General features: G+C 47.6%; 87 protein-coding genes and 1 tRNA gene. 63 read left to right on the forward strand and 25 right to left on the reverse strand.

The genetic code is table 11. The features are described 5' to 3' along the window. The first annotated feature begins 100 nt into the window (after window positions 1-100). Entirely contained in the window at window positions 101-547 is a 447-nt protein-coding gene (locus SK066_RS00820) for an RNA polymerase sigma factor (RefSeq protein WP_320543259.1), read from the forward strand. 447 nt (window positions 548-994) lie between these two features. On the opposite strand, the gene SK066_RS00825 is transcribed toward SK066_RS00820, so the two are convergent. After that, window positions 995-2,464, reverse strand: a complete 1,470-nt coding sequence (locus tag SK066_RS00825; RefSeq protein ID WP_320543260.1) for a restriction endonuclease — start codon at window positions 2,462-2,464, stop codon at window positions 995-997. Window positions 2,465-3,606: 1,142 nt separating this feature from the next. Here SK066_RS00825 and SK066_RS00830 point away from each other — a divergent pair. From SK066_RS00830 to SK066_RS00910, 17 genes are all read left to right on the forward strand, one after another. After that, entirely contained in the window at window positions 3,607-4,203 is a 597-nt protein-coding gene (locus SK066_RS00830) for a hypothetical protein (RefSeq protein WP_320543261.1), read from the forward strand. A 376-nt stretch (window positions 4,204-4,579) separates the two neighbouring features. After that, complete coding sequence (locus SK066_RS00835; RefSeq protein WP_320543262.1) at window positions 4,580-5,740, forward strand: cobalamin-independent methionine synthase II family protein; 1,161 nt, start codon at window positions 4,580-4,582, stop codon at window positions 5,738-5,740. A gap of 404 nt (window positions 5,741-6,144) precedes the next feature. After that, window positions 6,145-7,734, forward strand: coding sequence for a restriction endonuclease (locus SK066_RS00840; RefSeq protein ID WP_320543263.1), 1,590 nt, complete (start codon window positions 6,145-6,147; stop codon window positions 7,732-7,734). A gap of 304 nt (window positions 7,735-8,038) precedes the next feature. Then, on the forward strand, window positions 8,039-9,283 hold the full coding sequence (locus tag SK066_RS00845; protein ID WP_320543264.1) for a mechanosensitive ion channel family protein: 1,245 nt from the start codon (window positions 8,039-8,041) through the stop codon (window positions 9,281-9,283). A 362-nt stretch (window positions 9,284-9,645) separates the two neighbouring features. Continuing rightward, the gene (locus SK066_RS00850) at window positions 9,646-10,305 is read left to right on the forward strand and encodes a hypothetical protein (protein WP_320543265.1); all 660 of its coding nucleotides are present in this window, start codon (window positions 9,646-9,648) and stop codon (window positions 10,303-10,305) included. A gap of 48 nt (window positions 10,306-10,353) precedes the next feature. After that, the gene (locus SK066_RS23180; RefSeq protein ID WP_320543266.1) at window positions 10,354-10,572 is read left to right on the forward strand and encodes a hypothetical protein; all 219 of its coding nucleotides are present in this window, start codon (window positions 10,354-10,356) and stop codon (window positions 10,570-10,572) included. 442 nt (window positions 10,573-11,014) lie between these two features. Continuing rightward, on the forward strand, window positions 11,015-11,215 hold the full coding sequence (locus tag SK066_RS00860; RefSeq protein WP_188774542.1) for a cold-shock protein: 201 nt from the start codon (window positions 11,015-11,017) through the stop codon (window positions 11,213-11,215). A 133-nt stretch (window positions 11,216-11,348) separates the two neighbouring features. Next, entirely contained in the window at window positions 11,349-11,516 is a 168-nt protein-coding gene (locus SK066_RS00865; RefSeq protein WP_407673801.1) for a cold-inducible protein YdjO-related protein, read from the forward strand. A gap of 234 nt (window positions 11,517-11,750) precedes the next feature. After that, window positions 11,751-12,431, forward strand: coding sequence for a PspA/IM30 family protein (locus SK066_RS00870; protein ID WP_320543267.1), 681 nt, complete (start codon window positions 11,751-11,753; stop codon window positions 12,429-12,431). Between the two features lie 203 nt (window positions 12,432-12,634). Continuing rightward, on the forward strand, window positions 12,635-13,666 hold the full coding sequence (locus tag SK066_RS00875) for a TFIIB-type zinc ribbon-containing protein (protein ID WP_320543268.1): 1,032 nt from the start codon (window positions 12,635-12,637) through the stop codon (window positions 13,664-13,666). Window positions 13,667-13,695: 29 nt separating this feature from the next. Then, window positions 13,696-14,481 carry a TPM domain-containing protein gene (locus SK066_RS00880; RefSeq protein WP_407673802.1) on the forward strand — a complete coding sequence of 262 codons (786 nt, stop codon included), beginning with the start codon at window positions 13,696-13,698 and terminating at the stop codon, window positions 14,479-14,481. Between the two features lie 363 nt (window positions 14,482-14,844). Continuing rightward, entirely contained in the window at window positions 14,845-15,918 is a 1,074-nt protein-coding gene (locus SK066_RS00885) for an SPFH domain-containing protein (RefSeq protein ID WP_320543270.1), read from the forward strand. Between the two features lie 415 nt (window positions 15,919-16,333). Then, the gene (locus SK066_RS00890) at window positions 16,334-18,742 is read left to right on the forward strand and encodes a polyprenyl synthetase family protein (RefSeq protein WP_407673728.1); all 2,409 of its coding nucleotides are present in this window, start codon (window positions 16,334-16,336) and stop codon (window positions 18,740-18,742) included. A 328-nt stretch (window positions 18,743-19,070) separates the two neighbouring features. Next, window positions 19,071-19,337 carry a hypothetical protein gene (locus tag SK066_RS00895; RefSeq protein WP_320543271.1) on the forward strand — a complete coding sequence of 89 codons (267 nt, stop codon included), beginning with the start codon at window positions 19,071-19,073 and terminating at the stop codon, window positions 19,335-19,337. Window positions 19,338-19,500: 163 nt separating this feature from the next. Next, window positions 19,501-22,347, forward strand: a complete 2,847-nt coding sequence (locus tag SK066_RS00900) for a glycoside hydrolase family 3 protein (RefSeq protein ID WP_320544771.1) — start codon at window positions 19,501-19,503, stop codon at window positions 22,345-22,347. Window positions 22,348-23,156: 809 nt separating this feature from the next. Beyond that, window positions 23,157-23,240 (forward strand) — tRNA-Leu (locus SK066_RS00905). Window positions 23,241-23,611: 371 nt separating this feature from the next. Then, the gene (locus SK066_RS00910) at window positions 23,612-25,000 is read left to right on the forward strand and encodes an MATE family efflux transporter (protein WP_188774535.1); all 1,389 of its coding nucleotides are present in this window, start codon (window positions 23,612-23,614) and stop codon (window positions 24,998-25,000) included. A 319-nt stretch (window positions 25,001-25,319) separates the two neighbouring features. Here SK066_RS00910 and SK066_RS00915 read toward each other — a convergent pair whose 3' ends face one another. From SK066_RS00915 to SK066_RS00925, 3 genes are all read right to left on the reverse strand, one after another. After that, window positions 25,320-26,567, reverse strand: coding sequence for a SpoVR family protein (locus SK066_RS00915; RefSeq protein WP_250344386.1), 1,248 nt, complete (start codon window positions 26,565-26,567; stop codon window positions 25,320-25,322). A 294-nt stretch (window positions 26,568-26,861) separates the two neighbouring features. Further along, complete coding sequence (gene yhbH / locus SK066_RS00920; protein WP_320543272.1) at window positions 26,862-28,121, reverse strand: sporulation protein YhbH; 1,260 nt, start codon at window positions 28,119-28,121, stop codon at window positions 26,862-26,864. 21 nt (window positions 28,122-28,142) lie between these two features. Next, window positions 28,143-30,044: a PrkA family serine protein kinase gene (locus SK066_RS00925; RefSeq protein WP_320543273.1), complete on the reverse strand. Its 1,902-nt coding sequence runs from the start codon at window positions 30,042-30,044 to the stop codon at window positions 28,143-28,145. Between the two features lie 510 nt (window positions 30,045-30,554). Between SK066_RS00925 and SK066_RS00930 the strand changes: the two genes are divergently transcribed. Further along, window positions 30,555-32,117, forward strand: a complete 1,563-nt coding sequence (locus SK066_RS00930; protein ID WP_320543274.1) for a right-handed parallel beta-helix repeat-containing protein — start codon at window positions 30,555-30,557, stop codon at window positions 32,115-32,117. Window positions 32,118-32,168: 51 nt separating this feature from the next. Here the strand turns inward: SK066_RS00930 and SK066_RS00935 are convergent, their stop codons facing one another. Beyond that, complete coding sequence (locus SK066_RS00935) at window positions 32,169-32,537, reverse strand: DUF1304 domain-containing protein (RefSeq protein WP_250344382.1); 369 nt, start codon at window positions 32,535-32,537, stop codon at window positions 32,169-32,171. Window positions 32,538-32,998: 461 nt separating this feature from the next. Here SK066_RS00935 and SK066_RS00940 point away from each other — a divergent pair, with 461 nt between their 5' ends. After that, the gene (locus SK066_RS00940) at window positions 32,999-33,892 is read left to right on the forward strand and encodes an NAD(P)-dependent oxidoreductase (RefSeq protein ID WP_320543275.1); all 894 of its coding nucleotides are present in this window, start codon (window positions 32,999-33,001) and stop codon (window positions 33,890-33,892) included. Between the two features lie 119 nt (window positions 33,893-34,011). Beyond that, a complete protein-coding gene (locus SK066_RS00945) occupies window positions 34,012-34,518 on the forward strand; it encodes a hypothetical protein (protein ID WP_320543276.1) in 507 nt (168 codons plus the stop codon). A 13-nt stretch (window positions 34,519-34,531) separates the two neighbouring features. Here SK066_RS00945 and SK066_RS00950 read toward each other — a convergent pair whose 3' ends face one another. Further along, window positions 34,532-35,083, reverse strand: a complete 552-nt coding sequence (locus SK066_RS00950; RefSeq protein WP_320543277.1) for a 5' nucleotidase, NT5C type — start codon at window positions 35,081-35,083, stop codon at window positions 34,532-34,534. Window positions 35,084-35,366: 283 nt separating this feature from the next. Further along, window positions 35,367-36,014, reverse strand: a complete 648-nt coding sequence (udk, locus tag SK066_RS00955) for a uridine kinase (RefSeq protein WP_188774526.1) — start codon at window positions 36,012-36,014, stop codon at window positions 35,367-35,369. A 520-nt stretch (window positions 36,015-36,534) separates the two neighbouring features. On the opposite strand from udk, the gene SK066_RS00960 reads away from it, so the two are divergent. Further along, window positions 36,535-37,767 carry a Zn-dependent hydrolase gene (locus SK066_RS00960; RefSeq protein ID WP_320543278.1) on the forward strand — a complete coding sequence of 411 codons (1,233 nt, stop codon included), beginning with the start codon at window positions 36,535-36,537 and terminating at the stop codon, window positions 37,765-37,767. Window positions 37,768-37,785: 18 nt separating this feature from the next. Here SK066_RS00960 and SK066_RS00965 read toward each other — a convergent pair whose 3' ends face one another. Further along, window positions 37,786-38,322, reverse strand: coding sequence for a chromate transporter (locus SK066_RS00965; protein ID WP_320543279.1), 537 nt, complete (start codon window positions 38,320-38,322; stop codon window positions 37,786-37,788). A 67-nt stretch (window positions 38,323-38,389) separates the two neighbouring features. After that, a complete protein-coding gene (locus SK066_RS00970) occupies window positions 38,390-39,055 on the reverse strand; it encodes a chromate transporter (protein ID WP_320543280.1) in 666 nt (221 codons plus the stop codon). A 466-nt stretch (window positions 39,056-39,521) separates the two neighbouring features. On the opposite strand from SK066_RS00970, the gene SK066_RS00975 reads away from it, so the two are divergent. From SK066_RS00975 to SK066_RS00990, 4 genes are all read left to right on the forward strand, one after another. Continuing rightward, window positions 39,522-40,010 carry a PTS sugar transporter subunit IIA gene (locus SK066_RS00975; protein ID WP_320543281.1) on the forward strand — a complete coding sequence of 163 codons (489 nt, stop codon included), beginning with the start codon at window positions 39,522-39,524 and terminating at the stop codon, window positions 40,008-40,010. A 327-nt stretch (window positions 40,011-40,337) separates the two neighbouring features. Next, window positions 40,338-41,168, forward strand: a complete 831-nt coding sequence (locus SK066_RS00980; RefSeq protein WP_320543282.1) for an endonuclease/exonuclease/phosphatase family protein — start codon at window positions 40,338-40,340, stop codon at window positions 41,166-41,168. A gap of 45 nt (window positions 41,169-41,213) precedes the next feature. After that, the gene (locus tag SK066_RS00985) at window positions 41,214-41,873 is read left to right on the forward strand and encodes a peptide-methionine (S)-S-oxide reductase (protein ID WP_320543283.1); all 660 of its coding nucleotides are present in this window, start codon (window positions 41,214-41,216) and stop codon (window positions 41,871-41,873) included. After that, on the forward strand, window positions 41,863-42,852 hold the full coding sequence (locus SK066_RS00990; protein WP_320543284.1) for a LacI family DNA-binding transcriptional regulator: 990 nt from the start codon (window positions 41,863-41,865) through the stop codon (window positions 42,850-42,852). Before SK066_RS00985 ends, SK066_RS00990 begins: the two co-directional genes overlap by 11 nt. Window positions 42,853-42,931: 79 nt before the next feature. Here the strand turns inward: SK066_RS00990 and SK066_RS00995 are convergent, their stop codons facing one another. The 4 genes from SK066_RS00995 to SK066_RS01010 all read right to left on the reverse strand — a co-directional run bounded on the left by SK066_RS00995 (window position 42,932) and on the right by SK066_RS01010 (window position 48,770). Beyond that, complete coding sequence (locus tag SK066_RS00995; protein WP_320543285.1) at window positions 42,932-43,384, reverse strand: DoxX family protein; 453 nt, start codon at window positions 43,382-43,384, stop codon at window positions 42,932-42,934. Window positions 43,385-43,423: 39 nt separating this feature from the next. After that, window positions 43,424-44,041: a TetR/AcrR family transcriptional regulator gene (locus tag SK066_RS01000; RefSeq protein WP_320543286.1), complete on the reverse strand. Its 618-nt coding sequence runs from the start codon at window positions 44,039-44,041 to the stop codon at window positions 43,424-43,426. A gap of 377 nt (window positions 44,042-44,418) precedes the next feature. Continuing rightward, entirely contained in the window at window positions 44,419-47,514 is a 3,096-nt protein-coding gene (locus SK066_RS01005) for a DEAD/DEAH box helicase (protein ID WP_320543287.1), read from the reverse strand. Then, window positions 47,511-48,770 carry a hypothetical protein gene (locus SK066_RS01010; RefSeq protein ID WP_320543288.1) on the reverse strand — a complete coding sequence of 420 codons (1,260 nt, stop codon included), beginning with the start codon at window positions 48,768-48,770 and terminating at the stop codon, window positions 47,511-47,513. Before SK066_RS01010 ends, SK066_RS01005 begins: the two co-directional genes overlap by 4 nt. Before the next feature lie 256 nt (window positions 48,771-49,026). Between SK066_RS01010 and SK066_RS01015 the strand changes: the two genes are divergently transcribed. The 4 genes from SK066_RS01015 (at window position 49,027) to SK066_RS01030 (ending at window position 55,212) form a co-directional block, all read left to right on the forward strand. Continuing rightward, window positions 49,027-50,349 (forward strand): diguanylate cyclase domain-containing protein, encoded by a 1,323-nt coding sequence (locus tag SK066_RS01015; RefSeq protein WP_320543289.1) that lies wholly within the window; start codon window positions 49,027-49,029, stop codon window positions 50,347-50,349. Between the two features lie 339 nt (window positions 50,350-50,688). Continuing rightward, window positions 50,689-51,321 carry a LysE family translocator gene (locus SK066_RS01020; protein WP_320543290.1) on the forward strand — a complete coding sequence of 211 codons (633 nt, stop codon included), beginning with the start codon at window positions 50,689-50,691 and terminating at the stop codon, window positions 51,319-51,321. 462 nt (window positions 51,322-51,783) lie between these two features. Further along, a complete protein-coding gene (locus tag SK066_RS01025) occupies window positions 51,784-53,370 on the forward strand; it encodes a response regulator transcription factor (RefSeq protein WP_320543291.1) in 1,587 nt (528 codons plus the stop codon). 42 nt (window positions 53,371-53,412) lie between these two features. Further along, window positions 53,413-55,212, forward strand: coding sequence for a sensor histidine kinase (locus tag SK066_RS01030; RefSeq protein WP_320544772.1), 1,800 nt, complete (start codon window positions 53,413-53,415; stop codon window positions 55,210-55,212). Between the two features lie 1,132 nt (window positions 55,213-56,344). Here the strand turns inward: SK066_RS01030 and SK066_RS01035 are convergent. After that, window positions 56,345-56,962, reverse strand: coding sequence for a DedA family protein (locus tag SK066_RS01035; RefSeq protein ID WP_320543292.1), 618 nt, complete (start codon window positions 56,960-56,962; stop codon window positions 56,345-56,347). A gap of 611 nt (window positions 56,963-57,573) precedes the next feature. On the opposite strand from SK066_RS01035, the gene SK066_RS01040 reads away from it, so the two are divergent. The 8 genes from SK066_RS01040 (at window position 57,574) to SK066_RS01075 (ending at window position 68,718) form a co-directional block, all read left to right on the forward strand. Further along, the gene (locus SK066_RS01040; protein ID WP_188774512.1) at window positions 57,574-58,497 is read left to right on the forward strand and encodes a copper amine oxidase N-terminal domain-containing protein; all 924 of its coding nucleotides are present in this window, start codon (window positions 57,574-57,576) and stop codon (window positions 58,495-58,497) included. Window positions 58,498-58,971: 474 nt separating this feature from the next. Further along, window positions 58,972-60,261 (forward strand): extracellular solute-binding protein, encoded by a 1,290-nt coding sequence (locus tag SK066_RS01045; protein ID WP_320543293.1) that lies wholly within the window; start codon window positions 58,972-58,974, stop codon window positions 60,259-60,261. A gap of 165 nt (window positions 60,262-60,426) precedes the next feature. Beyond that, the gene (locus SK066_RS01050; protein WP_407673729.1) at window positions 60,427-61,356 is read left to right on the forward strand and encodes a carbohydrate ABC transporter permease; all 930 of its coding nucleotides are present in this window, start codon (window positions 60,427-60,429) and stop codon (window positions 61,354-61,356) included. Continuing rightward, on the forward strand, window positions 61,349-62,173 hold the full coding sequence (locus SK066_RS01055) for a carbohydrate ABC transporter permease (RefSeq protein ID WP_320543294.1): 825 nt from the start codon (window positions 61,349-61,351) through the stop codon (window positions 62,171-62,173). Before SK066_RS01050 ends, SK066_RS01055 begins: the two co-directional genes overlap by 8 nt. 512 nt (window positions 62,174-62,685) lie before the next feature. Continuing rightward, window positions 62,686-65,778 carry a beta-galactosidase, LacZ type gene (locus SK066_RS01060; protein WP_320543295.1) on the forward strand — a complete coding sequence of 1,031 codons (3,093 nt, stop codon included), beginning with the start codon at window positions 62,686-62,688 and terminating at the stop codon, window positions 65,776-65,778. A gap of 277 nt (window positions 65,779-66,055) precedes the next feature. After that, window positions 66,056-66,664: an esterase/lipase family protein gene (locus SK066_RS01065; RefSeq protein WP_320543296.1), complete on the forward strand. Its 609-nt coding sequence runs from the start codon at window positions 66,056-66,058 to the stop codon at window positions 66,662-66,664. Between the two features lie 161 nt (window positions 66,665-66,825). After that, window positions 66,826-67,635 (forward strand): helix-turn-helix transcriptional regulator, encoded by an 810-nt coding sequence (locus tag SK066_RS01070; RefSeq protein ID WP_320543297.1) that lies wholly within the window; start codon window positions 66,826-66,828, stop codon window positions 67,633-67,635. Between the two features lie 84 nt (window positions 67,636-67,719). After that, window positions 67,720-68,718 (forward strand): proline dehydrogenase family protein, encoded by a 999-nt coding sequence (locus SK066_RS01075; protein WP_320543298.1) that lies wholly within the window; start codon window positions 67,720-67,722, stop codon window positions 68,716-68,718. 151 nt (window positions 68,719-68,869) lie between these two features. Here the strand turns inward: SK066_RS01075 and SK066_RS01080 are convergent, their stop codons facing one another. Then, window positions 68,870-70,201, reverse strand: a complete 1,332-nt coding sequence (locus tag SK066_RS01080; RefSeq protein WP_320543299.1) for an alkaline phosphatase — start codon at window positions 70,199-70,201, stop codon at window positions 68,870-68,872. Window positions 70,202-70,432: 231 nt separating this feature from the next. On the opposite strand from SK066_RS01080, the gene SK066_RS01085 reads away from it, so the two are divergent. Continuing rightward, a complete protein-coding gene (locus SK066_RS01085; RefSeq protein ID WP_320543300.1) occupies window positions 70,433-71,062 on the forward strand; it encodes a VC0807 family protein in 630 nt (209 codons plus the stop codon). A 472-nt stretch (window positions 71,063-71,534) separates the two neighbouring features. Beyond that, on the forward strand, window positions 71,535-75,089 hold the full coding sequence (locus tag SK066_RS01090) for a DEAD/DEAH box helicase (RefSeq protein ID WP_320543301.1): 3,555 nt from the start codon (window positions 71,535-71,537) through the stop codon (window positions 75,087-75,089). A gap of 10 nt (window positions 75,090-75,099) precedes the next feature. Here the strand turns inward: SK066_RS01090 and SK066_RS01095 are convergent, their stop codons facing one another. Beyond that, window positions 75,100-76,218, reverse strand: a complete 1,119-nt coding sequence (locus SK066_RS01095) for an HD-GYP domain-containing protein (RefSeq protein WP_320543302.1) — start codon at window positions 76,216-76,218, stop codon at window positions 75,100-75,102. Between the two features lie 921 nt (window positions 76,219-77,139). Between SK066_RS01095 and SK066_RS01100 the strand changes: the two genes are divergently transcribed. Continuing rightward, the gene (locus tag SK066_RS01100) at window positions 77,140-77,454 is read left to right on the forward strand and encodes a cupin domain-containing protein (protein WP_320543303.1); all 315 of its coding nucleotides are present in this window, start codon (window positions 77,140-77,142) and stop codon (window positions 77,452-77,454) included. 305 nt (window positions 77,455-77,759) lie between these two features. Here SK066_RS01100 and SK066_RS01105 read toward each other — a convergent pair whose 3' ends face one another. After that, window positions 77,760-78,098: an MGMT family protein gene (locus SK066_RS01105; RefSeq protein ID WP_320543304.1), complete on the reverse strand. Its 339-nt coding sequence runs from the start codon at window positions 78,096-78,098 to the stop codon at window positions 77,760-77,762. A 379-nt stretch (window positions 78,099-78,477) separates the two neighbouring features. On the opposite strand from SK066_RS01105, the gene SK066_RS01110 reads away from it, so the two are divergent. From SK066_RS01110 to SK066_RS01120, 3 genes are all read left to right on the forward strand, one after another. Further along, entirely contained in the window at window positions 78,478-79,983 is a 1,506-nt protein-coding gene (locus SK066_RS01110) for a methyl-accepting chemotaxis protein (protein WP_407673803.1), read from the forward strand. A gap of 366 nt (window positions 79,984-80,349) precedes the next feature. Continuing rightward, on the forward strand, window positions 80,350-81,846 hold the full coding sequence (locus tag SK066_RS01115) for a methyl-accepting chemotaxis protein (RefSeq protein WP_407673804.1): 1,497 nt from the start codon (window positions 80,350-80,352) through the stop codon (window positions 81,844-81,846). 33 nt (window positions 81,847-81,879) lie between these two features. Beyond that, the gene (locus SK066_RS01120; protein WP_320543307.1) at window positions 81,880-83,412 is read left to right on the forward strand and encodes a methyl-accepting chemotaxis protein; all 1,533 of its coding nucleotides are present in this window, start codon (window positions 81,880-81,882) and stop codon (window positions 83,410-83,412) included. A gap of 196 nt (window positions 83,413-83,608) precedes the next feature. Here SK066_RS01120 and pyk read toward each other — a convergent pair whose 3' ends face one another. Beyond that, a complete protein-coding gene (gene pyk / locus SK066_RS01125) occupies window positions 83,609-85,024 on the reverse strand; it encodes a pyruvate kinase (protein WP_320543308.1) in 1,416 nt (471 codons plus the stop codon). Between the two features lie 278 nt (window positions 85,025-85,302). On the opposite strand from pyk, the gene SK066_RS01130 reads away from it, so the two are divergent. Further along, the gene (locus tag SK066_RS01130) at window positions 85,303-86,127 is read left to right on the forward strand and encodes an AraC family transcriptional regulator (RefSeq protein ID WP_188774611.1); all 825 of its coding nucleotides are present in this window, start codon (window positions 85,303-85,305) and stop codon (window positions 86,125-86,127) included. Window positions 86,128-86,266: 139 nt separating this feature from the next. Here the strand turns inward: SK066_RS01130 and SK066_RS01135 are convergent, their stop codons facing one another. After that, the gene (locus tag SK066_RS01135) at window positions 86,267-87,109 is read right to left on the reverse strand and encodes an AraC family transcriptional regulator (RefSeq protein ID WP_320543309.1); all 843 of its coding nucleotides are present in this window, start codon (window positions 87,107-87,109) and stop codon (window positions 86,267-86,269) included. 367 nt (window positions 87,110-87,476) lie between these two features. Here SK066_RS01135 and SK066_RS01140 point away from each other — a divergent pair, with 367 nt between their 5' ends. The 3 genes from SK066_RS01140 (at window position 87,477) to SK066_RS01150 (ending at window position 92,335) form a co-directional block, all read left to right on the forward strand. Continuing rightward, entirely contained in the window at window positions 87,477-88,010 is a 534-nt protein-coding gene (locus tag SK066_RS01140) for a hypothetical protein (RefSeq protein ID WP_320543310.1), read from the forward strand. 31 nt (window positions 88,011-88,041) lie between these two features. After that, window positions 88,042-89,121, forward strand: coding sequence for a C40 family peptidase (locus tag SK066_RS01145; protein ID WP_320543311.1), 1,080 nt, complete (start codon window positions 88,042-88,044; stop codon window positions 89,119-89,121). An 865-nt stretch (window positions 89,122-89,986) separates the two neighbouring features. Further along, window positions 89,987-92,335: an arabinan endo-1,5-alpha-L-arabinosidase AbnB gene (locus SK066_RS01150; protein ID WP_407673805.1), complete on the forward strand. Its 2,349-nt coding sequence runs from the start codon at window positions 89,987-89,989 to the stop codon at window positions 92,333-92,335. A gap of 338 nt (window positions 92,336-92,673) precedes the next feature. Here the strand turns inward: SK066_RS01150 and SK066_RS01155 are convergent, their stop codons facing one another. Then, entirely contained in the window at window positions 92,674-94,050 is a 1,377-nt protein-coding gene (locus tag SK066_RS01155) for a tetratricopeptide repeat protein (RefSeq protein WP_320543313.1), read from the reverse strand. 256 nt (window positions 94,051-94,306) lie between these two features. Here SK066_RS01155 and SK066_RS01160 point away from each other — a divergent pair, with 256 nt between their 5' ends. Beyond that, on the forward strand, window positions 94,307-94,654 hold the full coding sequence (locus SK066_RS01160) for a DUF4870 domain-containing protein (RefSeq protein ID WP_188774492.1): 348 nt from the start codon (window positions 94,307-94,309) through the stop codon (window positions 94,652-94,654). A gap of 147 nt (window positions 94,655-94,801) precedes the next feature. Here SK066_RS01160 and SK066_RS01165 read toward each other — a convergent pair whose 3' ends face one another. Then, on the reverse strand, window positions 94,802-95,245 hold the full coding sequence (locus SK066_RS01165; protein WP_320543314.1) for a DUF6376 family protein: 444 nt from the start codon (window positions 95,243-95,245) through the stop codon (window positions 94,802-94,804). Window positions 95,246-95,500: 255 nt separating this feature from the next. Here SK066_RS01165 and SK066_RS01170 point away from each other — a divergent pair, with 255 nt between their 5' ends. Then, entirely contained in the window at window positions 95,501-96,337 is an 837-nt protein-coding gene (locus tag SK066_RS01170) for a methyl-accepting chemotaxis protein (protein WP_188774490.1), read from the forward strand. Here SK066_RS01170 and SK066_RS01175 read toward each other — a convergent pair. Beyond that, window positions 96,318-96,506, reverse strand: coding sequence for a hypothetical protein (locus SK066_RS01175; protein WP_188774489.1), 189 nt, complete (start codon window positions 96,504-96,506; stop codon window positions 96,318-96,320). The genes SK066_RS01170 and SK066_RS01175 overlap by 20 nt on opposite strands. 359 nt (window positions 96,507-96,865) lie before the next feature. Between SK066_RS01175 and SK066_RS01180 the strand changes: the two genes are divergently transcribed. The 3 genes from SK066_RS01180 to SK066_RS01190 all read left to right on the forward strand — a co-directional run bounded on the left by SK066_RS01180 (window position 96,866) and on the right by SK066_RS01190 (window position 101,565). Continuing rightward, the gene (locus SK066_RS01180) at window positions 96,866-97,573 is read left to right on the forward strand and encodes an FHA domain-containing protein (protein WP_229685631.1); all 708 of its coding nucleotides are present in this window, start codon (window positions 96,866-96,868) and stop codon (window positions 97,571-97,573) included. Between the two features lie 139 nt (window positions 97,574-97,712). Further along, window positions 97,713-99,731 carry an ABC transporter ATP-binding protein gene (locus tag SK066_RS01185; protein ID WP_320543315.1) on the forward strand — a complete coding sequence of 673 codons (2,019 nt, stop codon included), beginning with the start codon at window positions 97,713-97,715 and terminating at the stop codon, window positions 99,729-99,731. After that, window positions 99,712-101,565 (forward strand): ABC transporter ATP-binding protein, encoded by a 1,854-nt coding sequence (locus SK066_RS01190; RefSeq protein WP_320543316.1) that lies wholly within the window; start codon window positions 99,712-99,714, stop codon window positions 101,563-101,565. The genes SK066_RS01185 and SK066_RS01190 overlap by 20 nt, the downstream gene beginning before the upstream one ends. A 174-nt stretch (window positions 101,566-101,739) precedes the next feature. On the opposite strand, the gene SK066_RS01195 is transcribed toward SK066_RS01190, so the two are convergent. From SK066_RS01195 to SK066_RS01205, 3 genes are all read right to left on the reverse strand, one after another. Continuing rightward, window positions 101,740-102,195 (reverse strand): TM2 domain-containing protein, encoded by a 456-nt coding sequence (locus SK066_RS01195; RefSeq protein ID WP_320543317.1) that lies wholly within the window; start codon window positions 102,193-102,195, stop codon window positions 101,740-101,742. Between the two features lie 41 nt (window positions 102,196-102,236). Then, window positions 102,237-102,587, reverse strand: coding sequence for a TM2 domain-containing protein (locus SK066_RS01200; RefSeq protein ID WP_373289091.1), 351 nt, complete (start codon window positions 102,585-102,587; stop codon window positions 102,237-102,239). Window positions 102,588-102,809: 222 nt separating this feature from the next. Further along, entirely contained in the window at window positions 102,810-103,319 is a 510-nt protein-coding gene (locus SK066_RS01205; RefSeq protein WP_320543318.1) for an antibiotic biosynthesis monooxygenase family protein, read from the reverse strand. Between the two features lie 278 nt (window positions 103,320-103,597). Between SK066_RS01205 and SK066_RS01210 the strand changes: the two genes are divergently transcribed. From SK066_RS01210 to SK066_RS01255, 10 genes are all read left to right on the forward strand, one after another. Beyond that, window positions 103,598-106,711, forward strand: coding sequence for a lantibiotic dehydratase (locus SK066_RS01210; protein WP_320543319.1), 3,114 nt, complete (start codon window positions 103,598-103,600; stop codon window positions 106,709-106,711). Continuing rightward, window positions 106,702-108,540, forward strand: a complete 1,839-nt coding sequence (locus tag SK066_RS01215; protein WP_320543320.1) for an ABC transporter ATP-binding protein — start codon at window positions 106,702-106,704, stop codon at window positions 108,538-108,540. Before SK066_RS01210 ends, SK066_RS01215 begins: the two co-directional genes overlap by 10 nt. Then, entirely contained in the window at window positions 108,522-109,862 is a 1,341-nt protein-coding gene (locus SK066_RS01220) for a lanthionine synthetase C family protein (RefSeq protein ID WP_320543321.1), read from the forward strand. The genes SK066_RS01215 and SK066_RS01220 overlap by 19 nt, the downstream gene beginning before the upstream one ends. A 123-nt stretch (window positions 109,863-109,985) precedes the next feature. Then, a complete protein-coding gene (locus tag SK066_RS01225) occupies window positions 109,986-110,159 on the forward strand; it encodes a gallidermin/nisin family lantibiotic (RefSeq protein ID WP_188774481.1) in 174 nt (57 codons plus the stop codon). Window positions 110,160-110,317: 158 nt separating this feature from the next. Then, complete coding sequence (locus tag SK066_RS01230) at window positions 110,318-110,806, forward strand: NisI/SpaI family lantibiotic immunity lipoprotein (protein WP_250344345.1); 489 nt, start codon at window positions 110,318-110,320, stop codon at window positions 110,804-110,806. Between the two features lie 12 nt (window positions 110,807-110,818). After that, window positions 110,819-111,535 carry a lantibiotic protection ABC transporter ATP-binding protein gene (locus tag SK066_RS01235; RefSeq protein ID WP_320543322.1) on the forward strand — a complete coding sequence of 239 codons (717 nt, stop codon included), beginning with the start codon at window positions 110,819-110,821 and terminating at the stop codon, window positions 111,533-111,535. Continuing rightward, complete coding sequence (locus tag SK066_RS01240; RefSeq protein ID WP_320543323.1) at window positions 111,532-112,284, forward strand: lantibiotic immunity ABC transporter MutE/EpiE family permease subunit; 753 nt, start codon at window positions 111,532-111,534, stop codon at window positions 112,282-112,284. Before SK066_RS01235 ends, SK066_RS01240 begins: the two co-directional genes overlap by 4 nt. A 1-nt stretch (window position 112,285) precedes the next feature. Beyond that, complete coding sequence (locus SK066_RS01245) at window positions 112,286-113,056, forward strand: lantibiotic immunity ABC transporter MutG family permease subunit (RefSeq protein WP_320543324.1); 771 nt, start codon at window positions 112,286-112,288, stop codon at window positions 113,054-113,056. Between the two features lie 39 nt (window positions 113,057-113,095). Further along, window positions 113,096-113,758, forward strand: coding sequence for a response regulator transcription factor (locus SK066_RS01250; protein WP_188774476.1), 663 nt, complete (start codon window positions 113,096-113,098; stop codon window positions 113,756-113,758). Further along, window positions 113,749-115,173 carry a sensor histidine kinase gene (locus SK066_RS01255; protein WP_320543325.1) on the forward strand — a complete coding sequence of 475 codons (1,425 nt, stop codon included), beginning with the start codon at window positions 113,749-113,751 and terminating at the stop codon, window positions 115,171-115,173. The genes SK066_RS01250 and SK066_RS01255 overlap by 10 nt, the downstream gene beginning before the upstream one ends. Window positions 115,174-115,343 lie beyond the last annotated feature (170 nt).

Genomic DNA, 115,343 nt, shown 5'->3' on the forward strand with positions numbered 1-115,343 from the left:
ACGGTATTATATTGGTAGATGTTAACAGAATATCTCCGTGAAACCCAAACCCTACTGTGACCGACCAATTGGCGATCACAACGATAAGGAGCGCGTTATCATGACAAACGAAATCTTCAAGGCCATTTCCTATCTTCAGGGGATGGTAAAGAAAACCAACTCCCAGTACTCCCTCGATCGTTATGAACGGGCCCTCGATGAGTTAGTTAGGCATCATGAGAAGTCCGGTGATCCACAGAAACTGGCCTATTCCGCTTGGCGTAACGCCGGTATTGCCCTCAAAAAACGTTCCAAGTATCTAGTTAGTGATAGTGAAGCTGTTTGGGACTACTTACCCGCTTCTACTTCTTCGATTCATGAACATATGTTCGTGGACATCCTCAACCGTTCTATTCTGAACGAAAGGTACCGAAAAATATTGCAGTTCCTTTACGAAGGACTTTCGGTAGAGGAGATTGCTCTTCGAGAAGGGGCTACTAAAGAACAGGTACGCGTTTGGATCTCGCGGGCGCGGGCTGCTTTTCGTCTTCTCTGGGAGGTGGCGTAATGGCTTCTCCACGGGCAAGGATGTATCGCTTTGTGCCTTGGATGGTTCGATGTTTAATCCCGAAAGGGTATATCGGAAGTTACCAATTATTTCGCCGAGAAGGCGAGCGAGTGGATCTGGTCTACGTTGGTCGCTCGGATACAGATCTACAGCACCGATTGTTAACGCATCCATACGCACGGAAGGCGCATTATTTTACGTATGATGTACATTGGACGAAGGAACAAGCGTTCCTAGTAGAATGCGCCAATTATCATGCTGCTACAGTACAGTTATTAAATAAGATCCACCCTGCGGCGCCGTCAAATTCACCTCTAAAATGCCCGTTCTGCCATTTTGATATAATTAGATCTATGCGTAATGGAGGAAGACCAGCATAACCTTAACGCAAAGAGCAGCCAATTTTGGCTGCTCTTTTTCTTTCTTAAAAATACTTAATATAGTCTGCTATGTGGGTTTAACAATATCCAAGAAACGATCAACAACATCTGGGTGCTTTCGCAATCTATCTTCTAAATCGTCTCTTGTCCACCAGTCAATCTGAATACCTCTTTTTCTTAGTATACTTAGATAATCAAATAATTGTGTTGTGAGCTGACTTGAGACAATTAAATGGTAACCATCTGCATTATTCATATCAATAGTGTCTCTAATATCTTGAACTCTATCTTTACCCACACTATTTTTATATGCCTTACACTGAACCAGTATGTTCTTTAGAATATATGGAGAACTGTCTGCGCTGTTGGGAGATGGGTTTAGAAAGAGCCATTCGGCTATTAAATCCTTTCCACCATCCCCCTCATTAATGCTACTGACCCGTTTAATTCTTGTTACATGGGATTCTTGCTGTAAAAGTTCTTTGCATAATTTTTCAAAACGATCCGGGTTGGTTGGTACGCTCCAAACAAAATTTGGGCTAGGAAAAAGGAATCTTCTTTCCTCATCGTTTCTCAATTTTATCTGTTGTAACTCTTTCCTATAGCTTTCTTCCCCACATTCATCATCGATAGCGAGGATATGGTTTTTACCGATTAAAAAAAACTTGTTTTCAATAGGGATAATTTTCGGTTTTTGATAATTACTATCTTTTAGGAATTCCAATGTCGCGTATCCTCGATCTAATTTTTTTGGGCATATTGCATGTCCCATTTCGTTGAATTTTATTATGTCTCTGGTAACCCCTTGAAATTGCATTGTAGACAACTCTTGTTCAAATGCTGCCTTAAAATTATTCAGGGTAGATTCATCAAAAGAAAAAATACTAATTCCTGATTTAAAGCTTCTGAACCAAAACCAATCTGGATTTTTCCTGCACATGAAATTTTGTTTACCCGAAATAACTCTTTTATCAAGAAATCTAGCTATTTTATTGGCACGGTCTTCAAACTGTTCCCAAATTGGATAATGACTTGAAGTATAAGAAAAAACATTATCCATTAAGAAGGCAGCAAAATACGTTCCGAGGAAGACTTGCTGAATTGCATCGGAAGGGATGTCACTTTCTTCAAAGTGAGAAAGTCTATGCCTCTCAAAAGATAGCAATCTAGCATATATTTCTGCTGGCATTTTTGTTAAACCTAAGTCTTCATGGGTAACTGTTAATAAAGATGTAGAAATATTGTAATGTCTTAGTGTAATTCCTACGATACAAGAAATTAAGTCATGTAGATCGGAGCGGTCATTATCAAAATCCCATGATGTAGTTCTGACATACCCAAATAAATTTTGTGGAAATGGTGAGAATTTCACAAGGTCTGATCGTAAGCCGATGGGTGAACTGGGAGAGGTCTGTAGAAAGTGTCTTTTGACTGTTATCTTTTTGTTAGCCTCAGGGGTAATTTCCATGAGATCCCTGGAAGATATAGAATATCCTAAGTACTCTGCTCCTAATAAATGTTTCTGAAATTCATTCAATGAACAAAAACCCCCTCTTACCGTCTATGTTAAATTTACCAAGGATGTAATTATCTCGTCTAGTCGATAACTATGGATTTATTAAGAAAATTGCATTAGCAAACAAAGTGATTCTTTAAGAAAGGTGATTGAAATTTGCTGTAATGGTGTTTTCTTTAACTGTAGTTTTATAATCAAGTAGAGTTTTTACAATAGAATCAAACTCTCTATCTACAAGTTATAGAATTGCTGATGCTATTACAAAGCTGTGTTGAATATCATACTCCAAAGGGAATTCACCTTGAAATTTGTAACTTCTATAATGAGAGATATCAGCCCAACCATGTCTAGCAAAGTTCTAATTTGGATTTCAGAATTTAATCCTGTGTAACCGTTGAATTCAGGTGAATTTACTCTTTCATCGGATAGAGTAGCAATATAGTGTACAGATCGATAACCAACCCTATTGTCTCTAATTTCTTGCCCTTATCACTACTATTCTGTTCATCGATCTCAAAAAGAGGTCTTATAATCTCTGAACATCGAAGGACTTCAGATATTACAAATGTTATTATGCGAATTCCGGCAATATCTTAGATTTGCTTTATCGGATTTTTATATTTATCTTTAGACGCTTTTTTAATACAGATTTCTACATCTTTTGCTCTACTTGTTATCGAATAATATGCTATTCTTTGTGATTCAACTAACTCTTTGATAATATACTTACTCTACTTTACGTGCGAGATTGAGATATTTTCCTTGATTTTGGTATACCACAATCTTAAATCATCTACATTTTAATGGATATTAGGGTACGTGCCTTTCTATTTTACAAACATATTATTAGAGCAGACTTAGTGAAATTATCCAATTTCTTGAATAAGACTACAGTACTCTAACATACAACAATAAGCACGTTCAAAATCAAACTTATTTGAAATATAATATCTAGCGAGGAGATTTACTCAACGCAGTTACTTGGATGATAAAGGTGGATTCAAGTATATCAGTTGCGGTGAGACGGATTTGTCTAAGAGCACCTTTCGTGAAATTAAAATAAAAGAAAGCTTTCTAATGAAATTCAGCTACAATTAATAGTGTGAAAAGATAACTGAAATATTATTTTGATGTTGTTTTTCATTTTGAGGAGGAGTAAATGAGTGGAAAAATTCAATAATCAAACTAATGTAGTTAAGTATTTAGTAAAAGAATTTCAGCTTAAACGCAAGAAGTATCTTCCATTTAATCTTAATTTACAAAATATTCAAAAATTTAAAGACGAGTTGAAGCAAAAACACTCGTTAAAGGAAATTAAAGTATTAAAGGCTGATTTAGAGGGGGTGAATGGACAATTAAAATTATTTGCGACGTTTATGTCATCTATTGCTTTAACAACGACCATTATAGGACTTATAATTAGTAATTCTTCCGCTAGAACTACGCAAATAAATAATCGCCTAACTAGTATAGAGGAAAAGTCATTGGTTCTGAAGTATATTCCTTTTACAAATGAAGAATTAAGACAAGCAAAATTAAATATTCTTTTAAAAAGTATTGAAGATTTGCAACGCGAGTTATTTACAACTTTGCTAAACATAACAGGTCTAACAATTATAGGTGTGCTTACATTGGTTTTGGGGTATGTATATTATTCGAGGACTAGAAAAGTTACAGTTCTATATGATAGTGTTTCACAAGCTTACGATGAGAAAAAAGAAGATGAAGAGAATAAGTATAGAGTTAAAATCTCTAAGTGAACCTGGAATAACTGCTTTGTAACAATCTACTTTACTTTTCACATGGTTAATTTATACTTCGAAAAATTTAATAGCAATATTGGTAAGGTATGAATACCTTGACCCTAAGGTCAGTATCTAGCGCTGATCTTTTTCAATTTATTAAAAACACTCTACTAATCTACCTCATACTTGGATACACGACGGTATTAGATATATTCTACATACCAGATATAATCTTTCCCAAATCCTGCCATAGCTCCTCCCTATAACCAGTCATACCTTTTCAGCTTTACATACACTCCTTCCACTCATGCTAAAATTAACCCATAAAATAATCGACGGTAAGCACCACCCAATCTAACCACAAAAACCACCCAACCAGGAGGATTCCCACATGAGTGATAAATTCCAAATCGTAGGTAGCCTGCTTCGTCCGGCTGAACTGCTAGAATACAAAACCCAAATCGAACATCGTGATGACATCCAATACCCATTCTACCAGGAATTCGACGGCTACCAGCAGTGCGAAGACCGTGCCATCCAATCCGTTATCGAAAAAGAAATCCAAAACGATCTGTCCATCATCACCGACGGTGAATATTCCAAATCGATGTGGCATCTGGACTTTGTCTGGGGCTTTGATGGTGTCGAGCGGTATATTGCGGATCATGGGTACTTTTTCCGTGATACGGATGGCAGCTCGAAGTATGAGACGCGCAAAGACATCGGTCTGCGTATCACAGGCGAGCTAAGCGGCAAAAATCACCACTTTATCGAGGTATACAAAAAGCTACAGGAGCGTGCAGGTGATCGTGAGACAAAGCTGTGCGTACCTTCGCCATCTCATATTTTTGGCGAGCTGTCCTGGTCGGATAATATCGGCGGTACGGATTCCGTGTACAAGGATACGAAGGAGCTAAAGGCTGGTCTGGTGAAAGCGTATAAGGAGTTTGTAGACGATTTTGCGGCTGCGGGCGGTAAAATTCTGCAATTCGACGATTGCTTGTGGGAGCTGTTTGCGGATGACAATCCGAACTCTCCGTATACAGGTGAGCATATCAATCAGGAGGAAGTACAGGCGCTGGCGACGGAGTTTATTGATATTAGCAATATTATTATCGACTACGGTCACAGTCTCGGTCTGAAAATGTGGACGCACAACTGCCGTGGTAACTACGATTCGCGAAATATGGGCGGCGGCTCGTATGTGAAGATCGCGAATCTATTCCTGAAGCAGCTCAAATATGATCGTTTCTTCCTGGAGTGGGATGATGATCGTGCGGGTTCGCTGGAAGCACTGGCTGTGTTTAAAGACAAGCCGAATACGGAAGTCGTACTGGGATTGCTGTCTTCTAAAACAAGTACATTGGATGATGAAGAGCGTGTACTGCGTTTGCTGGATGAGGCATCTAATATCATCGAAAAAGATCGTTTGCTATTGTCTCATCAGTGTGGCTTTGCTTCCTGCGATGGAGGGAATGAGCTGACTGAGGAACAACAGTGGGCGAAAATTAATCAAGGGCAACGGATTGCGGAGCAGTACTGGGCGAAGTGATTGTGATTAAAGATCACCTGTATAGGTGGTCTTTTTCGTATGAATAGATTAATAAAAGTAACTAAGCATATACAGAATAGATAGTATATGCTTCAAATTCGAACTTTGTTATTTAGCGTCTGTTACGTACATTAACAAAAAGGGACACTACACCGAGTGTCCCTTTTTATCTTAAAGCAGATAATAGTTGCACATTCGAGATACAGAATGAATTCAATTACATAGGAGTAGAACAGATATGTTTATATAGTCGTTTATCCCTAATCCTATACATCCATTTAGTTCATTGGGAGTACAAAAATTATTTATTTTCCTGTAAATGGATGTATAATTAATAAACGAACTATGAGCTAACAATAGTTAATCAATAAACACATACAATTAGCTTGGAAGGGGTTATTGTTTTGGCGAGGAAACGTAGTGTAATAGCAGCAATGGCAAGAGATATTGAAAGACAAGCCAGACTTAATGAAGCAGCTAGAAAGCGTCAAGAACGAGAGCGTATTAGGTTGGCGAAAGAGCGAGAAAGACAACAGATTCAATTTGCGAAGGAAGAAAAACAACGTTATATCGAGAGTAGAATCGAAGAAACGGATGACTTGAACAATGAAGTGAACGACCAAATTCAGCAATTGAACGCCTTATTGGAACAGGGATTAACTGGCGCTAGTCGAATTGTATTTTCTTCTTTGAAAAATAAAGAGCAATTTAAGAGCTTTGTTCCTCCAACTGAGCTTACAATCCCCTTACTTAAACCGAATTTTGAAGATTATCGTAGCCAGATTAAATCATCAGCATTGCTACGCAAATTGATGCCAATGTTGGAGAATAAGTATCAGCAGGCATTAGATAGGGCACAACAGAAGTTTGATTATGATCTTATTCAGTATGAGAGCTTAGAAGAAGATCGTCTATCTAAGCTAGAGGCGATTAAAACGGATTATGAGCAGCAGAAATCCAATTTTGATGCCAAAGTAGCAAGTGAGAATCTGGAAGTTGACCAATTTGAAGAGCGTTATCGCAATGGTGATAGTGAAGCAGTGATTGCTTATAATAATCTGGTGTTAGAACGCTCCCATTACCCAATTGACTTTCCTCAGCAATTTCGACTCGCTTATCTTCCTGACTCTAGGGAGTTAGTTGTTGATTATGAAATTCCGACTAAAGATCTTATTCCAATCGTATCAGAATATAAGTATGTCAAGACTAGAGACGAGATCACTGAAAAGCTTAGAAAAGATGTAGAGATCAAAAATATATATTCCGATGTCGTAGCAAGTGTAGCTTTGCGAACGCTTTATGAAATATTTGAAGCTGATCAAGGCAATATTATTGATGTGATTGTATTTAGTGCTTATGTACAGGCTGTAGACCCGGCTACAGGGAAAGATATTACGCCTTATCTTATTTCAGTTCGAGTCATCAAATCGAAGTTCAATGAGCTGGATTTGAGACGTGTTGAAAAGTCAGTGTGCTTACGGAACTTGGGAGCACAAGTATCACCTAGACCTTCTGAACTGCAAGCGGTAAAACCGGTCGTGGAGTTCAATATGGTAGATAAGCGGTTTGTCGATCATGAGAGTATGCTCGATTCTTTGCAAAATCTGCCTAACTTGATGGACTTGAATCCGTTTGAGTTTGAGAGACTGGTCACAGATTTATTTGGAATGATGGGGTTAGACGCCAAACAGACGCGCTCTTCTAAAGACGGTGGCGTCGATTGCGTTGCCTTTGATACTAGACCCATTGTAGGTGGTAAAGTAGTCATTCAAGCAAAGCGTTATAAAAATACGGTTGGCGTTTCGTCTGTTCGAGATTTGTATGGAACGATGATGAATGAGGGAGCTAACAAAGGAATTTTGGTAACAACCAAAAGCTATGGGCCTGATGCTTACGAATTTGCGAAAGATAAGCCGATTGAGTTAATCGATGGCGGAGGCTTGCTGTACCTGTTAGAGCAACAGGGTATCCAAGCAAGGATTGTTTTTGAATAAGCTACCCGTATAGACGTTGGTTGAAGGATAGGTTGGTACAATGTTAGTTCTACTCGTTTAGATTAGAGATTATAGCTGTATCTATATATCGCTTGTTTGTATAAAAGGAGACCGCTTTGTAGAGCGGTCTTTTTACTGTTTATTTTAGATGTAGAGTATCGTACTTATGAGAGAATTAAGAGTGTCCTATTGTAGTTACAGCTGTCTGTCATCCACTGGTTTGCGTTCCTCCGATTTTGTATCCATACGGCTACTCCTTTATAATAAACCCGTACGTCTACAGCAAGGAGGAACCTACACAACAATGAATTTTATCAAGAACCTACTCCAGCAGCTAGGGATGAACGAAGCCATTATCGGCTATGCCGCGAACATCCTCATGATCCTTTTCATCGCGGTCGTTTGTATTCTAGCCAACTGGATTACGCAGAAAATTGTGCTTCGCACTATTATACACATCGTCAACAACAACCGGTACACCTGGGATAATATCATCGTGGAGAAACGTGTATTCCACAAGCTCTCTCAGCTCGTACCTGCGATCATCATCTACTATTCCGCGTCTGTCTTCCCAGCGTATCAAGGGCTGATCGAGAAAGCGGCGATGACGTATACGATTATTGTAGCGATTCTTGTGCTGGATGCGCTGCTGAATGCGTTTGATGCGATCTATCGGTCATTTGAAGTTGCCAAGATTCGTCCGATTCGTGGCTATATTCAGGTGGCGAAGATCGTGCTGTTTATTATCGGCGGCATTATCATTATCTCCAATCTGATCGGGCAGAATCCGCTTATTATTTTGAGTGGACTGGGCGCATTGTCGGCGGTGCTGATGTTGATCTTTAAAGACTCGATTCTCGGTCTGGTAGCCGGCATTCAGCTATCCTCCAATGACATGGTACGCGTCGGTGACTGGATTGAGATGCCCAAGTATGATGCGAATGGCGATGTGATCGATATTACGCTGAATACGGTCAAGGTGATGAATTTTGATAAGACGATTACGATGATTCCAAGCTATGCGCTGATCTCGGATTCGTTTAAAAACTGGCGTGGGATGCAGGCAGCCGGCGGTAGACGGATTAAGCGCAGTATACGTATCGATACGAGCAGTATTCGCTTTTGCACACCGGAGATGATTGAGGAATTCCGCAAAATTCACTATATTTCCGATTATATCGCTTCTCGTTCGGATGAGATCGAGGCGTACAATGCGCAGCATGCGGTTAACCGGGAGAGCAATGTGAATGGCAGAAAGCTCACGAATATTGGTGTGTTTCGCGAGTATATTCATCGGTATTTGCAAAATCATCCGCAGATTCATAAGGATATGACCTTGATTGTACGGCAGCTGGAGCCGGGAGATAACGGATTGCCGCTGGAGATTTATGCGTTTAGTAATGATATCGCGTGGGCGGTGTATGAGGGGATTCAGGCGGATATTTTTGATCATATTTTCGCGGTGGCACCGACATTTGGGCTGCGTGCGTTCCAGAATCCGACCGGGCATGATATTGTGCAGTTGAAGGAAGAGTCGGTGATTTCGTAGAATTGAGTTGTAGTTGTAGTTGTAGTTGTAGTTGTAGTTGTAGTTGTAGTTGTAGTTACGGTTACGAATGACTATTATTTGTGAAAATGAACCATTGCCACTACTAGGATTGGCTAGTACAGTACGGAGTTCCATTAAGGGAATGAGCATCTGAGATCGAATCGGGCGATCTGATGAACATACAATGGATCTGTACTGGCTGGTGGCAGTGGCCTTTTGAGTTGAAAGGCGATACATAACATCTTATGATAGTAAAGTAAGGCGAGATTGTAGCGTAGGACGAGACTATAGCTTTCTGTTTTGATAATCAATTCTTTTATATTAACTTTTATATTAAGCATCCATCTATAGGAGTGGATCATATGAGCTTACGTAAGATACATATAACGAAGCAGGATCAAGGGATCGGGCAGATTGGTGGCGGCGCATGGGTAGAGGATATGGAGCATTGGCCGATGGATCAGCTCGGTGGCAGACCAATGGTGCCACTATGGAGTATCACGCCTGCCTTTTTCCCTGTACCCCAGATTGCGGAAAATGTACGAATAACGGTGTTCGTGCCCGCTACGGATGAGCCTCGAAGCTGGCATGAGGCTTCCGAACAGCTGCTTGTTCGCTCTGGCAAACTGAATCCACAATCGACACGATTACATGCGAAGGTGCTACTGCATCCACAAGCAGCTCAGCCTTATATCCCGAACGGCATAGATGTTCTACCGGAAGGCTATCTGGGCTTGGAGCCGATGACGGATGAAGAGCTAAGTCTGGAGACGCGTCATCTATTTAAAGGCGCCGCGATGTCCAAGCAGCTGGGACGGGAACACTGGCTACAGGAGCAGGTTGTAGTGTCGCCACGGTATTTCTTTGCAGGACAGCTACTGGAGGCTGATCTGGTAAAATGGAATGCGGCATATACAGGCATTTTTGGCGGCGGTATAGGTTATCTCTTTTTGGATTATCGGGTCAAGCAGGTAACGGATTATGCTGATGCAGGGATGTTTTTTATCCAGTATGCAGAGTGAAAGTAGAGAAGAACGGTATCACCCAACCGAACAGGAGGCTTCATCGATATGAACGTTAGCCGTAGCTATGTCACACAGGACTATGTTATTCAAAAGGTAACCGAAACCTTTGCATGCCGTGTATTATGGAGCGAGGGGCGTCCCTGTCTCGAATATGCGAACGAAGAGCAGCTTGCCGAGATTGAGCAGTATGTGCGGCATGAGTTTGACTGGGAGCTGGAGGATGTCTTTTTTACAACGCTTGAGAAGCTGCCTGTAGAGCCTTAGATGATTAGGAAAAAGGCTCAGCAGGGAGAATAAAGTCAGAAAGTGAAGCGTCAATCTATATTTTTAGATAGGAAAATAAGGAAATCATACGGTGTGTAAACTATATATTTTGACGGATGTTCAGATCATTTGGAAGCAACTAACTAAATCGCTACAAAGCAGATGGGATAAGGATAAACAGTATAATGGGGCGAATAATTTTGCTGTTTTCATCTCTATTGAAGCTGGCAAGGCAACGTTCATCTTTACTCATAAAACGTTGAATCATTTCACAATAAACTTGTTGATCTGCCTCAGATGTGCTATAATAAATATATTGGAATTTGAACCTGAGTCACATATTGTAGAGGGTTGCAATTTTGATCGTGTAGCCTTGTCCAATATGTGATTTTTTTTAAAGTTTGAAGATCATGTAAACTTATTTTTTTAGGAGGCAACAAACATGCAACAAGGAACAGTGAAATGGTTTAACGCAGAAAAAGGTTTTGGTTTTATCGAGGTTGAAGGCGGAGAAGACGTATTCGTACACTTCAGCGCGATCCAAGGCGAAGGCTTCAAATCCCTGGACGAAGGTCAACGTGTAGAATTCAACGTTGTTCAAGGCCAACGCGGTCAACAAGCTGAGAACGTTGTAAAACTGTAATACTTTTTTATGCTGTAGGAAAGTCCCAACCATCATATTGGGACTTTTTTTTCACTTATAAACTCCAATGAAGAAAGAAGGATGCTGCTTGTACTATTCACGGAAAAGCCCGATGGATGATGTTCCAGAGGAAATGACGCCGATCTGGTCATGTACGAATGAAAAGTGCAATGGGTGGATGAGGGATAACTTTGTGTTGTCGGTTCAGCCAAGATGCGGCCAATGTGACTCTTTAATGGAAAAAAGTGAAAGACTATTGCCTGTATTAACAAATACAAGCCCGAATCAGAAAAAGAACTAAGCAGGCGTTCTATCTATATTATCGTAGATTGAATTATATAAGTCTTATGTTTTAGCCGTTTTCCCCTATCGGGGTAGGAACGGCTATTTGTTTTGTTCATTTTACCTATATCGCAGATTGATATCGTGCATAGTTGGCATCCATATTCTCCGTCCATATCCAGAAAATTGAAACCTGAGCCTTAGAAAACGTGTACAATACTACATATACCCTTTAACGAAGGAGTGGACGGATATGAGCATGTGGACTCGATTACGAGATGTGATGAAAGCGAATGTATATAGCTTGCTCCAGCAGTCGGATAATCCTGAGCGTATAGCAAGGCAGGCGATGGAGCAGTTTACGAGTGAGCTGGGTCAGGTGAAGGCAGAGACAGCAGCGGTATTAGCAGACGAAGCACGTACCAAGCGTGCGCTGGATGAGAGCAGTGCAGAGCTGAATAAATTGCAGCGGTATGCAGAAAAGTCGGTGCAGCAGGGAGACGAGACGGCAGCCCTTCGTTTTCTGGATAAAAAAGCAAGCCTTGCTGCGAAGCATGTAGAGCTGCAAACCGCTTATGAGCGCGCCTCTGCCAGAGCGACCGCAATGAAGACGATGCAAAGCAAGCTCGTGGCTGATCTGGATCGCCTGCAAACGCGCTATACAGAGCTACAAAGTCGAATGGATGCGGCAAATGCACAGACTGCTAATGGATCAGCGACGAATGCGTTGCAGGCGATGGAGGAGCGTGCCAATCAGGCGCTTCATGAAGCCGAAGCATGGGCGGAGGTACGCGGAGGCGGGCAGCAGGAGGAGGATCTGGATGTGCTGATTGCACGTCTGGAAGCAGGAATGAATGCACAGCCTGATCCGACGGCTATACCGACACCGCAGCAGGAGTTGGATCAGCTCAAGCAACAGAATGGCAAGCTGTGATCGCGGATTCGATTCCGATACGATACGGATGTATGAGCAAAGACCGTGCACGAATGCTCAGCATATGGTTTTAACGAAGGGGCATGGCAGGGTAATGAGTACGAAACGGGTTTCTACTCTGAGATGATATCGTGCATAGCGTGCATCCAGGATGAGCTATAGAGAGACTATACATGTAACTGAAAATTGAGGTGAATGCAGCGATGCCTGTCATCGATTATAAATGTCCAAACTGCGGTAGCAGTATGATGTTCGATAGTGCTACCGGTATGCTCGCCTGTCCAAGCTGTGGCAGGAAGGACGATATTGAGCAGATGCCTGATCCGATTAGTCTGGTTCCATTTGTGCCCGGACAGGTTCAGTCGTATCATTGCTCAAGCTGTGGCGCAGAGCTGGTCACGGAGCCGGAAACGAGTGCGACCGTATGCAGTTTTTGCGGCTCACCTGTTGTATTGAGTGAGCGCCTGAGCGGTGCGTATGCCCCGCGGAGTGTGCTACCTTTTACCATTAACAAGCAGCAGGCTCAGGAAGCCTTTCGCAAATGGTGCCGAGGTGGTCTGCTCACACCAGCAGGCTTTATGACTGCGGATCGTATTAAAGGTATAACAGGTATGTATGTACCATTCTGGTTATATGAGTTACATAACATGGTGGAGGCGCGTGGACAGGCAACACGTGTGCGCACGTACAGGCAGGGAGATTATGAATATACGGAGACAAGCTACTACGACATTTATCGTAAAATGCGTCTGCACTATGTGAATCTGCCGATCGACGCTTCCGAAAAGCTAAACGATGAGCTGATGGACAAGCTAGAGCCTTTTCCATATCCAGAGCTAAAATCGTTCAAAACACCTTATCTAGCAGGCTATACAGCGGAAAAATACAGCTACGATGATGAGCAGCTGCTCCCCCGTGCCAAAGAAAAAACGATGAGCTATATCGATGCGGCCATCTCGTCTACCGTGACTGGCTATACGAGCGTCACCTATACCGATCGCGATGTGGATACCCGCGTGCAGCGTGCAGATTATGCGCTGTTGCCTGTATGGATGGTCGATTATGATTTTGAAAGCAAGCAATATATATTTGCCATGAATGGACAGACGGGTAAAGTCGTCGGTAAGCCGCCGCTGAGCAAAGGGAAGCTATTCGCCTGGTTCGCTGGTATTGCAGTAGTAACGTTCGTCACTCTACGCCTGATCACATGGGCGCTAGGGGGTGATCTGCTGTGAAGCAGCGCACGAGTAACACGAGTAAGAGAATGCTGTTACTGCTTCTACCGATCCTGCTCCTTGCTCTTACGATATGGCCTGCGGTTCAGACGATACATGCGTCAGACACAGCTACAGTCGGGAATAAAAAGCTCGTCTACGACGATGCCGGATTATTAAGCGATCAGGAACGACAAGAGGTCAATCGCATGGCAAACGAATACGGCCCGGTGCAGCAGACGGATTTTGTCATTTATACGACCAACAACCCGGAGTATAAGGATGTGCAGATTCTCACCGAAGACCTGTATGACAGCAAAGGCTTTGGATACGATAAAGGCTTTGGTAATGCGGTCATATTGACGATGGATATGCGGAATCGCGAGGTCTATCTAGCTGGCTTCGGTAAAGCCGAAACATTGCTGAACGACCAACGTCTTGATCAGATTCGCGAAAAGATCACACCCTACCTGAGCAATGGCAATTATAAAATGGCATTCGAGCAATACATTCAGACATCATCCCGATACATGAACTACAAGCTCGGCGTGAATCCCGATAGCTTCCTGCTCAACATCTGGTTTCAACTCGCCGCTGCCATCCTACTCGGCATCATCATCGTCTGGATCATGGCTGCACGCACTGGCGGACGCATCACCGTAAACCGCGCCACCTACGAAGACCCCAACGCCTCCGGTTTACTAGATCAACATGACCGCTTCATCCGCACCTCCGTCTCCAAACGCAAAATCGAAAAAAGCAGCAGCAGCGGAGGTGGAGGCGGCGGAACAAGCAGCGGCGGTCATTCGCATAGTGGCAGTAGAGGTTCTTTTTAAAGTTAATGAGAGAAACAAAGTAAGAATTAAAAATAAAAATTGATACACGCCTTCAATGGATTGAACGAATTTGACCTTCACTAAACGGCTCATACCCACCAATGCGGAAAAGTATGACTCAACGCACTATACAGGCATTTTATGTTGCTACACGCACAGAACGGAGGGAAGGAAATAAGGGGAAAAGGCGACTTTTGAGCACGGGAATCTACACTACACTACTACTCCGTAGATTCCTGTGCGAGACGGGAGCCTGTCCCCTTATTCCTTCCCAGAGTGGTTGCTGCTACACCACAAAAACCCACTCTACCCGCAGAGTCATAATTTTCCACACCCCATCAAAACAATTGAGGAGGAACCACCATGGGATTTTTCAAAAACCAGTTTGCTAACGTAGTTGAATGGGAAGAGTTTCGCGACGATATGATCTTTTGGAAATGGAGCAATCGAGAGATTAAGAAGGGCAGCAAGCTCATTATTCGCTCAGGGCAGGATGCGATTTTCCTGAATAACGGCAAAATCGAAGGGATTTTCGAAGACGAAGGCTCGTTTAATGTAGAATCGGATATCATTCCATTTCTGTCTACGCTCAAAGGCTTCAAATTCGGCTTCAACAGCGGTATGCGCGTGGAAGTGCTGTTTGTAAATACAAAGGAATTCACCGTCCGCTGGGGAACGCAGAGCCCGATTCTCATCCCAGCGCCGCAGCTTCCGGGTGGTATGCCGATTCGTGCAAATGGTACATTTAATTTTAAAGTCAGCGATTATGTAGCCCTGATCGATAAGGTTGCAGGCATTAAGCAAAGCTATCTGGTGGAGGATGTGAAGATTCGCATTACCTCTGTACTGGATCAGCTGCTGATGAAATGGATTACGCGCGAAGGGAAGGACATGTTCAATCTGCAAGCGAACGCCTTCGATATCGCGAACGGAATTCGTGAAGACCTGGATATGCAGATGATGCAGATCGGGATCGGCATTACGGGCTTTCAGGTCATGAGCTTTAGCTATCCGCAAGAAATTCAGGATATGATCACCAAGACCGCTTCTCACGGCATGATCGGCGATATGCAGCGCTACCAGCAGGTGAGCATGACCGACGGCATCGCGTCGGGTAAAGTGCAGGGCGGTGGTATGGCATCTGATATGGCGGGTATGATGATGGGAATGAATATGGCCAATGAAATGATGAAAAACATGAACCAGAATAACCAGCAGGCAGGGCAGAATAAAGATAATGGATCAAATGCCAACGGCAATCAGGGTGGCAATCCAGCAAATGGTCAGAATGCTAATGCGACTAGCGGACAGGGTAGCTCAAATAACAGCTCTGCACCAGCAGGAGCTAGCGGCACGAAGCCGAACTTCTGCCCGAACTGCGGGGCGAAAAATGAAGGAGCGAACTTCTGTCCGAATTGTGGGCATAAGCTGGCTTGATTAGAGTGACGTTGAATTTTGATTCATATTGAATGACGAAGCACTCCTTAAAATGAACATTAGAATCCTTAACAGGTTAGCTAATGCACATGGAAGGGGTGCTTTTTTGTATGGTGTTGCTTGTTCGTTTACAAGATATACTTTTAGTAGACAGACAGACAGACAGACAGACAGACAGACAGACAGACAGACAGACAGACAGACAGACAGACAGATAGATAGACAGATAGAGGTAAATAAACGAGTTGCTCGTTCCGTTGCTGCGATACATACAAGCCCGTACATTCTACAGAAGTTCATTTATAAAATACACCATAAAGCAGCTTCAATCACATTATTCCGTAACCGTCTAAGCTATATGACGTATTACTTCATACTAACGACAAAAAACGAACAGAATTTGAGGGAAGACCTTATGAATAGATCATTTATGAATCGGACGGAGCATGAATATAGTCGGGCAGAGCAGAGCTATGCGGAAGCGGAGCAAAAGGCAGTGCATTATTTTAATCAGCTGCATCAGCATGTTACGCAGCGCACGTATGAATCCGGGCTGATTGAGGATTTTCGGCAGTGGAAGGGAAGGCATGTATCGTTCACCTCGCGTTTATCACGCTGGCTACCAGTTAAACAGAGACCGAGTGCTAAGGATTATCAGCGTTATATCCACTGGCTGCATACAACGAACAAGCTAGATCCTTACTTGCATCGTAGTGTGGCGTACATCTATATGCGCGATCTGGGACGTGCGCTGGATGCACCGCAGACACAGCAGCGTGTACAGGAGGTGGTGGACAGTCTGAGAGGTAAGTTGCTAAGCTCAGCCACAACCACTGACACGCAGCTACCGGAGTTTATGAGTATGGATGGGGTGTATCGCTGGGCGCAGCGCGAAGGAGTAGAGGATGCGGTGATCTGGGTGCTGGATAAGCTCCAGCAGGTGACGACCAATATTCCAGCAGAGCTGAATGCCGAGCAGGCGCAGCGTAAGCTAATCAAAATCATTGTTGGTGTAGTGCTGCATGCGACCGAGGAGATGGACGATTCGGTATCGCAGCAGGAGCGCTCGCATCGATTGGATGAAGCGATCCGGTTAGGGTACTCGTATGGACTGACCTATCCATTTATCGACGATATTTTGGATTCGACGCTGTTGTCTGCGCAGGAGAAGGAGCAGTATTCGCGCCTGATTCGAACTGCTCTGTTAACGGGCTCGGTGCCGAAGCTGGGTGACTGGTCAGGGAGCCAGCCGGAGCTTATTCGGTACATCCATAGTGAGCTACGGGAAGCTTTTGAATACATTAAGGCGCGACAGCAGCCGGGTGGTGGGCAGCAGCAGTTTTTCGAGCAGGCGTATGTGTTTTTTCAGGCACAGGATGTGGATCGGACGCGCACGCTGGATAATGATACGTACACGAATGAGGAGCTGTACGTGCCCGTTATTTTAAAATCGGCTTGCTCGCGTCTGGTCGCACGCTCGATCCTGAATGTAGAAGAAGACGAAGGGTTTGATCTGCGGACATTTTGCTATGGTATCTATAACCAGCTTGCCGATGACTTCGCGGATATGTTCGATGATCTAGCGAATGGTGCAGTAACACCGTATACGTACTATTTAAAATATCATGGGCAGCGCTCGGATCTGCTCAATCCGTTTCAGATGTACTGGGCAGTGATCCACTATTTACTACATGAGGTGTATCGCTCGGATGAGCAGACACGTGAGGTCATTTTGGATCGGGCGATTAATGGCTTGAAGCGAGCGTATGAGCGGCTGGGCGCATCCCGTTATGGGGAGACGATGGAGCTACTTACAGCTGGGATGCCGAGCCTGAATCGGGTAGTGCAGCAGATGGTGCGGCATGCGGAGGATGTGGATTTTCTGGATAAGCTGTTGCGTGACAGTATGCTGGTGCATCTACGTCAGGATCGGGAGCAGCAGACAGAGTTTCGCGAGACGGTCGATACGGTACGAGAACAGATTAATGGTACGCTTCCGGTAGAGAAGCGCGAAGGCATGCTGCCGACGAATGAGCTGCTCATCGATGCGGTCAATTACAGTCTCGAAGGATCAGGTAAACGACTACGTCCGATTCTCGCCTGGGTGATGGCGGTGCGGCATTATGGCTTGCAGCAGGAGGCGGTCATGCCGATGCTACGCTCGCTGGAATATATGCATACCTCTTCGCTGATCTTCGACGATCTGCCGTCACAGGATAACGCACCAGCACGACGCGGACGTACAACACTGCATGAACTGCATGATAGTGCGACAGCGGAGCTGAGTGGACTGTTCCTTATTCAAAAAAGTATTCGCGAGCAGGCATCGCTCAGCGGATTTGCCCCTCAACTTGTATTGAAGCTCATGGACTATTCAGCGCAAAAGGCAGAGGAGTTATGTACTGGACAGGCGATGGATTTGCGTGCACGCGGACAGCGGCTGACGCTGGAGCAATTGAACGATATTTGCTTTTACAAAACGGGTGCAGCATTTGAAGCCTCGCTCGTGATGCCTGCAATGCTGGCAGAAGCGAAGGAATCGGAGCTTGCGGTACTACGAGCATTTGCATACCATGCGGGCATTGCATTTCAGATTAAGGATGATCTGCTAGACTTCAAAGGTGACGTGGTGCAGCTCGGTAAGCCAGTCGGTCAGGATGAGAGCAATAATAGCTCGACCTTCGTCTCGGTGCTGGGTGAAGTTGGGGCGCGGCGGGAGATGTGGAATCATTATTGCTGTGCGCTGGAGGCGCTGCGTAAGCTGCCAGTGGGGATTCCGTTTTTGAAGCATTTGCTGGATTATATTGTGCATCGGGAGCGGTGAGCGGGCAGTTGGATATGTGATAGTTGTTTGATGATGGATGAAATGAGAGGCGAGCAAGTGGGATAGAAATGGTATGGATATATAGCAGGATATGAAAGGTAGTGTTCAGAGCCAGAATGATCTTAGCAGGTGTAGAATATGCGCATTATGCTAAGATCATTCTGGCTTTATTTTATAGTGTACATAACAATATTTTGTCAGCTAGACATTCGATGCTGGGCAGAAGAAAGAAGTATAGTGATATCTTCCTTTTTTGTAAATGATTCTATTCTTCGTTATGATAAGAGGGAGCTTGTCATACGCTGCTTAGCTGGAAGGAGGGTGCGGTATGAAGCTACGGATTCCACTTTTTATTATTACGCTTGCAATCGCATTGTATATGTCGCATATGATCGGCTTATTAGCAGGTGGAAAGGCTCAAGGTGTTTCGTATCTAGTTATATTGCTTGGGCTTCTATATGGATTTGAGAAAACGAAAATAAGTGAAAAGAGAATCCGTATTATAACGGGAATCAGTCTTGTTGCTATGGCCATTGCATTGGAATTTTGGGTGGAGCCGCAGGATTTGGCAAGCCTGTTTGCAATGATGTTCTGAAGGTGTTTTCTTATTACTGCTGGGCTAGGCTGGGCTAGAAGGACCTGCTTGTCTGTCGCCAAGCAGAGTTTTGGAAATGTTCTTATTCTTTTGCTTTTCTGTGCTGCTCGTTGGCATAATATAATAATGACTACCCTTGCTGGGGAAAATGAGGAGGATTATGATGACGCAATCGTTAATTGGAGTGCCGCTTGAAGGATTTGCCGAATTTAGCCGAAAAGTCGCTGCTGAAGGTGCGGTTTTGCTGAAAAATGATGAACAGATTCTTCCGATTCGAAAAAATGAAAGCGTTTCGATTTTTGGGCGTGTGCAGGTCGATTATTATCGAAGTGGAACAGGTTCAGGCGGAAGTGTGAATGTAGCGTATACGACGAATCTGCTGGAAGGACTGCGTGCGAAGCCAGATGTACGTGTGAATGAGGAGCTGGCAGGGGTGTACGAAAGCTGGATTGCTGAGCATCCATTCGACAATGGCGGTGGCGGCTGGGCAGCGGAGCCTTGGCACCAGAAGGAGATGCCGCTCACAGATGAGCTGGTCGCAGCGGCAAGACAGCAATCGGAGAAAGCAATTGTCGTCATCGGACGTACCGCAGGCGAGGACAAGGATAATGCAGACGAACCAGGTAGCTACCGTTTAACTGAAGATGAGCTGGATATGCTAAAACGAGTCACTGCACAGTTCCAGCAGACGGTCGTGGTGCTGAACACGTCGAATATTATCGATATGAGCTGGGTGGACGCCTCCGAGCACAAGCATCCGATCGGTGCGGTGTTGTACTCCTGGCATGGCGGCATGGAGGGTGGTCGTGCGCTCGCCGATGTGCTTGCCGGAGATGTGACACCAAGCGGCAAGCTGACCGATACGATTGCGTATTCGATCCACGATTATCCGTCGACACGCAACTATGGCAACGAGCTGACAAGTGTGTACGAGGAAGACATTTATGTGGGCTACCGTTATTTCGAAACGTTTTGCCCGGATAAGGTGCAGTATCCGTTTGGATATGGCCTATCGTATACGACATTTGCACTGGACATGCAGCCTGCACAATTGCTGCATGATGGCGAGCAATTAAGCGTACAGGTTGAGGTAAAAGTAACTAATAACGGCACAGAATATGCGGGCAAGGAAGTCGTACAGCTCTATGTCGAGGCACCTCAGGGCAAGCTGGGACAGCCATCGCGATCATTGGTCGCTTTTGCGAAAACAGGCTTGCTGGAGCCCGGTCAATCTGAAACAGTGACATTATCTGTGCCGCTGGATCGTCTGGCATCGTATGACGATGCTGGGGTTACGGGTCATCGTTATGCTTATGTGCTGGAGGCTGGATTGTATCACTTCCATGCAGGTAATAGTGTGCGTGCGACAGAGACGGTATCGTTTGCGGCATCCGTGAATACGGCAGATGCAGGTGCGCCTGCGATTGTACGGGTAGCAGCAGACGGAACAGCGCTGGAGCTACCAGAGCTACATAAGGTCGAGCAATGGGAGGAAGCGCTGGCTCCAATTGAGGAATTCCATCGTATGAAGCCAGGAGCACGCAAGGCAGATGGTACGTATGAGCTGACTGCCGAGCCTGTACCAACGCGGCAGATTTCACTGGCGCAGCGGATTCAGGATCGTTTGCCAGCACCATTGCCGGAGCCAGGCGATGATGGGTATACACTACAGGATGTGGGTGCAGGACGCGTGACGCTGGAGCAGTTTGTCGCTCAGCTACATGATGAGGATCTGGCTGCACTGGTGCGTGCAGAGGGGATGAGTAGTCCGCTTGTTACGCCGGGAACGGCATCGGCATTTGGCGGAGTAACGGATCGATTGCTCGGGTTTGGCATTCCTGTAGCGTGTACAACAGATGGGCCTTCCGGTATTCGGATGGATAGTGGCGATAAGGCGACTCAGGTACCGATTGGCACCTTACTAGCAGCAACATGGGATGTGGCGCTGGTCGAGGAGCTGTATGTGCTGGAAGGGCAGGAGATGCGTCGCAATGAGATCGACACGCTGCTCGGCCCGGGTCTGAACATCCGCCGTAGTCCACTCAACGGACGGAACTTTGAATACTTTTCCGAGGATCCATACGTTTCCGGTGTGTTCGCCGTTGCCTGCACACGCGGTATTGCGCAAAGTGGCGTGTATGCGACGCTGAAGCACTTCGCCTGCAACAATCAGGAGCAGTATCGGACGAAGGTAAATGCGGTCGTATCTGAGCGTGCACTGCGACAAATCTATCTGAAAGGCTTCGAGATCGCTGTACGTGAAGGCGATGCTCGCTCGGTCATGACCTCCTATAACCCGATCAACGGTCATTGGGCAGCATCCAACTATGATCTGAACACGACCGTCCTGCGCGGCGAATGGGGCTTCCGCGGCATCGTCATGACCGACTGGTGGGCAGTGATGAATGACTGCGCAGAGGGTGGCCCTGCCGACCGCAAGCATACGGATGCTATGGTTCGCGCGCAAAACGATCTATACATGGTCGTTGCCAACTATGGAGCCGAAACGAACGTATGGGGCGACCATACAATCGAAGCACTGGAAGCCGGCAGACTCACTCGCGCCGAGCTGCAACGCTGCGCCATCAACATTTGCGACTTCATCATGCAGTCCCCTGTATTCGAACGAGAAGAACTCATGAAAGACCCGATTCCATCTGTAAAAGGACTACAGGCAGGCACAGATTACGCAGGAGAACTTCTACAAGCAGGCGAAGACGTGCAAATTCCAATCGCTAATGACGGCGTAACTCGCTTCGAGATTACAGAAACCGGACAATACCGCTTGTTCCTGCACATCTCCTCCGAAGGCGACCAATGGGCACAAAGCGCAACCAATCTGATGCTCAATGGAGAACTCGTCACCACAGCCCAGAGCAACGGCACCGAGGGCAAATGGATGCGCCAAAAAGCAAATAAAATGCACCTCGAACAAGGCCAATACGAACTCACACTCGATTTCATCAAACCAGGCATGTCAATCGAGTGGATCGAGTTGAAAAAGTTATAAGGTGTAAGGAAGAATTAGATCATTTAAAGACTACATGGTTTGAAATTAAAAAAGGTACCTGTTTGAAGCCTTATAAAGCTTTATAATACACCATATTAGAAAGCTAATTATGATCGATAAAGAAAGCAGCCTGCATCCAAGAATGCAGGCTGTTTTTTGTAGAGTAAAAGTAGAACAAAGTATTGCCGAATAATATACAGACTATCTTGCCGATCAGCCATAAACAGTATCTATTAAGCTTTAAAAAACTACTAAAACTCTAATCGCTGTAAGTTATACATTCCAATAAAACATTCAAATCAAATAGCAAATCCCACTAGAAATCAAAAACAAATATGCCCCTACCAAGGTTATTGTATCTTCATTCCAATACGCAACAACACCGCCTAACACCATAACAATCAGACCCCAACAGTCAAACAAAAAAGTAAGAGTAACAGTAACAGTAACTCGTTCAATAACACCTGCTACCCCCTCACCAAGTTCGGCACAGCACCTATCCCAAGTCTGCGATTAGCACGGAACGGAGAAAAGGAAATAAGGGGAAAGGACTCCTTATAGTGTTAGTGATTTTCTAACACGGGGTTCAATGAAGAGTGATTTTTGCGAAGCAAAATATCTTACAGCTTTGGAGGGGCGGGAATCTTCATTCCTTCCCAATCCAAAAGATTCCCGCGGCTCCACCCGAGTCCGTCCCCTTATTCCTTTCCGCAGTGGTTGCCCCACAACTAAAATAAAGTGCTTGCCAAACAACACCCATCATGATATGATCTTTCTTGTGGTTGCGAAATCAATCACCAACAGTATTTGCGGTCGTGGCGGAATTGGCAGACGCGCACGGTTCAGGTCCGTGTGGGCTTACCCCCGTGGAGGTTCGAGTCCTCTCGACCGCATTTTCCTTTAAACGTAATGATTCACCGATATCAAGAAACGGTTCCTTTTCACCAGGGAGCCGTTTCTTTTTTGTGTAAATCAATTAGCGGATACCCTTACCACACAATCCATAACTACACACCACTCACCATCACAGCTAGCAGGGAATTTGAGAAAATACAAATTACCCCTTCATAAATGGAAGCAATCCGCTTAATATAGAAAACAACAACAGCACCGTACGGCTAAACGTATTTCCAGCAACCGCAGAGCAGCAATCATAAGCGCAGTCGTTTCAGGTACATACGGTGACGGAAGCAGAAACAGATTCTCGTCGGACAGTCAGCAGGACAGCACGACCCAATCTCATACAAAAAGAAGTGAATGCATAATGGATTACGCGATACGTTGGAAATGGGGGCACCGGATTCTTGACCGCTACTTTACCGGAGCCACAATGAATTACAGGCAGATGATCTCGCTGTTTATTCCGATTTTGGTCGATCAGGCGTTTATTATGGGTCTTAACCTGATCAATACAGCGATGATTAGTGCTGCTGGAGTGGCAGCTGTCAGTGCGGTGAATATGATCGACTCGCTGAATATTTTTCTATTCAGTATTTTTATCGCTGTAGCGACAGGCGGTACGGTCGTCGTTGCCCAGTATAAGGGCAATGGCAATGTGAAAAAGGTGTCCGAAGCCAGCGCGAGCGCTGTGTCGGTCGTGACGTTACTGGGATTGCTCGTAGGTTTACTCGGTATCGCACTGCATGTGCCGCTACTGAATATATTATTCGGCTCCGCACAGGCAGACGTAATGAGCTATGCGCGCGTGTATCTGATCGGAAGCTGTATTTCGTTTGCCGGGATTGCGATTGTGGAAGCGATCTGTGGGGCGCTACGTGGTGTAGGTAGCACGCGAGCCTCGCTTGTGCTATCGCTCATTATGAACATATTGTATGTATTACTGAACTTTCTATTCATCCACGGCTTCCATATGGGCGTGCTGGGGATGACGATTGCGCTGAATATCGCCCGTTATGGCGGTGCGGTCTGTGCGCTGTATTATTTGTTCAAGGTCGATGTGAATCTAAAAGTACGGATGAAGGAGCTTTTCCGAGTCAAATGGGAAATGTTCCGCAAAATTCTGTTTATCGGCTTCCCGTTTGCGACCGAGCAAATGTTTTTTAACGGTGGGAAAATCATTACGCAGATCTTCATCGTTTGGATGGGGACGTACGCGATTGCGGTGAATGCAATCTGTGCGGCGCTTGCCGGAGCGATGCAGATTCCAGCCAATGCGCTATCGCTGACGATTATTACAGTGGTCGGGATTTGTATCGGGAGTGGGAATATTGATGAAGCACGGAAATTTACGAAGTCGTTTCTCGTGCTGTCCTCGATGTCCTTTGTTGTGATGGGGTTGATTATTTTACCGTTATTTAATCCGTTGATTGCGCTCTTTGATCCGCCAGCGGAAATTGTGGATGATATCTTCCTGATTTTGCTGGTGAATACGCTAGTGCAGATTCCGCTGTGGGCGATCTCCTTTATTACGCCTTCAGCGCTACGGGCTGCCGGTGATGCGAAGTATACATCAGTCGTCTCGATGCTAACGATGTGGCTGTTCCGCGTGGTGATGGGGTATGTGCTGGGTGTCGTATTAGGCTGGGGCGTGCTCGGGGTGTGGATCGCAATGGATCTGGAGTGGGGCGTGAGGGGACTTATTTTCCTGAAACGGTTCTACGGGACGAAGTGGTTGCAGCATCGGTTGATTTAGTAGGCTGTGTAAGTACCAATTACAAGTAGCCATTTCAGCATGGAAGTGTGACGACATGTAAGAAGTGTAATAAATAAAAGCCATCGGTAGCATTATAGCTACTGATGGCTTTTTGCGTATTGTGAGGAAGGAGGGAGGGAGGGCACTATCTTGACAGGGTAGGGGTCAGTCTGGCTGGTGCCTTACATGTGCTAGAATACGTGGGTATTGCAAGGTCATGTATCAGAAAAATATAAGTGGGTCTATATAAATAGTAGAACTTGTCACAGCTCTATTAGACAGCCTAAGAAACAACAATCGATATCAACATAACTGCTCATCAACTCACCAGCTGCTTCCCATCATACACATACGTAACCGCCTTCCCCCCAGCCATCGTCTCCAGATGCACACTGCGTCCCCACAGCTTAAACACAAGCGGCAAGGTACGCTCCACATATTTACGATCCAGCTCCATGCCGTCAAACCGATTATGCAGCAGTAGCTCGCCGCGTCCATGCAGATCATCATCACGCACCGTAATATACGGAAAGCCGCCATTTGTGCGTGAGCGAATCAACTGCTCCTTGACTTCATTCACATCATTCGCTGTCACACGATACACCTGCTGTTGCTTCTGATATACGAACAGATCCATATCCTCTGCCAGCTCACGGGTGAGATAATTACGGATAAAGGACACATCCGATTCCACCTCGCGAATCTCGAACAGTGCTTCGATGCCTTCCTTACGCTCAATATGCCGTAGCATCATCAAGCCGAGATAATACGGATTAATTCGTCCCGGCGTAGGCTGGATCACGCCTGCATTCATTTTGGCAAACTCTACAATCTCAGAGTCGCTTAGCTCCAGCTCACGTACCAGCTTCAAGTGCCAGTAGCTCGCCCAGCCTTCGTTCATAATCTTCGTTTCCATCTGTGGCCAGAAGTACAGCATTTCTGCGCGCAGCATATGCAAAATCTCGCGCTGCCATTCCTCCAGATAACGGCTATGGGTCGCGATATAGCCGATCACATCCTTGATCGAGCCGTCAGTTTCGCGGAAGCCGTCTACATGACCGAAGCGCACATATGGATCGACATGCTCCTGAATCGCAATACCTGCATCGAGAAAAGCTTCCACTTCATCCATGCCATATTCCTGACTGAACGCCTCAATTCGATCCGCAAACACCGCCATTCGATCAACCATATTGCGATCTGTACCGCCGAACATCGCATTATTTTTGAAAAAGTCGCTATGTCCAAGCACATGCGCGACGATTAATTTATTTTGCAGCAGGGTGTTGCTGTCGAGTAGAAAGGCATAGCACGGGTCAGAGTTAATCACCAGCTCATAGATTTTACTCAAACCGTGATCGTATTCCGACTTCATCCGGTGATACGCCTTGCCAAAGCTCCAGTGTGCAAACCGGGTCGGCATTCCGTAAGCACCAATCGAATACAGCACCTCGGATGGGCAGAACTGATAGCGCATCGGGAAAAAGTCTAACCCATGCTGGATTGCCGCATCGGTCAGCTGCTCGACCGATTGTTCCAGCTGTTGCGTATCGCTTTCCAGTAGCATAAGCAGCGCTCCTTTCAATCGATGGAATAGAGCTGTCTAATCGAGCAGGGGTGTAGATGGGTCTGGCTGGATTCAAGATCACCGAATACACCGGACGAGGAAAGAATCCTATCCATATTCCATCCATTGCCCAGCTCGATCCATAACGACAAATACAATAGGTATAGCAAAAGGGATAACAGGCTGATCATCACATCGTCAAAATCAAAAGTAAACGAGCTGCTAACAACTCATCACCAAAAGTAAAAGCAGACGCTCCGCAGATATCCTTATCTTCCAGAGCGAAGCGATAGATCAACTAGCCATCTCATCGCCAAAAAACGCCTTCAGCGTCTTGAACACATCTTCCTTCTGCTCCAATAAAGCCTGTACAAATGTCGGCGACTCCAAGCGCTTGAGCGCATCCCATAGCTGCTTACTGCTGTAGCCATACGCGCGCTGACGAATCTCGCCATAGCCAAGCATATTCACCTGCTCCAGCAATGTGCGAGCGAGCCGCATCGTCTCTGGATTATCACTGCTCAGATTATCACCATCCGAGAAGTGAAATGCGTACGTGTTAAAGGAGCTGGGTGGATATTCCTTCTCAATGATCTGTAGCGCCAGCTCATACACGGAGGAGCACCGTGTACCACCGCTCTCGCCTTTATGAAAAAAGGCTTCTTCATCTACTTCCTTCGCATCGGTTGTATGCGCCAGAAAACGAATATTCACATTTTCATATCGTGTACGCAGGAAGCGCACCATCCAGAAGAAGAAGCTGCGCGCGATATATTTTTCAAATGTACCCATCGAGCCGGAGGTGTCCATCATGGCGAGTACGACCGCAGACGATTGCGGCTTATGAATGTCCTCCCACGTTTTATAGCGCACATCGTCACCGATAATCGGGCCAAGTACGGGGGCTGGAGCAGTGTCCGGGCCAGGTGTACCCACTGGAATACCGCCACCCTGCTGCATCGCTGCGGGATAAGCACCGCCATGTAAGCTGCCACCTAATGCCTGCCGCTTGATCGCCTCGAACAGGGTACGCCGCTTGTCGATATTAGACACCATTCCTTGCTTACGCACATCGTTAAAACGAATATCGTCCACCAGCATCTCCTGTGCCGTCTTGGGCTTGAGATGCGGTAGCTTCAAGTCCTCGAATACGAGCTCGGCCAGCTCATCTACCGTCAGCTCGGCTTCATAATAATCGATGCCGGGCTGCTCGCCTGCTTCACTACCGCCTTTACCAGAGCCGCTACCTGCTGCGCTCTGCCCATTCCCATCTGCCTGTCCAACAACATCGCCCACCTGCGTACCACCCTGTCCCTGTCCAACCTGTGGCTCATCGCTCGTATTATAGCGAAAGCGCGGTTCATCCAGACTGCGGATCGGTACTTTGATGATCTTATCGCCCTGTGGCATAATGATCGATTCCTCACTGACCAGATCAGCCAGATTCTCGCGAATCGCTTCTTTTACTTTGCGCTTATGCCGTTCCTGATCGATCTCGCCCTTACGGTGCAGCGACCAGTCATCCCTTGCAATAATAAATGATCGATTGTCCATGTCGCTTCACTCCTTCCTGCCTCAACGGTTCAGCAGGCTGCCGACATATTTCATCAGATCGTTGGCGCAGGCAGCGCAGTAACCGTGATGCTCAATCAGACGGCGGGACACTTCATTCATACGTTTGACCTGTGTTTCATCCGGGTTCATGGAGGAAGTCGTGATTTTGATAACATCCTTCAGATCGGCGAATAGCTTCTTCTCAATCGCATCCTTGAGCGGCTCATGCGACGTATATTCAAACTTGCGTCCACGGCGAGCAAAGGACGAGATTTTGATCAAAATTTCCTCACGGAACGCACGCTTCTGATTTTCGGTAATGCCAATCTGCTCCTCGATGGAGCGCATCAGCTTTTCATCTGGATCGCGTTCCTCGCTGGTGATCGGGTCAGGCATCTTATGACCGCTGCAATACGCTTCGACATTGTCCAGATAATTGTTCAGCATCGTATGCGCGGATTCTTCGAATGAATAGACAAAGGCGCGCTGTACTTCCGTTTTGGCGCGGTGATCGTACTCCTTGCGTGCCATCGTGATCAGATTAAGCAGACGCTCCCGTTCCTCACGCGAGATGGAGGGGTGCTGATCCAGACCTTCCTTGAGCGAGCGCAGTACATCTAGTGCGTTAATACATGGCTTGTTGCCTTTAATGAGCGCACTGGAGATCCGGTTGATCACATAACGCGGATCGACACCTGACATGCCTTCATCGCTATATTCACGGCGTAGCTCGTCGACCTCGCCAGACTTCACACCATCGACCTGAGCGCCATCGTACAGCACCATCTTTTTGATCGGATCGATACCCGGCTTGTTAGATTCTTTAAGACGGGACAATACAGTGAAAATAGACGCTGTACCGAGTGCGCCGGGTGCCAGATGCACCTGATTATTCAGACCGGAGGCATCAACTAGCTTCTGATAAATACGTTCTTCCTGCGTAACCTTGAGATTGTAGGGAACACGCATGACGATCATGCGAGAGTGGAGGGCTTCGTTCTTTTTGTTGGAGATGAAGGTGCGATATTCGGTTTCGTTCGTGTGGGCGATAATTAATTCGTCGGCGGATATGAGGGCGAAGCGTCCTGCCTTAAAATTACCTTCCTGCGTCAGCGACAACAGATTCCAGAGGAACTTCTCATCGCATTTTAAAATTTCCTGAAATTCCATCAGACCGCGATTCGCCTTGTTCAGCTCGCCATCGAAGCGATAGGCGCGCGGATCAGATTCGGAACCATATTGCGTAATGGTCGAGAAGTCGATACTACCGGTAAGATCGGCAATATCCTGTGACTTCGGATCAGAGGGAGCAAAGGTGCCGATACCCCGGCGTCCACTTTCGGAAAAGAGCACGCGCTCGATCGGCATTTCCTCGATGCGTCCGCCATATTCCTGTTCTAGCCGCATCCGGCACACTGGGCATAGATCGCCTTCGATATGAACGCCATACTCCTTACCGAATTCCTCGCGTAGCTCGCGTGGGATCAGATGGAGCGGTTCTTCCTGCATCGGGCAGCCCCGGATCGCATATACAGCGCCTTCGGGTGTACGGGTGAAGCTTTCTAAGCCGTTCTTGAGCAGCGTGACGAGGGTAGATTTACCACCACTGACTGGCCCCATGAGAAGCAGTAGTCGTTTGCGAACGTCCAGACGTTGCGCTGCCGGGCGGAAATATTCCTCCACCAGTAGCTGAATCGCATCCTCCAGCCCGAATAATGTACGACTAAAAAATTGATATTCTCGCCGTCCGTCACCAAGCTCTATAATGCCTGCACTTTCAATCATACGATACACACGCTCATGCGCTGTACCTGCAATATGTGGATGCTCTCGAACCAGCCGGAGATAATCAAGGAATATTCCTTCCCAATGAAGATCATTTTCCTGATCCCGGTAGGCCATAAGTTTCTCCAGGAATGTCATGCTGACCGCCTCCCTATACATGTCTTTTACGAAAAGTTTGAGGTCACGGAATCATACCGTCCGGCAACAACTTCAACGTCCGACAGAGCTGCAACGACATTCGAGTTCATTGATTGAATAGAGTGGGTATTTTGTTGTTTTTAAATTCTAGCACAACTTATGTCATCTATCGACAGTTAAATTAACATAATTATAGGTTGTAATCAGTTATTGGGGATGGATTTTATTGATTAGAAGGTATGATTGGATAAAAGTTTTCTATATGTGTAAGGTTATCTATGAAAAATTCATAATAGCAAGCATATTGATTATAGCAGGCGATAGAAATATTGGATTCACGCAGAGTAGGAATAGGAGGTAGAATGAAAGAAAACAACACCATGAAGTAGAAAGAATGAAATATAAATTCTAATACAAACACGATATTTTGAATACGATCCGATAAATAGAATAAGAATACGAAACTTCATCGGATGACTTCATCATGATCGGTAGAGAGGATGCGCACAAGTGTTAAAACAAATTGCAATCTGTACACTGGTGATTGGATTGATCACAGGAGGGGTGCAGGCAGGGAGCTATGAGCCATTAACAATACAGCCTGTCGAGGCAGCAGCGGCAGCCTATTATGTCGCACCTGACGGTAATGATAATGCAAGTGGAACGCTTCATGCGCCGTGGAAGACGCTACAGCATGCGGCAGATCAGGCTCAACCTGGCAGTACTATCTATGTACGCGGTGGCGTATATCGGCAGCAGCTTCATATTACCCGTTCAGGTAATGCACAGCTTGGCTCGATTACGTTTGCACGATATAAGCAGGAGCAGCCGATTTTGGACGGAACGGGTCTTGCTGTAGATGGCTTGCAGGGGATGGTGAGAATCGACAATGCTAGCTATATCACGATAGATGGCTTGGAGATTCGTAATTATACGACAGCCCGTTCGGGCAATGTGCCAGCAGGTATCAGTGTCATGGGAGCAGGCGGCTATATTCGTCTGTTGAACAACCATATTCATCATATTGCGAACACGGCTACCCCTCAAGGTGAGGAGCTGTCTGGACGGGATGCGCATGGCATTGCGATCTATGGCACGAAGGCACCGTCAGCGCTACATCATCTGACGATCAGCGGGAATGAATTGGATCATCTGGTGCTTGGCAGTAGTGAAAGTATCGCACTAAATGGAAATGTAACAGACTTTGAAGTAGCCAATAATCGGGTGCATGACAATGATAACATCGGCATTGATGCGATAGGCTTTGAAGATACGGCACCTGATCCTGCCTACGATGCCGTGCGCAATGGTCGCATTACAGGCAATGTAGTATTCAATATTACGTCCAACCGCAATCCGTCCTATGGACGCAACCTGCCGAACAATAGCAACGGTGCAGCTGGCATCTATGTGGATGGTGGGCGCAATATTGTGATTGAGCGTAATCGTAGTTATAGCAATGATATCGGGATTGAGATTGCATCAGAGCATAAGGGCAAGTCAACGAGTGCCATCACAGCTCGCAGTAATGTAGTGTACAGCAATCGCTATACCGGTATTGGCATCGGTGGCTATGATCCAGAGCGTGGAAAGGCGACGGACTGCGTCATTATGAACAATACGCTAGTCGGCAATGACACGTTATCGAATGAGCCGGGTGATGGAGCAGGGCAGCTGTTAATCCAGTACGGCACCTCGCGTAACGTGATCCAAAATAATATTTTATCGGCAAGCCCAACCGGTGTGCTGATCTATAACGAATATGCTAGCAGTGGCAATAAGCTGGATTATAATCTGTATCATACGCCGGGTGGAGCGGAAGAAGCATGGTGGACATGGAATGGAAAAGTATACGAAAGTCTGGCGGCTTTTCAAAAGGGGAGTAAACAGGAGCAGCATGCTATTTTTAAGAATCCAATGTTTATGAATGCCAGGTTAGCAGACTATCGTCTGAGCGTAGGATCACCCGCGATCGATAGCGGCGTACTTGATACGAAGCGGATAGGCACGCTGGATATGGCAGGCAAGCCGCGCGTATCTGGCAAAGCAGTGAATCGTGGTGCGTATGAATAAATAGCGCCACGATTCACCCTCTGCCTTCAGCTTGCGCTACCTGTCTGAGATTCAATGACTGATCAGCACAAGAAGGAATGCGATGACCGCAGGCAGACCCTGCATGAGCAAAATGGAGCGTTTTACGCTCAGGCCGCCATACAGCGCAGCTACAATCACGCAGGCAAGAAAGAAGAGCGCAAGCTGGTACGCGATAGTAGCATCGGGATGCAGTAGCGACCAGATTAATCCGGCTGCGAGAAAGCCATTGTACAGACCCTGATTGGCTGCCATCGAGCGTGTTAGCTCGGCATGCTCTGGATTGGTGCCAAATGTCTTCATGACACGCGGAGTCGTCCACAAAAACATCTCCATCACAAGGATGTACAGATGCTCCAGCGCAACGATGGCGATCATAATGGAAGCCAGAATAGTAAGCATAGGAATTCCGTCCTTTCGATACGATCCGTACGGATCAATTGGTCATTCTGAGTTCGTGCGTGGAATGAAGCTTGCAAAGGATCTGCAATGTAAAATAAAAGTAATGGATGCCGTCGTCGTTATAAGCTCCTTTACCTTGCAGGAGAATGGAAGCTTAGCTACGGTAAAAGAAGCTTAATATCGTCTGCATTCATCACGGTACGTATGTATCCATAGCTGCGGTTGCAGTCCGCTTGCTTGTTTATTTTACCACAGCTACACAGGGTCAAAACGGCAATATATGAAGTTCGTCATATAAGATTGTAGCCGGGGCTGAACCGTGCTGTTCTTCTGCTGATATGCGATCTAGGGGCAGTGATGGTGCTGTCCAGATGGCTCGTTCGATGCGAGACGGCGAAGCGAGAGCAGTCATGCTATACTTTGATGAGGATGCATCGCTAAGAAATGAGGAGGCAATAATCATGGCAATGGAACCAGCGACAACAGTAGTAGGCTTTATCGGAATCGGCGTAATGGGTAAAAGCATGGCTCGTCATCTCAAGCAGGCAGGCTATCCGCTTCATGTGTACACACGTACAGCAGCATCGGCGCAGGAGCTAGTAGATGAGGGAGCAACATGGCATGAGACACCAGGTAAGCTAGCAGCAGCATGCAAGGTGATCATTACGATGGTCGGTTATCCGAAGGATGTGGAGGATGTATATCTCGGCGCAGACGGCATTATCGCTAACGCACCACAGGGCGCATACCTGATCGATATGACCACTTCCAGCCCACAGCTTGCACAGCAGATCGCCAAAGAAGCCGCAGGCAAAGGTCTGCATGCACTCGATGCACCCGTATCCGGCGGCGATGTCGGCGCACGCGAAGCACGCCTGTCGATTATGGTAGGCGGCGAACAGGCTGACTTTGAAGCCGTGAAGCCGCTGCTTGAGAAAATGGGCACGAACATCATCCTGCAAGGCGGCGCAGGTGCAGGTCAGCATACCAAAATGTGCAACCAGATCGCGATTGCCTCCGGTATGCTCGGTGTCTGCGAAGCACTAGCCTATGCCAAATTCGCTGGATTAGACGCAGAGGTCGTTCTACAAAGCATCGCCACAGGCGCAGCAGGTAGCTGGTCACTCAGCAACCTCGGTCCGCGTATGATCAAGGGCGATTTTGAACCGGGCTTTTACGTGAAGCATTTTATCAAAGACATGGGCATCGCGCTGGAATCCGCCAAAGCGATGGGACTGAACACACCAGGTCTTGCACTGGCAGAATCCGTCTACCAGCAACTCGCCAGCGAGGGCTACGATAATAAAGGTACACAGGTGCTGTATCATTATTTTACAGCGCAATTGAATAACTAAGATTACAGCAAGCTCACTATACAGATCGGGATGCAAGTATGCTTGTTCATACCTGCATTCCGATATCCTATGCCTAAGAAAGCTACATAACATCTACACCCAAGCTATGGAGGACATTCATGAAAAGATGGATCATTGCACTACTCAGTTCAATTCTAGCTATTATCATCATCGTGCCGACTATTATTTATGCCACGTCAACATCCAGTGTGAAGCAAAGTAACGTTAAGATCGCCAGCACAAATAATAAATATAATGACTCCAGAGCTAATGAACTATCAAAGCTGGACAATTCCATCACTCATTTTGCAGGCACCGCTTCCGGTAGCAAGCAAGTAGCTTCAGCCTTCATCGTGCCGATTCATTATGGACACGTTACGCTACATTTTAGCAATCGATCATCAGCAATCACAACAATCGCAATAAACAATAGCCAATCCAGCAAGGTCTACTTCACCCGGCAGATTGCAGCTGGTTCTTCTTACACATGGAGAAGTGCCGAGCACCATACCACTGGAATCCAATCCGGCGATTACACCATTACTTATCGATCCTCTTCATCCAGCGTCCATATGGATTACTCAGGTATTGCTTCCGATACGATGCAAAAAGTAGAAATAAACTGAAGCGTAAGCTATATCAGCTCTCCAAAATTTCATTTACCAGCTCACTCATGCCCTGCCACGAATCCTTCATCACAAACTCCGACTGAATCGCCAGATTCCACGGACGCGGAATGCCGATCGTCTTCTTGCCTGCTGCACGAGCAGCGAGCAGATTATGCGGCCCATCGTCGATCAGCACATCAAACTCCAGCAAATACTTGCGCTTGGCGACGAAAAAGTTCTCATACGAAATAAACGGCAGATGGCGTTGCAGCCAGCGCCACTTTTCCGGTACCGAATCAGGGCGTGAGGCGGTGACGATAATCAGATCATGCTGTGCATGAATCTTCTCCACCTCGGCAATTGTATACTCGTCAAAAATCTCCAGCTCCTCATACAGCCCTGGACGTCCGAAAAACACATCCTCCGAGCACTCATGATGCCAGATTTGACGCAGATCAAAATTAATAATCTGCTCCATCGTAAGCGGCAAATCAGGGTACAGCAGATTATGATAATGAATCGCCCGTGGCAGCAGATGACACAGCGTATCATCCATATCAATGGCGACAATTTTTCTATCCAAATTCAAGTCCTCCTCAAGTGGCATCAAATAATCGACGATACTCGTCTATCCGTTTAATTAAACGAATCCTTCTCATCTTAGTTTTTATTATCGATTGTCGCAACAATAACTGGAAGATTGGTGATGGGGAGGCGACATGATCAACCAACCGCTTCCGCATCATCGACTAGTTTATAATGCAAACAAGCACCTGCTCATAGGGCAGGTGCTTGTCTGGTTATCTCGACTATATCTATAGCTATATCGGATGCTGCGATGATAGATACAAAAGGGGGCTAGCGAATTAGTTCGTCTTTTTCGCGCCTGTCCATTCTTCACCGGACAGGTACTTTTCCGTCAGAATCGACAGCAGCTGAATTCCAACTTCATTATGTCCACCCTCAGGGATGATCAGGTCAGCGTACTTTTTGGAAGGCTCGATAAACGCTTCGTGCATCGGCTTCACTGTTGTCAGGTACTGCTGGTGAATCGATTGGATGCTGCGACCGCGTTCTTCGATATCACGCAGCACACGGCGCAAAATGCGCACATCCGGGTCGGTATCCACGAATACCTTGATATCCAGCTGCTCGCGCAGCTTTTCATCGGACAGGACATGCAGACCTTCAATGATGACGATGTTGTTCGGCATCAGCTCCAGACGCTGGTCTGTAAAACGAGCATGCATCGTAAAATCGTACACAGGTGCATACGCCGTCTGACCTTGCTTCAGCTCGCCCAGGTGCTCGATCAACAGCTCGTTGTCAAACGCGAACGGGTGATCATAGTTGATCAGCGCGCGTTCTTCCAGTGTAAGATGCGTATGATCCTTGTAATAGTTATCCTGCGAAATAAACGTAACTTCCTTGCCTGCACTTAGACGTTCGATAACGGAGCGTGCGACAGTTGTCTTGCCTGAACCGGTGCCACCGGCAATACCAATAATGAGCATGGCGTTAACATAAACCTCCCTGGATATATCGTAATATTATGGTTGGGCATGTGGAAGCATGACAATCGGAAAGTGTCGCTCCTTAATGAAGCCTTTTCCTGCCATACGACCGTGCCTGTAAATGAAGTAATTTTTGCACGACAAAACCAATTTACATTCAGCATCTGACATTGTAAATCCGGTGAAAAATAATCATGATTTTTACGGGACAAAATTTACACACTACTAATATTTTAGAATAGCACAGCTGAGCCTTTTTTTCACCTGATTTCAAAAGGTTTACACAGGAAATATTACATTTTGTCAAATGACATTTATCTGGATTGCTTTAGTATAGAGGCTATACGCTCCAATCGAGCATGGAAATTGAGGCAGAAACAACAAAATGATGAACCGTGCACAGCAGCATAAGACTTTACACGATGGGGATATACCGTGATCGGATGCCCTGTCACAGCGGCGAATAGGCAAAGAGTGTCCAATACACAATATGCATAATCTGGCGAATGGAGTGGTGACGATGAAGCAGCAGCAACAGCTATTCGTAAATGTAGACCGACTGGAGCAGACAATTGAGGCGTTTGCTGATTATGGGCGTACAGAGAACAATGGCGTGACCCGGCTGGCGCTGAGTGAGCCAGATATCGCGGTACGCAGGTATTTTCGCCAATGCTGTGAAGAGCTGGGGATGACGATGGCGGTCGACGATCTGGGCTGTATGTACGCCACCTATGCAGGCACAGAGGATGTACCACCGATTGTGATCGGCTCGCATATGGATACCGTCAAAAAAGGTGGGCGCTTCGATGGTATTCTCGGTGTGCTCGCCGGGCTTGAGCTTGTACGTACACTCAAGGATTACGGTATTCAGCCACGTATTCCGATTGTGGTAATGAATTTTACGAATGAAGAAGGTGCCCGGTTTGAACCATCGATGATGGCATCCGGTGTGCTCGCCGGTCGTTTTGATGGGGATACGATGCTGGCAAAGACCGATCCAGACGGCATCACATTCGGTGATGCGCTGAATGCGAGTGGCTATGCAGGAGAGCAGCAACATCGTATTCGTGAAGCGACCGCTTATCTGGAGTTACATATTGAGCAGGGGCCTGTGCTGGAAAGTGAGCAGCTGGCGATTGGGCTGGTCGATTGCGTCGTTGGCATGGTCTGCTATGAGATTGAGGTACAGGGTGACTCCAATCATGCCGGTACAACACCGATGTCGATGCGGCAGGATGCGCTATTCGCAGCGAATGATCTGATGCTGATGCTACGCGAACAGCTCGCACCGCTGGACGAGGAGCTGGTGTACACGATGGGACGCATGAATGTGTATCCGAATATTCATACGGTCATTCCGAATCGAGTTGTGTTCACACTGGAAGCACGACACAAGGAGGAAGATATCGTGCATCAGGTGGAGCAGATCATTGGTGCGCTACCGAAGCAACAGGGAGGCTGTGAGGTCAAGGCTACACGGCTGTGGAATCGTAATACCGTCTGGTTCGATGCCCATGTATGCGGTGTATTACAGCAGGCGGTGAAGACACTCGGTTATTCGCATCGTACGATGGCGAGCGGCGCTGGACATGATGCTCAGTTCGTAGCCGACTTTTTACCGTCAGCGATGGTATTTGTGCCTAGCGTGCGTGGGAAAAGTCATTGTGAGGAGGAATTTACGCCATATGAGCAATGCGCACAGGGCGTAAATGTGTTGCTGGAAGCGGTCATGCTCATGCAGGAGAAGTCATAAATGTTAAAATGAAAATGATCAAAATAACACAATGCCCATTACTGCCGAACCGAGAATTACGAGCAGAGGATGGGCTTTGTAGCGTACAATGGCTACGAATACCGCTGCACCGATCAATAGCGTCAGCCATGTTTTCAGCTCACTCAGTGCCGACCAGCCGCTACCGAGTCCGAAGTGAATCGCCGCATAAGCGATCAAGCCTGTTACGATGGGGCGCAGACCATAGAATGACGATTTGACCACCTGACTGCTATTGAGCCGATAAAACAATCCAGCTAAGGTGATCACCAGTACAAGCGAGGGGAGCACAATACCGAGTGTGGCAATCGCAGCGCCAGGTATGCCAGCGACCTGATAACCGATCAGGGTAGCGCTATTGGTCGCGATCGAACCGGGTGCCATCCCGGCCAGCGAGACGGTCTGACGAAATGGCTCAGCCGCCATCCAGCCATATTGCTCGGAATCATGCTGAATAAGCGGAATAACCGCATAACCACCGCCAAACGAGACAAAGCCTATTTTTAAAAATGAAATAAATAGCTGCCATAATAGCATTATTGCACCTTCTTCGTGATGTCGATCATGTGTTCATCATGTCGTTTATTTACATCTAAATATCCAATTAAATGTAGTATTCGATATATGTCGTGTTGTCCTTACCGGAGCCGCGTTCTTTTTCCGTACGTATACGTAAGCCGAGCGCTTTTTTCACCCGTACGATCAGTAGACCGATCACCAGTCCAGATAAAATAAGGAAGATCGGATTCAAGCCAGTTAATAACAGAATCATGAGGGCTGCCGCCGCCACGATCATCGTTGTGCGATCAAACAGCGAGCTTTTGCCCATACGATAGGCGGCAACCGCGATCAGTCCGATTACCGCCCCTTTAATACCTTGAAAGGCAGCCTGTACCTTAGGCTGATCATGGAACAGAGAGTAAAATAAGCTTAATACAAACACGATCAAAAAGGTCGGCAACGTAATCCCAAGTGTAGCCGCGATGGCTCCTGTTACACCCGCCATCCGGTACCCAACAAACGCCGAGGCATTCACGCCTACGCCACCCGGAGCCGAGCCTGCTACCGAGAGCAGATCATTCATTTCATCCTGCTCAATCCACCCACGACGCTCTACAACTTCTCGCTCAATCATCGGAATCATCGCATAACCGCCACCAAAGGTTGCTGGCCCAATTTTGAAAAATACCCAGAACAGATCGATCCACATCGCTAATCCACGCGCAGGTGGTTGAGAGGTAGAATCCGTTCGTGCTGTTGAAAATAACATACTAATCCGTCCCTTCTGTATACGTCTAGTATACCATCTTTTTACCAAAATGAAATTAACTACAGATAAAAGAATTGTAAAATCGACAAAATAAAGCGTAAAAACGATTTTTTAAAGTCGATATCTAGTAATTAGATTAGTTTTGAAGAAGAAAGATGCTCTGTAGAATGATGAATGAGTTATCTTTTTTTGATTTTGATAAAAAGTTTGCGCTAATTAGCACTAAAATAATATCCACACGGGCAGAACTGAATTCACACGAGCGGTACTAACTGGCTTACTCCGTACATTTGACAACCGCTTGCACACCCACGTATCATAGAACCCAAAATCCGGTCATGTACCGGAATAGATACATGAATGGACTGGTAGTATGTCGGCGCTTTCGTCCCTGCGTATGGATGACCTGATTGTCAGGATCGTAAGTCAGCGACAGGTCGTTCATGATACAGGAGGAGATGAAAAGATGCTGTCATTTTTCAAAAAGGATAAAACAGGCCCGATCGAGGCATTCGCTCCCATTACAGGTAAAGCGGTCGATCTGTCGAACGTGCCTGATCCCGCATTTGCCGAAAAGCTGATGGGTCAGGGCATTGCGATTGAGCCCCAAGAGGGGAAGGTACACGCACCATTTGATGGTAAAATCGCGCAGCTATTCAAAACAAAACACGCCATGCTGATCGAGCATAGCTCTGGCATTCAGGTGCTGATCCACGTAGGTGTCGATACGGTATCGCTCAAGGGCGAAGGCTTTACGGCTCATGTGGCGACAGGCGATAAAATCAAGCAGGGTCAATTGCTGCTCGAATTCGATATCGCTCAGATTCAAGCGGCAGGCTATCCGGTGATCACGCCATTCATCGTGCCAGATGGTCAGGATGCGGTGAAGGGTGTTACCGAGCAGTTGGGTGACGTTATCGCCGGGCAACAGCAGGTACTGACTATTCAGCGTTAAGCTACTGGAAGTAGCAGCAGGATGGGATCTGGAGCAACTGTCCGTATTCGCAGCCTGTCTGCATCGCATGTAGTCATGTAGTTAGTATAGTGCGGTCATCTGAATCCACGTTGTACACTTTCTTATACGAATGCTCATCCTGCTGGTATCTCCATGATCCGGCAGGATTTTTTGTTGTGCCGTTTTGTCATCTGGAAGCTATGGTATAGTGGAAGTAAGGCGTTTCGGCAGTGAGGTCGAGCGATTACGATGCAGTACAGTCAAGCTTTGCGGTTAATAAAGGTAAGGATCAGGTAGGCTGAACTAGACGAAGGATGGAGTAGAGCGATGAAATTATTGACGTTAAATGTACATGGCTGGCATGAAGAGAATCAGCTGGAGAAGATTGGACAGCTGGCGGATTTTATTAATAAAGAGCAGTTCGATGTGATCGCCATGCAGGAGGTCAATCAGCGCGCGGCAGAGCCGCCATTGGAGCCATCCCATCTGGAGCATTATTTTGCGGCGGATGCGGATGCCGTTATTCGGGCGGATAATTATGCGTATGTTTTACTGTCACGTCTGCAAGAAAATTATCATTGGACATGGGTGCCGGTGCATTCGGCAGCACGTGGCCGTTTTGATGAAGGACTGGCAATTCTGTCGCGCACACCGTTTAATGATGCGGTATTGGGGCATGTATCGACGCAGCGAATCTATGAGCATTATAAGACGCGTAAGGTGCTTGCTGTACGCACAGAGCATGAAGGACAGGAGGTATGGCTAGCCAATGGACATTTTGGCTGGTGGAATGATGAGGTCGAGCCGTTTCGTCCGCAATGGGATCGGGCGGAGGAGCTGCTTGCGCCGTGTCAGCAGGAGCCGATTCTGTTTCTTGGTGACTTTAACAATGTGGCAGAGATCCGTGAGGAAGGCTATGACTATATGATAAAGCACATCTGGAAGGATACGTATACGCTGGCTGTCGATAAGGATAATGGACATACCGTAACCAAGTCGATCGCAGGCTGGGAAGGCAATGAGCATCCGCTACGGATTGATTATATTTACAGCAATCGGGAGCTACAGGTGGAACGATCGCGTGTGGCGCTGAACGGCAGTAATGGTGCGGTGGTGTCGGATCATTTTGGCGTGATGGTCGAGCTGAAGCTGTCCTGATGGCTACGCATATCGCTACAACAAACGGAATAGGAGGTGTCCAGAATGGGCAATGAAACGATCCGACTCGGAATGGGCTGCTTCTGGGGACCGGAAGCATGGATCGGCGCGATGGAAGGTGTGGTGGGCACGATGGCTGGATTAGCCGGTGGACAGAGTGAAGATCCAGGCTATCGTCAGCCAGCGGATCATTCGGAAACGGTACAAGTGGTATATGATGAAGCCGTGCTGCTACTGGAGCAGCTGCTGGAGCAATTCTGGCAGCGTCACCGTCCGGCTGCGATTAATGGCTATCGAGCAGAGCCACGGTATCGCTCGCTCATTTTATGTACTAATGAACCGCAATTGCAGGTGGCACAGCAGCTACAGCAGGCAGACGAGGCGCGTAAGGAAACGATCATTCGTCTGGATACGACCTTTTACCCGGTGGACGAGCGGCATCAGAAGTATTATTTACAGCGTCAGCCTGATGTACTGGAGCAGCTGGTTGAGCTATATGAAGCGACCGTATCGGATTGGGATGTTAAAGCACTGGACACCACACTGGCGGCAAGGCTGAATGGCTGGACTCGTCAGCAGACAACAGTGGAGCGGATACGCGCAGAGCTACCGAGCTGGCCGGAGCCACTTGAGCCACTGATGCAGCAGCGTTACGAGCAACTACTGGACACGATGATAGATAGGAGCGTAGCGAATGAAAACTAGCATTTTCGATGTCGCCAAGCGATCCGGGCTATCGGTCGTGACCGTATCGCGTGTGCTGAACGGTGCAAAGACCGTACGTGAGAAAAATCGGCTCAAAGTGCTGGAAGCGATCCGCGAGCTGGATTACCGTCCCAGTGCAGCAGCACGCTCGCTGGCAAGAGGACGAACGGGAACGATTGGCTTGATCGTGACAACGCTACAGGATTCCTTTTTTGATTCGGTCGCCAAAGAGATCAACGATCTGCTGGCTGCTGAGGGCTACTATCTGGCGATCTCTGTCTCGCGAGGGTTGGATCATAGCGGTCAGCATTATATGATTCAGGAGGATCGTCTGGATGGGTTGATTCTGCTATCACCGGTGGAGGAAGAAGACTTTGTCCGTGAGCTACGAGCACGCCATATTCCGTATGTGCTGATTGATAATCAGCAGCCTGCGCATAATGAGGAAGCGGTGCAGATTGATAACTATCGTGGTGGCTATGTCGCAGGGCGGCATTTGCTAGAGCAGGGGCATCAGCGTATCGCGCATTTATGTGGAGAAGAGTTGTATCGGAGTACCGTTGAGCGCAGACGGGGCTTTGTGCAGGCTTTGCAGGAAGAAGGGCTTGAGCCGATGATAATCGAGCAGGGTGAATATAGTATTGGATTTGGCTATGCAACTGCTCGGCGCTGGTTAGAAGCAGATACGCTTCCTGAGGCTATATTTGCTGGAGATGATTATATTGCGCTGGGCTTTATCAATGCGTTATTGGAAGCAGGCTTGTCTATACCACGCGATATTTCCGTGATCGGCTATGATGATCAGGTGATCGCTGCCAAGCTGCATCCCCTGCTCACCACCATTCGTCAGCCCGCAGATGAGATTGCTCGTGCAGCCGTCCAGCAGATGCTACGTAAAATTAATGAGCCCGATCAGCCCGTACCAGGTGTGTGTATTCGTCCAGAGCTGATCATTCGTCAATCAACCGCTGTTCGCTAACAGCGGCTTTTTGCCGTGATTATCGAGCGGTGAAGGATGCTAAGTCGTGGATAAAATGCAGTGATTAGAATCGAATCCATCAAGCAAACCACGGGGAAGCAAGTATGATCAGCACCAGATAGAGCAACTGAATCGCTGTACGTAATGGTAGTGGCGTTACCGGACGACCACCGAGTGTTAACTGCTGTCTAGCAGCATGCACATTAGCAGGGAATAGCGCCAGCATGAGCAGAAATAGCCCAATTGCCGCGATGCCATTAATCACGGTAAAGGGAATCACCAGACCGATCGCACCCATAATTTCGAGTATGCCTGTCAGACTGACCAGCATCGCAGGACGAGAAAAAAAGGGTGGCACCATACGAATCATTTCTGCCCGACGTTTGCCCCAGTGTGCAGAGGCAGTGATCAGAAGCATGATCGCCAGAGCGATTTGCAGACACGGGTGCCAGTGATTAAGTGTCTCCACACCTGCCCAGCCGATTATCCGTAGCACGACAAAAGCAATCGTTAATACAATAAGAGAAATCATACAGCAGTCTCCTTCCAAATCGTTATGCTAAGATTCACTCTACAAAGGCTCGGACGACATACCCAGCAGCGAACGAATCATATGCTCGCGTAGCTTGGGCATGTGCAGCTGCGCGTCATTCGGCGTATCGGCAAAGGAATGACTCACCCGTAATCCAAACTGAATAAGGGTGAAATACTCGGCAACGAACCTTGCATCGACCGTAGCAGGAATGACACCTCGCTCCTGTCCGCGTACAATCCAGCGCTCTGCATACTGAACCGATTGCCGCTGAAAGTCCTGTAATGCTTGCCGAATGAGCGGATCATCCTCCTTACCAAGTAAATATAAAAAGACTCGATTCGTCATCTCCTGCGGATCGGTCAGCTCCATCATGCGCTTAATAATCGCATCCATCGGTCGATAAAAGTCCGGCTCCTGCTGCTGCTCGACTTCATGCTCAAACTCTGCATCAACGGATTCCAGCCGCTCATTGAGTAGCCAGATGAAAATTTCATCGCGACTGCGAACGTAGTGGAAAATCGCTCCTTTGGACAAGCCAGAGCGCTCCATCAGATCGTTCATGGTGATGGCATGTACATTTTTCTCTCGCAATAGCTCACGCGCTGCCTGGAGCAGCTTTTGCTGGGATAGCTGGCGTCGTTCCTCGTTCTTCATCGTATTACCTCCTAAAATTTTCATCCGTAGACTAGCTGGTTTGCTCTTTTATAATCGAATCATGCTTTGTTCAGCGATAGTAGATAAATATATTATAAAAACAGACCATCGGTTTGTAAATGAAAAATGTATACATTCACGAATGCATACATTCGCGAATCCATCCTACATATCAGCTGCTCCAAGCTTGATTATTCACAATTCTCCATCTATAGATCGAATAAAAAATAAACCCGAGCGATGAACCGGAATACTAGCGTATCCAGCCAATCACTCAGGCAGGTCATAATAGGGTGATCAGTTATTCAGATGGAGCTGATCGGTTCTATCTAAAGCTATCGATTCGGCTAATATCAGCCTGTATAGCTTCTCTAACCTCATACTTCGCTAAATTCACGCCGCAGGCTAAACAAGCTCTGTAGCTCATCATTCGACAGCTCCGTAATCCAGCCCTCGGACGTAGCGATGATGTTATTGCTGAGCTGCTGTTTGCTTTCCAGCATCTCATCGATTCGTTCCTCCAGTGTGCCAAGTGAGATAAACTTATGCACCTGCACATTACGCTGCTGACCCATCCGATAGGCTCGGTCGGTTGCCTGATTCTCGACGGCAGGATTCCACCAGCGATCGACGTGGAATACATGGCTTGCTGCGGTCAGGTTCAAGCCGACACCACCTGCTTTGAGGGACAGGATGAATATATTCGGTTCGCCGGGAGCCTGAAATTGCTCGATCATACGGTCACGGGCAGTTTTAGAGGTGCTGCCGTTTAGGTATAGCACAGGCTCATTCAGTTCCTCGCTTAATATGCGCTGAATCATCTGCCCCATCCCGATATACTGGGTGAAAATAAGACATTTCTCGCCTTCCTCACGTAGCTCGCGTACCATTTCCAGAAGCCGCTCCAGCTTGGCAGAGCGATTGATCAACGCATCATTTTCCATACTTAACTCTTCCGGCTCCTGATCCTGTCCTTCCTCCAGCGTCTGTGGCATATGCACCAGATCGGGATGATCGCAGATCAGCTTGAGCTGGGTGAGTGCGGACAGAATTGCGCCTTTGCGCTTCATTCCCTGTAGCTGATTCACCTGCTGCATGAGCTGGTTGACCGCTTGATCGTACATTGCGCCTTGCTCCGGGGTCAGGTTCAGATACGTTTTCATCTCATTTTTCTCCGGCAGATTGAGCTGGATATTCGGGTCTTTTTTCGTACGGCGCAACATGAATGGCTTGACCATACGCTGTAGCTCCAATGTGCGCTCCTCATCCTGCTCCTTCTCGATCGGTGTTGCAAAGCGATCCTGAAATCCCTTCATTCCGCCCAGATAGCCGGGCGTGATAAAGTCATAGATCGACCACAGCTCTGCCAGTCGGTTTTCAATCGGTGTCCCGGTTAGTGCGACACGGTGCAGTGCATGGAGACTGCGTACCGTCTGGGATTGACGGGTTTGTGCGTTTTTAATATTTTGCGCCTCGTCCAGACAGACGGTTGCCCAGGTGATCGTTTGAAGTAGCTCCTGATCAAGCGATGCTGTGGCATACGAAGTGAGAATCACATCATGCTGCTCCACTAATCGCTGGAAGTCATCACCACTCGTGCGCTTACTGCCATAATGTAGTGCAACGCGCAGCGAAGGGGCAAAGCGTGCGATCTCCTTTTGCCAGTTGCCCAGCACCGAGGTCGGACAGACGACAAGGGAGGTAGGCGTATATTGATCTTCTATATCCTTGCCGTATTGCTGAGCGCTGGATCGATCATCATCTGACATCACAGACGGATCGCTCTGCGCCTCTGCCTGTCGCGCGGCTATCGTCTCCGCATGTGTGATCTCCATCTGTGTCATACGAGCGGCATCCTCACGGATATGCAGTAGATAGGTGATCAGCTGAATGGTTTTACCAAGACCCATATCGTCGGCAAGACATGCACCCAGACCGAAGCGCCGCAGGAAGCTAAGCCAAGAGAAGCCTTCCTGCTGATACGGGCGTAGCTGTGCCTGTAATCCGTCCGGTATAGGGATGAGTGGTAATTCGTTTTGCTGACTAATCTGGCGAATCAGCTCATCCAGCTGTGCATTCAGCTCGACCTCGATCTCGATGCGCTGCATTTCCAGTAGCTCTTCGTCCTCAGCTTCTGCCTCCTCCGCACCAGCCGACTTGCCCTGACGCATCAGATGCAGCTGTAATACATCCTGAAACGATAGACCGCGTCGCCGATCAATACCGCTCATCGCGCGCCGAATCTGTTCGAGTAGCTCAGGATCAAGCACAATCCATTGTCCACGGAATAGCGCCAGCCGCTCCTGCTTTTCCGCAAGCTCAAGGAACTCATCCTCGCTTAGCTCCGTCTCGCCAATCGCCACACGCCAGTCGAAGTCGATCAGCGCGTCCAATCCGAAGAAGGATTTGCCGGTACGCTTGTCTTCGTCCTCGCTTAGCTTTGCTTTGAGCTTTGGTCGCTTGCGGCGTGCTGTTTCCCACCATGCAGGTAAGAGGACAAGCCAGCCAGCCTGTAATAGCCGGTTACTGTATTGGGATAAGAAGCGCCATGCCTGCTCATTGCTCAGGCTACGTCCGATCATGTCGTCATCGGTGCCGAATTGCTGAATCGGTAGCACCGCCCGTAGTTGCTCACGCCAGTTGGCAGAGCGATCCTGTACAGGCGCTTCCCAGCCTGTCGGCCAATCGCCACGCGCTAATCCATCCAGCCGTAGCTGTACCGGCACCAGATGCGTCTCGTCCTGCTTATCCTGAAGCACGAGCCGTAGCCGCCAGCCACTATTCGTATCCTCTGGCTCCAGCAGCTGAAGCGCGGGACGGAATGGAGCGGTATCACTTTTCCAGCCGATCGTGATCAGCCAGGTCGACTCGTCCAGTCCAGCCGTGCTGTTATTACGGTCAAATAAAGCTGGAAACTCGCGCCGCAAATCCGCATTTTCCGCCTCCGAATTATAGTATCGCTCTGATACAGATGCAGAGAACGCTGCCTGCAATCCAGCCAGCATTTCAGGTGTGACATCGTTTTTCAGTGCGCTTTGTAGTGCCTGACGCTGTGCACGCGGCACGGCTCGCAGCAATTGCTCCGCATCCCATTTCCATTGCAATCGTCCGCGGCGATAGGCTGCCAGTGAAGGCAGGTACTTTTTATCATTCAGGCAGGCGAGCAGGGCAGGGGCAAGCAGGCGTAGGGTAGCGGCCTCTTCCTCCCAGCTCCAGCGCACATGATGCAGCAGCTCTGCCTCGGCAAAAAAGGGAATAACCTGCTCGGCAGGCAGCACGATCAGCTCGACCTCCGGTGTCTGCTCGATCTGTAGCTCTGTCCCGTAAAAGGATGGCTCATGCCAGGCAAAAAGCAGCTGCTTTAGATACATTGCCGGTACAAGCCCATACGCTTCCTTGGTGCCATAGATGAGAGCATCCCCATATTCACTCAAGCCAACGCGTACACTGATATGTTGTAAATGATGACTCATGGAATTAGCTTTCCTTTCCGCAATTCTTCCTGCAATGCACGCAATCGACTGTTCCGCGCCGCAAATTGCTCGATATACTGCTGCCAGCGCTCATCCTGCTTGAGCCGCGCATACAGCTTGGCTAGCCGCTTGAGCAGCTTGACGGCTGCCTTGTAGCCATCGCGATTTTTGTGTGACATATGACGCTCTACTGCCTGATGGTAAAAGGGCAACAGCAACTGTGGAGCGCCTGTCTCGACAGGCTTTAGCTCGGTCACCTTATAGTTAGCTGGATCACGTCCAGAGGATAGCTGGTAATCCATCCAGCGTTCATATTTGCCATAAGCGAGTAGCTTCTCTTCATACATGCGTCCGCCCAGCGGCAATAGACTCTCTAAAGCGCTCCACATCTGCGGCTCGGCTTCTGGCAGCTGACGCACCGCAGCATCCCAGTGATCGGCATACGATGCTAACTCCGAATACTGTCTGCGCAAGATAGGAGCAAGTGCTGCCAGCCACCAGACAAGGCGCTTCCATTGCTCATTCGCCGCCAGCTCACTCGTCACATCGGGCAAGCGTTCCGGGTAAAAGTCATGCCGTGCTGCCGCTTCCTGAATATAGTGTAAGGACTGCTCATCCTGTGCCAGTGAAAAGTGAATATAGCTCTGCGCCAGCAGAAGCGAATGATGAGCAAAGCGTGCATGCGATGATCCCGGGAGCGGCTGTTGATCCCGCTCGGCGGCTTCGGCAGCAATCTCATCCAGTATGCGTTGCTCACGCTCCAGTCGCTGTCTGCCATCCGGTAACGTACAGCCCCAGTATCGCCAGAACAAATAATAGCTGTTCAATAATGTATACGTATCCCGCACCTCGGCAAGCATATCTCCGCGTAGTACAGCCAGTAGCTCCGTCCATTGCTGACGCTCGATATCCGTCGTCAGTGTCGGTAGAGGCTTGCTTAATAGCTGATCGATTCGGCTTTGCACCTCGCCTGCTGCCAGACGGGTATGATAACCGAGCGATAACGGTGAGGTGCCTGTCGTTTTGTGCATCGGCAGCATCACCTTGCTGTAGATCGTCAGCTCCGCCAGTAGCTGATAAAACTGGCGTGAAGCCGCAGATAGCGCCACTGGTTGAAGCTTCAAAGCAATCTCCAGCGCCTGCTCGGTATAAGCAACATTGCGAATACTCGTTTCAATCGCAATCAGCGCTTCACGAATCTGCTGCTGCCAGACGGCTACACTAAGCTCTGCCGGTTGGGAGGCATTTGAATTCATAGATATCCATCTCCTGCATCAGTTCAACTTTTGATATCTCCTTATTATATCATTTGCAGACCGAATGAATCTTGTTATTACATGTATCTCACTAGGAATATAGGCTTATTTACTGGAAAATGCTCTAAAGCACGCGTTCATTTACCGATAATAAAATACACGAGTTATTGTCGTATCGGTATTCTTTTTAGCGTGTAGGATACGTCGGTTATGTATGCAACGGGGTTGCACTTATTTTGTGGAAAGGAGAATTGGAATGGAATTCTCCAGTGATTTTTTGACGAAGTATGATAGTGAAGCAGAGCTTCGCTTTTTGATTGATATGATCCCTGAGTTGATCGTGCTCAAGGATGGAGAAGGGCGCTGGTTGATGTGTAATCGATCGGTTCGGCAGCTTCTTCAATTGGAAGAAGCACAATACAAATATAAAACCGATCGAGAAATCGCTGAACAGTATCCAGCATTACGCGAGATCATGGAATATAATCATGTGACAGATGAGCAAGCGTGGAACAAAGCATCTACGCTAATTATAGAGAGATCATTCGAGGAATACGGTCGCTCCCAGGATTTGTGGGAGATTATCAAAACACCGATTTTTGATGGAAAGGGAAATCGAGAGCGCTTGATGTCAGTGAGCCGTAATATTATGCAGCGCAGATTAATGGAAAAGAAGCTGTATGAGAGCCAGGAACGGTTCCGATTTATCGCTGAAAATATAACCGATATCGTAACGATTTTTACGATGGATCGGCAGATTGATTATTTGTCTCCCTCACTGGCGAAGGTGCTTGGTTACGATATCGAGGCTGCGATGAAGCAGCCGCGCTTTACGATACTGCATCCAGATGATGTACCGGATTTTGCCAATGCTTTTGAAGCCATGTTTTCTGGTGAGCTCGCACAATCAAAGGTCGAGTGCAGATATCGTCATATACAGGGGCATTATATCTGGTTTGAGATGAGCATGTCGCGAGTGAGTCATGACGATGGAGAAGAATATGTACTCGTGGTCGGAAGAGATATTAGCGAACGTAAAATACATGAGCAGCAATTGAACTCGCTCGCGTATGTGGACCCGCTCACCGGCGTGCCGAATCGTCGTTATCTGATGAAGCAGCTGGAGCAGGATATCAAGACTGCTCGCCAGCATAACACCATGGTCGGCGTGTTGTATCTGGATGTAGACCATTTCAAGCAGGTGAATGATACGTTAGGGCATGAACAGGGTGACCAGCTATTGATTCAGATGGTCGAGCGCATTACCGACGAGCTTGGCCCGGTGGACACGATTGCTCGAATTGGTGGCGATGAATTTGTAGTGGTGCTACCGATTATGACGGATCGCAATCAAATTGCCTGGATGGCAGAGACGGTATGTAATACACTACAACAGCCGTGGCAGCTGGGGAAAGCCTCTGTGGTGACAGGCTCATCGATCGGTATTTCCATTTACCCTAACGATTCGATTAGTACAGCTGATCTAATCCGTCATGCAGATAAGGCATTGTATGAAGCGAAGCGTGCGGGAAAAGCACAGTTCGCCTTTTACGAGGATGTCTTCTTGAATGGACGCTAGCTGGATCGATAAATGAATGCTTTTCTTTTGTAGTCTTCTGTATAAAAAGAAGGTAAAGCTTAGATCTAGCATGATGAATGTACACGATCTCAAGCGAACAAAACACCCGATCAATCGCAGCACTTAAAGTTCATATAACACGTACAATCAATAGTATCAGCTTCTGACGCGATATGTTCCGGCGTATAGAAGCTGATTGTTTATACTTTTTTCATACATATTTATGAATTAATATTCATTTCAATGTATATTGTATAGAACAGATGGTAGCTATTATGAAGTGAATGTACGGAATCTATGTATAATGAATGGAATATTAACGATAGAGGAGGCAAGTCTATGCTCGATCTGACAACGATGATCGGCTTCGCTCTGGTCGCGCTCGGTATGGTGTGTGCACCGGGGCCGAATATGATTTATTTGCTATCCCGCTCGATTACACAGGGAAGGGTGGCAGGCGTGACATCCTTGCTGGGGATTATGCTGGCTTTTACCGTCTATATTATCGCCACCATGCTGGGCTTGTCGGCATTATTTCATGCAGTTCCGTTCGTATATGAGTGCATTCGCTGGCTGGGTGCTGGCTATCTAGTATGGCTGGCATGGAAGTCGATTCGTCCGGGGCAAGCATCGCCGCTGGAGCCAAAGCCACTATCGATCGATTCACCGCGCAAATTACTGGTCATGGGCTTTATGACGAATCTGCTGAATCCGAAGGCAGCGGTGCTGTACATTTCCTTACTACCACAATTCATCGATCCAGCGCGCGGCTCGGTATTGCTGCAAAGTATGGAACTGGGCTTCATCCAGATCAGTATTAGCTTTCTGATCAATCTGCTTATTGTGCTTACAGCAAGTCAGATCGCCGCATGGCTTGGAGCGCGTCCGCTCTGGCTCAAATGGCAGCGCTGGCTAATGGCGAGTGTACTAACAGGTCTGGCAGCACGGATGGCACTGGATCGCAGCAAATAAGCAGGTAATGATGTAGAGCATTAGCGATCTAGTGATCATCATGTTAGAGCGACAAGCATGTACATCATAGTTTCTTCTTCTCAAAGAGCAAAGTAACATACACGGCATAATGAATAAAGCCGGATTATATATCCTTTTTCAGCGGATACCATTCAACGCAGACGCGGATGAACGGTATCCGCTGTTATGCTTATCAGGCTGTGTTGTCGCTTCCGTATTCGTTTATTTATAGGTAATATCTAGTTGAAATGTCTTTAATACAGTAAAACATTTTGTGCCGCTGGTACCATTTTTGTGATACCATAATAAGACAAAATTAGACAAGCCGTCTAGCTTTTTATGAAAACGTTATCAGTTATGACTTCTTAAAACGCCATATTCACGATTCGTCCTATATAATGCAATCCTGCTGTTGTTAAGATGACTTCAAGCGTAACATCCAGTCCTATAGGGAGTGTCCTGATGAAAGAATTATGCAAAATATTAATCGTAGACGATGAAGTACTCGTGCGCCAGGGCATCAAGCATTACCTTGTCTGGGAGCAGTATGGCTTTCAGATTGTCGGCGAGGCTTCCAATGGACGCGAGGCGCTGGAATTAATCGCTGAGCTACGTCCACATATTGTCATTACCGATATCGTGATGCCTGTTATGGATGGAGAGGAATTCACCCGCATCTTGAAGCAGAGCTATCCTGAGATTGAGATTATCGTATTAAGCAGCTATGGAGAATTTAACTATGTGCGCTCGACGTTCCAGAATGGGGTCGCTGACTACATTTTAAAGCCAAAGCTCGAAACGCAGGAGCTACTTCAGGTATTGCAAAATACAGCCCGTCGTATTCCTGCCATTCAATATGATGAAGAAACGGGCAGCGAGCAGATTACCGTCGATCATATACTGGAAAAGTGGATCGCTGGCTTTGAAGCCGATGCGGAGCCTGCGCTGTTAAAGGAGCATTTTCCGTATCCCTCCTTTTATCTGGTGGGCGTGCAGCCGCGTCTATCCAGTCTGGGTGGTGGCGAACAGCTAGTCCAGCAAAAGAGCAGTCATATCGCTACGACGAGCGCCCGATTAGCCGAGGTGCTGGAGCAAGCGGAGCTTCCGCTCGCCTTTCGTCCGGTTGCGGCAGACCCGCAGATCGTTGTTTTCGTGCTTAATCTGAGCACAATTCATTATGATGAAACGGTTGAATTGCTGCGCCAGCTCGCTCAGCATATGCTACGTGAGACGAACACCGCGCAGCTTGCCTGGGCGCTCAGTGAGCGCTTTGACCAGATGGAGCAGATCGGCGAGGTGTATCAGCAGCTGCTCAAGCTGCTCGATTATCGATTTTATTTTCCAGATCATGCGCTCATAATCGGCTCAGAGCTGCCCGCCCCGGCTGAGGTACGCGGTTCATTTAATCTGAAGGAATTTACCGAGGAGCTGCGCCGGGATAACTTTAACACCGCTTTTGCGGCACTGCGTGAGTATGTGCAGACACTGTCGGCGAACTATCTTGCGACTCCATTTGAGCTCAAGTCGTTTTTAGGAAATATTATTTTCAATATTATTACACTGCTTGGTAATCAGGACTATGATGTACGTCAGCTCGACGAGGAAAAGTATGACTATTTCCGCGAAATTAACGATGCACTGGATGTACGCCAGACGACTGCATTATTAAATAGCTTTTTGCAAAAGGTCGATGCACGCATTGCCGAGCGCTCCGGGCAGAGTCAGGGCACGACCAATATGAAGATGCTGCTGGAATATATCGAGGAGCATTATGCGGAGCCGCTCAGCCTGACCGGTCTTGGACAGCATTTCCACTTTAACCCTTCGTATTTGTCGAGTTATTTTACGACGCATAATAAGGAAGGCTTCAGCGAGCATTTGAACAAAATTCGAGTGCAAAAGGCAGCCGAGATGCTCAAGGATGACCGCTATTCGATCTCAGAGATTAGCGATCGTGTCGGCTATTCCGATCACAGCTACTTTACGAAAGTATTTAAAAAATGGACAGGGCTGTCACCAAGTCAGTATCGGCGTCAGCATGCACGCTAAAGCAGCCAAATCACCAAAAAATGAGTGTGAGCAAGCATGAAGATCAAACAATATATGCAACGCTTTGAGCAGCAGGGTCTAGTGTTCAAGCTGTTTATCGTGATGGTCGTCAGTATTATCGCTGTCTGTCTGTTAACGTCACTGGTGACGATTCGGATGTCTGAGCGTCTATTTACCGAGACGTTCAGCATTACGAACTCCAAGGTGCTGAATCAGATCAAGACGAGTATGGAATCGCTCAATGATTCGATCGTGAATGCGGTCAGCCATGCGTCTCAGAATGGTACTGTAAAAAATTATCTCGCAGGCGGAGATGGCGACTCGATCAGCGCAGGAGCGACCTATTTTAGCATGGGGCAGCAGATGAAGCAGATCAAGTCGAATGTGGATGCCTACGATGTCGGGGTGACTATGGTCGGCGTCAATGGGCGTAGCTATACGTCCGACTGGTCGTATTGGCCGGTAGACGCGAGCAATCTGGCAGATAGTATGATTACGAAGCATACCGTTGATCAGCCGCGCCGCCTGATGTATCAATATGATGAAGAGACAGCCAAGGATGGCAAGGAGAACTACATTATCGCTTCCAAAGCCTTAATGGAGCGCACGAGCGACTTTCTATATGGCACGATTTATGTTGCGATTCGCGAGGATCAGTTCAAGCGCTTTTATAGCAATTTTACGAGTACAGGTAATGATGTGCTTATTCTCGACTCCAATGGACGTATCGTCTCATCCAATCAAGACAAGCTGATCGGCACCTTCTCGCCGCAGCTGCTCAAGGACGTTACCGAGATGCAGGAGCAGCAGATGAGCTATAAAAATGCCGATGTGATGGGGAAGAATCATATTATTTTATCCAACTATATTCCAGAATATGACTTCTACCTCGTCAATCTGATTGATCGCCAGTATGCGGTCGGGCAGATCATTAATGTGCGCGATATTGCGCTCATCTGTATCGCTATCGTTGCCGCAGCCCTGCTGACCGTGTTCCTCATTTCCCGTCGCTTAACCCAGTCACTCACCCGTCTCGTACGGCAAATGTCCACCATTACCGAAAAGGACTTTGGCAACTATGTAAATGTGACGGGCAGCTATGAGGTGCAGGAGCTGAGCCGTGCCTTTAACTATATGCTGGACGAACTGAACGATTATATCGCCCGTCTACTCGAAACGCAAAAGGAGCAGCGTAACGCCGAGCTGGCCGCGCTCCAGCGACAGATCAATCCCCATTTCCTGTACAATACGCTCGCATCGATCAAAATGCTCGTACAAAAGGGCAATAAGGAAACCGCCGCCGAGACGATCAATGCACTGATCTCTCTGCTGCAAAATACGATCAGCAACGTCAGCGAGACGATCACAATCGAGCAGGAATTAGAAAATATGAAAAACTACGTGTTTATCAACCATGTCCGGTATGGCGGCAAAGTGCAAGTGAACTACTTTGTCTCGCCCGACTGCATGGACTATCATGTACCCAAGCTGATCATTCAGCCGTTTATCGAAAATGCATTTTTCCACGCCTTTAACGAAAAAGGCGCTGGCGTTATCTACATCATGGTATCCCGTCAGGATGACATGCTCGTCTGCGAGGTCGTCGATAACGGAGACGGCATGGACGGCTTCTCCGATTCCGCCGAGGGCAGCCGCTTACCGAATCCAAAAAGCAAACGCCAGCTCTTCACCGGCATCGGCGTTCAAAACGTCCACAACCGCATCACCTTACTCTACGGCGAGCAATACGGCGTAAGCATCTCCAGCAAAAAAGGACAGGGCACCAAGGTTAAAGTGACCTTACCGCTTATTCTGGAGCCGATGTCTGACGATATGTCATAAGTAGACTGCATATCGAAAATCTAAAATGATCCGCGTATTAGCTGCAACATTTTCCACTTGAAAAGCCACCGAATCCTCATCGATTCAGCGGCTTTTTTATTTGAACTATGAAGTGTATGAACACATGCTGATTTTTATATGCAGCATTATGAGCTGATTGTAGTGTTATTCTTGCTTGAAAATGAGGCTAAATTGCTTTGGCATGCTTTTTTAGTTGATATCATGATGGAATGGACACCACTCCGGGAAGGAATAAGGGGACGGACTCCCGTCTCGCACAGGAATCTACGGAGTAGGAGAAAGTTGTAGATTCCCGCGCTCAAAAGTCGTCCGTTCCCCTTATTTCCTTCCCTGCGTTCTGTGCGTATCTATGTACTTATAATTATGTATACTCCATCGTTCAAGTACATAGAACTCTTACATACGTGCTTGCTTGCCTGAAATTAGCCCGAATGGCATCAGCAATCAAAAATGCTCATTTCCATCAAGTGATTATTTATTTTAAGCTTGAAAGTGATAAGTCAGGATGGTTCGTAGCCTGTCTTTTAATTGCAAAAATAATAAAAGACGTATGAAGTTGTGAGAGCAACATTGTATTGCCGCGATTCTAATACTGCCTCTTAATCTAACGTACAAAGTGTGATGGTTATTGTTGCGTGTTAACTAATGCATAGAACGGAGACTTTATAGTATCTAATGACTTGGTAGAAGAAATAATGAAGAATAAAGCCACTTTGATACAGGCACTTAAAAGATCGCATTAACTATGCAGACTGCATGATACGTTGCGCTATTCACGGAACGGAGGCAAGGAAATAAGGGAAAAGGACGACTTACAGTGTTAGCGACTTCCTAACACGATGTTCAATGAAGAGTGATTTTTGCGAAAGCAAAATATCTTACTGCTTTGGAGCCCGGGAATCTACATTTACTCCTAATCAGTAGATTCCTGGGTTCCACCTGAGTCCGTTCCCTTATTCCTTGCCGTAAGTGGTGTATGCTTCAACTCATAGTGATCCTCAGAACGCCCATCCTTGCAATACTTATCTCCTGCATTATCATCATAGAATTTCATGTAATCGATGATACTGTGTATTGCGACACCTCAGAAGTTCTCGCTTTTAGCAGGGTATCACTTCGCCCCAGCCCGACGATGCCGTCTTACATACCACACAATCCCTGCAACGCCCACAACCGCAATAATGACATAAGCCACACTCGAATAAATATCCATAAACTCTGTAATCCGATGCCAGTTGTCCCCTAGCATCGCACCAATAATGACCAGAATTGAGTTCCAGATTACTGTACCGATCGTCGTAAACAGCAAGAATAGCCCGAACTTCATATTGGACATGCCTGCTGGAATCGAGATCAGGCTGCGTACGAGCGGAATCATGCGGCAGAATAGCACCGTCCAGTAGCCGTATTTATCAAACCAGGCATCTGCCCGATGAACGTCTTCTTTTTTAATACGTAAAATATGACCCCAGCGATCGATAATCTTCTCTAGTCGCTCGACATCAAGCAGACGACCTACACCATATAAAATGACCGCACCCAGCACCGAGCCAATTGTAGCGGCGATAATGACACCGATGATCGTCAGGGAGGAATTGGTCGTCATAAAGCCGCCAAAGGGCAGCACAATTTCCGAAGGAATCGGTGGGAATACATTTTCCAGCGCAATGATCAGGGCGATGCCGACATAGCCAAATTGCTCCATAAAGCTCGTAATCCAGTTTTGCAAAAGAACCCTCCTCAGTAAGGTTTTCACTCCAGCCATCGTCTACTATATATACCGATGAATAGCCAGTTGGAAACATGATGATGGTAACGTGTATACGTTGGAACAACTGTCCGCACTTCAATCATTAGCAAATTTGTACAAAATGACATATGAAGAACGGAAGAAATGATATATCCCTTACGTGTATATTGGCTCATTACACCGAGGGAATACCTTGTTATTTCCCTGAACAATAGCTTATTCCAGCTTATAAGCTATTGTTCAAGGGCTATCCAACTCTACCCATCACATTTGCATAAAATATACACTACTTCCTATGGCGATGTAAAATGTACACGCGATGTCAGCCTCACTGTATAGGCATTAGCGACATGCGATACTTAGCGTTACAGCTTCATACGGTTAGAAGAATAAGAACAGATACGGGCAGACTGCTTGCTTGATTAGTAGTCGGGGTATAAAAGATGGTAAGATAGAAGGGGCTGGCACGTTATGCCGCTTTGTACTCTGAGCTTATCCAGGACGGGATGAGTGAGGTGAGGTACAGGGCTCTTGTGCAACATCCTGATTGGCCGCATCTGCTTGTATGACGATCAATGGAGGAATAGAATATGATGAAACGATGTTCCAAGCTATTTTTAACAATGATAGTTGTAATAGGATTAGTGGGCGAAACGACTGCGGCTACAGCAGCTACCACGAAGGCAGCAGCGACACCGGACATTCAGGTGATCGTGAATAATTCGACTGTCTATGTAGGGGTAACAGCTTATGTGGAGCAGGGAACGACGATGATTCCAATTAAAGCGCTTCAGTACATACCAGGTAACTCTACGATCTGGAACAATATTACCCAGACCGTTACCGTCAGTCAGGATGGCAATGTGATCACGCTTGTTATCGGACAGAAGACCGCTACGATTAATGATCGTACGGTGCAATTACCCGTCGCACCTGAGCTTCGTGAAGGACGTGCCATGGTGCCACTTCGTTTTATCGCTGAAGCCGCACAGGCAAAGGTATTCTGGAATTCGACAGGGCGCACCGTCTATGTAGCGAAAACACCGGATACACTGCTTCGTCAGCTGAGCGGTACCGATCTGGCTACAGCACGTGCGGCAGCAGTGAACATTCCGCGTATTAATCGTCTCAAAACGTTTACGCCTTCGGACAATTCCAATAACGGCATCTACCGTTATTATTTCCCGCAGGGACAATCGTATCCGTTCTTTGAGCAGCGTGGAGATGTCGTATATTATTACGAAATGCAAGAGAATCACAGTGAGCTGGTCTGGACGGCGAAATTGAACCTGAATCAGCAATCCCGAGATAACCTGTTCTTCCTGCCGTATGCAATCGAGCAGGAGGATGGCGTCATGCCAAATATTCTTACCAATGTAGCATTCTACGATACATTAACAGCCAATGGTGTCGTGCGGTATGGCTATATCGAGAATCCGATTCTGTCTTCTGGAGCACAGGGCGGAACAGAAGCAACCTTCCCGAATATTCCGGGCGAGCAGCAGGTGAAGTAGTCCAGACGATTAGCTCCTGCCGTATACAGCAGGTAAGCGTCACGGATTCAGGATGCACATAGAGAAAGGGATAGAGCTAGGAGTTACATCCATACGCCATTTTAGCTCTGGACCATTTTGCATACGAAGCCAGATCACAGCCAAAGAGCCAGGTAGAGATAGTAACCTCTGCCTGGCTCTTTTTTTGTCGGAAAAAGGCTGAAACCCAATTGGTTTTCCAACATTCTACTTTTGAAAGAAAGATAAAAGCGGATACAATACCAGATGATATTACCACTCAATCTAAATATAGTACCAAAAAACAAAAATAGTACCAAATGATAACGCTACCAAAAGAGGTTGTGCCAATAATATAACAAATCCGTACAAATATATTCCTAACATCCGATGAAACCGGAATGGTAAGATTAGCTTGTCAATAAGCAAACGCTTTCAAAGAGCAAAACATTATACAAGAGCAGGGGTTGAAACAAGATGAAAAAACTGATGTTTCTTTTACTGGCAAGCGTACTGCTGCTGTCCGCATGTTCTAGCGGTGGCGGAAACGCAAGCTCAGGTTCCGATGCATCCGCTAAAGAAATCACAATCTGGGCATGGGATAAAAACTTCAACATTGCCGCACTGGAACTTGCCAAAGAAAAATATATGAAATCTCATCCTGACGTGAAGATCAATCTCGTTGAGAATGCACAGGCTGATATCGTACAAAAGCTGAACACTGGCTTGAACTCCGGTACAACAAAAGGTCTGCCTAACGTTGTTCTGATCGAGGACTATCGTTCACAGAACTTCTTGCAAGCGTATCCAGACTCTTTCGTGGATATGTCTGACAAAATCAAAGCTTCTGACTTTGCAGATTACAAAGCAGGCCCTACAAGCTACGAAGGCAAGCAATACGGTATTCCATTTGATTCTGGTGTAACAGGTCTGTTTGTACGTACAGACTATCTCAAACAAGCGGGTTACACACCAGACGATCTGCAAAACATCACTTGGGATCAATACATCGAAATCGGTAAAAAAGTCAAAGCCGCTACTGGCAAAGACATGCTGACTCAAGATCCTAACGATCTCGGTCTGATCCGTGCAATGATCCAGTCCGCTGGTTCCTGGTACCTGAAAGAAGATGGTACTACGCCAAATATCGCTAACAACGCAGCACTGAAAAAAGCGCTGGAAACATACAAAGCTATGTATGATGCAAACATCGTAAAAGCTAACTCTGACTGGAGCCAATTCCTGGCAGCATTCAACAGTGGTGACGTAGCATCCGTACCAACAGGTAACTGGATTACACCATCTATCAAAGCTGAAGCTTCCCAATCCGGTAAATGGGCAGCTGTACCGATTCCAGTTCTGAGCGATGTACCTAACTCGGTTCACGCTTCTAACATCGGTGGTAGCTCCTGGTACGTAATGAACGTAGACGGTAAAGACACAGCTGCTGATTTCATGGCTTCCACTTTCGGTTCTGACAAAGACCTGTATCAACAAATGCTTGATAAAGTTGGCGTTCTGTCTACATTCAAAGCAGCTTCTGAAGGTAGCGCATACGATAAAGCTGACGAGTTCTTCGGCGGTCAAAAAATCTATGCTGACTTCGCAAAATGGACAACAGAAGTTCCAAAAGTGAACTACGGTCTGCACACTTATGCGATCGAAGATATCATGACTGTTGAACTTCAAAACTACCTGAACGGTAGCAAAGACGTTGACACGATGATGAATGATGTACAAACACAAGCTGAAGCTCAACTGAAATAATCCGGACATTGTAATGAATGGGGAGATAAAACCTTGGGCTGATCGTTCAAGGTTTTATTTCCTTATTATGACCGGGGCTGTAAACCATACCTGAAATGTGTACGTCGCAGGCTAAGCATATAAAAATAAATAAGCAAACCGGCGATACGAGGGAGATGAGACGATATGAAAACCGCTGAACCCGCATTGAACCAGAGTCAAAAAGCAACACGCTCACGCATGGGCAACCGTATGAAAGAAAGCATTACCGGCTGGGTATTCGTTGGAATCGCAGCAGCCTTAATCTGTATTTTCTTCTTCTATCCTATGATCCAAGCGCTGATCCTGTCCTTCCAGACAGGTAAAGGCATGAACTTGAAATTTAATGGCCTTGATAACTACACACGACTGTTCATCGACACGACCTTTATCATGGCTGTCAAAAATACATTCATCTACCTGCTGTTCCAGGTACCGCTGATGGTCGTACTGGCACTGTTTATCTCGGTACTGCTGAATGACCGCAATTTGAAATTCAAAGGCTTTTTCCGGACAGCGATCTTCCTGCCATGTATCACTTCCCTGGTTGCTTACTCCGTTGTATTCAAATACCTGTTCGCACCAGACGGTCTGGTTAACGGTATGCTGCTGGGCCTGCACGTGATCGGTACACCGATTCAGTGGATCACCGATCCATTCTGGGCAAAAATCACAATCATCATCGCCATCACATGGCGCTGGACAGGCTACAACATGATCTTCTATCTGTCCGGTTTGCAAAATATCGATAGCTCCATCTACGAAGCAGCACGTATCGACGGTGCTTCGGCAGTTCGTCAATTTTTCAGCATTACTGTACCACTGCTCAAGCCAATCATTCTGTTCACATCGATCACATCGACGATCGGTACACTGCAATTGTTCGATGAGGTTGTGAACATTACGAAGGGCGGACCGGGTAACGCAACGACAACAATCTCGCAATACATCTACAACCTGTCGTTCAAATACTCACCGGACTTCGGTTATGCGGCAACGGTATCGTATTCGATCGTAATTATGGTTATCATTCTTTCCTTCATCCAGTTCAAAGTGGCAGGTGAGCGTAATGGCTAAGACGAAAACAACATTCACATATTTATTCCTTATTGTCGCAGCATTCGTCTCGATCTTCCCGTTCTTCTGGATGATCGTTAGTGCGACGAACCTTTCGGTAGACGTTACACAAGGTCGCCTGCTCCCAGGCGCTCATCTGATGGACAATCTGGCGAAGCTGACCAGCTCCGTCGACATTTGGACAGCGATGGCGAACTCGGCTAAAATCGCGGTATCCACAACGCTGCTGGCGCTGCTGATCGCTTCACTAGCAGGCTATGGCTTTGAAATCTATCGCAGTAAAGCAAAAGATATCGTATTTAACATCCTGCTGCTGTCGATGATGATTCCATTTGCAGCATTGATGGTGCCTTTGTACCGTATGTTCGGTAAAATCACTAACTTTGTTTCCTTCATCGGTATTGATACACCTGCTGCGGTCGTTATTCCAACGATGACAACGGCGTTTCTGATCTTCTTCTTCCGTCAAAGCACGAAAATGTTTCCAAAGGATCTGCTGGAAGCAGGACGTATGGATGGACTGAGCGAGCTTGGATTGTTCTTCCGCATTTATATGCCAACGATGAAAACCACATATGCAGCAGCTGCGATCATCACGTTCATGGCAAGCTGGAACAACTACCTGTGGCCACTCGTTGTTTTGCAAACACCAGAGAATCAAACGATTCCACTGCTCATTTCCAATCTGGGCTCCGGTTATGCACCTGACTATGGCGTAATCATGCTGGCGATCGTGATCTCCACACTGCCAACAGCGCTTGTGTTCTTCCTGATGCAGAAGCACTTTGTTGCAGGTATGGTCGGTTCGGTCAAATAATAGCTGTACATCGCTTTAAGTAAGAAGTGCTGCGGAAGATGGCCAGCTCCGGCGCGTCTTCGCAGCACTTTTTATTTGCCATTGTAGGATGTGAGCATCAGCCACTGCGGGAAGGAATAAGGGGGCGGACTCCCGTCTCGCACAGGAATCTACGGAGTAGGAGTGGGATGTAGATTCCCGTGCTCGAAAGTCGTCCGTTCCCCTTATTTCCTTCCCTTCGTTCCCTGCTGCTCGCAGACTACGAATGGGCAGTAGCCTATTGAGGGCGTGAATCATTTATATAATAATATGGAAGTTAGTTATTCGCTATTTTATTATGTTAAAAAGATAGAGGTAATCGGAATATAATAATAAGAGAGTTTACGGTATGTGTGGTGTGGGAGGATTTGTGGATGGAAAGTGGAGGGCTTGGCTTCATGCTAGGGTAGTGAGGTGAAGACCGAAATACGCTTTGCAGACGCAGATTAGACGCAGGCATGTATTGCATTCAAAGTGAAATGGAGTGAATGGATATGAGCAAGACGCAAGCAGAAGTGGTAGAACAACGGGTAACAACACCTTCGCTGGAGTGGCTGACGGATACGAGTGTATTTGCAGTCAATCGACTGAAAGCTTATTCAGATCACAAGTACTATGCGACAGCAGAGCAAGCGGAGCAACGCGGTGCACTGGACTGGCGTCATAGTCTGAATGGTACGTGGAAGTTCAACTATGCAGTGAATCCAGCAAGCCGTCCGCAGAACTTTTACGAGAATGGCTTTGCTTGTGTAGGCTGGGGCGAGATTCTGGTGCCGGGTCATATCCAGACACAGGGCTATGGACAGATGCAATATGTGAATACGATGTATCCATGGGATGGCGTGGAGAATCTGCGTCCACCATTTATTTCCGAGGATAACAATCCGGTCGGTAGCTATGTGAAGAGCTTTATCGTGCCAGAGAAGCTGGCTGGTGGCCCGGTCTATATTTCCTTCCAGGGCGTGGAATCAGCATTTTATGTGTGGCTGAACGGCAAGTTCGTGGGCTACAGTGAAGACAGCTTTACGCCATCTGACTTTGACCTGACTCCTTACATACAGGAAGGGGAAAACCGTCTTGCGGTTGAGGTGTATCAGCGCAGTACAGGAGCATGGCTGGAAGATCAGGATTTCTGGCGTTTCTCCGGTATTTTCCGCGATGTATATCTGTATACGGTGCCGGAAGTGCATGTGCGTGATCTGCATGTGAATGCAGGTCTGGACGATAGCTATACAACTGGACAGCTGAATGTGAAGCTGACACTGGAAAAAGGACAGCCAGCAGACGGTCGTGCGGTACTGGAATTGAAAACAGCCGATGGTGAAACGGTCGCTTCGGGCGAGGTATCATTTGCGGCTGGTAAGGATGGAGCAACAGCAAGCTTTGAAGCGACTGTAGCGAATGCATCCACATGGAGTGCAGAAGATCCATACCTGTATACGCTGTACATTTCCGTCTATAATGCAGCTGGTGAGCTGACCGAAGTGATTCCGCAGCCAGTCGGCTTCCGCCGTTTTGAAATGATTAGTAAGATCATGTGCATCAACGGCAAGCGTATCGTTTTCAAAGGTGTGAACCGTCACGAGTTCAACTGCCGTACCGGACGTACCGTAACTGAAGAGGATATGCTGTGGGATATTCGTACGATCAAGCAGAACAATATGAATGCGGTGCGTACGTCTCACTATCCGAACCAGACACGCTGGTATGAGCTATGTGATGAGTACGGCATTTATCTGATCGACGAGATGAATCTGGAAACACACGGCTCCTGGCAGAAGCTAGGCGCGGTTGAGCCATCCTGGAACATCCCTGGCGATCTGCCAGAATGGCAGGATATCGTTATGGATCGTGCGATCTCGATGGTCGAGCGCGATAAGAACCACCCATCGATCCTGATCTGGTCATGTGGTAATGAATCGTATGCAGGTCAGGTGATCCTGAACGTAGCGAACTATTTCCGTGAAGCCGACCCGACTCGTCTGGTGCATTATGAGGGTGTATTCTATCGTCGTGAATTTAACGATTCGAGCGATATGGAGAGCCGCATGTATGCGAAGCCTCAGGATATTGAGGAATATTTGAACAATGACCCACAAAAGCCGTACATTAGCTGCGAATATATGCACGCGATGGGGAACTCGGTTGGTGGTATGCATAAGTATACAGAGCTGGAAAATAAATATGAGCTGTATCAAGGTGGCTTTATCTGGGATTACATCGACCAGGCGGTCATGAAGAAAAATCGCTATGGCGACGAGTACCTGGCATACGGCGGCGACTATGATGATCGTGCAACCGATTATGGTTTCTGTACAGATGGTATCGTGTACGCCGATCGCAAAGTATCTCCAAAAATGCAGGAGGTCAAATTCCTGTATCAAAATATTAAGCTGACTCCAGATCAAAACGGTGTAACGATCCGCAATGAGAATCTGTTTGTCGGTACAGAAGCGTATGATCTGCAATACCGTGTCTACCGCGAAGGCGTGCTTGTTCATGAGCAAACACTGGCAGTCGATGTACCAGCAGGTACAGAGCGTCATATCGAGGTAGCACTACCACAGGCAGCAACTGAAGCAGGCGAGTATGCGATTCATGCAGCACTGGTGCTGAAGGAAGCAGCGCTGTGGGCAGAAGCTGGCTACGAGGTATCCTTTGGCGAGCATGTATTCATCGTTGAAGGTGAGGCAGTAGCTCCTCAAGCATTCGTAACAGGCGAGCTTCGCATTGCAGAGGGCGATGTGAACGTGGGTGTACATGGCGAGCACTTCGGCATCATGTTCTCCCGTGCAGTAGGTAGCCTGACGTCCCTGCGCTACAGTGGTCGTGAGTACATCTCTGCACCTCCAGCGCCGCAATTCTGGCGCGCCACAACAGACAACGACCGTGGTGCAGGACAAAACTTCACATCGGCAAGCTGGCTGGCTGCTAGTCTGGCACGCCGCTGCACGAAGATGGAGCTGGACAAAGCCGCTGATCACGTAACGGTAACGTTCGAGTACGCATTTAGCATCCATGCGGATGTGAAAATGACAACCGTGTATACGGTATACAATGATGGTCGTCTGCATGTGAAATCAAGCTATAGCGGTGTGGCGGGTCTGCCAAACGTACCAACGGTAGCGCTCTCGTTCAAAATCCCAGCAGAATACCATCATCTGGACTGGTATGCGATGGGACCAGAAGAAAACTATATCGACCGTGCCTTTGGTGCACGACTCGGTACATTTAGCAATGATGTCGCTGATAATGTATCGGGCTATGTGGTGCCACAGGAATTTGGTAACCGTACCGGCGTACGTCGTGTAGAGATTACAGATGATGGGCAGCGCGGACTGCGCATCACGTCTCCGGCAACGGCTCCAGTCGAGTGCAGCATCCTGCCATATACGGCGTTGGAGCTGGAAAGTGCGGCGCATCTGTATGAGCTACCACCCGTACACTATACCGTTGTAACAGTAGCAGGCAAGCAAATGGGTGTTGGCGGTGACGATAGCTGGGGCGCTCCGGTACATGATGAGTACCAGATCCCATCGGAAACTGACATCACATTTGAGTTTACGATCACGCCTGTACAGCCGTAATCATTCTTATGTCAAACATGTCATAATATAAGCTTTTATGATAAGGAATCCTCGTTGCGCCTAAGGTGTGCAACGAGGATTTTTGTGATAATGTATGTAATTATTTGACATTTTAAGTAAGGTTATTATATAGTAAATGAGCAAGATAATTCCTAAATGATTAGTGAGGTGAAATGAGAATCGAAGAAATAAGCTTCATGTCGTCCAGGTAACTGAAATGTCGCTGAGGTACATAGGATCATCACAAACATAATTATGAAAAAAAGGAGAATACATAATGATGAAACGAATCTTTTCCCTGCGTCTGGCTGCATGTATGGTATTGTTGTTCGCACTGGTAGGTGCCACTGGAGCGGTGAAGCCTGCTCAGGCAGCAACAACCCATACACCGATTATTTTTGTACACGGTCTGGGTGGCTCGGCAAGTAACTTTACCTTTATCGAGGGCTTCCTGGCTCGTCAGGGCTGGTCTTCTAACGAAATGTATGCAATCGATCTGCCAACGAAAAATGGCGTGCAGACATTAAATGCTGCCGCAATCCGCAATCTGGTAGACGATGTACTGGCACGTACAGGTAGCACTAAGGTTAACATTGTGGCACATAGCATGGGCGGTGCGAACAGCCTGTACTATATCCTGAACTATGGTGGTGCAAGCAAAGTTGATAAGCTGATCACACTGGGTGGTGCGAATCGTCTGACTACAAACAGTGCGCCTGCGGGCGTGAATGTCACTTCGATCTACTCGATCAATGATCAGATCGTTAGTAACTACCTGTCCAATCTGGACGGTGCGAACAATATTCGCATTTATGGCGTAATGCACATCGGACTGCTGGCGAACTCTACAGTGAACGGTCATATTTTGGACGCGTTGCAGCAATAATCAGCTTGGGCTGAGATGAATGTATGATGAATCTAGGATAATGAATGTAAGAGGATAAAAAAGGATCGAGCAGGCAATGATTGCCTCGTTCGATCCTTTTTTTCTATACTGGAAGTAAGAATTTAACTAGCTAGCGGAAGATAGAGAAAGGGGCGGGCTCCATGACGGATGTAACCTTTTATCGGCATCCAGTGCTTCCTTTTGTGGAAGGCAAGCGTTGTCGTGCGGATGAGCTGGCGTATCATCGGCATTTTCATGAGGAATATTCGGTCGGATGGATTCATAGCGGGCGTACAAATGCTTGGTGTGATGGCAAGCTATGGGAGGTAGAGCAGGGACGGATGATCACCTTCCCGCCGGAGATGCTGCATGCCTGCCATCCGCAGCAGGGACTGGCATGGAGCTATGATATGCTGTTTATCGATCCAGCATGGCTACAGGGGCTGGAGCAGCGTGAATTGCAGCAGATTCATATTCCTTATTTGCTATCCGAGCGTAAAAATGCAGCCTGCACCTTGCAGATGGAGCAGACGATGCAGGCGCTAATGCATGGACGAGAGCCACTGGAAACGGAAACCTCGTTGATCTCGCTAGTACAGCTGTTGACGGGTGCAGAGGGTGGTGACCAGGAGCATCAGTTAACCCTACAGACAGATCGTAAATATGTCGGTATCGTACAGGAGTATTTGCAGGAGCATTTTCTGCGTCCGGTACTGCTGGAGGAATTGGAGCAGATCACGTCGATTAGCCGTTTTCATCTTATCCGCCTGTTCAAGCAGTGGCAGCATCTTCCCCCACATGCGTATCAGAATCTACTGCGCATCAACTATGCCAAAAATGAACTTCATCGCCAGCGTCCGATTGTAGAAGTCGCAACCGAAGCAGGCTTCTATGATCAGAGTCATTTTACACGGATGTTTCGACGAGTAGTGGGCGTTACGCCGCGTCAATATCGGGTATCGGTGATGTAATAGGCTGCGAGCGTAGAATAGCAATTTTGTACAATATTTTCTTCTCCTGCTCCGGTAATGTGGATGGAAGGGGAGGAATGAATAATGAAAAATACAATAAAACATGAGCAGCAGCTAGCTGTCGATGCCGCGGCTGCGCTGAAGGCGATTGCGCGTCGTCCCGATATTAAAATGCAGGTGGAGCATCAGCCGCAGCTGTATGCTTTACTACAGCGGGCAGCCGCCCGCTATGTGACCGGAGAACAGCGCGCACAGGCATTAGAAGTCGCCGAGCTGCTACATGGTGAAGGCTATGCAGTATCGCTGGAATATATCGGTGAAAATACAGTCTCAAGAGCGGATTGTCAGCAAGCCACAGCAGAGCTAATGGGTGTGCTCACTGATCTGGGTGAGCAGGGGATCGGTGGACGTGTATCATTCGATTTATCGCACATCGGGCTGCTTGTAGATAACGAGCTGGCTCTCCAGCATGTGCTGCAATTGGGCGAGCTATCGCAGATGTACGGGATTGAGCTGTTTGTCAGTATGGAGGAATCGGCAAAGACCGCTGCGATTTTGGATATTTATTGTCAAGCGGTGGCACTGTATCCGCTGATCGGAATTACGCTACAGGCACATTTGCACCGTACATGGGAGGATGCGAGTCGCTTGCTTGTGCAGGATACTCGTGTTCGATTCGTTAAAGGGGCCTACGAGGAACCGGATACACTTGCCTTATCACGCTCGACTGAGCTGGATGATCGGTATGTGCAGCTATTTGAATTGGCAGTAGAGCGTGGTTGTCGAATTTCGTTAGCTACCCACGATGAGTCGCTAATCGACCGTTTACTTCTTTGTTCATGGGGGGGTGCCGCATCGGTAGAGCTGGAACTGCTCTATGGCATTCGTCCAGAGTTAGGTGTGCGGCTGCGAGAGCAGGGTTATCCGGTACGCGTGTATCTAACATATGGACAGGAGTGGTATTTGTACCTGTGCCACCGGATTGCTGAATATCCGCCGAATCTATATCAGGCGCTGATCGATGTGGTTGGTGGACAGGAGCAAGCGCCTGTGATGCAGTATCGCTTGATGAAGCAGCATTAATCGAAAGGTTGGATCAACGTTGCATGGCGCGCTACAGGTGAGCATATCCACACAGGTAATAGCATTAGATAAAAAGACACGGATCTGCTGCGCACAGCATCCGTGTCTTTTATATCGTTCTCTTTATGGTTTGATATCAAGTAAAAGCGTGTTATTTCAGCTTCAACAGCTTCACAAGCTTGTCGTGGATCGCTGTGTTCTGGTAGTTGCCGACGAATTGCTCGGAGCCTGGACCCATTGCTGTCAGTGCCACATCCACTGCGCTATGTCCTTCGGTTGTCCAGTCAATGAAGAATTGCTCCTCTGAGCCAGCTACAGTGAATGGACCATCTTCTTTGGACAGACCATCGCCGGATTCATCCTCATCATCCGGGCCTTCGATGACCATGCCGCCTGTTTCGTGGTCAGCCGTAACGAGTACGAGTGTGTCAGGATGCTTTTTCGCATAATCCTTTGCTACTTTTACCGCCTTGTCCAGCTGCTGTCCTGCTTTGATTGTCAGTTCAGCATTGTTGTCATGCGCCATTTCATCTGTGCCTTCCTCTTCAACGAGCAGGAAGAAGCCTTTTTTGTTCTGAGACAGCACGTCCAGTGCTTTGGTTGTCATATCAGGCAGGGACACGATCGGGTTGTACTGGTTACCCACCTCATTATGTGCCTGGAACATTTCCTCATTGGCGAACAGACCGAGCAGCTTGCCGTTTTTCGCTGCTTTCAACTCGGTGCCGTTCGTTACATAGTTATAGCCCAGCTGCTTCGCGCGCTCTACCAGATTGCCCTGTGTGCCTTTGCTAGCTTCAGTTGGATCTTCTGCGGGTGCATCAGGATGGGAGCCAGCTGTACCTTTTGGATACCAGAAGTCCTCGCCACCACCAAGCAGTACGTCAATTTTACTGTTTTCGATATATTGTTTGGCGATATCGCTCTGTGCCGAACGGTTCTCCACATGCGCGCCAAAGGCTGCGCCTGTCGCATCGGTCACCTGACTGGTTGTGACTACACCTGTGGACATGCCTGCTTTTTTAGCAAGCTCCATAATCGTTGTCACAGGCTTTTTGTTCGGATCGACGCCGATCGCGCCATTGTAGGATTTTACACCCGTTGCGATCGCAGTCGCTGCGGCAGCGGAATCGGTTACGAGATGATCGCTGGAGCTGGTGCGCACCAAGCCTGTCACTGGCATATTGTCCATTTCCAGTGTGCCGTTTTTGCCTACGGTTGCATAGCGAATCGCATTACGGCTCGCTTCGCCCATTCCATCGCCGATGAATAGCACGACATTTTTAGGAGCAACACCGTTTTTGGCAGGTGTCGTTGTTGATGTCTTTGCAGGTGCGGCGGCTTGCGTCTTTGCCGGAGGTGTAGTCTTTGTGCCAGCAGCCCATGCCGAATGGGCATCCAGCGAGCCTGTCAGTAATGGCAGACCCAGTACAGCAGCAGTACTTGCAGCAACAACTGCTTTTTTAAATGAAGATGGTTTCATAAGTAACAATTCCTCCTGTATGTATCATATGATGTATTGATCATATATTCGTATCATTATATAAGTATTATTATTTTGTAAATTACATATAAAATAACTTAAAAATGGGATATCTATCTAGAACACGTATCTCCACCTACAGGTTGAGTTGGAATCCATCTAGCGGTAGATTCAGCAATGTTCGAATTATTTTAAGATGAATGTACCAACCTCGAACAGGAGCTGACAATCATGTCAACAGTACTCAAAAGCCGTAAAATTCTATTCAACCTCATTATCAATGGATTGATCCCGTGGCTAGGATATGTATGGCTTGCACCACATATCGGAAGTTTACTGGCATTGTCCATCGTTATGATGATTCCGCTGATCGATAATCTGATTCATCTGGCACGTCACCGCAAGATGGATGTATTCAATGGATTGATGCTGGCGGGCTTTGTGCTTAGTCTCGTTATGGTGCTAATGGGTGGCAGTGAGAAGCTGCTCCTGATGCGTGAATCGCTCGTTACCGTTATGATCGGATTGGCCTTTCTCGGTTCGTTACTGCTGAAGCGTCCACTGATCTATCATATGGCAAGTCGCTTTAGTAAAGGTGTGGATCCCGAGCGTAACTGGGAGTATCCGTATTTCCGTCAGGTGATGCGTCGTCTAACCTTGCTGTGGGGCGTTGCACTGGTCGTTGAAGCAGGCTTGAAGCTACTGCTGATCAATGTACTGAGCACCTCGCAGATGCTTGCGATCTCGTCTCCATTATTTTATGCAGTGATCGGACTCGCGATTGTAGGTACAATTGTGTATAAGCGCCGTGCAGGTATGCATATGAAGCAGCTCAAGCAACATCGTGAACAGCTTGCTTAAAGAAAGCCCTATGGGATATGTATAGTCATTATGAGTAGGTACAGCAGTATGAGCTTTGAGCGTATAGAGTAGTTTCCATGTATAGTCATACGGAGCCTTTGATTTGGATACGAATCGCTGTAGCAGCTGTATCAATAGTAATGAATAGTCAGTATCAAACTACAGATGATAGCTCAAATAATCACAAAATGATGATAGCGCGATTCCAGCTTGCCCCTAACTACATTCCTTATCCCATATCACAAACCCTTTGCGAATCATGCAAAGGGTTTTGTTTTGGCTGTCGCTGACACTATGGCATAATAAAACGTACAATAAATAATGACCATAAAATAATGATCATACCAACAGGTTACAACGATCATACAGACAAGCCATTTTTCCAAAGGAGTGTACTTATGTCTAACAACTCGATGATCCTTTCAATCATCTCAATGATATGCCCGACAGCTTTCTCTATGCGGAGCGTGCGATGAGTCATTCTATTCAGACACAGTCCATTCAGCGCTTATGTGGATCCACGTCTTATCATAAAGGAATGACGATGTATTGTGCAGGTAAAGTAGGCTTCACACGCTATGATGATGAGTCTGGCGAGTATGAAGCTGTCGTGCAGAGCAGACGAGGAGAAGTGGAGCATGTACAGATTCGTGTAAGCGAGGAGCAGCAGATTCAAGCGTCCTGCTCCTGTCCATCGCTCGCTTCGTATCGTTATCATTGCCAGCATATTGCAGCGGTGCTGATCTATATCCATGAATGTGAGCAGCGTGGAGATCCACCCCTGCTCATCGCGCCCACTGCCGCAGTATCACCACAGGGGAGTAGCTCGCATCGAAATACAGCAGATTCTACATCCAGGCAGCAATCTGCTTTCTCTAGCAAGGATACGAATAAAACGTCAAAATCGCATTTATCCGCCGATGAAGTTACTACCTATCCAGCGCCACATAATGAGCAAGACCGATATGCCCAGGAGGAGCAGCTAACGAACGAGCTGCTGCATCTGTTCACCGAAGCGCCGCGCCGTGCTGCGGTTCGCCGTCGCTATCTGGAAACGCGTGACGCACTCGCACTGGATGTGATCTGCCATCCGCTCGCCTCGGGTAATGGGCAATATCGAATCGGAATTGAGCTACGTATGGGGTTGACACGGACATTTATCGTCCGTCATATTCGGCGGTTGCTGGACAGTATTCGTAGGGGAGAGAGCTATTCTGTAACAGCCCGATTTGCGTATGATCCTGAGCTGCATAGCTTTGCCGCAGGGGATGATCGTGTGCTACGTCAGTTAATCCAGATCGCAGAGGACGAGCTACCTGCGGAGTCGGCAGCGACGCGTAATCAGCCTGGACGACAGGGCGAGCGAATGCTGTCCGTGCCGGTATCGCACTGGTCGACGCTAGTATCCGCACTTCGCCAATGTCGCTCCGTCTATGTGGCACAGCAGGACGGAAAGGAGCTACCGATCATCTGGTCAGCGGACATGCTACCGCTTCAATTTGAGCTGGATCAGTCGGAATTGCCTTCACTTTCGATGAAATCAGACAGTAAGCTGCACGAACAGCATTATGTACTGCGTGTGCAGGGCTTGCAGCCCTTAATTGTACTGGAGGCGTATGAGGCGGTGCTGAACGGTGCAGAGCTGGTCGAGTTGGATGGCGAGCTATGTCGAAGGCTGGGTGGCTTACAGCGCCTGCTCCGGCAGACGGCACGGTCAGAGGACGAGCAGCAGCTCCATGTATCTGCTACACAGCTAGAGCCGTTTGTCCGTCAGGTGGTGCCTGAGCTGATGAAGCTGGGCAATGTGCATCTGACACGCTCGGTTTCCAATCGAGTGACGCAGACACCGTTACAGGCGAGATTGTATCTGGATCGGGTTCGTGACCGACTGCTGGCTGGATTGGAGTTTCAATATGGCAGTCTGATCATTAATCCGCTGGAGCCAGAGCAGGAAGGGCAGGATGAGGATCGGATCGTGCTACGCGATGGTGAGCGAGAAGCGCAGATTTTGCAGTTGATGGAGGAAGCTGATTTTACGGTGACCGAAGGTGGCTACTTTTTGACCGATGAGGATGCGGAATATACGTTTTTGTATCATATCGTGCCTCGTCTGGAGAAGCTACTACAGGTATATGCGACGTCGATTGTGAAGGCGATGCTGCAAAATCCATTATCTCCGCCCAAGCTAACGGTGAAGACCGATCAGCGGCATGATTGGCTGGAAATTCGATTTGCGCTGGATGGAATTCCGGAATCGGAAATTTTACAGGTACTAGCATCATTACAGGAGCAGAGACGGTATCATCGTCTGCCAAGCGGTGCCTTTCTCCCTCTGGAGGATCAGGCATTTCGGCAGATTGCGGATTTTATTCGTCGTACAGGCATGGCAGCGCCCGGTACAGGCACACAGGACGAGCAGGAAGGCGTACTGTTTCGCTTGCCTGTGCTGTATGGCTTAGAACAGCTGGATCGTCGTGATGAAAATGAAGCGATTCGCTTTGATCGCTCCCTGCGGCGCTTGTTAGAAAGTATGGAGCAGCCTGAACGCCAGCATGAGGCGGTGCCTGCTACACTCGACTCGGTGCTACGCGATTATCAGCATGAAGGCTATCAATGGATGCGTACGCTCGCTCGGTATGGATTTGGTGGGATTCTCGCAGATGATATGGGACTCGGTAAGACGCTGCAAAGTATTGCCTTTATCGTCTCTATGCAGAGCGAGCTTCGTCGTAGTGGCAGGCCGGTACTGGTCATCACGCCAGCCTCGCTGATGTATAACTGGCAATACGAGCTACAGCGCTTTGCACCTGAGCTGCGTGTACTGCTGGTCGATGGTAACAAGGCGGAGCGTACGGCACGCTGGCAACAGGTGCTGGCACAGGAGCCAGACATGGAAGCGATGTCTACCTCTACCCAACAAGCGACATCCTCGGCGGCAAAAGAATCTATAGTGCAGCCGATTGATGTGGTTATTACCTCGTATCCGCTGCTGCGACAGGATCGCGAGTTGGCGACAAGCCATGCGTACCATACCCTGATTCTAGATGAAGCACAAAATGTCAAAAACGCGCTGACGCATGCCGCCAGAGCAGTAAAGGACATTCAAGCCAAGCATCGCTTCGCGTTAACCGGCACACCGATCGAAAATTCACTACAAGAGCTATGGTCGATCATGAGCATCGTGATGCCAGGTCTACTCGGTACGCGGCGCGAATTCAACGATCTATTGCCGGATACGATCGCTCGCCGTGTGCGTCCATTTATTTTGCGCCGGATGAAGACAGATGTATTGCATGAGCTGCCGGATAAGCAGGAGATTACACTCGTATCCGAGCTATTACCGGAGCAAAAGGTGCTCTATGCTGCGTATCTCGCTCAATTACAGCAGGATGCCCTCAAACACCTGTATGATCCCGATCAATCGGATCAGAAGATTCGAATCTTTGCCGGGCTGACCCGTTTGCGCCAGCTCTGCTGTGACCCCGGATTATTCGTGGAGGATTATACTGGCGGCTCAGGTAAGCTGGAGCAGCTACTGGAGCTTGTACAGGATTATCGAGATTCAGGGCGACGAATGCTCGTCTTTTCTCAATTTACAGGCATGCTAAAACGGATTGGAAAACAGCTACAGGAGCGTCATATTCCATTCTTTTATCTGGATGGTAGTACAGCGTCAGCCGAGCGTTTGGAGCTATGCAATCGATTCAATGCAGGGGAAAAGGAAGTGTTTCTCATTTCATTGAAGGCTGGCGGAACGGGACTGAATCTGACAGGTGCCGATACAGTTATTTTGTATGATCTATGGTGGAACCCGGCAGTGGAAGAGCAGGCGGCAGATCGTGCCTATCGTATGGGGCAACAGCGCAACGTACAGGTGATTCGCTTAATTACACGAGGAACTGTGGAGGAGAAGGTGTTGGAGCTTCAGCACAGCAAGCGTGAGCTGGTCAGCGAGATTATCCAGCCCGGTCAGGCGCAATTGTCGTCACTGACTGAGCAGGATATACGTGAGCTGTTGCTGCTGTAAAGGCATCTATTTAGGCAGTGGGCGAAGGCATATGGGCGTTCATGCCTTCTACCGCTGTAATCATCACGGAATGGTGGGCGAGCAGATCCAGGTCAAATGGTGCTTGCAGACGTTCGCCTGCTTCATTAAATAGAATGCGCACAATCGGTCGTTGCGGAATCGCAGTGTGAATATGCACAACCACGCCTTTGTAGCCATTACTGAGCGTCACGGTTACACCAATCGGATAAATAGCAATGCGGCTTTTGAATACTTCCAGCATAGAGCGGTCATATAGTGTGCCAGAGCCAGAATACAGCACATCCAGTGCCTGATGTGGCAGCATGGCAGCGCGGTACACACGACTGGTAGTCAGCGCATCATATGAATCGGCGATTCCGATCCATTTGGCATATTCGTGAATGTCGGGCTCGGTTAGACCGCGTGGATAGCCACTACCGTTCAGACGTTCATGGTGCTGATAGGCACAGTGAGCAGCTAGAAGTGGAATGCCTGGCTCATCCTTTAAAATTTTAAAGCCATATTCGGTGTGTAGCTTGATCGTATTATATTCGTCATCTGTCAGGCGACCGGGCTTAAACAGAATCTCGTTTGGAATATGAGCTTTACCCACGTCATGTAGTAAGGAACCGATTCCGAGTACACGCAGTTCATCGACGGAGTAGCCATGAACCTTGCCAAGCAGGAGGGTGTAGATGCACACATTCAGGGAATGATGGTACAAATAATGATCCTTCGTATGCATGCTCATGAGCATAACCATCACTTCCGGGTTGTCGCTAAGCTCCATGAGAATAGAATCCACGATGCCTGTAAAGGTTTTGCCAATGATCGGATAAGAGGACTTTTGGACACGTGGATCGGCAATACTGGAGAAATGTGTACGTATTTCCTTCAGTGCCTTACGCTTGGTTTCGGCGGAGACAATATCATTAGCCGTGACATCATCCGTATCCTTATCCTGAATATAGACATAGTCCAGCCCGTGATTATATAGTTTTCGGATGATTCCAGCGGATAACTCTGCGCCTTCTTTAAGCAGAATGACACCTTCGTCATTAAAGATTTTTCTGGCTAATCGCATTCCGGGTTGGAGCGAAGTAATCGGTAATAGCCTCAATGTGGTCACTTCCATCTGTTCAGGAATTATCACCGGTCAGCGTTGGGGTTGGATGCAGAAGTCGCCAACTAGCTGGCAAGATGATATGTATGGATGAGGACGATGCACTAGAATATATGGTGCTCTTTCTTAAATTAAAGAAGCAACGTATCGCGAATGTTCATCATGGTTACTATCTATATCGTCATTTAGAGTGTAATCTATAATGATTATAGGATGTATTTTTAAAATGCGATAGACTTATAACGCAAAGTTTGCTTTATGAGTAACAAATTTATGTTTTTATATATCTTTAAGTTACTAAAATGTATAAATAAGGGGTAACACTCGGATTTGATTTCATGAACAGCATGATAAAGGTAGCATAATATGGGTTTTTATTCCTTTTTATGGAATGCAATCCGCTGACTAAAATGCATTTCCAACGTTTCTCGTAAACGATTTGGGAATGCATGTTTTGTATATTTATACGATTGACCGTTCGTTTATTCATTTATCCCGAGTCAATGTAAACATTTCCCAGTTTGATGCTTCATCCTCTACAATCTCCTTTGTAATAACCAGACAAAACCCAAATCGATATGAAACAATGTGACGATATTGTGTCAGGTATATGACAATGTGTGATATAAAATGCCTGAAAGCTTAATAATGTGACTATTCATCGTGTTTAAAACGCTAAAAATCGACTTTTTATATGGATTCTAGTATAAAGTAACTATATAATCGTTTTATTTTTTGTGATTGAATACACTATATCTTTGTTTTCAAACATGTTACTATGGATATCAATCATTACTTCCAACTAAAAACCAACAAGTTAGCAGACGAGTTCAATAATAAGGGCATATTCCTGATAATTAAGTCACTTATTATAACTCGAACCTAACATTAAAGTTGATAAAATATGACGAAAAGGAGCTGTATGGGATGATTAATGCAAGCCTGAGTAATATTGGAATCTGGGAAATGGTAGAGCCGGGTGTACGGCGCAAGGTATTTGAGCCAGGTCAAGCCATGATGATGATGGAGGTTCATTTTGAAGCGGGTTCCAAGAGTAGTGAGCATTCCCATCCTTATGAGCAGATGAGCTACTGCATGAAGGGACGCTTTGAAATTGCTATCAACGGACAGATGCATGAACTTAGCGCTGGTAAGGCACTTGTCATCCCCGCAGGTGTTCCTCATTCTATCAAAGCGCTGGCTCCAGGCATTCTGCTCGACTCCTATACACCTGCACGATAAGCGTGTATGCGTGAGAGATGGGCCTGGATGTAGCGAGCATTCTTGTCCTTTGCCCGCCGACTCTGGAGGGCATACATGGAGATGAACTCTGAATGTACATGAACGTTATAACTTTATATTAAAGATCAGCCTTATCGTCCTACCGACGGGAATGATTGCTGATCTCACGCCAAAAAGCCTGCTCGATCCGCCGAGCAGGCTTTTTGTTATGCGATAGATAAGGAACATAAAAAGACAGAAAATACATATACAGAAACGACAATACAGATATACAGAGACGACAGTATAGGGAAAGCAGGATTGCCCTATTCCTCGCTACTCACTTCTTCTACTGACAGATGGGCCTCAAAGCGATACTGCTCCAATGGAATCCGTTGCTCCAGCGTGAACGTGATGCCTTCCTCCTCCAATCGAAGTCGCTGTTCCTCTGCCGAATCTGGATCACCCAGCGCAATCTCGCCGTGCTTGTTCACCACGCGATGCCAGGGCAACTGCTGGGTAGTACTCATCGAATGTAAAATACGCACGACCTGTCGGGCTGCCCGTGGACTTCCTGCGCTCGCTGCAATTTGTCCATACGTCATCACCTGACCGGGTGGAATGGAGCGAATGATCTGAATGACTTGTTTGGTAAAAGGCTGCACGATCTCACCTCCTAAACGATCAGAATAAATATGTTCCGCTAACAGCACAGTTTAGCTGTTTGATGCAGGATGACTAATAAATTGATGAATTCCCATCCTTTTCTATAAAAATATGTAAAATTTAAAGAAAAAATATCGTAAAATGTTTCATTTAGTCGAATAATAGGTAAAAAGACTCATAATAATTATAAGAATAAAGTACGAATATAGACTATAGTAATGACTAAATCACTATCTTAATGCCACAACAAAAATAGAAGATTGACGTGACGGAAGGATGTACTCGGTTAGGTCGCCTTCTATTATTTTACCAAGCGGAAGCTATAAAGTGTACCCTGACTAGCTTGACCGCCCAAAGGAGAATATCAGTACAATGTCCATTTTCGCCGCAAAACGAGGCTCGACCGAACTTCAAGCTTTACTTCAAGCTGCAACACAGCTGGCAGAGCGTCCACAGCAATCTTCTGGAAAGCTGCAACTACAGAGCGATGATCCTACTCTACAAAATATTGTACACCAGCTCAATAAAGCAATCGGTCAGATTCGTGAAGAAAAGGATTATCTGGCACTGCGTATGAATCTGGTGACGAAGGCAATCCATATCGGTCTATGGGATATGGAAGTTGAAGCTGGTGATCCAGTCAATCCGAACAATGCGTTCACATGGACAGATGAATTCCGCGCGATGCTGGGCTATACCAATGAACAGGATTTCCCGAACGTGCTGGATAGCTGGGCATCCCGTCTCCACCCGGAGGACAAAGATTGGGTAATGCAGGCGCTGGGCGATCATTTGCTGGATCATAGCGGTAAAACGCCATATGACATTCAATACCGTCTACAACTGAAAACAGGCGAATATCGCTGGTTCCGCGCAACAGGTACGACGATCCGTGATGCTAAAGGCGTTCCACTTCGTATCGCAGGCGCGCTGCTGGATGTACACGAACAGCGCAAGCGTGATCATGAGCTGACTGCACTGGCTACCCGTTACGATCTGATTAACAAGGCACTGGTCGAAGCACCATGGGATATGATCGTAGAAGCAGGTGATCCGATCAATCCGAATAATGAATTTTGGTGGTCTACTCAGTTCCGTCAAACATTAGGCTTTCAGGATGAGCGTGATTTTCCCAACATACTCAGTAGTTGGAGTGATCGCTTGCATCCAGAAGATAAAGAAATGGCATTGAACGCTTTTGCAGCGCACTTGAACGATCATACAGGACGCACGCCATTTTCCATCGATTATCGTTTGCAACTCAAAAGCGGTGAGTATCGCTGGTACCATGCTGGAGGCACCACTAACCGTGATGCGCAGGGATTGCCGCTACGTGTAGCAGGTACGATCCGTGATATTACGTTTGAGAAAAATAAAGATACCGTTGTGAGTGCTATGACCGTTCGAATGGAGCAATTATCCCAGTCGATCGCCGAGATGGCAACAGCGATTCAATCTGTAACCGGACAGGCTCAGGAACTTGCTGGTGCTCAGGAACATTCTACCGAAGCAGCCAATCGCGCTAAAGTCAGTGCTGATGAAACACAGAACATTTCCAACTTTATCCGTGAAATCGCCAATCAGACGAATATGCTGGGCTTGAATGCATCGATTGAGGCGGCAAGAGCAGGCGAGCTGGGACGCGGGTTCTCCGTCGTTGCAGACGAGGTACGTAAGCTGGCGATTAACAGCGCAGGTGCAACAGAGAATATCGAAAAAAGCTTGAGCGAGATGAAAGACCAGATTGAAACGATCCTGTTCCAAATTAGCAATATGACGGCACTCACCCAATCACAGGCTGCATTAACCGAACAATTAAATGCATCGATGGATGAGGTTAATCATATGGCACGCTCTATCGCAGACCTGGCACAGCAAATTTGAGGGGCTATGCTCTGAGATTCGTTGCTGCTTCATCTATACAGATTCAGTGATAAGAATCATCCTTTCTATTTGTATGTTCACCACAAGCCCCGTCTGCCTTAGCATGGCGGGGAATCCTTCCACTTTTCGTAGTCCGTAGCCATAACGCATAACTACTATACATCACCGATCCCACTCTAATACCAATTACTTCTAACAGCATACATACGACTACACTTAAAGCCAACGAAGCAAGAAGATCAGGTCTTTCGCAGGGCAAGATGTATGTACTTGCCAGCTAAGATAAACATTTTAAGCAGCGGCAGCAATGGAGAGTCATTTATTCGGGTGCTGAACCGCTCAAAGGAGAATGTGAGAACAATGTCTATTTTTTCCGCAAAACGCAACACTTCCGATCTGAAACCATTGCTTGATGCTACAGGACAGCTCGTAAAGAAACCGTCCAGCCGCTTACAGGTGCAAACGGAAGACCCGACTATTCTTGGTGTTGTCAATAATGTAAACGAGGCGATGGATAGCGTACATAGACAGAACAAGTATATGTCGGTATGCATGAAATTAACGCACAACACGATGCAGGCTGCTTTTTGGGATCTGGCGATCAAGGATGGCGATCCGCTCAATCCGAATAACATCTTCTTTTGGACAGATGAGCTTCGTCATCTGCTTGGCTACAAGAATGAACAGGATTTTCCTAATGTGATGAATAGCTGGTCGTCCAGTCTACACCCTGAGGATCAGGATGGGGTATTTGCCACATTTATGGGTCATTTAACCGATCATAGCGGGCGTACACCGTTCGATATTCATTACCGTCTGCGACTGAAAACAGGCGAGTACCGCTGGTTCCGCGCGACAGCGGAAACCGAGCGCGATGCGAAGGGCTTACCGCTGCATGTGACTGGAGCATTGATCGATGTACATGAGCGTTACATTCGCGATCAGCAGCTTGAACAGATGGTCGTGCGGTACGATCTGATCAGCAAAGCACTGGTAGAAGCACCATGGGATATGACCGTAGAAGCCGGCGACCCGGTGAATCCGAAAAATGAAATCTGGTATTCATCTCAGTTCCGTGAGGCGGCAGGTTTCCAAACCGAGCAGGAGTTCCCGAACGTTTTAAGCAGCTGGAGTGACCGTCTGCATCCAGAAGATGCGGAGCGCGTCGTACAGGCCTTTGCCGATCATATGCTGGATCATAGCGGACGTACACCATTTGATATCGATTATCGCTTACAGCGTAAAAATGGAGAGTATCGCTGGTTCCATGCTAACGGTACGACCAATCGCGATGCGAAGGGTGTTCCACTGCGTGTGGCTGGTACGCTGCGTGATATTACTTTTGAGAAAAATAAAGAGGTGATCGTCGAAGCGATGACGGAGCGCATGAGTCATCTGTCACAGTCGATCTCCGAAATGACGATCGCGATCAACTCGGTCACAAGTCAAGCACAGGAGCTGGCAGGTGCGCAGGAGCATTCGACGGAAGCGGCTAATCGGGCGAAGGTGAGTGCGGATGAAACGCAGAATATCTCTAACTTTATTCGTGAGATTGCCAATCAGACGAATATGCTGGGCTTGAATGCCTCGATTGAGGCAGCAAGAGCAGGTGAATTGGGTCGCGGCTTCTCTGTCGTTGCAGATGAAGTACGTAAGCTGGCGATTAACAGTGCAGGTGCAACGGAAAATATCGAGAAAAGTCTGGGTGAAATGAAAGACCAGATCGAGAAAATTCTGTTCCAGATCAGTAATATGACGACGCTAACACAATCGCAGGCTGCTTTAACCGAGCAGCTCAATGCATCGATGGACGAAGTGAATCATATGGCTCGTGCGATTTCGGATTTGACGCATCAGATTTGAGGAATAAACATCTTGTTAAGGAGCGATAAATAGATGCCATTTTTTACATCAGGTAAGTCACAAGCTTCATCGGTTCAATGGTTGACAGAGCAAAGTAATCAGCTGTTGCAGCAGGCGAAGCAGGGCAATACAGGCTCCAGACTGGCTGCTCAGCAGGCGCCAGCTGAGTTGAGTGAGGTATGCGGTGTGTTGAATGCTGCCTTTGATCAAGTGGAACAGCAGAAGACCGAATTGAATCAGAGCCTGGAACTCGTGTCTGGAGCGCTCGGGGTTGCTCTATGGGATGTGTATCTCGTAGGTGGACAGGTCACTCATCCAGACAACCAGTATATCTGGTCAGACGCGTTCAGAAAGATGTTAGGCGGATATACTAAACAACAGCTGCCGAATACGATTGAAGGCTTTGCTCAATATTTGCATCCTGATGATATCCAGCGCGTGATGCAGTTTATTGCTGAATATGTGGAAGGACGCACAGGGCAAGAATTTTACAGAGACACCTATCGTGTATTCACACCAGATGGAGATATTCGCTGGATACAAAGTGCAGGCAAAGCGATTCTGGATGCAAACGGTTTGCCGATCCGCGTCTCGGGTGCTTCTATCGATATTACAGAGCGTAAGCAAAAGGACGAACAGATGGCGGATCTGGTTGATCGCTATGATCTGATCAATCAAGCACTCGTCGAAGCACCATGGGAAGTGAAGATTGTCGCCGGTGATCCGCTCAGTCCGAACAACCGATTCTGGTATTCGGGGCAGTTTCGTAAGACGCTGGGCTTTCAGGATGAGCGTGATTTTCCGAATGAGATGTCGAGCTGGAATCAGCTTATCCATCCTGAGGATGTGGAACGTACGAATGTGGAGTTTTTGAATTATTTATCGAGCGGGTATAAGTCCAGTCGTCCATTTAGTGTAAAATCGCGTATTCGTAATCGTCAGGGCGAGTATCGCTGGTACGAGACGACTGCACGCACATCGTATGATGAGCAGGGCAACCCACTACGTGTAGCGGGTACACTGCGCGATATTACGCATGAGCAGACACGTACTGAGGTTGTGACAGGTATGACCGACCGTATCGGACAGCTATCCCAATCGATCGGTGAGATGACGACCGCTATCAATTCCGTGAGTGAGCAGGCACAGCAGATTACAGTCGTGCAGGATCAATCCACTGCTGCCGCACATAAAGCGAGCACGAGCGCCGACGAAACGAAAAATATATCGATGTTCATTCGTGAGATTGCCAATCAGACGAATATGCTCGGTCTGAATGCAGCGATTGAGGCGTCGCGCGCTGGAGAGCTAGGTAGAGGCTTTAGCGTCGTTGCCGACGAGGTGCGGAAGCTAGCGCTGAATAGCGCAAGTGCTACGGAAAATATCGAATCCAGCTTGCAGGGCATGAAGGAGCTGATCGATCAGATTCTGGAGCATATTAGCCAGATGACCACGATGACTCATACACAGGCGGCATTGACCCAGCAGCTTAGCGCCTCGATGGAGGACGTGAATAGCATGTCCCAATCACTGGTAGAGTTTGCACGTCAAATTGAACGTGTCTAACGAAGTATACTCAAACACAGCCTCTCTATTTTTCATGGATCGCCCATAGCGATCATTATAGATGCCTGCTCTCTGCAATCTCCCAATAGCATAGGAACACGAAAAAATGCCGACCCTCTCGCATCAAGCGCGAAAGGATCGGCATTTTGTTGTTTAATATTTATGACAGGCTACTCAATCATGATCAATCAGAGCATTACACCTGTTGAATTTTCAGCAGGTTCGTATTACCGGATTGTCCGATCGGTACACCGGCAGACAGCACAACGATATCGCCAGCAGCGATATGACCGGTTGTGATCGCATTACGGATAGCGGACTCGAACATCTCATCTGTTGTCGATACCGCTTCACCGTGAACCGGAATTACACCAGACAGCAGGCATACTTTATTGAGTACCGCTTCATTATGCGTGACGGCGATAATAGGTGCATTAGGGCGATACTTGGAGATCATACGAGCGGTAAAGCCGCTTTCTGTCGAGATAATGATTGCCTTCGCATTCAGCTCCAGTGATGCGCTCACTGCGCCCTGGCTGATCACTTCTGTAATATTGGTCGATTGCAGCGCTCTTTTACGAGAGAATTGCTCCTGATAATCAATCATGCTCTCGGCACGACGAGCGACAGCTGCCATCGTTTGTACCGATTGCACCGGATATTTACCCGCAGCGGATTCACCGGACAGCATGATCACGTCAGCGCCTTGCAGTACAGCATTCGCCACGTCACTCACTTCAGAGCGAGTTGGGCGTGGATTCACCTGCATCGATTCCAGCATATGTGTAGCAACGATAACCGGTTTACCCGCCACGTTACATTTATCGATCATTTCCTTTTGCAGTGCCGGTACATCCTGAATCGGCACCTCTACCCCGAGATCGCCACGAGCGACCATAATGCCGTCAGAAGCCTCGATAATATCGTCGAGATTCTCCATCCCTTCGGCATTTTCAATTTTGGAATAGATCTGTACATCCTGTGCATCATGCTGAGCCAGAATGCTACGGATCTCACGAATATCGTCACCTTTACGAACGAAGGAGGCTGCGATCATCTCGATCTTCTGCTCCAGTCCGAAGTGAATATGCATCACGTCACGCTCGGTTACGCCTGGCAGCGAGGTATGAATACCTGGCAGATTGACACCTTTACGTGGCTTGATCGTACCACCGCTCACGATTTCGCAGACGATCTCGCTATCTTTCACTTCCAGTACGGTCAGATCGATCAGACCATCATCCAGCAGGATGCGGTCGCCTTGATGTACGTCCTGGTTCAGTTGCGGATAGTTTACACCGATACGCTCGGAATCGCCCAGAATCTCTTCTGTTGTCAATACGAGCTTGTTGCCTGTGCGTAGCTCGAAGGAAGCTTCTTTCAGCTTACCGATCCGCACCTCAGGGCCTTTAATATCCATCATAATCGGGACAAAAGTATTCAGCTCAGCCGCCGCCTGACGTACATTGCGGATACGTGCGACATGATCCTCTAGCTCACCATGCGCCATATTTAGACGCGCAACGGTCATCCCGGCTTTAATCATTTCCTTCAACATGTCAATCGAATCACAAGCAGGTCCCATCGTACAAATAATCTTTGTTCTCAGCATTCCAACTGTTCCTCCTTAGCATGTGCAGGCTGCAATCGCCTTGCTCTGGCAGCCCTCTGATTGGTGGCTGTCCGAACACGTCCTCAGCCCGGGGCAGGGAAGGAACGTTCACCGACAACCTGTACTATCTATTTCATTTTAGCTGTAATACACACAGTTCGCTATGAAATATGGTACGATGAGTGCACTATAGTACGATAAATGGTTGGGGAAGCGACTGCTGGTTCTTTTCCAGCATACCGTAATGAGCGGCAAGGGGAAAGAAAGGATTGGACGCGATGAAGGTGCATAACGTACGGCAAGATCACCATATGGATTGGTATGAAGAACAGCTCCTACCGTGGGGCCATTATATGCTCAGTCTATGCACATATGGCAATTGTGTGTACTGGGTGAATGGACAGAAATACATTATGGAAAAAGGGGAGCTGTTGCTGGTACCGCCACAATGCTCCTATTATGGGAAAAGTGTACCCACGCGTGTACATACGAAGCAAACGGTAGATTTTGCACAGGGTGAGGCATTGAATAATAGCGAGGCTGAAACGAAAACTCCTGATGCTGACTCGCTGATGACGCTATCGCTGCTTCGATGCAAGCAGCCCATACATATGAAGCCGGGCTGCTATGAGCGAATTCATGACATGCTGAAGCAGCTTGCGGTACAGTGGGAGGAGCGACCAGCGTATTATGAGCTCATGGCACAGTCGCTGCTTGTCCAGCTGCTAGTCGAGCTGAATCGTGAATATGATCGCGGCATCATCTCAGACGATCGTCACCGTCTGGTGGAACAGATGAAACGTCATATTCAGCAAAATTACAGCTCACGCATCGGAAAAGAACAGCTGGCAGAAGTAATCCAGCGCACGCCGAACTATGCGGCGACCTTATTCAAAACGATAACTGGTCAGACGATCAGTGAATATACACATCACGAGCGTATGAAGCGCGCAGTCTATATGCTAACCGAGTCCCATCTGACGGTGGCAGAGATTGCCGAGTTTCTCGGCTATCAGGAGGTGTCGTACTTTTACCGGATATTCAAAAAGACGATGGGTGTACCGCCTACCGGGCTCATGCAGGATCGTCCGCCGCTGCTGTAGCTTGTTGTAGGTATAGCTTGTTGGAGGTATAGCTTGTAGAATGTCTTACTGATAGACGAAGCAGATGAATGGTAAATGCCGAAAGGGTATCCTATGCTGAATGGTGTTAGCATAGTGGCGAAATGCTTACGCATTCCATTCACGAATTCGCTTCATTGCGTAGCTTTTTCGGTGACATGCCCTTGAGCTTTTTGAACATTTTTGAAAATAAAAATGGATCGTCATAGCCGACAGAGCGCGATACCTCGCCAACCGAGAGACTCGTATGGTGCAGCAGCTCCATCGCGCGGTTCATGCGATATTCCAGCATAAAGGCTTGCAGCGACATACCGAAGCGCTCCTTGAACAGGCTGGACAGATACGTTCGATCCAGACCGACCGAGCGCGAGATATCCAGAATCGTAATCTTCTGACTATAGCTGTTCTCGATGTATTCGATCGCTTGTCGGATATGCATTTCCTTGGAACGCGAACGAGCGGCGCCACGTTCAGCAGATGGTAGGCGGGAGATGAGCTCATACATGATGCGATACAGGATACCCTGAGCGTGGATATCACCAGCGGGCTGGGTTGACGTTTCTAACAATAGCTCGTAAAAGCTACCCAGCGTATGCTCCATCCCGTCTGGCATGCGATAGACCGGCTCGGTAGTAATCAGACCGGCGCGCTCCATCAAGGTGCGAGCATACAAGCCACGAAAGCCGATCCACGAATAGACCCAGGGCTGCTCGATGTCTGCTTCGTAGTTCACCACGGTATCCGGCGGAATCAGAAAGCCCTCGCCAGCAGACAGACGGTATTCGTGATCTCCCAATCGGAATACGCCAGTGCCCTCGTGAATATAGTGTAAAATATAGGAGTCGCGCACACCGGGACCCCATGCATGTCCGGGCAAGCATTCCTCTTTGCCAAAAAAGAGTAGATTCAGATCCATCGGTTGCTGTGCTTCGGAGGCGATATAAATAGTATGATTCAGCGGCATATCCGTGTACAATCCCTTCCTTGAATGATACTTATATTATGACATGTACACGAGTCAGTGAAAACTTGTTTACAATAGAATGATGCTTTACATAAACTGGATTATTACAGGTGGTTTTACGCGTATATACGTCGTATGGACAATGTGAAATAAGCGAAAAGTAGGCGTACAGTAATAGAATAGCTCGGTGAGGATAATCCATTATTTTACAGAAAGGAAAGCGGTTTGTATTTGTGATAGTATGGAATACATAACCCCCTGAGCAAATGGGGATGGCACGGAGCGTACGTTATGAAAGGAAGGGAGCGGGAAGCATATCGAGAAAAATCTGCTCGGCACATGTATCGTTATTTTTTTATTGATCTGTTTGTTCTCCTATTTCAAATTTGCCCGCTTTCCACGAGCAGAGGATGAGGAGAAGGACACACGCGATCCGCTGGGCGGTATGATGCGTCCATCCAGCTTGTTTGATCGGGTATCGATGACTGTATTGCTGTCGGTTGGGCTGCTCATTGTCGTTGCGGCAGCTTCCTTTGCAGCGTACGGATTTTTTTATCTTGCTTCGTTTATCGATCTAATCAAGTTTGATAGTCGCACGACAGCTATGATCTATTCGATCTGGACGAGTGCTGGATTATTCATGCTGGCGATCTATATTCAGCCGGCTACAGCAGAGCTGTTTTATCCGTTATTACGACGTCCGCTCGCCTTCTGGCATACGCAGGTCATAGCGATTGTGCGGAATACACTGCTGCTCTATACGCTGGCTGAGATTATTCACGGCGTCCATATTCCGGGCATGTTGGGCGCGCTGGGACTTGCTGCTATTTTTCAATTATTGCAATGTATTCGGTTTGATGAGGATGTTCAGTCGGGGCAACAGGATGACAAAGAGGATTAGCAGCACGAGTATATCGAAGGGGGCAGACGAGATGAACGAGCAGAGCAAGGGAAGACTGCACAGGCGAACTGGAGCAGCGATGATCCTATGGATCATGAGTGTGCTACTACTATGTAGTGCATGGCTATCTGCCAGTGCGAATGCAGCCGAAGGAGGTCAGGCGGTGACAGATCTGGGTTGTAAAACAAACGCGACGGCACGTAAGCATCTGGTTAACGTTGCGGTTGCTACCTTGTGGACAGAGCCGGGACTGGCGCGCAAGCTGGATGCTCCATCGCTAACAAGTCCGGTCGATATGAACGCATGGACGAAGGCGATGAACACCGCTGATAAGCGGCGCTGGTTAACTGGCAAAACGGAAACACAGGCGCTATACGGACAGGAGCTTCGCCTGCTACAGGTCAAGGGCGACTGGGCGTATGTGGCAGTAGTCGGTCAGTCCACACCGAAAAGCAGCTACGGTTATCCAGGCTGGATGCCCAAAGCACAGATGCTCACGGTGAATGATGCGTCCTCCTATTCGAACTGTTCCATCGCGGTCTTGTCGGACAAAACAACCACATTGTATGGAGAGGATCGCCGTACGGATCTGATGGAGCTGAGCTTTAATACACGATTACCGATCACCAAGCGCACCGATGGCTGGATCGGAGTGCATTTACCGGATGATCGTACAGGCTGGCTCAAGGAAAGCGCAGTGAAGATGATCGATCCGAGTAAGGAGCTGCCAGCGCCGACAGCAGCAGAGGTCATTGCGACAGGTAAACGATTCCTCGGCTTGCCTTATCTATGGGCAGGCGTATCGGCGTATGGATTCGACTGCTCTGGCTTCACATCAACGATCTATGGCTTCCATGGAATCAGTCTGCCACGCGATGCTTCCGCTCAGATCAAGGAGGGTAAGGCGGTCAGCTGGAATGAGCTGAAGCCGGGCGATCTGATGTTCTTTGCGCACAAGCAAGGCAAGGGCAGTGTGCACCATGTATCGATGTATATCGGTAATGGTCAGATGATGCATTCGCCCAAAGCAGGTAAGACGGTTGAGATCATTTCGATCAACACTCCAGCCTATAAAACAGAATTCGCTGGAGCAAGACGCTATATCCAGTAAGTCAATTAGATGAAATGCTGTCCATCATCCCCTATTTTCGCTGCTTCGGTCATACAGATGAAGAGTCATCAGGTACAGTCGAGGTAGCAGGATGGGGGATTTTTGCGTTGTAGTGGGAAATACGTGCAGACTACCGTGTATTCAACAGGGTTAGAGTGAGTAACGGACGCTTATATAGAATGATCAAGGAATGCTTGTATTGTAAGGCGATCGTAAGCGGTGTGTAGCCTATTCGCTGGACGATGACGGGGAGTCGATGATATCGAAATATCTAACCAATATGCTATATGTAACTAACTACCGCATGAACGATCATTCAGACATAAGTAAATTTCAGCTCATTAAACAAATACAAAAATATTAAGCAGTACATATATAGTTTACATATATATTTATAATTCGCATTTTTATAAATTTAATGCTTGAAAAAGGGTAGAATGTTCCTTTATGATAAGTCTAGCTTCATCAAATAAAGCTTACGTTACCGGATGAAATTATCCATAGTTCCTTTGAACAGTGTAGGTTAACGCATTTATGTAAGCGCTTAATAAAAAACTAGAAGAAGCAAGATTTTTGAACACCTGCATTAAAAGTGATCGTCTTTGCTCATCATTTGCCATATCTATACCCAACCCATTCCCTTAATTATGAAAGGAAGATTCGTATGACATCCCGTTTCCGTAAACAAGCTGCTAGTACTGCTATTGCAGCTACGCTAGTCATCCCGATGCTGCTACCTTCGACAACGATCCTTGCTGCTCCTGTAAGCAATCCATCGGTGAAAGTTGTCCAAGCTCCCTTGTTAGCACAGCCTGCGGCAGGTGAAGACGATACATTTACGGCTGCTGAAGCATCCGACGGAGCTATGACCAGTACAGAGCCATCCAGCCAAGCTACGCTGAGCACTGCTTCAAATACGGCTACTTCTAATCCATCCAGCGCGGCTAAGACAGCTACCGCTGCTCCTTTCTATCAGGAAGCTTCGGTTCACGATCCGTCCGTCATTAAGGTTGGCAATGAATTTTACATATTCGGTTCTCATCTTGCGTCTGCCAAATCATCTGATCTGATGAATTGGAGTATGATCTCTTCTGGTGTCGCAGATGGCAATCCGTTGATTCCTAATGTCACTACCGAATTAAAGGATGCACTGAGCTGGGCGCAAAGCGATACCCTGTGGGCCGCCGATGTGATTCAGCTGGCAGACGGTAAATTTTATATGTACTACAATGCCTGTAAGGGTGATTCACCGCGCTCCGCGATGGGCATTGCGGTGGCAGATCGTATCGAAGGGCCGTATCGCGATAAAGGCATTTTCCTCAAATCCGGGATGTGGGATCAGATTAGCGAGGACGGTACAATTTATGATGCGCGTATTCACCCGAATACGGTTGACCCGGATGTATTTTATGATAAGGACGGCAAGCTATGGATGGTCTATGGCTCGTATTCAGGTGGAATTTTCGTCATGCAGATGGACCCGGTAACAGGGAAGCCATTGCCTGATCAGGGCTATGGTAAAAAGCTGATCGGTGGCAACCATAGTCGGATTGAAGGCGCCTATATGCTCTACAGCCCACAGACGGATTATTATTACATGTTCCTCTCATTTGGCGGTCTGGATGCGAATGGTGGCTACAATCTGCGCGTCGTTCGCTCTAAAACACCGGATGGCCCCTTTTACGATGCAGCAGGCAACGATATGACCACTGTAAAAGCCGATCCGTCCAAGCCGCTGTTTGACGATGCTTCGATCGAGCCGTATGGAGTGAAGATTATCGGTAATTATCAGTTCCAGCGTCAAATCGGTGATCCAGGTACAGGCAGTGGAGTTGGAGCGGTATCGCCAGGACATAACTCCGCTTATTACGATGAGCAAACAGGACGCTATTTCCTCATCTTCCATTCCCGTTTCCCCGGACGCGGTGAGGAGCATGAAGTGCGTACACACGAGATGTTTATGAACGCCGATGGCTGGCTGACCGTAGCACCATACCGCTATGCAGGCGAGCAGAATCCGCAGGCCAAGGTTCGCGTCAGCGAGATTGCGGGCGATTACCAGTGGATTACACAGGATAAGCATATTAGCGCGGATATTCATCACGCCGTTTCGGCTACATTGAACGCAGATGGTACGATTACGGGCGATGTGAACGGTACGTGGCAGCTTCAAGGCAATAATACAGCACGACTAACAGTAGCTGGAACGCTATACACGGGTGTCTTTTTGCATGAAACGAATGCTGATTCCGGCAAAACCGTGCTGACCCTGACCGCGTTATCCAAGGCAGGAACTAGCGTGTGGGGGAGTCAGCTTGAAGTGCAGAAGGACAAGCAGCTCGTCTCAGCCGTGGACAAGGATCTGAGTCTGGGCAATACGGAAGGGATATTTTACGATCTGAATTTGCCAGTGAGCGGAACACGGGGTGTACAGATTAGCTGGCACTCTAATCAGCCTGAGATCATTTCCGATACGGGCAAAGTGACCCGTCCAGCAGCAGGCACAGGCAATGCTCGTGTTACACTGATCGCGACGATTACCAAAAACGGCGCCAAAAAGAACAAAAACTTCAAAGTGACCGTTCTTGAGCAGGCGCGTGGCCCATTGCTCGGTCAATATACATTCAACGAATCCAGTGGCAAGACGGTGGTTGATAGCACCTATAACCATTACGATGGTACGCTGATCGGTGGCGTAACTCGCGATGTGTATGGCCAATCTGGCGCAGGGATTACACTGGATGGTGCTGGAGGCTATGTGGCGCTGCCAGGAACCATTACGGATGCAGAGGATTATACCTTTGCCAGCTGGGTGAAATGGGATGGCGGCGCGGCATGGCAGCGAATTTTGGATTTTGGGGATGGCATGAATGCATTTATGTTCCTAACGCCTTCACAGGGAACCGGAATGCAGTTTACTATTCACCAGAACAATACGGATCAGAGCATTATTACGCCATCTCCATTGCCTACCGGACAGTGGGTGCATGTCGCCGTTACGCTGTCTGGTCATACAGGTAAGCTGTATATCAATGGCAAGCTAGCTGGAAGTAACGATGCAATGACCTTTAATCCGCATGATCTGATGACCCGCGAAGCTTATCTGGGCAAAAGCCGCTTTGCTGCCGATGCGTATTTTAAAGGAAGTCTGGATGAAGTGAGCATCTATAATCGAGCGCTGAGTGAGCAGGAGATTGGGGAGCTGGCGAAGTAAGCAGGGTGAAGCAGGTGATGGGGAGTTAACGTATTGAAGAGGTATATGTTCAAATGCGAACAAAGCGAAACCAACGCAGTGTACAAAAGCGTCTCTATATCTTGCAAAGGTATCTAAAAACATCTATACGTAGCAAAATGAATAATAGAGGCTAAATAAAACGGTATGCTGATCACAAAGAAAAAATAACAATAACAGACAAAAAAAGCAGGATGTTCTCGACACAGAACATCCTGCTTTTTCGTATCCAATGTATCATCTCTTCTGTTTAATACGCTCCGTGGAAATACGTTCTGTTACAATCTGCGTTTTGCTTATTGAATTAGAGTAATGCTCGGTCATTTCTTATCGTCTGGAACCGGGCTTAAATGCCGATAACGTCGCAAGCGATCTGCTGTCAGGCGATCCTGTGCCGCTTCGATCGGTTTGCGCATATTTTTATAAACTAATGCTCGATTGCGAAAATAAAGCTCGATTGTCGGAGCAAGCTCAATCGCACGATTATAATATATCAGTGCTCCCTCTAAATGACCCTGACGATACTGAGCCAATCCCATCATATTGTACGCTTCGGCATGGTCTGGATCAGTGTCCATGATATGCTGCAAAAAAGGCTTCATCTCTTCGTAGTGTTTTAATTCCCATAGTATAAGTGCCATTTTAATATAATGCTCGGAATCATCCGGGTCATTTTCGATAAGTTGCCTACAAACTTGTAATGCCCAGTTATGTTCGCCGCGTCCAAGATGATAGTCCATCATATTGTAATAGATTTGGGCGCGATCAGGCTCTAACTCTAGACAGCGATAATAATCCTGAACCGCTAGCTCCCATTTCCCCATCATTTGATAGGCAAAACCGCGGTTATGATAATATAAAGGCTTCTGATCGTTAAACTCGATCGCTTTATTGTAATCTTGAATGGCTTTCTCATAGTGCTTATCTTCCGAGTATAGATTGCCACGATTGTTATAGGGTGGACTCCAGGATGGGCGAAGCTCGATCGCTTTATGATAGTCAGGCATGGATTGTTCAAAGAGCTTCAATTGATCATAATAATATCCACGCTCATGATAATAGGCGGCACGGCTATCATTTAAAGCGATAGCTGAGCTACAGTCCTGAATCGCCAGCTCGTATTGCTCGCGTCTAGCATACAAAAGGGCTCTTTCGTAAAATATGTAGTCTTCTGGCTCAAGCTCAATCGTTGTATTCAAATCTGTCAGCGCAGCATCCTCGTTATCCATCATGATATGAACGCGTGCGCGTTGATAATAGGTGAGAGCATCATTTTCACGTAGACGAATAGCAGTATCAAAGCAGTACAAGGCTCTAGCTGTATCATTTAGAACTCTGCATACCATGCCCAGATTGTAATAATAAGAAAAGTCTTCCTCCCAATCTAGCTCCACTGCTTTTTCAAAATCAGCTCGTGCCCGTTCGAAGTCTGACATAGCATAATATGTAATTCCGCGATTGTAATAACTTCCTGGTGAGTGTTCTTTAAGATCAATCAGAATATTATACTGATTTATGGCTAGCTCATAGTTTTGCTGACGCTGATACAGAATTGCCAGTCGTGTGCGTAGTTGAAATACATAAGAGAATGTATCCGTTTGAAGTAGTAGTGTCTCGATATCATCTATAACTTCCTCCGAATCGGCAGACGCATGTAGACGTGCGATTTCAGATTGTAACCAATCCTCTGAATCCATTTGCTCACCTGCTTTCTCCATTCCAAGATACGAATATCATAAAGCATTCCCACCAGCTAGCAAATCCCCATTTAACGCTGCTGCTCCGCCTCCTAAAATTCCTTACCAAAATGGCATAATAGACAGTACTCATCTCCGGGATCAAATGGTATACTCAAGGTGCATTCCATCAATATGAAACTTTTACATAATAAACGTCGTACTTCTGGTATCGCTGTGTGACACAGTACAAATTATGAATGAAAGAGGTTATGATATGTCTAATTATCAGGATCCATCGTATCAACCGCAACAGCAAGGCGATCCGAATGATGTGCAAACGAACAAGGTCATGGCGATTCTGGCGTACATTTTGTTCTTCGTGCCGTTGCTGGCTGCGAGAAATTCACGCTTCGCGATGTACCATGCTAACCAGGGACTGATTTTATTCCTTGCCGCTTTGGCTGCTAATATCGTTGCAGCGATCATTCCGTTTGTCGGCTGGATTCTGTCACCGCTTGTGGCAATTGCTGTATTTGTATTCATGATTATCGGTATTATCAATGCTGCTAATGGCGTAATGAAGCCACTGCCATGGATTGGTAACTTCCAGCTGATCAAGTAAGTACACCCATCCAGAATACGCTACATAGAGAAAAGGCATACCGATTAGTACACCAATCAAAGGCAACCTTCCGCTACGGAAAGGTTGCCTTTTTGTATCTAAATATAGGAATGGGCTAGCATTACGCGTATGCGTTAGCTTACGTGATTACTGCCCTAACTGCTGAAACTGATTCAACAAGCCGTTAATCTGATCAATCGTCTGGAAGATTTGAGAGTTATTCAGGCTTTGGGCGGTGAGCTTGCCAGCCTGTGCTTGATCGATGAGCGAATTGACTTCGGTGCCGAGCGTAGCACTATAGCCGGACAGTTGCTGATGCAGCTCCTTGGCGAATGCGGGTGGCTCTAGCTGATTGAATGTATTGATCTGCTGCTGTGCATTTTGTAGCTGTTGCGTCAACTGCTCGCGTGCCTGTGGATCGGTTAGCGATTGCTGGGTGAGATCAGGCAGCTGCTGCGCCAGATTGGAGGTATCGTTAATATAGGCGGTTACGCTACTCACATAGTTAACGGACTGATTTACATTATCCAGTGCTGAGCAGCCGGATAATAGACTAACCAGCAGGACGAGTGTCAGAGCATGTATTTTCAAATGAAAGCACTCCTTTAAGAGGGGATATCGTATAGTACTCCCCGGGCTACGATATGGTTTCATTTGCAAATGCACCAGTCTTTTGTTTAAAGATGTCATCTCATTCTTTTATTACTTATAATGCAAAAATTATGAAATTAATTAAAACACGAGCCGATATGAATGGTAGGTAACTTGCAGGTCTGATAGCTAGATCCGATCAGATTACAGGTTGATTGCCTATTATTTTATATTATTATGGAGGCGTTTACTTAGATGGATATTACACAAGCCCTGATCGCGACAATGCCCTTTTTCCGTGAGGCCATTCGTCAGGATGTTACATTATCGATTATTGGCCCGGAAACCTTTTTGTACTTTTCCCCTGGTGAGTCGCTCAAGCAGCTTGATTTCAAGCCCGGTGATCCACTGAATCCAGAGGAACGCAATTTCTGCTCGCTTACCAACGGACGGGAGAAGAAGCTTGCTCACTATCCGAAAGAGCTATTTGGCGTTCCATTTGACGTGATGATGCTGCCCGTGAAGAATGAGCAGGGTGAAGTGGTTGCTCAATTCAATCTGCTTTATAGTATGGAGGATCAGTACCAGCTTCAGGAGTTGATGGAAAAGACGGAGCGTCTGACCCAGCTAATCGTAGACGGCGTGCAGCATGTGGCAGCCCATTCCGAGGAGCTTAGCTCGACGACCGAGGAAATTTTGAACAACTCCAGCCATGCGGTACAGAATTCCGGTAATGTAACAGCGGTCGCTACTTTTATCCGTGAAATCTCAGAGCAAACGAATCTGCTTGGGCTGAATGCTGCGATTGAAGCGGCACGTGTCGGTGAAGCGGGTGCAGGCTTCGGCGTTGTAGCGCAGGAGATTCGCAAGCTGTCCGTGGATACGAAGCAAGCGACAACCCAGATCGAGGATTCCTTGAAAACGGTGCAGGAATCGATCCGCCATATGCAGACAGAGATCGGTGAGATCGCGACCACCTCTCATGAGCAAGCCAAGCTGGTAAGTGAATTCATGGAAACGATCGAGCAATTGAACGATACGAGTCGCTCGCTCAAGCAATTTATCGAAAAGCTTATCTCGGTTCGTAATTGATTCGTTGCTGTAGATCGCTCAGGCTCTCCATATGAACTTTCTGAATCGAATCGGTCGTGCTGGTTTTGCTGTATCCGGGCAGACGATGATCCAAATAGACATACATAGCTAGACTGCTAGCAATCAGAAAGGATAATAAGCCGTAGATGACAATTTGTTTTGGTTTCATGATGATATCCCCACTTTTTCCAATCGTATGGTAGCCTGCTTCGGCAGGCTTTTTTTATTTGCATGATCTGTATCTAGTGATCTGTATGTGATGATCTATATACGTAATGTCCATTCGCGGACGTGTATGATGATGCTATGAAAAGAGCGAAATTGAATTATTCGACAGGCGGTGTATAGTATAATGGAAGACAGCCCACGGAGTGGGAGGTGCTTCGCCATTCGCACAACCTCTCTCCTTTACACTATAAAAGCTGGACGGCAAGCAAACAATGAAAGGAATCTGATGATTCTGTCATTGAGCTACACTATAGATCACGTTATGCTGACATACAGATTGAAATTACCGGAAAGTGAGCGATGAACATGCCGGACATCATCAAAATTATTGTCGATACCGCCGGCCTGGAGGGCCACGGTGCGTTTATTTATTTAGAAAATCAAAAGCCTATACTCGTAGGCAGACATACGGGTACAGGTCAGACCGACCTTCCGCTCTACAATCAGCTTGTATCCAAGCAGCATTGCCGCTTGAGTCGTGTCCATAATGATGTGTACGTGGAGGATCTGGGCAGTAAAAATGGTACCGAGCTGAACGGTCAGCGTCTGCATCCGAACCAGTCGTACCGCATCGGAGACGGCGATCAGCTCACACTGGTCAATGGGCTGGTGACCCTGCATCTGGAGCGCGGTAGCGATCTGGAGGAAACGAGAGAATATCGAGTGAGCGATCTGATGGAGAACGAGATTCGTCTGCACGATTATTTACAAAATATTCAGATCGGCAGTGACAGCATCACCTTATCGAAAAAGGAATATCAGCTATTCAAGCTGCTGTACAATTGTCTGGATCATTTTGTGACGCGTGAGCAGATTGTGCGTGAGGTATGGCCGGAGCGCTGTATGGATGATGCTGAGCTGGTTGGCGTGGATGAGGTCAATTCGCTCATCTATCGCACAAATAAAAAGCTTGGCGACCACTTTACGATACGTTCAGTTTACAAAAAAGGGGTATATATGAAGAAGCAGGATGATTCGGAGGAAGTCAGCACAGGAGCGCCATCCTGAGGAGAGGGAACGCCGCTGTATGCCCATCGATGGCAGACAGCGGCGCCTTTCGTTACAACTTCGCTCATCATCTGGACGAATGAGTTATAGGCGTCGGTCATCATAGATCGTACATATTTTACAGACAAGGGGGAGCACCATGTCGTTAATGTTTTCCTTTTTGAAGAAATACCGGGTGGCTGCGATTCTTGCCTTACTGATGATGCTGATCGAATTGACATTGGAGCTGATCCAGCCCTATCTGATCTCCAAGATCATCGATGATGGCATCAGTAAGCAGTATATGCCGTCTGTGCTGTTATGGGGCGGTATTTTGACAGCAGGCACGGTGATTGCTTTTATAGCGGGCATATTCAGTTCATTTTATGCGTCCTATGCGAGTCAGGGGCTTGGCTACGATCTGCGTGATGCGCTGTATCGGAAGGTGCAGTCGTTTTCGTACAGCTTGTTTGGACAATTTGCGACGTCCTCGCTAATTACACGGCTGACGAATGATGTGACGATTTTGCAGGATATGCTGTTTATGGGACTGCGCTTTATGCTACGTATGCCGTTGCTCGTTATCGGAAGTAGTGTGATGGCGCTAATTGTGAACGTGAAGCTTGGCTTACTGCTGGTCATTGGAGTACCGATTTTGCTGTTATTCGTGATGGCGATTATGAAGCGTGCGGCAAGGCTATTTGAACGGGTGCAGCGGCGATTGGATACGGTCAACAATGTGATGCAGGAAAATCTGACAGGGATGCGGCTTATTCGTGTGTTCGTGCGCAAGCAGCATGAACGCAAGCGATTTGAGCAGCATAGCAGTGAGCTAATGAACGATACGGTATCCGCGCTGCGCCTGACCGAGACGACGATGCCGTTTATTTTATTCATTATGAATGCGAGTATTATTGCGGTGCTCTGGTTTGGTCATCGCGATATTTTGACCGGCTCGGCTTCGGTCGGTGAAGTGGTAGCGATTATCAACTATTCGATGCGTACGATGGGTGCATTATCTGCCTTCTCGATGATCGTAGCGTCCTTCTCGCGTGCGCGTGCATCGGCAGGTCGGATGGATGAGGTGCTAACGGCGGAAGAGGCAGCGACTCACGTCATGTCTCCGCATGATCGAAGCGAACAAGCGCATAAAGTTATGGCACAGGCAGATGACAAAGCAACCGCACAACCGAATGGATTCAATGCACGATCAGATCAAGCAGCAGCATCTGATGTTGAAACCGCATTCAAGCATTCCGAGCAGCCAGCCGCAGTGAAAATGCAAAACGCTTCCGCCACGGTACAGTCTAGCGCTATCTATGGCGACACGATCAAGCAGGATCACGTGATGGCAGATGGCACTTATAGTCGTTCCCAGCAGAAGAAAAGGGATCTGATCGTATTGCCCGGGCAGGCAGGTTATGCAGCCGAGGTGGAGCTAGAGGGCGTTCATTTCCGTTATCCCGATACCGAGCACCCGATTCTGACGGACATTTCCTTTGTCGCGCGTGCAGGTCGTATGACGGCGGTGATGGGTGCTACTGGCTCAGGAAAGTCCTCGCTTATGCAGCTTATGCTACGTCTGTATAATCCGAATGCAGGGACGCTTCGGATCGATGGGCAGGATATTGCTTCTATTCCAGAGCATGAGCTACGTAGCCATATCGGCTATGTTCCACAGGAGATCGTGCTGTTCACAGGCACGATTCGTGAAAATATCGCCTGGGGCAATGAGCATGCCACAATGGAGGAAATTCAAGAGGCTGCACGTATCGCTCAGATTCACGATACGATTGTAAGCCTGCCAGCTGGCTATGAGACACGGCTTGGACAACGCGGTGTCAATCTGTCTGGTGGACAAAAGCAACGGCTCTCCATCGCACGTGCGCTCGTACGTAAGCCATCACTGCTACTGCTCGATGACAGCACGAGTGCACTTGATGTACGGACTGAAGCGAAGCTGTTAGAGGAGCTTGGGCAGCTATCCTGTACGACAGTACTGATCACACAGAAGATCAGCTCCACGATTCGTGCGGATAAAGTATTACTGCTACAGGATGGTCGCTTGATCGCAGAGGGTGGTCATGAGCAGCTATTGCAAGCATCGGAGCTGTATCGACGTATCTATGCATCCCAATTTGGAGAGGAGGAGCTACAGCATGTGGAAGGCATTCATTGATCCGTTTCGAGTAGCTCGTCCATCTGCGCCGCGTGCGAACGAAGCGTCGTCTGCTAAAACGAGAACACAGCAGGATAATCGTAAACGCGCGAAAAATTGGCGCGGTACACTGGCACGTATCTGGATATACCTTGCAGAACGGCGGCTCAAGCTATTTCTGGTGCTGTTCATGGTGCTGCTGACGTCGGGTCTGACGCTGCTGGGCCCGTACCTGATCGGGATTGCGATTGATGATTTTCTAGCGCGAGACAGTGGGATGCTGTGGATCTGGTTTCTGGTCGCACTGGGTGCCGTTTATATTTTGAACTCGATTACCTCATGGCTACAAAACGTATGGATGATCGAGATTGCACAGGAAACGGTATACCGGATGCGCTCCGATCTGTTTGCACATTTGCACCGACTGCCGATTCCTTTTTTCGGTAAGCGTCAGCAGGGAGAGCTCATGAGTCGGGTGACGAATGATATCGAGAACGTGAGCAGCACGCTCAATAGCTCGGCGATTCAGATTTTCTCCAGTGTGCTCACGCTGATCGGTACGCTCGTCGTGATGCTATGGCTCAGCCCATTGCTGACACTGCTCACCTTTATCGTCGTTCCGCTGATGGCGCTGGGGATGCGCTGGATTACGAAGCGTACAGGCCCGCTCTTTCGCGAGCGCCAGCGTAATCTCGGCGAGCTGAACGGCTATATCGAAGAGACATTATCAGGCGAAAAGATTATTAAAGCATTTGGACGCGAACAGCAGGTAATTGATGACTTTGCCCAGCGTAATGATCGGATTCGCTTTTCAGGCTTCTGGGCGCAGACGATTTCGGGCTTTATTCCGAAGCTGATGAATGGACTGAACAATCTGAGCTTTGCGCTGATTGCTCTAGTTGGTGGTATGCTGGCGATTCGGGGTGCGATCACGGTCGGTGTGATCGTGATCTTTGTGGAATATGCACGGCAGTTTACACGTCCACTGAATGATCTGGCGAACCAGTGGAATACGCTATTGTCGGCGATTGCAGGGGCAGAGCGGGTGTTTGAGATTATGGACGAGGACGTAGAGGAAGCGGATGAGCAGGGCGCGACCGAGGTCAAGCAGTTGTCCGGTGCGGTCAAGTTCAAGGATGTCTCTTTTGCATACGACACTGAGCGCAGTGGGGATACGCTACAGCATATTTCATTTTCGGCAGCACCGGGCGAGATGATTGCGCTGATCGGCCCTACGGGTGCTGGAAAGACGACGCTCATTCAGCTCATTTCGCGCTTTTACGATGCGGATCAGGGACAGATTACGGTAGATGGCAAAGATATTCGTACCCTGCGCCGCTCCAGTCTACGACAGCATATGGCCTTTGTATTGCAGGATTCCTTCTTGTTCGAAGGAACGGTGTTGGACAATATCCGCTACGGACGGCTGGATGCAACGGATGAGCAGGTGCGTGAGGCGGCGCAGCTGGCGAATGCCGATACGTTCATCCGTCAGCTGCCCCATGGGTACGAGCAGGTACTCAGTCGGGATGGAGGCGGCATTAGTCAGGGGCAACGACAGCTGCTCACGATTGCACGGGCGATGCTGGCTGATCCAGCGATTCTCGTATTGGATGAGGCGACGAGCAGTATTGATACGGTTACTGAGATTCGTATTCAGGAGGGCTTACAGCGGCTGATGAAGGGGCGTACCAGCTTTGTGATCGCGCATCGACTGAACACGATTCGCTCTGCCGATCAGATTCTCGTGCTGCGTGACGGGCAGATTGTTGAGCGAGGGAATCATGATGAGTTACTGGAGCAGGGAGGCTTTTATAGCGAGCTCTTCCATAGCCAGCTGCAAATATCATCCTGAGCAGGATGCAAACGATAAAATAAAAAAGACCTTTTCCATCACATATGGAAAAGGTCTTTTATGTATACATATGGTGCTTATAGGCAGAAACTCTGTTGCTTATAGAGCTGTGAGTAGATCTCGATTCATCTAATGAGCATCTGGTCTATTCAGCGATACAGCAGCGATGCCAGATTACCCCTGCGGATAAGGTGGCTGTGGCGGATAAGGCTGATGCGGTGCACCTTGTGGTGGTTGACCGCCATAGTTACCACGCTGAGCTTGCGGATTGTTACGAATCCATTCCAATTGCTGCATGATCTCACTCTCAATCTGAGCGTTCAATCCACGTACCATGCCCGGGATCAGGAACAGATCCACGATAACCCAGACGAATAACGGTGCGCCGGCAACAAAAAATAGGATTAGACCGATAACGGTTCCTATGCCAACCTCACCTTCTCCAAAACCAGATGTCGTGACCATCACGATGTAGCCAAGAGCAGCGATCAGGAATAATACTAGCTGTACAATCGCTGTAGCCGTCCGTTTCAAATAAAAGCGATGAACACCAAGGTGTCCACCAATCAGCATCAGATAAGCAAGTCCAAGTGACTTCTCACGTGGACGCATTTCGGAATTGAGTAGCATCAGCTCCTGTGGAGAGAGCTCGTAACGTGTCAGCATCCGAATTAGTAGTTATAGTCCGAGGAGATTGGCTTTTGAACGAGAATCTGATCAATAATATTGCTTTCCACATAAGCATTACGCTCTTTCACCCAGGTATGTACGAGGAACGCATCCACGACCCACCAAACCGCAGTGACGATCATGCCGACCATCGTCAGCGACAAAATCAGTTGAGTAACAGCTGTGCCGATTTTACCCATGTAAAAACGATGTGCGCCAAAAATACCGAGGAAATACCACAGTACATAAGCAACTACCATGTTTTTGCCGTATGTTTTGACTTCCGATTCCAGCAGCATCAGCTCGCGTGCGTCAAGCTGGCTTTTACGCTGGAGATTGTAATTCATTCCCATTTCTATACCCCTCAATTTCTAAAAGTAGTATGGAGTGCCAATGATATGGCTTCCAATGTAATGCCATTTTAACAAGAATAGGCGTTAGAATCTACCATGTTATACGGGTTGTCGCCTAATTCGTTACATTTTTTAGATCAATGATAGAATAGGTCAAATGTAAAAAGCCTGCTCTCTTTTGGAGAACAGGCTTTTGCAGGTTATGTTAACGAAGCAGACTGCCTATAGATCGACCGTAAATGTTTTCACAAAGGAAGGACGTGGGAAAATAGACGGCTGCTGTACATCGATGCCTTCTTCTGTATTCCGCTTGCGGTGCGCATGGCTGTACGCTTGCGATTCCTGCCATGCTTTGAAGTCCGATTCGCCTTCCCACAGCGTCATGATCACATACGTATCATCATCGAGTGGACGCAGCACACGAATGCCAACAAAGCCCGGCTCCTCCTCTACCTTGCGCGCGCGATTCATAAAGCGCTGTTCAAAGGCAGAGCGACCCTCTGCAGTTACCGGAATATTATTCAATACCGCAAACTGACCACCAACACGACCGCCGCTGTCCAGCACCTCATAGCTGAACGTATGCTGGGAACGAATATCAACAGGCAAAATCTCATCAATCTCCATCACATAACGAACATCCCCGTCATGGCGCATGGAGATCACCTCTGGTAAATGAGCAGCTTCTGGAAATTGATCATGGATATTATGGGAGCTGATATACATGTACATGAAATATTCCTCCAATAGGTTCAATACAATTCTGATAAAAACCTGATATTTGTACATTAAAATAAATTCCACAGTTTATCAACCAACGCATAGAAGCTGTTATGTACATAACCAGTACGGTCTGTGACTACGCAAAAATCGTTTTATTTTATCCCTTATTTGCAATTCGCAAGCACGTTCACCGGACTGCTGGTCTACTGCATCGTCCATACGGAATGGATCAAGCCGAACCGATTCCATCTGTTTAAAATACATTTATTCGAAAAGAGGTCATGGATATGAAGCCACTTTTTCAGCCAGTCGGACAGTATATGGTACGCCTTCCTCTCAGCCCTGTCTCCGATGAGACAGCGCCTATGAATATGGAAGAAGTGGAGGAGCAATTGGAGCAATGGTGCCGGGACCCGTTATTTCGTGAACAGGTGTTGATCGCGAGTCGCACCCTGTATGACACGATGAATGTCTATATCGATCAGCCGGAGAAGCTAAGCGGGAAAAAGAAGCGTAATTTTGTTCAGGCGATGCTGAAGTATGCGGGGCGGCGTGCTCATCGTACGACTCCATTTGGTCTGTTTACAGCCGTAGGGGTAGGGCAATTTGAAGAGCATCATCAATGGACATACGACCGTCTGCATATTCGCAAAACGGCGCGAGTCGATCTGGAATGGTTATTTTTGCTGATCAAGCGTGTGGAGCAGGAACATAGTGTCCAGCTTCATTTCAAGCTGAATCCAGCCTGTTATATCAAGGGAGATCGTGCGTATTTGCTGTATAGCATCGATGGGAAGTCCGAGGATGTACAGATTCGTGCTACACCTGCCTTTCAAATTTTGTATGAGCATAGTCGTATAGCGGCTTCATTCCCGGCACTGGTGCAGACGTTACTACATTATTATCCAGATACACCGGCAGAGCGTATCCAGCACTATGTACAGGAGATGGTCAATCAAGAGTTTCTGATCTCCAATCTGCGTCCTCCGCTGAATGCTAGCGATCAGTTCGCCTTTGTCATCGAGCAATTGGAAAGATGCTATCTCGATCCCCAATTGATCGCACAGCTCAAGCAGATTCAGCGCATGATCGGTGATTATAATGCCACCGAGCCGGGAGCTGGAGAGACTGCCTACCTGCAACTGGTTGAAGCGATGCAGCATATTCAATCGTCCTCCTCACCGCTACAGATTGATACGGGCATGGATCAGGGGGAGGGGATGGATTCAGGATTACGTCTGGGTGAGGATATCGCCGGGCAGATGGCACATCTTGCCTCCACGTTATCTGCTATAGCCATCCCACTGGAGCAGCGACAGGGCTACTGGGAGCAGTATAAAAATAAGTTTATTGAAAAATACGGTGTGGATCGTGAAGTCCCATTGCTGGAAATGCTGGATACCGCGACTGGGATTGGAGCGCCTTACTCGTATACCCATCCAGCCAATGATTATTTTGAACAGGTTCAGCCGGGCGAATATGTGACGCCTGCCTTCAAAAGTCTGCTACTACTCCATTACATGGAAGCTGTGCAGAAGGGCACGCCGATCGAGTGGACGCGACAGCATTTTGAACCTCACTTCCATGCCGAATCGAATGCTAGCGAAATTCCGGTATCGCTGGAATTGAACTTCTTGCTGCGCATGAGAGAAGGGCAACCGCTGCTATATCTTGGGCCGAATATCGGTTCCCGGCAGGCGGGCAAAACATTTGGACGATTCGCTCATCTGTCATCAGGGATGCATACCGTATTAGACCATATTCATCATGAAGAGCATCGAGTACGTGGACAGCAGGCAGAGCAGATGTGTGAGCTTAGCTTCATCCCACACCAGATTCGTTCTGGTAATGTGACGCGTAATGCGAGCGGTCGTGCCAGGGAAATGGCGCTATTTACGAATAGCTCGCGCGATGCAGCGGATCAGGTGAGCATCGAGGATATCGGCATCGGTATACATGGTAATCACTTTTATGCACGCCATCGCCGGAGTGGGGAATTGCTCGTATTTGGTGCCAACAATATGCTGAATCCGCTGATGACGGCGAATGCGATTCGATTTCTACAGGAAATGGAGGAGCATCGTCGTCGGAACTGGAGCTATTTTCCTTGGACGGATGTGTACAAGGTATTTAAATATGTACCGGAAATTCGTTATGAAGGCATCGTGCTATCCGGTGAACAGTGGCAGATCAACCTGAATGATCTATACGATCACGACAAGCCGGATGAGTCTGAATTTGCCGAGCGATTCCAGGCATTCCGTCTGCGTTATCGTTTACCATCCAGCTTCTATATTGCGAATTCGGATCATCGACTGATCGTGGACACAGCGGATGAGCGCTCTATGCGCATGCTGTTCGCAGAGCTTCGCAAGTCTGGTCATCAGAATATTCAGCTGGTCGCTCTGGAAGAGGGCGAGCCTGCGGTTCATGATACAGAAGGGCGCGGATATGTGGCAGAAGTAGTTGTACCGCTGGTACGCATCGCTGAAGAGGAGCCGCAGATCATTCAGCCTAAGCTGTGCAGCATGGAGCTGGAGCAGCAGCGCTTGAAGATGCCAATGGATGATTGGCTGTATATCAAGCTATATGGCAAGCAAGCGCGAGAGGAAGAGCTGATTGCGTTTGAGCTACTGGATTTCTGTCGTGAGCTATCGGCTCATTTACCGGTTCAGCATTTCTTCATGCGTTATATGGACCCAAAGCCACATATTCGACTTCGCTTCAATGCGGATCCTGAGACGCTCATGACGATGCTACCCGATGTGCTGGAATGGCTGAAAGGGCTGAAGCAGCAAGGGCTAATTGCCGATTATCTGATCGCTTCGTATGATCGTGAATTGGAGCGTTATGGCGGTGTGGCGGCTATTCAAGCGGCAGAGCGACTGTTTAGTGCAGATAGCTTTGTCGTGGAATCGATTTTGCGTGGACGGCGATTACAGCAGCTGACGATGGAAACCGATACGATTGCGATGGTGTCGATCATCCGTCTGTTACAGCAGCTTCATCTGAATCCTCAGCAGCAGCTGGATATTTTAAGTCGTCAAGGGATAGCCAATAACGAATATCGTCAGGAGTTCAAGCAGCAGGAAGCCTACTATACCGAGCTTTGTGATCCTTCGAATCAGTGGCAGCAGCTTATTGCTGAGGATGGTGGCAAGGAGCTGCTCGATCTGCTTGCGCTTCGGGATGCACATGCTCACGAGTATGCGACCTATTTGCATCAGGAGCTGCCACTCACTGCACATCCAGCAGATATGATCGGTAGCGTGCTCCATCTGCACTGTAACCGTCTGCTCGGCACTGATCGTGAAAAGGAACGCCGCGCGCTGGCATTGACCGCTCATACGCTGCATGCCCTGCATAGCCGCAGCCGGGAAGGAAGTCTGTCATGGAAGTAAAAGAAACCTTTCGACTGCGTGATCTATTGTTCACGCTGCGTCAGCTTCCCCGTACGCTCCAGCTTGTATTTCGCCTGGAGGGCAGACTGTTTACCGTGATTGCTGTACTGAGCTTGATTACCGGGCTGGCGCCAATCGCCACGCTGTATATTTCGCAGGAGCTGATCAACTCACTGGTGCACATTCAGGCAGGAATCCAGCCGATTCTATGGCTGTTCGGCACCTATATCGTCGTCACCCTGCTGTCGGAATTGATCTCACAAACGATGGATTATTACAATACGCGCTTTCAGTTCAGTATGAATTACAAATTGAATTATATGATCATGGAGAAAAGCGGACGGCTGGCGTTGGAGGACTTTGAAAATCCAGAAGTATACGACCGACTGGAGCGCATCACGCGCGAGATTTCGTACAAGCCCTTTCAGATTTTTCAGTCCTTTATCGCTATGGCAACGGCAGCGGTGACGCTCGTATCCGCGATTATCTTCCTGATGACGTGGAACTGGTTTATCGCTGTATTGCTGTTGCTGGTGCCAATCTTATCGCTCTTTTATTTTCTACGGATCGGGCAGCAGGAGTTTTTCATACAGTGGAAGCGAACAGGGGAAGAGCGTAGAGCCTGGTATCTGAATTACATTTTGACGCATGATTTCTCATTCAAGGAAGTGAAGCTGTACGGTCTGAAGGGCTACATTCTGGAGCATTATCTGCGTATTAAACGCAAATTCCTGCAACAGGATACGACGGTGCTGCGGCGCAAGACGGCATTTAATTTTATCTATGAGATTATTGTGCAGATTGTCGGGGCGGCTGTGATTTTACTGGCGATTCTATCGGCTTATGCAGGTCGGATTATGGTCGGTAATGTGCTAAGCTGCATTCGCTCTGTCGGCATGGTACAGAGCAACTCGCAGGCGATCATTAATCAGATCTATGCGATTTATAACAGCAATCTGTATATGAACCAGCTCTTCGAATTTCTGGAATATCGGGAGGAAGTGATTCCTGAGCATCTACAAGCAGGCGATTACACCGAGACGATTCGTGAGATCGATATTGAGCATGTGAGCTTTGCCTATCCGGGCAGTGAGCAGCGTAGTCTGGAAAATATCAGTCTTACATTTCGCGCAGGTGAACGAGTGGCGATCGTAGGGCCGAACGGTTCAGGCAAAAGTACATTGATCAAGCTATTGTCCGGTCTGTACCGCATGCAGCACGGAAGTATTCGGATTAATGGTCAATCGATGGAGCAGATTCATCCAGCCGACTATAGCAACCAGCTCGCGGTCTTATTTCAGGATTATATGAAATATGAGATGACGCTTCAGGAGAATATCGGCTTCGGTCAGGTGGAGCGGATGCAGGATACCGAACGAATGAAGGCGACGCTGGAGCGCATGCAGGCACATTTTGTCCGAGAGCAGGGCGACTACAATCTGGATATGCAGCTTGGACTCTGGTTTGACGAGGGACGTCAGCTGTCCGGTGGACAATGGCAAAAGATCGCTCTTGCCCGTACTTATTTCCGCGACGCCTCGGTGTACATTCTGGATGAGCCGAGCGCGGCGCTGGATCCAATTGCGGAAAAGGAAACATTTGATACCTTTTTCCGATTATCCCGGCAAAAGATCGGTATCTTTATCTCGCATCGACTGGTAGCGGCTCAGCAAGCTAATCGGATTATTGTGATGGATCAAGGGCGGATCGTTGGCGAGGGTGTGCATGAGCAGTTACTGCGCGATTGTCCGGTATATCGACAAATGTATGAATCGGAAAATTACGAGATTGATATGGGAGGCGAAGCCGAATGGAAGCAAGTGCAATAACCGCAACTGGTCTGCCCATCGTTGACCGGATCAAGCAGATCGCGCTCAATATGCAGGATTATGATCGCCTGCTGGATGTGGTTACGCATCCACATAACGATTTGCAGCTAGGTGATGAGCGTATTAGTCCATGGAGCGTGTCTTCATTAAGTCATGGCATTCCGGGCATCTGTATGCTGTACGCGGAGCTGCATGCTCACTTCCCAGACGAGGGCTGGGATCAGAGAGGGCATCATTATCTGTCCATTCTGGTGCAGCATATCGCCAGCGAAGGTATCCATAGCCCATCGCTCTTTTCAGGAGCTGCCGGAATTGGTCTGGCTACCGTATGTTTATCGCAAAATGGACAGCTATATGGCAAGTTTATTCAGCGGATTCATGATTACCTGCTCGTTCACGTTCCAGTCCTACTGGACCATGCTAGAGCAGGTACTGTGCGTAGCGGAGATTACGATGTGATCGAAGGACTAAGTGGGATTGCGGCTTACTTGCTACTATTCCAGCAGGAGCCGCAGATTCAGTCATTGCTAGAGCAGGTCGTGGATTATTTGATTGAGCTGGCCCAACCGATTCAGGTAGATGGTCTCTCTGTGCCCGGCTGGCATATTCCAGCCGCGAATCAATTCAGTGAAAGTGAGAAGGAGCAGTATCCCGAAGGTAATTTCAATCTAGGCTTATCGCATGGTATTCCGGGCCCTCTACTCATACTATGCAAGGCATGGCAGCAAGGGATTCGTCGTCCGAACCAGCTGGAGGCGATTCAGGAGATGGCAGCGTTCGTGATCCAATTTGCCAGTAAAGATGCGCAGGGGTATCTGTTCTGGAAGGGCTGCATCGGTATGGATGAATTCCAACAGGGCAAAGCACATGAACAGACAGAATTTCGACGTGACGCGTGGTGCTATGGCAGCCCCGGCGTGTGCGTAGCACTCTGGCATGCAGGCGCAGTGCTGGCAAGAGACGACTGGAAGCAGCTCGCACTGGATACGTTTCAGCATACGCTGGAGGATATCCATCATATCTATTCACCTACCTTTTGCCACGGCTTTGCCGGTCTTGCTCAGATCGCCAGTCAGTTCCAGCTTTGGAGTGGCTCGCCATCGCTCCAGACCCATATCGATCGGTTGAAAGCAACGATCATGGAGCAGGATGATCCACAGTATGCGTTTGGATTTTCCAATCTGGAGCATTTTGAGCAAAGAGGCATGACCGCGGTACAGTACACGGGTCTGCTGGATGGCACAACGGGTACAGCTCTGACCTTATTGCATCTGGAATTAGGACAACGTACACTGTGGCAGCAGGCATTTATGCTAGCGTGAAAGAGAGGAACAACATTCATTTTACCGATTTGGAAAAAAATATAATTTACCGCCAGATTCTGATAAAATCCTGATATTTGCCGTATACAATGAACTCATCCCAAAGAAAAGGAGTTGAGCACAATGGCAAAATTCGATGATTTCGATCTGGATCTGGTGAAAAACCCGCAGCAATCTTCACTGCAAGTAGAGCCGCAATGGAAAAGTAAAAGCTTCTGTACACCAGGTTGTGTAACTGGCGTACTGCAAACATGCTTTATCCAAACTGCGACTTGCAACTGTCATATCAGTAAGTAATCAAACGGGTCGTATACATACGTATACTATAAACTCAGGGAACGACCTGTGTATGGAATGATTGCAAGCGGGGGACGAGGGCTACCTTTCGGGGGAAGCGGCGTACTCCGCTTTTTTTATATCTTTTGGGATTAATAATAAATCAGGGAGGCGAAGAGATGAGTTCAGCTAAATTCATATCCTCAGTCGTGTGTATCGTGCTCGTTTTCGTAGCCACGGGATGTCAGAGTCTGGATCAATTCAAGAAAAAGGTGATCACCGAAACGGAGAAAACAGCCAGCTATACGGTGGACCCCGATGTAGAGCCTGTGACGATGGAGCAGTTAATTGATAGCGGTCGGTTAGACTGCTTTGTATTTAATGGCGATGTATACCAGATGCAGAATGAGGTGAAATCGGATCAAGTCGGACGTGCGATTGGATCGGTCGGTGAAATGTACTTTGTGGATCAAAACGGTAAGCGATGGAGCAAGCAGGAGCTGAAGCAGCCTTATGTATATTCGAATCCAAAAGACGTTCGCGAAAAAAAATCATTGAAGTATGGAGTCGTCTATCAGCCCAAGCAGGCGGCATCAGACTCCAAAAATGAATCGGTTATCATTCGTTTCAATGATCAATACATGCTAGCTACCAAATCTAAAGGATAGAGGATGAATCATATGAGTGAATATATATTGGAAACACAACAACTCTGCAAAACCTTCGGACGCGAAACGGCTGTTGCTGATGTGAGTCTACAGGTTCGGCGCAATAGCGTCTACGGTCTGCTTGGACCGAATGGCGCGGGCAAATCGACTACGCTCAAAATGCTCACAGGATTGCTATCGCCCACTTCGGGTAACATCTTATTCGATAATCATATATGGAGCCGCCGCGATCTAAGCCATATCGGCGCATTGATCGAAGCGCCACCACTGTATGCCAATCTGACGGCACGCGAGAATCTCAAGGTGCACAGCATTTTGCTCGGGCTGGATGATCGCCGCATTAGCGAGGTGCTGGATATGGTCGCTCTCACTCATACCGGGCGCAAACGAGCAGGGCAATTTTCGATGGGGATGAAGCAGCGGCTTGGCATCGCCATCGCTCTCCTGAACCATCCGCAGCTATTAATTCTAGATGAACCGACCAATGGTCTTGATCCGCTCGGCATTCAAGAACTGCGCGAATTGATTCGTTCTTTTCCACAAATGGGCATGACGGTCATCTTATCGAGCCATATTTTATCCGAGGTCGAGTTGATTGCTGACCATATCGGTATCATTAATAACGGTAAGCTTGGATATCAGGGCGAGATTCATCCGGATGATGATCTGGAGCAGCTGTTTATGAATGTAGTGCAAGCAGATCGTATGAAGGAGGGAGTGACACGATGATTCGCTATCTACGTGCAGAGCATCTCAAATTCAAAAAGTCCTTTTCACGTAAAATGCTGCTGGTCGTGCCTGTACTGGTGCTGCTATTTTCCTTTTTCATGAATCCGATGTATACGGTGACCAATACGTTTAACTGGTGGTCGATTTTCTTTATGCCGCTGGTCATTGCGCTATTAAGCGGCTTATCTCACCAGAAAGAAGAGCGTTCGATCGGCTATAATCGCATCTTTTCGCTACCGGTCTCGTTGTCCAAGGTCTGGTATGCCAAAGTGATCGTGATTGCAGGCTATACGCTGGGCATGCTGATCTTTTTTGAATTGATCCTGTTGTTATTTCAAATCGTTATGCCGATCGGAGGACAATGGTCGAATACACTGCTCGCGGTAGGGCTACTCTGGCTCGGAACGCTATGGCAAATTCCATTTTGTCTATGGCTGGCACGCAAATGGGGACTGGTCACGGCATTGCTCGTGAATGCGGTAGGTGGAATTGGATTAGGCACGTATCTTGCGCCATTGCCGATATGGTGGATCAATCCATGGAGCTGGGCGATTCGGATGATGTGTCCGACGATTGGCGTACATCCGAATGGTGTGCCGCTTGCACCTGGAGATACGTTGTGGAATCCAGCTGTCATTTCAATCGGCGCGCCATTAGCACTTGTGCTATTTGTACTCGTGATGCTCGGGACAGGATCGGCATTCGCAGGGGTGGCACGCTCATCCCGTATGCAAACGGAGGTGAATTAAGATGATCGCAGTCTGGCGTTGTCTTCATGCGGATGGGTACAAAATGAAACGGACGCCTTTTGTCTGGATGCATGTGGGCTTGCCGCTGATCTGGACGGTTGTCTATCTGCTCTATATTCAAGGTAGGCCGTATGCGCTGGTCAATGTGTATACGGGCTATATGGAGGCGCTGGGTGCGATGATGCCGCTATTGTCCGGCATCATTTGCGGTATGGTTGCTGCGCAGGAGGCACAGGCAGGTCATTTTCAAAATGTATTGACCCGTACACGTACGAAAGAAACGGGCTATGTCAGCAAGCTACTACTCGTCTGGGGCTGTGGCAGTCTGGCGATTATTTTATCCGTTTTGCTGCTTGGCATTGGCATCACGCTGGTATTGCCAGTAGAGCATGTTCCGTATGGCGCATTTCTGCTGGGAGCAGTTTATTTGCTACTCAGTAGTGTTATACTGTACGTAATCCAGTTATGGGTAAGTTTTACATTCGGTATCGGAGCGTCGATTTTGTTGGGCGGTTCGGGTACGTTGATTGCGGCGATTATGATCACCGGTCTGGGCGATCATATCTGGCACTATATCCCGTGGGCATGGGGGGTACGGATGACCGACAGTATTGCACTGCTGCATATGGGCACATTGACCGGCACGGTACAGTCGTATCTGGAGCAGGATATGGCTATGGGATGGCTATGGGTCATTACGGCTAGCCTGATTACGCTACTAGGTAGTCTATTGTGGTTCCGTCACTGGGAAGGAAGCCGAGCGTACGAATAAGCCGAACTGGAGACCAATTACGAGCTAGGAGTGATGGTCGTGTTCAAAATACTGGCGATTGATGATGATCGCGATATTCTTACGCTTATCGGTAATATTTTGCAATTGGATCAGCATCTAGTTAGCGTTCGCGATCAGGTGCATCAGCTAACGATTGAGGATGTACAGGGCTATGATTTGATTTTGCTTGATGTGATGATGCCGCAGCTGAATGGATTTGATTTTTGCTGTACCATCCGAGATGCGGTTGATTGTCCCATCTTGTTTTTGACAGCACGCTCGGAAGAGGAAGCGATCGTGCAGGGGCTCATGACAGGCGCCGATGATTATATTACCAAGCCGTTTGGTGTGAAGGAATTGCGAGCACGTGTGAATGCCCATTTGCGGCGGGAGAAAAGGGAGAAGCGACCGTCCCGTCAGCAGATTGGCGATTTCACCTTCGATTTTGATCTGCGGCAAATCTGGATTGACGATATCCAGCTGCATCTCACCAAAAATGAATACAAAATATGCGAATGTTTGGCTCGCAATCGTCATCATGTGTTCACGCGGGAAGAGATTTACGAAGAAATCTATGGCATGGATGGCAATGCACTATATTCGACCATCACCGAATTTATCCGGTCGATCCGTAAAAAATGTAAAGAACATAACCGAATGCCGATTACGACCGTCTGGGGTGTTGGATACCGGTGGGAATAAAAATACATAAACGCAAAACGACCCTGCGCCGAGAATTGTTCAAGTATCTGGTTGCGCTTGGGCTGAGCTTTGTGCTGGTTATTGGATTGTATCTGGCACTCACGACCTTTGCCATCAGTGCAGGCTGGGTGTTCCCTGCCAACTACAATGAACAGCTGATCAAGCAGGGAGAGCCGATCATACGCGAAGCAGCAGTCGTTCGTGAGGATATGCTTCCGCTTGGTTCCAAGTATGTCGTTCTGGATAAACAGAGTCATGCCGTGCTGTATGGCAATATGGACGATGCAGAGGTGAAGCTAGCCAGTCAGCTCGTGAATGGACGATCTCCAGCGTATTACGGACAGACCGTGTATACCCTGATTGAGCGTCCTAACGATTACTGTGTGCTGCAATCCGATCTGCGTCCGCAATTCAGCTCGCCCTATTTACGCAGTCATCTGCCCAATTATGAATGGACGGGTAATGTGCTGCTGGGGCTATCCATCGTGATCATCTCTTTTCTGGTGACGACTATATTTGCCAGAAGATTTCAAAATAGTCTCAAGACATTAACACGGATCACACGTCATATCCAAAACCAAAATCTCGATTTTGCGGAGAAGAAGTCAGGCATTAAAGAATTTGACGATGTGGCGCAGGCGTTAACTGAAATGAAGGATGCATTACAGCAATCGCTGGAGACGCAATGGAAAATGGAACAGACCAAGCAGGAGCAGATTGCAGCGCTTGCCCATGATATCAAAATTCCAGTTACTATTATTCGCGGTAATGCGGAATTGCTTAGTTTGTCTGAGCAAAATCACGAACAGGATATGTACACCCGTTACATTTTGAATGCAAGCGACAAAATCGACCAGCATGTGCGTATGCTGATTATGATGTCGCGCACGGGTAGTAGTCTGACTCTCCATAAAGAGAATGTCGCCATTCAGGAATGGTTAAAAGAACTGCTGAGTGATACTCGTGCCTATGCAGGCTGCAAGCATATCGCGATCGAACAGCAGGGGCAATGCACCGACATGGTCGTGCCACTGGATAAGCAGTTGTTTCACCGTGCCCTGATGAATATTATTGCCAATGCACTCGATCATACGCCGGAAGGTGCCAGTATGCATATCGATGTCCATTGTGATCGACATGGCTTAACGCTTGTGATTACCGACAGTGGGCCGGGCTTTACGCCAGAGGCACTGGAAAAGGCGACCGAGCTATTTTACAGAGGCGATAAAGGTCGGAACGCAGATGGTCACTATGGCATGGGATTGACCTTTGCCGATTACGTGATCAAGCTGCATCATGGCTCGCTACAATTGCAAAACGATCTGAAGGGTGGAGGCGGGCAGGTGACGATTCGCGTGCCGAGTGCCTCGGAAGAAGCGCAGTCGACATCGAATATGGCGAATGGAAATGTGTAAAATCTATTCTTTGCTCGTATAAATAAATGACATCTTTCAGCGCCTTCTTCACGTATGTATAATGGAGCACAGCCGCTATTGATTCATCCTGTAAAGGATTGACTTAATAGTATGTGGGATTTTGAAGTGTGCTATACTATTGCACATCCGGCCACTTGGTCGACGTGGAG

Origin of the sequence: Paenibacillus hunanensis (assembly GCF_034055775.1) — a bacterium.
Lineage (GTDB): Bacteria > Bacillota > Bacilli > Paenibacillales > Paenibacillaceae > Saccharibacillus > Saccharibacillus hunanensis.

Excerpts from the sequence above, each read along its gene's own strand:
- SK066_RS00820 (WP_320543259.1), top strand. The coding sequence starts at position 101 with ATGACAAACGAAATCTTCAAGGCCATTTCCTATCTTCAGGGGATGGTA.
- SK066_RS00835 (WP_320543262.1), top strand. The coding sequence starts at position 4,580 with ATGAGTGATAAATTCCAAATCGTAGGTAGCCTGCTTCGTCCGGCTGAA.
- SK066_RS00845 (WP_320543264.1), top strand. The coding sequence starts at position 8,039 with ATGAATTTTATCAAGAACCTACTCCAGCAGCTAGGGATGAACGAAGCC.
- SK066_RS00850 (WP_320543265.1), top strand. The coding sequence starts at position 9,646 with ATGAGCTTACGTAAGATACATATAACGAAGCAGGATCAAGGGATCGGG.
- SK066_RS23180 (WP_320543266.1), top strand. The coding sequence starts at position 10,354 with ATGAACGTTAGCCGTAGCTATGTCACACAGGACTATGTTATTCAAAAG.
- SK066_RS00860 (WP_188774542.1), top strand. The coding sequence starts at position 11,015 with ATGCAACAAGGAACAGTGAAATGGTTTAACGCAGAAAAAGGTTTTGGT.
- SK066_RS00865 (WP_407673801.1), top strand. The coding sequence starts at position 11,349 with ATGACGCCGATCTGGTCATGTACGAATGAAAAGTGCAATGGGTGGATG.
- SK066_RS00870 (WP_320543267.1), top strand. The coding sequence starts at position 11,751 with ATGAGCATGTGGACTCGATTACGAGATGTGATGAAAGCGAATGTATAT.
- SK066_RS00875 (WP_320543268.1), top strand. The coding sequence starts at position 12,635 with ATGCCTGTCATCGATTATAAATGTCCAAACTGCGGTAGCAGTATGATG.
- SK066_RS00880 (WP_407673802.1), top strand. The coding sequence starts at position 13,696 with ATGCTGTTACTGCTTCTACCGATCCTGCTCCTTGCTCTTACGATATGG.
- SK066_RS00885 (WP_320543270.1), top strand. The coding sequence starts at position 14,845 with ATGGGATTTTTCAAAAACCAGTTTGCTAACGTAGTTGAATGGGAAGAG.
- SK066_RS00890 (WP_407673728.1), top strand. The coding sequence starts at position 16,334 with ATGAATAGATCATTTATGAATCGGACGGAGCATGAATATAGTCGGGCA.
- SK066_RS00895 (WP_320543271.1), top strand. The coding sequence starts at position 19,071 with ATGAAGCTACGGATTCCACTTTTTATTATTACGCTTGCAATCGCATTG.
- SK066_RS00900 (WP_320544771.1), top strand. The coding sequence starts at position 19,501 with ATGACGCAATCGTTAATTGGAGTGCCGCTTGAAGGATTTGCCGAATTT.
- SK066_RS00910 (WP_188774535.1), top strand. The coding sequence starts at position 23,612 with ATGGATTACGCGATACGTTGGAAATGGGGGCACCGGATTCTTGACCGC.
- SK066_RS00915 (WP_250344386.1), bottom strand. The coding sequence starts at position 26,567 with ATGCTACTGGAAAGCGATACGCAACAGCTGGAACAATCGGTCGAGCAG.
- yhbH (WP_320543272.1), bottom strand. The coding sequence starts at position 28,121 with ATGGACAATCGATCATTTATTATTGCAAGGGATGACTGGTCGCTGCAC.
- SK066_RS00925 (WP_320543273.1), bottom strand. The coding sequence starts at position 30,044 with ATGACATTCCTGGAGAAACTTATGGCCTACCGGGATCAGGAAAATGAT.
- SK066_RS00935 (WP_250344382.1), bottom strand. The coding sequence starts at position 32,537 with ATGCTTACTATTCTGGCTTCCATTATGATCGCCATCGTTGCGCTGGAG.
- SK066_RS00940 (WP_320543275.1), top strand. The coding sequence starts at position 32,999 with ATGGCAATGGAACCAGCGACAACAGTAGTAGGCTTTATCGGAATCGGC.
- SK066_RS00945 (WP_320543276.1), top strand. The coding sequence starts at position 34,012 with ATGAAAAGATGGATCATTGCACTACTCAGTTCAATTCTAGCTATTATC.
- udk (WP_188774526.1), bottom strand. The coding sequence starts at position 36,014 with ATGCTCATTATTGGTATTGCCGGTGGCACCGGTTCAGGCAAGACAACT.
- SK066_RS00960 (WP_320543278.1), top strand. The coding sequence starts at position 36,535 with ATGAAGCAGCAGCAACAGCTATTCGTAAATGTAGACCGACTGGAGCAG.
- SK066_RS00965 (WP_320543279.1), bottom strand. The coding sequence starts at position 38,322 with ATGCTATTATGGCAGCTATTTATTTCATTTTTAAAAATAGGCTTTGTC.
- SK066_RS00970 (WP_320543280.1), bottom strand. The coding sequence starts at position 39,055 with ATGTTATTTTCAACAGCACGAACGGATTCTACCTCTCAACCACCTGCG.
- SK066_RS00975 (WP_320543281.1), top strand. The coding sequence starts at position 39,522 with ATGCTGTCATTTTTCAAAAAGGATAAAACAGGCCCGATCGAGGCATTC.
- SK066_RS00980 (WP_320543282.1), top strand. The coding sequence starts at position 40,338 with ATGAAATTATTGACGTTAAATGTACATGGCTGGCATGAAGAGAATCAG.
- SK066_RS00985 (WP_320543283.1), top strand. The coding sequence starts at position 41,214 with ATGGGCAATGAAACGATCCGACTCGGAATGGGCTGCTTCTGGGGACCG.
- SK066_RS00990 (WP_320543284.1), top strand. The coding sequence starts at position 41,863 with ATGAAAACTAGCATTTTCGATGTCGCCAAGCGATCCGGGCTATCGGTC.
- SK066_RS00995 (WP_320543285.1), bottom strand. The coding sequence starts at position 43,384 with ATGATTTCTCTTATTGTATTAACGATTGCTTTTGTCGTGCTACGGATA.
- SK066_RS01000 (WP_320543286.1), bottom strand. The coding sequence starts at position 44,041 with ATGAAGAACGAGGAACGACGCCAGCTATCCCAGCAAAAGCTGCTCCAG.
- SK066_RS01005 (WP_320543287.1), bottom strand. The coding sequence starts at position 47,514 with ATGAGTCATCATTTACAACATATCAGTGTACGCGTTGGCTTGAGTGAA.
- SK066_RS01010 (WP_320543288.1), bottom strand. The coding sequence starts at position 48,770 with ATGAATTCAAATGCCTCCCAACCGGCAGAGCTTAGTGTAGCCGTCTGG.
- SK066_RS01015 (WP_320543289.1), top strand. The coding sequence starts at position 49,027 with ATGGAATTCTCCAGTGATTTTTTGACGAAGTATGATAGTGAAGCAGAG.
- SK066_RS01020 (WP_320543290.1), top strand. The coding sequence starts at position 50,689 with ATGCTCGATCTGACAACGATGATCGGCTTCGCTCTGGTCGCGCTCGGT.
- SK066_RS01025 (WP_320543291.1), top strand. The coding sequence starts at position 51,784 with ATGAAAGAATTATGCAAAATATTAATCGTAGACGATGAAGTACTCGTG.
- SK066_RS01040 (WP_188774512.1), top strand. The coding sequence starts at position 57,574 with ATGATGAAACGATGTTCCAAGCTATTTTTAACAATGATAGTTGTAATA.
- SK066_RS01045 (WP_320543293.1), top strand. The coding sequence starts at position 58,972 with ATGAAAAAACTGATGTTTCTTTTACTGGCAAGCGTACTGCTGCTGTCC.
- SK066_RS01050 (WP_407673729.1), top strand. The coding sequence starts at position 60,427 with ATGAAAACCGCTGAACCCGCATTGAACCAGAGTCAAAAAGCAACACGC.
- SK066_RS01055 (WP_320543294.1), top strand. The coding sequence starts at position 61,349 with ATGGCTAAGACGAAAACAACATTCACATATTTATTCCTTATTGTCGCA.
- SK066_RS01060 (WP_320543295.1), top strand. The coding sequence starts at position 62,686 with ATGAGCAAGACGCAAGCAGAAGTGGTAGAACAACGGGTAACAACACCT.
- SK066_RS01065 (WP_320543296.1), top strand. The coding sequence starts at position 66,056 with ATGATGAAACGAATCTTTTCCCTGCGTCTGGCTGCATGTATGGTATTG.
- SK066_RS01070 (WP_320543297.1), top strand. The coding sequence starts at position 66,826 with ATGACGGATGTAACCTTTTATCGGCATCCAGTGCTTCCTTTTGTGGAA.
- SK066_RS01075 (WP_320543298.1), top strand. The coding sequence starts at position 67,720 with ATGAAAAATACAATAAAACATGAGCAGCAGCTAGCTGTCGATGCCGCG.
- SK066_RS01080 (WP_320543299.1), bottom strand. The coding sequence starts at position 70,201 with ATGAAACCATCTTCATTTAAAAAAGCAGTTGTTGCTGCAAGTACTGCT.
- SK066_RS01085 (WP_320543300.1), top strand. The coding sequence starts at position 70,433 with ATGTCAACAGTACTCAAAAGCCGTAAAATTCTATTCAACCTCATTATC.
- SK066_RS01090 (WP_320543301.1), top strand. The coding sequence starts at position 71,535 with ATGAGTCATTCTATTCAGACACAGTCCATTCAGCGCTTATGTGGATCC.
- SK066_RS01100 (WP_320543303.1), top strand. The coding sequence starts at position 77,140 with ATGATTAATGCAAGCCTGAGTAATATTGGAATCTGGGAAATGGTAGAG.
- SK066_RS01120 (WP_320543307.1), top strand. The coding sequence starts at position 81,880 with ATGCCATTTTTTACATCAGGTAAGTCACAAGCTTCATCGGTTCAATGG.
- pyk (WP_320543308.1), bottom strand. The coding sequence starts at position 85,024 with ATGCTGAGAACAAAGATTATTTGTACGATGGGACCTGCTTGTGATTCG.
- SK066_RS01130 (WP_188774611.1), top strand. The coding sequence starts at position 85,303 with ATGAAGGTGCATAACGTACGGCAAGATCACCATATGGATTGGTATGAA.
- SK066_RS01135 (WP_320543309.1), bottom strand. The coding sequence starts at position 87,109 with ATGCCGCTGAATCATACTATTTATATCGCCTCCGAAGCACAGCAACCG.
- SK066_RS01145 (WP_320543311.1), top strand. The coding sequence starts at position 88,042 with ATGAACGAGCAGAGCAAGGGAAGACTGCACAGGCGAACTGGAGCAGCG.
- SK066_RS01150 (WP_407673805.1), top strand. The coding sequence starts at position 89,987 with ATGACCAGTACAGAGCCATCCAGCCAAGCTACGCTGAGCACTGCTTCA.
- SK066_RS01155 (WP_320543313.1), bottom strand. The coding sequence starts at position 94,050 with ATGGATTCAGAGGATTGGTTACAATCTGAAATCGCACGTCTACATGCG.
- SK066_RS01160 (WP_188774492.1), top strand. The coding sequence starts at position 94,307 with ATGTCTAATTATCAGGATCCATCGTATCAACCGCAACAGCAAGGCGAT.
- SK066_RS01170 (WP_188774490.1), top strand. The coding sequence starts at position 95,501 with ATGGATATTACACAAGCCCTGATCGCGACAATGCCCTTTTTCCGTGAG.
- SK066_RS01175 (WP_188774489.1), bottom strand. The coding sequence starts at position 96,506 with ATGAAACCAAAACAAATTGTCATCTACGGCTTATTATCCTTTCTGATT.
- SK066_RS01180 (WP_229685631.1), top strand. The coding sequence starts at position 96,866 with ATGAACATGCCGGACATCATCAAAATTATTGTCGATACCGCCGGCCTG.
- SK066_RS01185 (WP_320543315.1), top strand. The coding sequence starts at position 97,713 with ATGTCGTTAATGTTTTCCTTTTTGAAGAAATACCGGGTGGCTGCGATT.
- SK066_RS01190 (WP_320543316.1), top strand. The coding sequence starts at position 99,712 with ATGTGGAAGGCATTCATTGATCCGTTTCGAGTAGCTCGTCCATCTGCG.
- SK066_RS01195 (WP_320543317.1), bottom strand. The coding sequence starts at position 102,195 with ATGCTACTCAATTCCGAAATGCGTCCACGTGAGAAGTCACTTGGACTT.
- SK066_RS01200 (WP_373289091.1), bottom strand. The coding sequence starts at position 102,587 with ATGGGAATGAATTACAATCTCCAGCGTAAAAGCCAGCTTGACGCACGC.
- SK066_RS01205 (WP_320543318.1), bottom strand. The coding sequence starts at position 103,319 with ATGTACATGTATATCAGCTCCCATAATATCCATGATCAATTTCCAGAA.
- SK066_RS01210 (WP_320543319.1), top strand. The coding sequence starts at position 103,598 with ATGAAGCCACTTTTTCAGCCAGTCGGACAGTATATGGTACGCCTTCCT.
- SK066_RS01215 (WP_320543320.1), top strand. The coding sequence starts at position 106,702 with ATGGAAGTAAAAGAAACCTTTCGACTGCGTGATCTATTGTTCACGCTG.
- SK066_RS01220 (WP_320543321.1), top strand. The coding sequence starts at position 108,522 with ATGGAAGCAAGTGCAATAACCGCAACTGGTCTGCCCATCGTTGACCGG.
- SK066_RS01225 (WP_188774481.1), top strand. The coding sequence starts at position 109,986 with ATGGCAAAATTCGATGATTTCGATCTGGATCTGGTGAAAAACCCGCAG.
- SK066_RS01230 (WP_250344345.1), top strand. The coding sequence starts at position 110,318 with ATGAGTTCAGCTAAATTCATATCCTCAGTCGTGTGTATCGTGCTCGTT.
- SK066_RS01235 (WP_320543322.1), top strand. The coding sequence starts at position 110,819 with ATGAGTGAATATATATTGGAAACACAACAACTCTGCAAAACCTTCGGA.
- SK066_RS01240 (WP_320543323.1), top strand. The coding sequence starts at position 111,532 with ATGATTCGCTATCTACGTGCAGAGCATCTCAAATTCAAAAAGTCCTTT.
- SK066_RS01245 (WP_320543324.1), top strand. The coding sequence starts at position 112,286 with ATGATCGCAGTCTGGCGTTGTCTTCATGCGGATGGGTACAAAATGAAA.